A 115,343-nucleotide genomic window follows, 5' to 3' on the forward strand; every position below is an offset into this window, starting at 1 on the left:
CAGATAATTGTTGTCCAACGCTAATTTTTCTGCAAATATCCAGCTTTACTTTAATTCCTCCACAACTTTTGAGACTGATCCGTATTTTTGAACGGAGTTTAATTAGGCAGTCTATTCATATCTAATTATCGGTTGTAAAAGGAGCTTGTAAGAGCTTGTAAGAATCAAAAAATCCCGTCCAGATTTATCCTGAACGGGATTTTTTTAATTTTGTCTACAGTCTACAGTCTACAGTCTACAGTCTACAGTCTACAGTCTACAGTCTACATCTAATATCTATAATATTCCGGCTTAAACGGGCCTTTTACTTCCACTCCAATATATTCAGCCTGTTCCTGGGAAAGTTCAGTAAGTTCCACTCCAATTTTTTCAAGGTGAAGTGCGGCAACTTTTTCATCTAAATGTTTAGGAAGCATGTAGACCTTGTTTTCATATTTGTCAGAATGATTCCAAAGCTCTATTTGAGCCAGGGTCTGGTTGGTAAAGGAATTACTCATTACAAAACTTGGATGGCCTGTGGCGCAACCAAGATTTACCAGCCTTCCTTCGGCAAGAAGAATAATATCTTTCCCGTCTATGGTATATTTATCAACCTGAGGTTTGATTTCATCCTTAGTATCGCCATAATTCTCATTCAACCAGGCAACGGCAATTTCATTGTCAAAATGCCCAATATTGCAAACGATGGTCTTGTCTTTCATCGCTTTAAAATGCTCACCGCGCACGATATCTTTATTCCCTGTCGTGGTAATAACGATATCTGCTTTTGGAAGAACGGTTTCCAGTTTTTTAACTTCAAAACCGTCCATAGCAGCCTGTAAAGCACAAATTGGGTCAATTTCAGTAACCGTAACTATAGAACCGGCACCTTTGAAAGATTGGGCTGTACCTTTACCAACATCTCCGTACCCGCAAACCACAACGCGTTTTCCGGCCAGCATCACATCGGTAGCGCGGCGAATAGCGTCAACAGCGCTTTCCCGGCATCCATATTTATTGTCAAATTTCGATTTTGTAACAGAATCGTTCACGTTAATAGCCGGCATGGCAAGCGTACCTTTTTTCATGCGCTCGTATAAACGGTGAACTCCTGTAGTTGTTTCTTCTGAAAGTCCGCGGATACCTTCAGTTAATTCAGGGTATTTATCAAAAACCATATTTGTCAAATCCCCGCCATCATCAAGAATCATGTTTAAAGGCTTACGCTCTTCACCAAAGAAAAGGGTTTGCTCTATACACCAGTTAAATTCCTCTTCAGTCATGCCTTTCCAGGCGTAAACAGGAATTCCGGCTTCAGCAATCGCTGCGGCAGCCTGGTCCTGTGTAGAGAAAATATTACAGGAACTCCAGGTAACTTCGGCCCCAAGGGAAACAAGAGTTTCAATAAGTACCGCGGTTTGAATAGTCATGTGAAGGCATCCGGCAATTCTTGCGCCTTTTAGCGGCTGTTCATCTTTGAACTCCTCCCTAAGCGACATTAAGCCCGGCATTTCGGCTTCAGCCAGTTCAATTTCTTTTCGTCCCCAGGCAGCCAGGGAAATATCTTTTACTTTATAAGGCGTATAAGCCACCGTTTTAGTCGACATATTATTATATTTGATTATAGTAACAATTAGGTTGCAAAAGTAAATAATATCTAATAAAACTGCATGTCACTTTACAAAACAATAACAGTTGATGAGCATACTAAGATCCTCATTTGGAAGATTGAAGAGTCGCTGGAATGGCTGAGTAAAGGTGTTCATTTAACTGAACATTGCCAGAAACGAGTGGATGGCATGAAATCTGAAATTCACCGCCGTGGTTTTATGAGCATCAGGCATCTTATGGCCGAAGCTGGGTACACAGATCATGATTTGTATTATGACGAGCTTGGAAAGCCGCATTTGCGAGACCATAAATACATCTCCATCACGCACTCCTTCAATTTTACCGGGATAATTGTGAGCGATAAAGAGGTGGGGATAGATATCGAAAAACAGCGTGACAAAATTCTTAAAATTGCCAGTAAATTCACTCCTTTAAAAGAATATCATACCCTGGCCAATGAAGAGGCTCTTATAAGGAAACTTACCATCGTTTGGGGTGCCAAGGAATCCATTTATAAGCTGCAGGCAGAGCCGGGGCTGGGTTTTCTTCAGCATATAAATATTACCGATTTTGATTTTGATGACAATTCAACCACCGGAAAAATAATATTCAGGAATAATACCTGTGAATTTGATATCAATTTTCTCGAATTTGAAGGCTTTACCTGCGTTTATGCTATGCGGGCTGAAGGTGCCAGGGAAGAAGCAAATATTTCAGCATGAGTACAATTTATTCCGAATTTCTTAATAGCGCTAATAATAAACTAAAACGGCTCTGCATATTGGTGGATCCTGATAAATTTGCAAATGAAAAAGCCGGATTTTTTCTGAAGTCTTTACCTGTAGAAACCAGCTTTATTTTTGTTGGGGGTAGTACGGTAGCAGCCTGTAAAACAGAAGCTACTGTAAAAGCCCTAAAGGAACATACTCATTTACCCATACTCCTTTTTCCCGGAGATTATACTCAAATTACAGAGGAAGCAGATGGAATTTTATTTTTAAGCCTGCTTTCCGGGAGAAATCCAGAATATCTTATAGGGCAGCAAATAAAATCGGTTTCCTGTCTTCGCAGTTCAAACCTGGAAATTATTCCCACGGGATATATTTTAATTGATGGCGGCAAAGAATCTGCCGTGAAGCGGGTAAGCAAAACGCTTCCCCTTCCGCAGGAAAAGGTGCAATTAATTGTAGATACCGCTCTTGCGGGCCAATATTTGGGAAAACAACTGATTTATCTTGAAGCAGGTAGCGGCGCAAATTTTCCTGTTTCCGAAGAAATTATTGCAGCGGTTAGAAATGCCATAGATATCCCGCTAATTGCTGGCGGAGGAATACGCAATACACTGCAACTTCAGAAATCGTACGAAGCGGGCGCAGATCTTGTGGTAATCGGCACTGCCTTTGAAGATGGAGAATTTTCAGCAGAAGCTTCTAATTTGTCTTTAGAGTCTTCAGAAATCTAATCCATTACTAATGTCTACATTTGCCGTACAAATCTTAATAAATTCTTCCGCAGAAAATTTTATAACTCTTCTGAATTAAAACCCTTATGCAGCCAGTTTTCGATTTCTTTTTTAACCAGTATTATGGTACGCCTACATATCTTATTGTCCTGGAGCTAATCGGGGTCTTTTTTGGCTTCCTAAGCGTTATATATTCTAAAAATGATAATATTCTTGTTTATCCCACTGGCATTATAAGTACCGCCATATTTGTTTACATTCTTGCAATTTATGGCCTGCTCGGCGATATGATGATTAACGGCTATTATTTTTCCATGAGCATTTACGGCTGGTATATCTGGACCCGTAAGGTAGATCCAGATCATTTTACGCCAATCACCAACACCACCAGGAAAGAAAACTGGCAGTCGGCTTTTATTTTTATCGCTACGATGATATTTGTGTTTGCAGTGTATGAATATTTTCAAAAGTGGAACAACTGGACCGCTTATGTAGATACGGTGACCACGGCAATATTTTTTGTGGGCATGTGGCAAATGGCCAAAAAGAAAATCGAGAACTGGATTTTCTGGATTATTGGCGATATCATTTCGGTGCCGCTGTATTTTTATAAAGGCCTTACCTTCACTGCTATTCAATATTTTGTATTTACAATAATTGCAATCTACGGCTATAAAGCATGGAAGAAAAACTTGCGCAACGATCTTCGTCCTGCATAAAAATAGTTTTAATTGGCCCGGAATCTTCGGGTAAAACCACTCTGGCTACCCAGCTTTCCAGGCATTACAGTGCACCATTGGTAGGGGAATATATGCGGGAGCACCTTCAGAAGAAATGGGACGAAAAGCGGGAAATTTGTCAGCCTAAAGACCTAATTCCTATAGCAGCGGGACAGATGTTGCTTGAAAATACTTTAGCTGAAAAGGAAGAGGATTTGTTGATCTGCGATACCAATCTTTTAGAATTAAAGGTTTACTCTGAAGCTTATTACAGCGGATATTGCCCGCCTCAACTTCTTAAACATGCGTTAAACAACCACTACACTTACTATTTTTTAACGTATATTGATACTCCATGGACGCCCGATGACCTTCGGGATAAACCGGATGACCGCATTGGGATGTTCAACAGGTTTAAAGCTGCTCTTGAGGAGCATAAAAAACCTTTTGTTGTTTTAAGAGGCAACGAAGAGGAGCGTTTTAAAACGGCAGTCTCAGTAATTGATAACCAACTAAAAATAAAGAATAGTGAAACTTAGTGAAAAGGACCTTTCGCAAATTAAGGAAAAAGGAATCAGCGAACAGGAAGTTGAAAACCAAATAGGGATTTTTCAAAGAGGAAATATAAAAGTAGATATTAGTGAAGCAGCGACTTTGGGAAAAGGGATTTTTTCTTTTTCTGAAGAAGAAAAGGAGGAGCTAATTTCTTTGTACGACTCTAAAAAAGATAGCCTTGAAATAATCAAATTTGTGCCTGCATCGGGTGCCGCAACCAGGATGTTTAAAGCGCTGCATAATTTTGTAGATGAATTTGATCCTGCCGAAGAAAGCCTGCGCGACTACTTGGATAAAAAGGAAAATCATAGTCTGCAAAGGTTTTTTGAAGATATGGAAAACCTTCCTTTCTATGATCTGGCGCTGGACTACGCGCGTAGAAATACCGGGAATTTTGGAGATCTTTCCCATGACGAACAGCGGCTGGAGCTTGTAAAGAGTATCTTATTTGAGTCCGGTCTTGGCTTAAGCGATTATCCCAAAGGCCTTGTTCCTTTTCACAACTATAAAGATGGCTTACGTACCGCCTTTGAAGAGCACCTTATTGAAGCTGCCCATTTAATTGCGGTAAACGGGGTGGCAAAACTGCATTTTACGATTTCTGAAAAGCACGAGGAAAAATTTAAAGCTGAATTTGATAAAATCAAAGACCGGGCAGAGGAGAAAACAGGAGTTAAATTCGAGGTTTCCTTCTCCTTCCAGGACCCGAAAACCGATACCATTGCAGTAGATGATAATAATGAGCCTTTTCGCACATCGGAAGGAGAAATGTTCTTTCGTCCAGGAGGACACGGCGCACTTATAGAAAACCTGGACAATCAAACAGCAGACCTGGCGTTTTTGAAGAACATCGACAATGTGGTGACCGAAAAGAATATTCCCGAAGTGGTGGAATACAAGAAAATGCTGGCTGGAAAACTGCTAAAACTTCAGCAGCAATGTTTTGATTATATGAAGCGCCTTGATTCCGGCAAAGCTTCAGAAGAGGAAATAAAGGAAATTTCAAATTTTGTAAAGGAACAACTTTTCCAGAGTGGGAAAAATTTCCAAAGCCTTTCTTCAGAAGAAAAAATTCAATACCTGAAAGATAAGATAAACCGGCCATTAAGAGTGGGCGGAATGGTTAAAAATGAAGGAGAACCAGGCGGCGGACCATTCCTGGTTCGGGATGAAAATGGGGAAATTTCCTTACAAATTATTGAAGGCGCACAAATAGACCAGGATAACCCGCAACAGGTAAAAACCGCGCAGGAAGCAACCCATTTTAATCCGGTGGATTTGGTATGCGGACTCAAAAACTACAAAGGGGAAACTTTTGACCTCAACCAGTATGTAGATCCCAAAACCAGTTTTATTGCAGATAAAACCAAGGATGGAAAGCCTTTAAAGGCTTTGGAACGTCCCGGCCTTTGGAACGGCGCCATGTCTAAATGGAATACTGTTTTTGTTGAAGTTCCGGTTTCTACTTTCAATCCTGTAAAAACCGTGGCAGATCTTCTGAAAAAATCCCATCAGCCAGATTAGTTTTGGACGAAGAACAAATTTTAAGGGAATTAAGCTTTAAGGCGGTTAGAAGTTCCGGGGCAGGAGGCCAGCATGTAAATAAAACCTCCTCCAAAGTAGAACTGCATTTTGATGTGGAGCATTCCGCAGGAATTGCTGAAGATGTAAAATACCGTATCCTGAAGAAATTGCGCCCCAGGCTCACCAAAGAAAATATCCTTATTCTGCAGAGTGGGGAATCAAGGAGCCAGCATAAAAACAAAGAACTGGTAACCGAGAGGTTATTTGTTATTCTGAAAGAAGCCTCGAAAAAGCCAAAACTCAGGAAAAAGACAAAACCAACTAAAGTTTCAAAAATGAAGCGCCTTAAAAAGAAGAAAATGCATGCAGAGAAAAAAGCTAACCGAAAGGATCCTCTAAAATAAATACTGGGGAATTTTTCCACATATTTGTGTAGCATTAAACCGCTTTTCCACAGAAAGAATTTATAGAAATATTATAGATTTATTATGTTTTCCTTGTATAATGGGCGGTTTGGAATAACAAGGAGGCACCTTATGGATTGGTACGATTTTCTATATATATAAAACAGGTTAGATAGATAGATTGACTTATTTAATTACAACATTTAAATGTTGGATTATTTAGATTTTCGGATTAAAAGAGGCTTGGGAAAGCCTCTTTTTTTGTTTGAAATTTTCGGATCTCATAAATGTGGCGATTTTTCTACATAATATTTTCCTAAATCCCTTAAAATCTACATAAAGCAAAAGGAACCTTGATCTATATTACCTGTTTATTCATCTGATTTTAAGGGGTTTAATATGAAATAGGGTTTTTGGTACAATTATTCCAATAAGTATATCAGAACTTAAACAAAACGAGTTATGAAAAAGCTAGGATTATCTTTAATTGCAGGTGCCGCATTTTTTTTCTCAACCAATATTGCCCAGGCCCAGGAAGGCGAAACTGAAGCCCAAGGAGAGGAAGTAAATACGGTACAGGAAGCCCAGGATGGCTTTGAAACTATTGAGATCATGTCTCTTCCGCAGGCAGTAAAAGTGGCTGTAATAAAAAGTTATGAAGGAGCTACAACCGAAAATGCATGGGTTAAGTCTGGAGAAGATGGGGAAAAAATTTATAAGTTGGATCTTAATGTAGACGGAGAAACTCAGACAGTAAAAGTGGATTCCGAAGGAAACTGGATTAAAGACGAAGAGTAGAAAAGCAAAAGCAGAATTATAGCTGGTCAAAAAGAGAAGCCGACTCTTACAGCAGCGGATGAATAAAATAGCAGCGTAGTTATTGAAACGCATGAAGATTCTGTTCAGAGAAATCTGAAAAGCCAACTAACCACAACTAACCCGGAATTTTCTGCTGGTGAATAACGAGAACTGGATTTTAATTCATCCGTTAAAATGGAAGTAACAATTTTAAGTTAGAATATAATTTACAATTGTAAGAAAAGAGGTCTTATTTTTAAGGCCTCTTTTTTTATCTTTCAATTAAAATTCTAATCTTTTAAAGATTGTTAACTTTGTAGCTTATACTTCAAAAAAATTATGGCAAAAATTCTCTTAGTGGAAGATGACGTGGCTTTTGGGACCATGCTGAAAACTTTTCTTGTAAAAAGGGATTATAATGTAGAATTGGTTTTTTCTGCTACAGAGGCTTTTAAGAAAATATCTTCAATAAAACTGGATATGGTGATCACAGATGTTCGTTTGCCGGACAATAGTGGCCTGGATATTCTCAAGGAGGCAAAGGCCATTAATGCTGCCATCCAGGTTATTGTAATGACTAGTTATGCTGAAATAAGTATGGCGGTAAATGCCATGAAATTTGGTGCTTTTGATTATGTTTCCAAACCTTTCCGGCCAGAATCTATTCTGCAGACTATTGAAAATGCTTTAAACACTAAAGCTGTGCAAAAAGAAGAAGTTGCGGAGCAACCTGAACGTGCCGGGAAAGGAAAACCTGCTGCTACCGCATCTTCAAAAGGAAATTTTATAAAAGGGGTAAGTGACGCTTCCCGAAAATTGAATGATTATATAGAGTTGGTGGCTCCCACCAATATGTCGGTGTTAATTATGGGAGAAAGTGGTACCGGAAAGGAGCAGGTTGCGAAAAGCATCCATAACCAGAGTAAAAGGAGAGCAGCTCCTTTTATAGCGGTAGACTGTGGTGCAATTCCCAAGGAAATTGCGTCCAGCGAATTTTTTGGGCACATAAAAGGTTCTTTTACCGGGGCAATTAATGACAAGACGGGTCATTTTCAGGCTGCGAATGGCGGTACTTTGTTTCTGGATGAAATAGGAAACCTCAGTTACGAACTACAGGTGCAATTGCTGCGTGCCCTACAGGAAAGAAGGATTAAGCCAGTAGGCAGCAATAAAGAGATTGAAGTGGATATAAGAGTGGTAACCGCAACCAACGAAGATTTGGCCCAGGCGGTTAGAGAAGGCGATTTTCGGGAAGACCTTTATCACCGTTTGAATGAGTTCTCCATAAAAGTTCCTTCTCTAAAGGAACGCACCGATGATCTGATGATTTTTGCAGATCATTTTTTAGATGAAGCCAATGCCGAACTGGAGAAAAACGTGGTGGGCTTCACTCCAAAAGCGGTGGAGGCTTTTCAAAATTACAACTGGCCGGGAAATTTAAGGGAGCTTAAGAATATGGTTAAAAGAGCCGTGCTTTTAACCCAGGAAGATTTAATTCCGCTGAAGGTCCTGCCGCATGAAATTTCAACCGCTGAAAAATCTGAAGAAAACTACGGCCTTTTCAAAAATAAAAATGAAGAACAGCTTATCCTTGATGCCCTGGAAAAGTCTGGCGGCAATAAGAGCAAAGCTGCGAGATTGCTTTCCATAGACCGCAAAACACTTTATAATAAATTAAAGCAGTACGGGATTAAACTGTAATTTCGTTTTCCAGTTTTCTCATTAAATTTTTTATTTCGGAGATTACCTGCTCAATTTCAGGTTTTGAAATTTCCTGGTGCCTTTCTAATTTTTCCAGGCTCGGAATTACTTTTTTAGCCTTCATCTGCTTCAACATTGGAAGCATTTTATGCGAGACCCGTGCCAAGGTTTCTTCATCTCCATTTTCCAGGGCTTGTTCCATGGCGGCAATATTTTCACGGGAACTATCCATAAAAGCCCTTAAAATAACCTGCATGGCTTCACTGTCTCCGCCGGAAAAGAGGTAAATGTCTTCCAGGTTATAAGCTGTGGAATTGTTCTTTTGTTTCTGTTTTTTAGTTTTTTTCTGCTGAATTTCCACCTTAAAGATTTCAGCAATAGTTTGTAATAACTTAGCCGGACGGTAAGGTTTGAGCAGGTTCTTGTTAAAACCAGCTTCTTTATAAATTTCAGGAGAAATCTCCTTCCTCCCGGAAAGGGCAATTACCGGAATCCTTTTTAGGTCTGGATTAGCACGAATGGCTTTTATAAGCTCAAAGCCATCAAGGATGGGCATTTGGATATCGGTAAGCACCAGGTCAAAATTTTCATTTTCCAGTTTCTCCAGGGCTTCTTTTCCGTTCACGCATTTTACGCAGCTAAAGCCTATAGATTTTACAAGCTCGCAGGTGAGGGTTAACTGGGAATTCTCATCATCGGCTACCAGGGCTTTTTTGCCACTTAGGTCTACCTGCTCAGGTTTTATATCGGGCAAAGCTGCTTTAAGCTTTTGTTTGGTAGTGGTAGGGGTTACAGGTATTTTTACAGTGAATTCGCTGCCTTCCCCGGGTTTGCTTTTTAATATTATTTCTCCCTTTAAAAGCTGGGTTAGGCTTTTGGTAATGGTTAATCCCAGCCCGGTACCACCATAACGCTTTTCGATTTTGCTGTTTTCCTGGGAAAATTCCTCAAATATTTCTTCCTGTTTTTCTTCAGAAATTCCTATCCCCGTATCCTTTACTGAGATAATGAGCAGGGTTTCTTTTCCCTTTTTTCTAAGATTTGCGGTAACCCTAATTTCCCCTTTTTCGGTAAATTTATAGGCATTTGTCACGAGGTTGGCAATGATTTGCTTTATGCGGAAGGGGTCACTTAAAACTTCTGTATCGGTTTTTTCTGAAAGATCCACACTCACCCTGATTTTTTCATTTTCTTCCGCGGGAATATTGTTATAAACAGTGTCTTCAATAATATTTTTGGGATTAAAAGGCAGGTTTTCCACCAGCATTTTTCCCGCTTCCAGTTTAGACAGGTCCAGAAGGTCGTTTACCAGGTGCAGGATAAAATCTGAGGACCGCTTGATCTGGTCCAGGTAATGGTTTTGTTTATTGTTAAGCCCCGTTTTGTTCATTAAGTCTGAATAACCAATTACCGTGGTTAGCGGCGAACGCAGGTCATGCGTGATGGCAGCCATAAATTGTTCCCTTCTTTTTAGCAAGGCTTCGGCAAAGGATTTGGCTTCTTCCAGTTGTACTCTGTATCGCTGGCTCCTGGAAATATCCTGCAGGATAAGTATTAAGAATACAAGGATAATGGCTACACTAATTATCCCTGCAGCTATAATTATATCTGAGGTGCTTTCCAGCATGCGCTGTGAATCCTGCGCTCTCGTCATGGCAGCTTCCCGTTCTTCCTGTTCTATTTTGGCAAGTAAATTCCTAAGCTGCTGGTTCAGGATCATATCATTGTCCAATAGCTCATTTTCCTTTTTTAAAACGGTATTCCGAAACTGCCGGTTGGCATACTCAAGTTCACTTAGTACTTTTTTTACAGAATTTACCAGGGAGTCTGCCGTTTTATTGGTTAAAGTTTCTGCATTGTCCTGCCGGGAATATTCCAGCCATTCAATTAGGACCTTTCGCTGGTATGGCTTTAGGTCCTGAAAGCGGCCTTCATAATTATCTTGTGCAAAAGTTTCGTCGACCCTTCTTAGTTCCTGGAGCACCTGGGAATAATAATTGGTATTACGGTCCCTTTTTCTTAATTCCAGCAGTTCCCAAAGGTTTTCAGATTTCTGGCTTAGCAGTTTCGAGATACTGTCCAGTTCGGTTTGCATAATACTGTCGGTATAAGTCTTCTTCAGCAGCTGCATATCGGCCCTAATGCTGTCTATCTGGTTTTCATAAAGGATGCTGTCTTTTCTGGCGCCGCTCTGGATTAGCCTCCTGCTTGTATTTTCAGTTTCGTAAAGATCAGTGGTAATTTCGCTAACCATAAAAAGCTGCTCATTATTGGTGTTGTTGGTTTGGTTAAGGCTCGTAAAGGCGATCACCTGCGTATATACAAACCAGATGGCGATTCCTACAAGCGTGGCAAGGATCACATATCCTGCAACAACTTTAAAGGTGATGGAGCGTCTTGTGTTTTGCATTTTTGTTTTTGTATTTGCCAATGACCCTTCCAGGTACTTTCCCGAAAAATGAGAATTTCATGTTCAGGTTCTTGTAAAATTACATCAATAAATCAAACGAAATAAAATATTGGATATTGAAAAAAGCGTTTTACATTTGCGGCACATCTCAAAGGGGTGCCTTTAAAAGAGGCTGAGATCATACCCAATGAACCTGGGCGGGTAATGCTGCCAAGGGAAAGCGCGAAAGCGTAGCGTATGTTTACTCCTGGAAATGCCAAAAATTCGATGGCGGTTTCAGGATTTTTTTATTTTTATTTTATAAACCAAGGAATAATTGCCCCTTTTATTCGTAAAAAAATTGTTACGAATGAAAAACGTTTTATTTTTCCTGGGCCTGCTGTTCTTCTCATTACAGGCTTTTTCACAAGAGTACATTTTAAGTGGTAAGGTAACCAATAAGCAAACTCCTCTGGAGGGAGTATCAGTTTTTGCTATTGGTACCGGTGCCGGCACACAAACCGATGAAAATGGTAATTATTCCCTTCAGCTTAAAGAAGGGCAATACACCATTCTCTTTTCCTTCGGAAACCGGAAACGAATTCAGGTAAGGCTTACCGAAGATCAGGTGCTGAATGTGGATATGAGCACTGCCGAAGAGGTTCTTGATGAAGTATTCCTCTCTTCGGTAAGGGTTTCTTCACAGGAGCCTATTACTTACAGCAATCTGTCTAACGAAGAAATTGAAGACCGCAATCTGGGCCAGGATATTCCTGTGCTAATGAATTACATGCCCAATGTGGTGTCTACCAGCGATGCCGGCGCCGGGGTAGGTTACACCGGTATTAGGGTGCGCGGTAGTGACGCCACGCGGGTAAATGTAACCGTAAACGGAATTCCGCTTAACGATGCCGAAAGTCAGGGAGTGTTTTGGGTGAATATGGGAGATTTTGCCTCTTCCGTTCAAAACCTCCAGTTACAACGGGGAGTGGGGACTTCTACCAGCGGGGCGGGTGCCTTCGGTGCCAGTCTTAATATCCTTACCGATCGCTATCAGGAAGAAGCTTCAGCGCAACTGGCAAACAGCATTGGTTCTTACAATACTTTTAAGCACACCCTGGAATTTAGCACCGGGCTTATGGACGACCACTGGGAATTTGCCGGAAGGGCTTCAAAAATAAGAAGTGACGGCTATATAGACAGGGCAGAGAGCGAGCTGAAATCTTATTTTTTACAGGGAACGTATGTAGATGATAATACCCTGGTAAAGGCCATTTCTTTTGGCGGGAGTGAAACCACTTACCATGCATGGTACGGGATTGATGCAGAAACGCTAAGGGAAAACCGCAGGTTTAATCCCGCGGGAATGTATACCGATGAAGAAGGGCTTACCCAATTTTATGAAGATCAAACCGATAATTACTGGCAGGACCACTACCAGTTGCTTTGGAATGAAGATTATAACGAAAACTGGTCTTCAAACATCGCGCTGCATTATACCAAAGGGAGGGGTTATTATCAGGAATATCAGGAAGATGCGGGTTTAACCGAGTTTGGCCTGCAGCCTTTCATGGCAGATGCAGAGGAGGTGAATACTTCAGATCTTGTAAGCAGGGAATGGCTGGATAACGATTTCTACGGAACGGTTTTCAGCTTAAATTATGAAAACGAAAAGCTGGATGCCGTACTGGGAGGTGGCTGGAACAGGTATGAAGGAGATCATTTTGGAGAAGTGATATATACCCGTTTTGCCAGGAATAACGATCCGTACGAACCATATTATGAAAGTACCGCCACAAAAACTGATTTTAACATCTACGGAAAAGCCACCTTCGCTATTACCGAAAAATTGGCGGCCTACGGAGACCTGCAGCTAAGAACCATTAATTATGAAACCGACGGGATTTTGGATGACGGCACTCCATTTAATGTAGACGATTCTTTTGAATTCTTCAATCCAAAAGCGGGTATTACCTATCAGCCAGGCGAGAGAAGTCAGTTTTACGCTTCTTATGCCCGGGCGCACAGGGAACCTACCAGGAGCGATTATGAAAATGGGGATCCCGATGCCGAAGAATTGAACGATTTTGAACTTGGCTGGAGGTATAACAGCCCCGCGCTGCAGGTAAACTCCAACCTGTATTATATGGATTACCAAAACCAGCTGGTGCTTACAGGCGAAATTGACGATGTGGGGGCCTTTGTTCGTGAGAATAGCGGCAACAGCTATCGTTTAGGACTGGAGATAGACGCTAACGTGAGAATTACAAGGAACCTCAGGTTAATGCCCAATATCGCTTTAAGCCGTAACAAGAATGTAGATTTTGTGTCTACCATAGATGGAGAGCTGGTTGAATATGGGGATACCCAAATCTCCTTTTCTCCGGAAGTCGTGGCAGGGAATATTATAAGCTACATTCCCGTAGATGGGCTGGAGCTTAAATTGCTTTCAAAATTTGTGGGGGAACAGTACATGAGCAATACCGAAGCTAAAGGTTCTATCCTGGATAGCTATTTTATAAACGATTTTAACGTGCAGTACACCTGGAGAAATGCCCCGCTGTTTAAGACAGTGGTATTTACAGGCCTGGTAAACAATATTTTTAATGAAGAATATGTTTCTAACGGATATTACGATGCCAGCTGGGGCGCAGGCTATTACCCGCAGGCTACCACAAACTTCCTGGCCGGTATTACTTTAAAGTTTTAGTTAAACTCCCCACAATTCCTACGATCCCGGAAGTTAAGGCTTTCGGGATTTTTTTTGAGCACCAGTTTCTGCCGCTAAAATTTAATTGGAAACTATAATCATATTCCCTCGGCGTTCCACCCGGTAAGGTTTCATGGCATACTGCCCTTCTCCGGCCGTTTGCTCGCCTGTAACAATATTATATTCGTTCCCGTCTTCACACTGGCATTTTGCAGTAATCCCTTCCACTATCATTGCTGAACATTCGGCGGGCGGATGGTTGGGGTCGCTTAATTCCAGAGCGATGTATTGTGAATTGTTCACGTTATAAACCACAATTCCTTTTATGCCGTTATTATAGGTGGTGTAGCTGTTGCCCGGGAACTGCAGGTTGTTGTATTCCGGCAAGTCCAGGTTTAGCTGAAGCTGAATGTTGAGGTCCACAAGATTTGGATTTTTCCCGTAGTTATCATCTTCAGGAGAACATGCCTGGAATAAGAAAAATGTAGTGAGGATTAAAATTGCTTTTTTCATGCTAATGTTTTGGCCGTAGGCTTTTTTCAGAAGAAGAGATTATTCAAAATCCCACTTCTTCTAGCTAAAATAATATAATTGTACCTGAAGTTTATATTTATTACATTTGTTAGAAGAAATCCCGTCCCGAATGGGATTTTTTCTATTAAATAATGAAGCTAAAGTTTAAAAAACGGCAAAATTACTTGCTTGCCGGTCTCTTTCGCCTTCATCGGAAAAGATAAACAACATATCATTATAACATAAGTTAAAAAGATTAACGGGGGCTTGGTGCCCTCTATTGTAGATTAAAACGGAAAAGTTATGAGCAAAGTATCTTATTATACAGCAGAAGGGCTCAAAAAGTTAAGAGACGAACTTAACCACCTTAAAGACGTGGAGCGTCCAAAGGCTTCAGAAGCTATTGCAGAAGCGCGCGATAAAGGGGATTTAAGTGAGAATGCCGAATATGATGCCGCCAAGGAGGCCCAGGGCCTTTTGGAGATGAAAATATCGAAAATGGAAGAAATAGTGGCCAATGCCAGGGTAATTGATGAATCCCAATTGGACACTTCTAAAGCTCTGGTGCATTCTTTTGTGAAAATAAAGAACCAGACCAATGGTGCAGAGATGAAGTATAAACTGGTGGCCCAGAGTGAAGCCGATTTAAAATCAGGGAAAATATCGGTAGATTCCCCCATAGGAAAAGGCCTTTTAGGCAAAAAGGTGGGAGATACTGCCGAGATCCAGGTTCCAAACGGTACCATGAAATTTGAAATTCTCGAAATATGGCGTGAATAATAACTGTTAATCATAAAACTGCACAAGTCCTTTTCAGTTCTTTTAACTAAGAATTCCGAAAAGGATTTTTAATTTTATAGAACTAATCTGAAAAATTCAAATTATGGCCACCCTATTTAGTCAAATTGCACGCGGAGAAGTGCCCTGTTATAAAGTAGCGGAAAACAGCCAGTTCCTGGCGTTTCTGGATATTCGTCCCAATGCAAAAGGCCACACGCTTTGTATCCCTAAAAAAGAAGTTGATAAAATATTCGACCTGGAGGAGGAAATCTACAGGGAATTGATGCTTTTTGCCCGTAAAGTGGGTATAGGCCTTGAGAAAACCGTAGACTGCAAGAGGGTAGGAATGGCGGTTGTAGGCCTGGAAGTGCCACATGTGCATGTTCACCTTATCCCGCTGAATAAAATGAGCGACATGGATTTTTCTAATAATTATCAAATGTCTGAAGAAGAATTTCAAAAGCTTGCCGACGATATCTGCGAGAATGTAGTGCTTTAATGGATGCTTCAGAATTTAAATTAAGCCTGGAGATAAGGATAGACTGGAGCGATCTTGATGTTTACCAGCACGTAAATAATATTTCTTACATGCGCTTCCTGCAGTCTGGCCGGGTGAATTTTTGGGAAGCCACAGGCATTTACAAGACTTATAATACCTCCAGCCGTGGTACTATGCTGGTTTCCACAAAATGTGATTTTAAAAAATCGCTCTTCTATCCCGGAAAGGCAATAGTTAAAACCCGGCTGGACTACATGAAAAATTCAAGTTTTGGCCTGGAGCATCTTGTTTTAAATGAAGATGGCGAAACCTGCGCAATTGGGAAAGACGTAGTGGTGTGTTTTGATTTTACAGAGAACAGCACTTTTAGGATACCGGATGAGCTTCGGGAAATAATGCGAAATTTTTAAATCCTGCGCAGTGAAATCTTAAAGGTAGTTCCTTTGTTTACTTCACTTTGTACCACGCGAATCTTTCCTTTATGATAATCTTCAATAATGCGCTTGGCTAGAGAAAGTCCAAGACCCCAGCCGCGTTTTTTTGTGGTGTGCCCCGGTTCAAAAATTTGCTTGAATTTGCCCTTTTCAATGCCTTTGCCGGTGTCTTTCACAAAAATATGTGCCCACCTGGCTTCCTCTCTAATTTCAATATTCAGCTTTCCCTTTCCGCGCATGGCATCTATAGAATTCTTTACCAGGTTTTCTATGGTCCAGCTGTAAAGTTGCTGGTTCAGCTCTACTTCAATTACCCGGGAAGGGGCTTTTATGCTAAAATCAATTAAACTCGAACTTCGTGCCTGCAGGTAATCAAAACTGTTCTGGGTGGCTTCCACAAGATCTGTGATTTGTAAAATGGGAGTAGAGCCGATTTTTGAAAAACGTTCGGTAATGGTTTTGAGGCGGTCCACATCCTTTTCCATTTCCTGGATGTAGGTTTGGTTTACCTTTTCATCTTTCAGGATCTCCGTCCATCCAATAAGGGAAGAAAGGGGAGTGCCAATCTGGTGCGCGGTCTCTTTTGCCATTCCGGCCCAGAGTTTGTTCTGTTCGCTGTTTTTAGTGGTGGTATAGAAAAAGTAGATCACCCCCACAAAAAGGAAGGCGATAAGCAGCAGGCCAATGGGGTAATACTTCAGCTTATTAAGCGTGGGGGAATTTCCGTAGTAAATATATTGTTGCTGGTCTTCATCCAGGCTCATAACAATAGGTTCATTTTCAGCTTTAAATTCCCTCAGGAAATCCTTCAATTTTTCATCATCGTCAAGTAGTTCGGGATTAATATTGCTGCTGTAGGCCACCTTTCCGTCTGCCGTGGTATGGATAATGGGAATGCTGGTGTTGCTGTTAAGGATCTCCAGGATAAGTTCAAGATCGGCATCTTCTGGCGCGGGGGTGCGGTTAAGGGCTTCCTGCGCCCGGGCCCAGATGTTCATTTTAGAACGCTCGTCTTCCTTTAAATGCTGAAAAAAAACACTGGTATTCCAGAGCACCAGGCTTACTACGGCTAAACAGGAAATTATGATGAACCAGCGATTAAGGTTGCGCCCATTGGTGAAATTCATGAAAGAAAAGCAAAGTTTATGCGTTTTAAAGATAAGCGTTTTTGCAGGAATATTATTGTGTAGCTGTTCTTTTCATTCCCTGCCTGTTTCGTTACCTTTGTGAAAAATTATTGAAATGCTGAGTATAAATCCCGGGGAGGTAAGCACAGGTAAATTACACCAGTATATGCTGGGGGCGGTGGGGCCGAGGCCTATTGCTTTTGCAAGTACAGTAGATAAGGACGGAAGGCCAAATTTATCTCCTTTTAGTTATTTTAATGTATTTAGCACCAATCCTCCTATTCTCATTTTTTCCCCGGCGAGGAGGGGCAGGGATAAAACGGTGAAGCATACCCATACCAACGCAAAGGCAACCAAGGAAGTGGTGATAAATATTGTAAATTACAATATTGTACAGCAAATGTCCCTTTCCAGCACCGATTATGATGAGGGTGTGAATGAGTTTGAAAAATCTGGCCTTAGCATGCTGGAATCTGAACTGGTGAAGCCTTTTAGGGTTGCTGAATCTCCGGTGCAGTTTGAGTGCAGGGTAAATGATGTTGTGGAACTTGGCAGTGAAGGCGGGGCAGGAAACCTTGTGATATGCGAGGTGCTGAGAATGCATATTAAAGAAGATGTGTTGGATGCTGAGGGGCTTATAGATCAGCATAAAATAGACCAGGTGGCCCGAATGGGGGCAAATTGGTACAGCCGTGCGAATCTGGGCATGTTTGAAGTGCCTAAACCGCTTTCGAAACTGGGAATTGGGGTAGACCAGATTCCGCAGGAAATAAGGAACAGCGAGGTGCTAACAGGTAACGATCTCGGGAAACTGGGGAATGTGGAAGCCTTGCCTTCCAAAGAGGAGATCGATCTTTACCTTAAAGAAAACCCCAAACTTGCCGCAGCCGTGGCAAAAGGAAATGTGAAAGGAATTCATACTCAGGCACAGATTTTAATTGAAGAAAATAAAACTGAAGAAGCCTGGAAAATATTATTAGCAAAATAGAAGAAATGGAAGTACAAGGAAAAATCAAGCTGATTGGGGATACCAAAACCTTCGGCAACAACGGATTCAGGAAAAGAGAAATAGTGGTTACTACTGAAGAGCAGTACCCTCAGCACATCATGGTGGAATTTGTTCAGGATAAAACAGACCTGCTGAACAACTTCAGGGTAGGGCAACCGGTAAAAATAGGCATTAACCTGCGCGGCCGTGAGTGGGTGAGCCCACAGGGGGAAACAAAATACTTCAACTCTATCCAGGGCTGGAGGATCGAGAACCTTGAGGCCGGCCAGTCATCGGGCCAAAATGTTCCGCCACCAGACCAGTTTGAGCCTGCGAACGATCTTAATGATGAAGATTATGACGATTTGCCCTTTTAGGCAAGGCAACTTTAATAAAACTTTAAAGCCTGCTTTCTTATTAAGAAAGCGGGCTTTTTTACATTTATAACCTCCAATTATAAAGGCGGCGCTGTTTTATGCATATTCTGAAGAAAAACGAACAATTTCCATCTGTAGAATGTGCTTCGGAAGAAGGTTTGCTGGCCATAGGCGGGGATTTGTCCTTACAGCGACTAAAAACAGCCTATGAAAACGGAATTTTCCCCTGGTATAATGCGTCGCAGCCCATTTTATGGTGGAGCCCGGACCCGCGAATGGTTCTTTTTCCTCACAGGCTGAAGGTTTCCAAAAGCATGCGCCGATTGATCAAAAAAGAGATTTTTGAGGTTACTTTTAATGAAGCTTTTGCTGAAGTGCTGCACAACTGTGCTTCTATACCCCGTAAAGGCCAGGATGGCACCTGGCTGACTGAAGATATGAAAAGCGCCTACCTGGGCCTGCACCAGCTGGGACTGGCCATATCTGTTGAAGTATGGGATGAGGGCGAATTAGCCGGTGGCTTATATGGCGTTTACCTGAAAGATCGCGGTGTTTTTTGTGGTGAAAGCATGTTTACCAGGAAAAGCAATGCCTCAAAATACGGGTTTATTCACCTGGTAAGGGAGCTGCGGAAGCAGGGCGTAAAGCTTATAGATTGCCAGGTGTATACCCAACACCTGGAAAGCCTGGGGGCAGAGGAAATCTCCAGGAAGGAATTTATGAAATTTATGGAGTAGGCATTCGATTTAATCCTGCAGTTTATAAAGAAAAGGATACGCCTGTCTGGATAAAGAGCTCTGAAGAGGGGGTAGTGGTGTAATCGTTATATCTATATTGCAGGCCCAGGCTGATTTTCGTATTTTTTCCCACCTGGTTGCCAAGGGAAACCCCCAGCCTTTGTTCTAAGGAAGGTTTTTCATGCTTTCCAAGGCTCCACAAGGCTTCGGTATCGGTGACTATAAAAAATTCCTTCTGGTCCAGCCGTAACCCGCTTAGCGGTACTTCTACTGAAAATTCATAACGTGTCCTGAAAGTGGTATTTTCCCTAAAGCGCTCTTCCAGCCTTGCGCGGTGGGCAATGGTTAAGGCATTGTATCTTCGGGAATGGCCGTACTGCTGGATCAGCCGTTTTTCGTCCACGTTCGAATTATCAAACATTTCCCTAAACCTGTAACGAATCCCAAGGCTTATTTTGCTGTAAAATCCAGTTTCGTAGCTGGTGAAGTGTGTTAATTCTATATGGCGGACTTTAAAAATGTTTTCTTCTTCAGCATAAATCAAATCCCGGTTTCCTGCCTGGAAATTAAAAGACCAGCGGTTAGGGGTATTGATATTTAATGAAAATTCAGGCTCGGCAAGCACAGAAAAATTTTCCTGCGCCTTCACTGTGGTCGCGGTAAAAATTAGAAACAGGAAGAATATATGTAGATTAAAACAAGAGGTAGTCATATTCGTTTCTAATTACTTCCCGTTTTTCTATAATTTTTCCGGAATGATCAAACAGCATTTCAAACCTCTGTAATTTCCCCCTGTTTTAACCGCTATTATAAGTTCATAATTTTCTGGAGAAACTTTCTCAGGTTTTAGGGAATTGAAGAAAGCCTGATTTTCAGAGATAAATGGTAAATACTGGGCCTGTATTTTTTCAATTTTATACCGTTCGTTTCGTTCATCAATATAGCTTTTGATTGCCTGTATGGTAATTTGGGGTATCTCTTTTTTCTTTAACTGAACCTCAATATCTTCAAGTTTCCCGTTATTGTCGAATTCAACGCTATATTTGTGGCCATTGTATTTAAACTTTGCTTCATAACTGGTGCGATTGGCATCGGTTTCAAAGTAGTACTTCAACCTTCTCGCGGCTTCGGGTTTTTCCGCATTAATAAGCTCAACCGCTCTACCCGGCATTTTTTCTTCTGAAATACGGTCTTCCCGTTCAATTTTTTTATCCTGGGCCAGCATCGAAAGCCCTGTAAACAGCAATATGAACAACAGGTATTTCATATTTCTATAGATTTTTTACCTGCTCGTACCTAAAACAGGAGGTTTCATGGTCATTTACCATGCCGGTGGCCTGCATGTGGGCATACATTACCGTGGAACCTACAAATTTGAATCCGCGTTTTTTGAGGTCTTTGCTAAGTTTATCGCTAATTTCGGTTGTGGCCGGGGCTTTTTTATAATCTTCAATTTCATTCTGAATGGGTTTTCCGTGTACAAAACTCCAGATGTAGTTGCTAAAACTGCCGAATTCTTCCTGTACTTTCATAAATAAACGGGCGTTGGTAACAGTAGCCTTAACTTTGAGTTTGTTTCTAATAATTCCCGGATTTTGCAGCAGTTCCTCTAATTTTTCTTTAGGATAATCAGCTATTTTTCTGTAATCAAAATTATCGAAAGCCATCCTGAAATTTTCCCTTTTGCGAAGAATGGTAATCCAGCTTAAGCCCGCCTGGAAGGTTTCCAGTATTAAAAACTCAAAGAGGCATTCATCATCATATACGGGCACGCCCCATTCCTTATCGTGATAAGCTTCATAAAGCGGGTCGCCCACGCACCAGCCACAACGTGAAATTTCTGACATAGGTTTAAGGTTTAAATTGATAGCTAATAGTTCCCGGCTGAGAATTTCTGCCTGCAAGAGGGGAGAAACGTGCACCTGCAGCATATTGCAGGGCCTGCTCGATAAGGCATTCGTTAGATGAGGTAGAACTTGCCTTGTTAATGCTCGTTTCAGTAACCATGCCCTCAGCATTTACTGTAATATTTACTACTATTCTGCCGGGCGTATCACAGGTGTAAACCGGGTTTGGAATTTGTACGGCGTTTCTGTCAACAAGGGAGAAAGATATGGAGCTGTTTTCCATACTTCCCTCTTTTGCTGAAGTAGAATTTGTGCTGTTGTTCCCATCAGACCTTTTTTGAGGCGCTTTTTGTTTTTTACTTACATTAAAATTTCCAGATGAAGCACTTTCTGTAGCATTTTCAGAAGCCTCCTGGCGGGCTGCACTATTTTTTTCAAAAATCTCGTTTAACTGCCGGTCAAAATTCTGCTCCCTGCCTTCCTGGTTTTCATTATACGCCTGGTGGGTCTGCACCTGGCGCTGTTGCTGTGGAGTCTCCTGTGCCTCCTCCTGCTCCTGCTCTTCTTTTTGCAGCTCTTTAATTTGTTCCAGGTTTACAAGCATTTCTGAAGTTTCCCGGTTTTTGCTGGAAAGGTTGAAGTTGTAAAGCGCAAGGAATAGTACCGCAAATAATAACACGGTAATGATCAAGGCTTTGTGCTTGTCGAAAAATTCCTCCATAGGTTAAGAAAACTGCGCTCAGGCAGAATTATTCTCCTGTGAAGGTAATAATTTCTGAAAAGACTCCAGGTCAAAAGATTTTTCTAACGAATACTCGCCAATCCTGGTTCTTCTTAATGCTGAAAGATGCGCGCCGCTGTTTAGTTGCAGGCCAAAATCGTGTGCAAGGGAGCGGATATAAGTTCCTTTGCTGCACACCACCCTGAAGTCTACCAGCGGAAAATTTTTTGCGTTAACTTCAAAATTATCAATTTTAACCTTTCTTGGCTGTACTTTTACTTCTTCCCCTTTCCGCGCGTATTCGTAAAGCCTTTTCCCGTCTTTTTTTAAAGCTGAAAAAACAGGAGGAATTTGCTCAATTTCACCCATAAACTTTTGTGTTGCTCTCTGTACGTCCGCTTCCGAAACATGGTCTATAGGATAATTTTGGTCAATCTCAGTCTCCAGGTCGTAAGACGGAGTGGTGGAGCCAAGCGTGAAGGTGCCGGTATATTCCTTTTCCTGCCCCTGCAGCTCAGGGATCCTTTTGGTAAATTTCCCGGTGCAGATAATCAGCAGGCCCGTAGCTAACGGGTCCAGCGTGCCGGCATGGCCCACTTTTATTTTTTTGATCCCACAGCTTTTCCTGATGAGCCACCTTACTTTGTTTGCCAGCTGGAAGGATGTCCAGTGCAAAGGTTTGTCAAATAATAAGATTTGGCCCGTTTTAAAATCTTCGGGAGTAAAGTGTTTATGATTCATCTTCAATAATTCGAAGCAGTTAGGCTCTAAGGTTAGTCTTTGCATCCATAATACAAAGATAATCAATTCATATACTCAAAGGCAATCGCGATAAGGCCAACTACAAAGCAATAGATGGCGAAATAAGAAAGTTTGCTTTTTCTAACCAGCGCGATCATCCAGGTGCAGGCGGCAAGCCCCGCGAGAAATGCTGCTATAAAACCTACTATTAAAACTGAAGCCGGGATGTTGGAATGGGCAATATTGCCATCCAGAAAATCTTTGGCAATTTTGCCAAATATCAATGGTACCACCATTAGAAAAGAGAACCTTGCGGCTTTGGTTTTGTCATTCCCCAGCAGCACTGAAGTTGAAATGGTGGCGCCGCTCCTGGAGATTCCCGGCAGTACCGCAATGGCCTGGGATACTCCTATTACGAACGCATTGCTGGAACTTACGCTTTTTCCGGTGTTTTTCGCTTTATCTGCCAGCCAGAGCAGTAACGCGGTAATGAGGAGCATAAAACCCACAAAAATAATGTTTCCGCCAAAGAGGGTTTCCAGTTCCTCTTCAAATAAAACCCCAACAAGAGCGGCAGGAATCATGGAGATTATAATCTTCAGTGAAAATTCGGTTTCCCCGTTCCATTTAAACTGAAGAAGTCCTTTAAAGATTTCGGCAACATCTTTTCTGAAGATCACCAGTGTGCTCAGGGCGGTGGCAAAATGCAGTACGACCGTAAAAAGAAGGGATTCTTCAGGTACGCTGGTATCACCTAAAATTGCTTTCGCAAGCTCCAGGTGGCCGCTGGAAGAAACGGGTAAAAACTCAGTAAGCCCCTGTATAATTCCAAGAATTACAGCATCTAATATGTCCAAACTTACTTAGTTTTACGTGGATTTAATAAGATGGCGTAGGCTTCAATTCCAAAACCTATAAGCACCAGGGTTGGGGCAAGGCGTATCCTCTGGAAATTATAAATGGCGGGGTTAAATACATTGGGATCATCGCTTCCGCCACCGGCCATTAAAATAAAGCCAAGCGCGATTACGCCCAGGCCAATAAACATCACGATGTAATTTCTCTTTCCGAATACGAAAGCATTTTGCTGTGGTGAAGGATTGTTCTTTTTACTCATTTTGTATGTTTTCCCTGAAGCAGATTTAAAAGTCTAGATTGAAAACTTTTTATAAGTTCCGGCTCAGAAACCTCTTTTTCGATGCCGGAATTTCCATCTTTCTAACTTCTAACTTCTAACTTCTAACTTCTAACTTCTAACTTCTAACTTCTAACTTCTAACTTCTAACTTCTAACTTCTAACTTCTAACTTCTAACTTCTAACTTCTAACTTCTAACTTCTAACTTAATAATACAATTCGTCTGTTTTCAGGTTTAAAAACCTTGAAGTGGCGAAATAGGTGCTAATCCAGGTGATAATTACCCCAATTAGAAAAACACCTATAAAAAGTGCGGCCAGTAATTTTACGTCGCCCAGCAGGTTAAGTTCGCCAAAACTCTTATTTAGGTAATATAAAACGGCGGCCATTCCTATTAGCGCCAGCACGGCTCCAATCATTCCCAGTTTCACGCTCTGCCAGATAAAGGGCCTCCTGATAAAACCTTTGGTGGCGCCTACCATTTGCATGGTTTTAATTATAAATCTCTTTGAATATACCGCGAGCCTTATACTGCTGTTAATCAACAGCACCGCGATAAATGTAAAAACAGCGCTTACAACTAAAACCCAAAGGCTAATTTTTCGCACATTTTCATTCAGCAAAGCTATAAGGGGTTTATCGTAAACCACTTCATCTACAAAATTTCTTTCAGTAAGGTTGGTGGCGATAGAATCTACCTGTGTGGAAGAAACATAATCGGCATTCATATAAATGTCAATGGAATTTTGCAGCGGATTGTAGCCCAGAAACTCCATAAAATCCTCCCCGATTTCTTCACTATGCTGCTCGGCGGCTTCTTCTTTAGAGACAAAAGTGGCAGATTTGGTATAATCGGCCATGGCAAGGCTCTTTTTTAATTCCTCCATTTCCACTTCTTTGGCCGAATCTTTAAAGTAAACGGTCATGGCGATTTGCTCCTTGAAATGATCGGCCACTTTTTTAGTGTTTAATACCAGAAGGCCCAGTATTCCTAATAAAAAAAGTACTAGCGCGATGCTGATTACTACTGAAAAATAAGAGGAAATCAGCCTGCGTTTCTGGTACTTCTCAAAAGATGTGCTCATACAGCGAACTCAGATTTTTTGTAAAAATAAGAAAGTTAATCATTCCCGTTTCCTATTAACGTTCAAACTTTTTGATTTATTCTTATAAGTGTAAATTTGAAAAAACAAGCGATGGAAATACTGATTTACGGAATTGGAGGAGTTGGCGGTTATTTTGGAGGAAAACTTGCCAAAGCAGGTTTTGATGTAAGCATGGTCGCCCGAGGGGAACATCTTGAAGCCATCAGGCAAAACGGGCTGGAGGTAGAAAGCATTAATGGCAATTTTACAGCCCGACCAAAAATGCTTACTGATGATGTTGCTGAAGTTCCCGTGCCCGAACTTGTGATTTTAGGGGTAAAGTCATGGCAGGTTCCCCAAGCGGCCAAAGCCATAAAACCACTGGTTGGTGAAAATACCATGGTGCTGCCCCTGCAAAACGGCGCCAGTAATATTGAAGCATTGCAGGAAGTGTTTCCCGGGAAGAACATCCTTGGCGGGCTTTGCCATATCATCAGTTTTATTGATGGCCCGGGAAAAATAAAGCATACCGCCCTGGAACCCGATATCATTTTTGGGGAATTGAACAATTCCAGGACAGACCGTATTCAGAAGGTAAAAACGATTTTCCATACGGCAGGCATCAGCAACCGCATCCCGGAAGATATTCAGCTGGAAATCTGGAAAAAGTTTTTATACATCACCACCTTTAGCGGCATTGGTGGCTTAACCCGTGTGCCGATCGATAAGATAAGAGAAAGTGAATATTTATACGATCTTATGCAGAAAACCGCGCAGGAAGTAAAAGCGGTGGCTAACGCGAAAGGGATTCCGCTAAAAGAAGAGCATATAGCAAAAGCTTTTGAGTTGGTAAATAGTCAGGCTAAAGGTACAACGGCCTCTACCCAGCGGGACCTCATGGCCGGGCGGCCTTCAGAACTGGAGAATTTTAACGGGTATATTGTAAAGGAGGCTGAAAAACATCAAATTTCGACTCCCGTTAACGGAATGTTGTACGAACTCCTGCTGCCCATGGAAAAAGAGGCTCGAAAAAGCAGGAATTGATTTTCCCGCACATTATCCCAAGAAGTTTAAAATTGTAAATTTGCAGGCATTAATGTGGTGTCGCCTCGAGCGCAGTCGAGAGGTATAGAAAAATAAAGAAATGAATTACAACTTCAACGAAATTGAAGCCAAGTGGCAAAAATACTGGGCCAAAAATCAAACTTTTAAAGCTCAAAATCCAGGATCCCCTAACTCCGAGAGCCTGGGAGCGCCTTACTACGTGCTGGATATGTTCCCTTATCCTTCAGGAGCAGGGCTTCACGTGGGGCATCCGCTGGGCTATATTGCCAGCGATATCTACGCGCGTTACAAGGGGCATAAGGGCTTTAACGTACTGCATCCACAAGGTTACGACAGTTTTGGGCTGCCGGCAGAGCAGTATGCTATTCAAACAGGCCAGCACCCCGCACTTACTACCGAAAATAACATAAAACGCTACCGGGAGCAGCTTGATAAAATTGGTTTTTCTTTCGACTGGAGCAGGGAAGTGCGCACCAGCAATCCCGAATATTATAAGTGGACGCAGTGGATTTTTATTCAGCTTTTTGAATCCTGGTACGATTACGATCAGGGGAAATCCCGCGCCATTTCTGAGCTGGAAGAGATTTTTTCTGCGGAAGGGACTACCAGGGTGAAGGCAGCCTGTGATGATGATGTTGAAGGTTTTTCTGCGGAAGAGTGGAACGCTTTTTCTTCTGAAGAAAAACAGAAGCAGCTGCTTAAATACCGCCTTACCTACCTGGCTGAAACCGAAGTGAACTGGTGCCCGCAACTGGGAACAGTCCTGGCAAACGACGAGATTGTAAACGGGGTTTCCGAACGTGGCGGCTATCCGGTGGTCCGCAAAAAAATGACGCAGTGGAGCATGCGAATCTCCGCTTTTGCTGAACGCCTTCTCCAGGATCTTGACCAAATCGACTGGACCGAAAGCTTAAAGGAAAGCCAGCGTAACTGGATTGGCAAATCTGTTGGGGCACAAATAACATTCAAAATTCAAAATTCTGAATTCGAAATTCCTGTTTTTTCCACCCGTCCCGATACCATTTTCGGAGTGACTTTTATGACCCTTGCGCCGGAACATGAACTGGTGCGGAAAATAACCACTCCTGAACAAAAGGAAGAAGTAGAGACCTATATCGCTGCAAGCGCAAAGCGAAGTGAACGGGAGCGAATGGCCGATGTTAAAAGCATTAGCGGCGCTTTTACCGGTGCTTATGCCGAGCATCCGTTTACCAAAGAACCTGTTCCTATCTGGATTGGCGATTATGTACTGGCCGGCTACGGGACGGGAGCGGTAATGGCCGTGCCTTGCGGGGACCAGCGGGATTACGATTTTGCCAAGCATTTTGATCTGCCAATAACCAACATTTTTGAAAACGCCGATATTTCTGAAGAAGCTTTTTCAGGAAAAGAAGGAACGGTAATCGTGAACTCCGATTTTCTTAGCGGACTTGAATATAAGGAGGCGCTTCAGAAAGTGATCCTGGAACTTGAAAAAAACGGCAATGGCTATGGGAAAACAAATTATCGCCTGCGCGATGCCGTTTTTAGCCGGCAAAGGTACTGGGGAGAACCTTTTCCGGTTTATTACGTAAACGGAATGCCGCAAATGATAGATGCAAAGTATTTGCCATTGAGGCTTCCCGAAGTTGAAAAATATTTACCTACTGAAACAGGCGAACCACCTTTGGGGAATTCTACCGACTGGGCCTGGGACACAGAAAATAATAAAGTAGTTCCTAATACCCAAATTGACGAGGAGACTATTTTTCGTCTGGAGCTTAATACTATGCCCGGTTGGGCGGGAAGCTCCTGGTATCTTTTCAGGTATATGGATCCGCATAATGAGGAGACCTTTGTCTCTAAGGAAGCGCAGGAATACTGGAAAAATGTTGATTTATATATTGGCGGGAGCGAACATGCCACAGGACATTTATTGTATTCCCGTTTCTGGACCAAATTTTTAAAGGACCGCGGTTATCTTAATGTTGAAGAACCTTTTAAGAAACTGATCAACCAGGGGATGATTTTGGGGACCAGCGCTTTTGTTTACAGGCTGGAAGGAGAAAATGTACTCTTATCTAAGAACCTTGTTGGCAACAATAAAGTGCAGCCTATACACGCCGATGTTTCGCTGATAAATGCTTCAGATGAACTGGATATTGAAGGCTTTAAAAAATGGCGCCCGGAATTTAAGGATGCCAAATTCGTTACTGAAGAAGACGGAATGTATAAAGTGGGCCGCGAGGTCGAAAAAATGTCCAAGTCCAAATACAACGTGGTAAATCCGGACGATATTTGTGAAAATTACGGTGCCGATACTTTAAGGATGTACGAGATGTTCCTAGGGCCGCTTGAACAGGCCAAACCCTGGAATACTGCCGGAATCACAGGGGTGCATAATTTCCTAAAAAAACTTTGGAAGCTTTATCATTCCTCCCCCAGCCCCTCCGAAGGAGGGGAGAAGTCCTTCTTCGTATCAGAAGAGCCGGCATCCAAAGATTCCATGAAATCACTGCATAAAACCATCAAAAAAGTGACTGAAGATATTGAAAATTTCAGCTTTAATACTTCGGTTTCCACCTTTATGATTTGTGTGAATGAGCTTTCCGCTCAAAATTGCAACAGCAGGGAAGTTTTAGAACCTTTAGCGGTATTAATTGCGCCTTACGCACCGCATATCGCGGAAGAATTGTGGGAGAAACTAGGCCATTCAGAGTCTGTGGCTACCGCTGCTTACCCGGTTTATGAGGAGAAATACCTGGTAGAGAGTACCAAAAATTATCCTGTTTCCTTTAATGGGAAAATGCGCTTTACAATGGAATTGTCTCTGGAACTCACCAAAGATGAAATTGAGAAAACCGTTCTTGCTGATGAAAGAACAAAAGATCATATATCCGGTAAGGCCCCTAAAAAAGTGATTGTTGTGCCGGGTAAAATAGTTAATATTGTTATTTAACCCCCTTTAATTTTTGTTTTTAGATAAAAATTAATACAATTTTAAAAGCAAACCCCTTAATTTGAATATTTTGGTTTATTATTGTGACTAAAATATTCAAATTATGAAAATTGGTGTACCTAAGGAAATTAAGAACAACGAGAGCCGTGTGGGAATGACCCCTGCGGGAGTGCTGGAGCTTGCTAAAAGAGGGCATGAGGTTTTTGTGCAGAGTACAGCAGGAGATAACAGCGGCTTTTTAGATGAAGATTACGCTGCTTCTGGGGCTGTTCTGCTACCTACAATTGAAGAATTGTATGCGAGGAGCGAAATGATCGTAAAGGTTAAGGAGCCTATAGAAAAGGAATATTCCCTTATTAAGGAAGACCAGGTGATTTTTACTTATTTTCATTTCGCATCCAATCGTGGTTTAACAGAAGCCATGATTCAGAATAAAGCGGTATGTATAGCTTACGAGACGGTGCAGGATGCTTTAGGAGGTTTGCCATTGCTTACTCCAATGTCTGAAGTTGCCGGGAGAATGGCTATCCAGCAGGGAGCAAAATATCTTGAAAAACCGGTGAAGGGGAAAGGGCTGCTTTTAGGCGGCGTGCCCGGGGTTCGGCCGGGAAAAGTGCTTATTCTTGGCGCAGGTACGGTTGGCATCCAGGCGGCTAAAATGGCTGCGGGCCTTGGAGCGCAGGTAACGATTATGGATATTAGTATGGACCGCCTGAGGCATGTAAACAACATCATGCCCAGTCATGTGGTTACGGAATTTTCAAACGAATACAATATAAGGAAACACATCAAAACGCATGATCTTATTATTGGGGCGGTGTTGAATGCCGGCGCCAGGGCTCCAAAACTTATCAGCAGGGACATGCTGAAGGAAATGGAGCCGGGAACAGTGATTGTGGATGTTGCGGTAGATCAAGGTGGTTGCATGGAAACTTCAAGGCCTACCAGCCATGAAAATCCTGTTTATATTATAGACGATGTGGTGCATTATTGCGTGGCCAATATGCCCGGGGCGGTGCCGCATACCTCTACGCTGGCGCTTACCAATGTTACGCTGCCTTATATTCTCAAGCTGGTGGAATCTGGCTGGAAAGATGCCTGTTCAAAAGATGCTGCCCTGGCCAAAGGATTGAATATCGTAAAAGGAAAAATAGTCTTCGCGCCTATTGCTGAAGCCTTCGGATGGGAAGAAGTCTTGGCTTAGGTTCCAATTGTTTTTTAGCTGTTAAACCCTGGATCTATTTTCAGGGTTTCGTTTTATAAAGCCTGACCTGAGTAGCTACTATTTAATTTCGTGCAGAATGAGGTATCAATACAATAAATAGTTAGTGGAGACTCTAAGATCTTCTGTGAGCCGAAGGAGACAAGCTGAAAAACTGAGAACTATTATAACCGACGAAAGAAAACCCGCAACTGGTTTCTTTAAATTAGCCGAGATAAAGGTCCACCAAACCTTCAGGAGTATCGAGGTAGATGGTTTTATTCTTTTTGTCTAATTTTTCTATAAACTCATCATTCATGGGAATAAGAATTTCCCTGCCGTCTTTTGTAATTTCGAAAAGAGCCTGGGCGGTAGAGTCGTTTACCGAGGTCACCTGGCCAATATTGCCGTGCTGGGCATCCATTACCGTAAAGCCTATAATTTCATGAAAGTAGAACTGGTTTTCTCCCAGTTTGGGCAGCATGGTTAATGGGAGGTAAAGTTCGCATCCAATAATATCTTCGGCATCATCTTCTGTATCTATATCTTCAAATTTTGCGCGAAGAAGCGTGCTTTTATGCAGGCTGCTTTTTTCAATAAAAAATGGAACCAGGTTATCGTTGTATTCAACGAAAACTGATTCCATTTCTGTGTAAGTTTCAGGTTCATCGGTGTCTAATTTTATAAGCACCTCCCCTTTAAAGCTAAATTTGCTAACGATTTTACCTAAATAGAAACACTCCTCTTTAGTCATCGCCGCCGGTAGAATTAAGCGTTCTTTTTCTCTTCTGTAGCTGCTTCGTCGGCAGTTTCAGTGTCCACTTCTTTTTCAACATTTGCTTCAGGCTCGCTTCCTTCAGTTACTGCAGCGCCTTCGTAGTTCTCGTCGGCAGCAGTTTCTTCTTCAGCACCTTTAGCTTCAGCTTCACGCTTTGCGTTTACTTCTTTTTCAGCCTCCAAGGCTTTCGCCCTGGCTGCTTGTTGTTCTTTGGTTAAATTTTCTCTTTTGGCGTTAATTTTGCCTTCTTTTTCCTCTAACCAGGCCTGGAATTTCTTCTCGGCCTCTTCTTCGGTCAAAGCGCCTTTTCTAACTCCAACAGCAAGATGTTTTTTAAGCAAAGCACCTTTGTAAGAAAGGATAGCACGGGCAGTATCTGTAGGCTGCGCTCCGTTCTGTAACCATTTAACCGCACCGTCTACATCTAATTCGATAGTTGCAGGATTGGTGTTTGGATTGTAAATACCAATTTTATCAAGATATTTACCATCTCTTTTTGCACGCGAATCTGCGGCAACAATCCAGTAAAAAGGTTTTCCCTTTTTACCGTGTCTTTGTAATCTTATTTTTACAGGCATAAAAATTAATTTGTGGGGTTCCCGACCCCTGTTATTAATAAGGCTGCAAAGATACATCATTTTTCTAATTTACAAGTTTTTACAGGATTAAAATTTTGAGTTAACTGCCTTTAAATTTCACGCCAAAGTGATCTTCAGAATATAATATTTAGGAGGTTTTTAGGGAAAGAAACGGCTGCGCTGTTAAAAGCAGTTAATTAGTGCTAAACCCTGTTAAATAGGTTGTTATCAGAAGATGTGGACTGTATATTAGTGGAAACAAAAACAAAAAACAGCTATGAGTTATTCTAAAGATGTTGCCAAGAAGCTGAATGAACTTTTGGAAAAAAGTTATGATGCGGAAAAGGGTTTTAAATTTGCTGCGGAAAATGTGAAGAATGCAGAACTAAAGTCTTTTTTTAAAGCAAAGGCACAGGAAAGATATGATTTTGGGCATGAGCTAAAGGCCGAAATTGCCAAATTTGGGGAAGAACCTGATAAGGGATCTGATATTGCAGGAGATGTTCACAGAACGTGGATGAACCTAAAAACCAAATTGTCCTCAGATAAGGAAGAAGCCGTTCTTGAAGAAGCAGAACGCGGAGAAAAGGCGGCTGTGGAAGATTACGAAGATATTCTTAAGGATTCCAGTATCCCTGCTTCTACGGGGAACATTCTTATGAAGCAGAAAAATGCCATCGTGGAATCTCTAAACAAAGTAAAGATCCTCGAGAAGCAATTCGATTAAAGACCTAAAAAGATACGAACAAATGTTTGACTGAAGTAGTAGTAGTTTAAGTGTTCGTATCAGGCCTCACAAAGAAGTACCATCTGGACACTGTTTGTGAGGCTTTTTTTATGCGCGAAAACTGGTTAATAAATCCTTAAAATTTTGTTTTAGCAAAAGTCATTTTATCGCTAATTTAGCGGCACTTGCTGAAGCAGATTTTTTGCTTCGGAAATAACCTTCCAGGATTTAAACCAATTTTACATGTACCTGATTTTTGATACCGAAACCACCGGATTACCAAAGCGTTGGGACGCTCCCTTAACCGATTCTGACAACTGGCCGCGTTGCATTCAAATAGCTTGGCAACTGCACGATGAACTGGGAAGGCTGGTAGAAAGTCAGGATTACCTGGTTAAGCCTGAAGATTTCAATATCCCGTATGATGCCGAGAAAATCCACGGCATTTCTACCGAGCTTGCCGCTGAGGACGGCATTGCTTTAAATGAAGTGCTTGAAAAGTTCCAGGCAGCCCTTAATAAATCAAAATTTGTAGTGGGCCAGAATGTAGGTTTTGACGTGAATATTATGGGCGCCGAATTCTTCCGACTTCAGATGGAAAATTCGCTACAAAATTTGCCAATCCTGGACACTTGTACAGAGGTGACTGCCGAAATGTGTAAAATTCCCGGTGGCCGTGGCGGTAAATTTAAACTGCCCACGCTTACCGAGCTTCATGAATACCTTTTTGATGAACCTTTTGCTGAAGCCCACAACGCGACTGCCGATGTGGAGGCGACAACCCGCTGTTTCCTGGAACTGGTGCGCAAAAGAATGTTTACCAGGGAACAATTAGACGTTCCTGCAGATTATTTTGAAAATTTTTCAGAAGCCAATCCGCAGCCAATAAAACTCATCGGGTTAAAGCACATTAACCTTAAAAAAGCTTCCGAAGAAATAAGGAAACAGCTTCAGAAGGAAAAACCTTCCGATGAGATTAGCACCGCGGAGATTGAAGAAAACCTCGAAAAGCTGGATGAGGTTCCTTTCGCGCATTTACATAACCACTCCCAGTTTTCAGTATTACAGTCCACCATTAGCATTCCCGATTTAGTAAACGCGGCCGGGGAAGAAAATATGCCTGCCGTGGCCCTTACCGATCATGCCAACATGATGGGCGCCTTCCACTTTGTTAAAGAAGTGGGCGCCTATAACAAATCTGTAAAAGCTAAAAATGCCGAAGCTCTGGAAAACAACCAGCCTGCGGAAGCCAGGGAGTTAAAGGCCATTGTGGGCTGCGAATTTTTTGTTTGTGAAAATCACCTAGACAAATCAAGGAAAGACAATGGTTACCAGATTGTGATGCTGGCAAAGAACAAAAAAGGTTATCATAACCTGGCAAAAATGTCTTCCATCGCTTATACCGAAGGTTTTTACTACGTGCCGCGGATCGATAGGGAAGTAATTCAAAAATATAAGGAGGACGTGATCGTTCTTACCGGTAACCTATATGGCGAAGTTCCCAGCAAGGTGCTTAATGTTGGCGAGAAACAGGCAGAAGAAGCTTTGCTCTGGTGGAAAGAACAGTTTGGTGATGATCTTTATATTGAGCTCATGCGGCACAACCAGGAAGATGAAAACCGGGTAAACCCTGTGCTTATCGATTTTGCCAAAACTCATGATATAAAACTCGTTGCCACCAATAATACCTATTACTGGAAACAGGAAGACGCCAATGCACACGATATTTTGCTTTGCGTAAAAGACGGGGAAAAGCAGGCCACGCCAATTGGCCGCGGCCGTGGGTATAGATACGGCCTGCCCAACCAGGAATATTATTTCAAGTCGGCCGAAGAGATGAAAAATCTCTTTAAAGATTTACCCGAAGCCATTTCAAACGTTAAGGAAATTGTTGATAAAATTGAACCTTTTGAATTGGCGCGCGATGTATTGTTGCCGGCCTTTACCATTCCCGACGCGTTTTTGGTTGAAGAAGATAAAGTAGATGGCGGAAAGCGGGGCGAAAATGCCTATTTAAAGCACATTACTTTTGAAGGGGCCAAAGAACGCTATGGCGAAATTACTCCTGAAATTAAAGAAAGGCTGGATTTTGAACTTTCGGTAATCGAAAATACCGGTTATCCCGGGTATTTCCTTATTGTGGAAGATTTTATACGGGAAGCGCGCAATATGGACGTATCGGTTGGGCCGGGTCGAGGATCTGCCGCGGGAAGTGCCGTGGCCTACTGCCTTGGAATTACAAATATCGACCCCATTAAGTACGACCTGCTGTTTGAGCGTTTCCTGAACCCAGACCGTGTGAGCATGCCCGATATTGATATTGATTTTGATGACGAGGGCCGAAGTCGTGTGATGGATTACGTAATCAAGAAATACGGGGCCAACCAGGTGGCGCAGATTATTACCTACGGAACCATGGCCGCGAAATCTTCCATTAGGGATACGGCTCGTGTCCTGGACTTGCCATTAATGGATGCCGACAGGATTGCCAAGCTTATTCCCAATACCAAGTTGGGCAAAATCTTTGGAATGGACGAAAAGGCCCTGAAGAGCAAATTCCGAAGTGAGGAGGTTGAGAAGATAAACGAGCTCCTTAATATTGCTGAAGGAGACGATCTTGAAGCGCAAACCCTTAACCAGGCGCGTATCCTTGAGGGTTCGGTGAGAAATACCGGAATCCATGCCTGCGGGGTAATTATCACCCCGGGCGATATTACCAATTACGTGCCCGTTTCCGTGGCCAAGGATTCAGATTTGTATGTTACGCAGTTCGATAACTCGGTTGTGGAAAGCGCAGGCCTGTTAAAAATGGACTTTTTGGGCCTTAAAACCCTCACCCTTATAAAGGATACGGTGAAAATTGTAAAGGGCCGCCATGGAATAGACCTGGATCCCGACAGTTTTCCGCTGGATGATGAGGAAACATATAAGCTGTTCCAGCGGGGAGAAACGGTAGGGATATTTCAGTATGAATCTCCCGGGATGCAAAAGCACATGAAGGACCTTAAACCCACGGTTTTTGATGACCTTATCGCTATGAATGCCTTATATAGGCCGGGGCCAATGGAGTACATCCCCAGTTTTATCGCGCGAAAACATGGAAATGAAGAAATTGCCTATGACCTTCCTGATATGGAGGAATACCTGCAGGAAACTTATGGCATTACCGTTTACCAGGAGCAGGTGATGCTGTTGTCGCAGAAGCTGGCCGGGTTTTCCAAAGGTGATGCCGACATGCTTCGGAAAGCCATGGGTAAGAAAATATTTGCTTTGCTGGAGCAGCTAAAGCCGAAGTTTTTGGATGGAGGAGAAGCCAAAGGCCATCCAAGGGAAACTTTGGAGAAAATCTGGAAAGACTGGGAGGCGTTTGCGGCCTATGCTTTTAACAAATCTCACTCCACCTGTTACGCCTGGATCGCTTACCAGACCGCTTACTTAAAAGCGCATTACCCTGCAGAATATATGGCGGCGGTGCTTTCCAACAACATGAACGACATTAAACAGGTGACTTTCTTTATGGAAGAGTGCAAGCGAATGAAGCTGAATGTGCTTGGGCCCGATGTAAATGAATCGTATTATAAATTTTCGGTAAATAAGGAGAATGCCGTGCGTTTTGGAATGGGCGCGATAAAAGGAGTGGGCGCAGGAGCAGTGGCCACCATTGTGGAAAACCGAAAATCTGAGGGCGGGCCTTACCGCTCCATATTTGATATGGCCAAACGAATAGATTTACGTGCCGCCAATAAGAAAGCGTTTGAGAACCTGGCTTTGGCAGGAGGTTTTGACGGGTTTGGAGATACGCACCGGGCGCAGTATTTTCATGATGATGGGGATGGAATGAGCTTTTTGGAAAAAGTCATTAAGTTCGCTGCGAAATTCCAGGAAAACGAAAACTCTTCGCAAGTGAGCCTGTTTGGAGAAGCCAGCGATGTGCAAATTCCGGAGCCAACAGTACCGCCCTGTGAAGCCTGGGGCACTATGGAAAAACTGAGAAGAGAAAAAGAGGTGGTGGGAATTTACCTGTCTGGCCACCCGCTGGATGATTTTAAAAAGGAATTACAATACTTCTGCAATGCCACTTTAGCCGATTTTAACGACATGGAAAAGTTCGTAAACAGGGAGCTTTCTTTTGGAGGGGTGATTAGCGATGTGCAGCATCGCACTTCCAAAATGGGCAAAGGCTGGGCCACTTTTTTTATAGAAGATTATAATGAAACGTATGAGTTCAGGATGTTTGGCGAGGAATACCTGAAGTTCAGGCATTTTCTTGTTCCGAATTCTTTTGTGCACATCAAGGCATTTATAAAAGAAGGATGGACCAATAAGGAAACGGGAAAAAAAGGAGATCCGCGCATCCAGTTTAACAGTTTTCAGCTGCTGCATGATATTATGGATACTTACGCCAAAAAACTGACCATTCAGCTGGATATAAATGATTTAAAGGAAGAGAAAATCAGCGTTTTAAAAGATTTATTCCGAACACATCGCGGGGACCACAAGCTGAATTTTGTGGTGTATGAAATGAAGGAGCAGGTGAAGCTGCACATGCCCAGCAAGCGGCAGAAAGTAAAAATTTCGCAGGAACTGCTTGAGGCCCTGGAAGAGGAGCAGGTAAACTATAAGCTGAATTAGTAGCCTCTCTTCCCAAAAGGGAGATACAGATCAATACTTATATTGGAAATTCGTGCTTATCCTTGGCAGTGGCTCCTCCCTTTTTTTCAAGGGGAGGTGGCCGAAGGCCGGAGGGGGTTCGGGTAGGGATTGCAGCAGGCTATCCTGCCTGACGTAAGGAAGGCAGATAGCGCGGAAAGCCCGGCCGCAGCGAAGCGGAGGACCCGCCAGATAAAATCAGCCAATCTGCAGATAGTTAAATATGATGTAAGAGGTGTAAGATTTGCAGAAATATTTGACTAATTTTACGTATTGTATAAATCGGAATCAAAATAACATATTATGGCAATTGAAATAACAGATGCGACTTTTGAAGAAAAAGTCTTGAAAAGCGATAAACCTGTAATGGTCGATTTTTGGGCTGCATGGTGCGGACCTTGTAGAATGGTGGGCCCGATCATTGACGAAATTAGTCAGGAATACGAAGGCAAAGCCGTAGTTGGGAAGCTTGATGTGGACGCTAACCAGGAATTTGCCGCTAAATACGGAGTTAGAAATATCCCTACTGTGCTTGTTTTTCAGAATGGGGAAGTGGTAGGACGCCAGGTAGGCGTTGCTCCTAAAAATACTTATGCGGAAGCAATCGATCAGCTATTATAGTAAGATCATAAAAGAGAATAAAGAGAGGCCTGATGAGAATCGGGCCTTTTTTGTTTATATTCAGCAGCAAGAACTGATGCATGGATTTACAGGAAGAAATACATAAGACGGGTGGCTTTACTAACCTGGACCTGCTGGCGCGGCAGGTGGTGGAAGGCTATATTTCGGGAATTCATAAAAGTCCGTTTTACGGTTTTTCCGCGGAATTTGCGGAGCATAAAATTTATAATAACGGGGAAAGTACCAAGCATATTGACTGGAAGCTTTTCGCCAGGACCAATAAGCTTTATACCAAGCGCTATGAGGAAGAAACGAATTTAAGGTGCCACTTGATCGTGGATAATTCGGCTTCTATGCATTATCCAAAATTAGCGAAACAAGGCATCGGTTCTTTGAATAAAATTGGCTTTTCTGCGCTGGCTTCGGCCTGTATTATGCAAATGATGAAGCGACAGCGGGATGCGGTAGGGCTGAGTGTTTACAGTGATGAATTCGAATTTTACGCGCCCGAGAAAGGGAGCGAGCGGCATCATCATATGCTTTTAAATACTCTGAATGATCTTTTAGTAAACAAACCCAGAGGAAAGGCTACAGATACTTATACATACCTGCACCAGATCGCTGAAAAGCTTAAAAAGCGGTCGCTGGTTTTTTTATTTACCGACATGTTCCAGGCTGATGTGAAGGAGGGGCAGTTGTTTGAAGCTTTGCGACATTTGAAGTATAACAAACATGAAGTGGTGCTTTTTCATGTTATGGATGAAAAGCGGGAGCTGGGTTTTGAGTTTGACAATGTTCCAAAGCGGTTTACCGATGTGGAAACGGGGGCGCAGGTGGATTTATATTCGGAGAATATCAGGGAAAATTATCAGGAGGCGGTGCATAATTATTTTGAAGCCATTGAACTGGAGTGCGCAAGGTATAAGATCAATTATGTACAGGCGGATATCAATAAAAATTTCGAAAATATTTTAACCACTTATCTTGTTGAAAGACAAAAGCTTGGTTGATGAAGATGATTTTTTGATAAAAAAAATTAAAAAAAGGTTTGCAGGATTGTAAAACGGTGGTATATTTGCCCTCGCAATAACGCAACGGTCTGGTAGTTCAGTTGGTTAGAATACCTGCCTGTCACGCAGGGGGTCGCGAGTTCGAGTCTCGTCCAGACCGCTTTTAAAGTATTAAATTAAAGCAAAAAGCCTCAAAATCAATGATTTAGAGGCTTTTTTTCTTCTCCAAAGTATCAAATAAACACAAATAAACCTAAGTAATTGGTGCTGAATTCGGTGCGCCTTTTTTAGCAAAAAAAAGGCGCACCGAATGTTTTGTAAAATACTGTTAATAAAGTGGTTGCGGCGTTTCTTTAACATTTTTAAGGTCTTTCTTTTTGTACCTTTTCGGGGAATAATTTAAAAGACGCACCTATGTCAACATTATTAAACATTTTATTTTTTCCAAAGAAAGGGAGGTCTACACCTGACGAACAAGCTGTTTTATATAGTAGGATAACCTACAACGGAAAGCGGGCGGAATTTAGTACGAGCCGAAAAATTAAGCTTCAGGCATGGAACAGCAAAAGCGGGAAGGCCAAAGGAACTTCAGAGGAAGCAAGAGCGGTCAACCGTTTTATTGATCATATCAGGGCTTCTCTATATGATATTCATGATCGTTTGGTAAGAGAGGGGAAAAAGATTTCTGCAAAAGTTATTAAGGATATCTATTTAGGCAAGGAAGATAAGCAGTACATGCTAATGGAAATTTTTCAGGATCATAATTATCAAATGGAAAAATTATTAGGAAAGGGATATACCAGAGGTACGTTGCAGCGATACAATGCGTGTAAAAAGCATATTGAGAATTACCTGGCGTATCGGTACAAAGCTAAAGATATTCCTGTGGAAGATGTAGATTATAGCTTTATCACGGGATTTGATCATTATTTAAAATCAGAAAAAGATTGTGCCCATAATACAGCCCAAAAGTATATTGTCAATTTCAAAAAAATTATTCGAATTGCTTATGCTAACCAGTGGATAGAAAAAGATCCGTTTTTTCACTGGAAAGGAACCTGGAAATCTTCGGATAGAGGTTATCTTACAGATGCAGAACTTCAAAGATTATCAGAAAAGGACTTGGATATACCGCGTTTAGATTTGGTTAGGGATATGTTCGTATTCTGTTGTTATACCGGACTTTCTTTTGGAGATATTGAAAAACTTACTGAAGATGATATTATTTTTGACGGGAATAAAAAATGGATAAAGACAAAAAGGAAGAAGACAAAAACTTTAAGTAGTATACCACTTCTTAAAATTCCAGAGGCTATTCTGGAAAAATATAAGGATCATCCAAGAGTAGTAATAAGTGAGAATGTCTTGCCTGTACTATCAAATCAAAAATCAAATGCCTATCTAAAGGAAATTGCGGACCTGTGCGGGATAAAAAAGAACTTAACCACCCATTTGGCCAGGCATACTTTTGCAACTACAGTTACGCTTTCTAAAGGAGTTCCTATAGAGAGCGTTGCTAAGATGCTTGGTCATAGATCCCTAAGAACAACACAAATTTATGCTAAGGTACTAGATTCTAAAGTAGCAAAGGATATGGAGATTGTGGCTAGAGGGATGTAACAATAAATGTTTTAATACCTTTGTATTGTAAGGATCCCTAATTCTAATAATTTCCCCCTCATTTTAATTATCTTGCGCTTAAAATTATTAAATATGACTAATAGCGCCCATTTTTATTATGATGCACCTGTTTTTCATGGTCTTAAAAGACCGGAAAAAGGTACAATTGTAGGGTATGCTGCCATAATTGATAAATTAGGACTTAATATTCCTATTCCTAAACCAGTGGCTTTAATCTGTAATCGGAATAAATCCTTTGTAAATGAGGACTGGCAGGTTTTCCCGCCGAGTTATTTGCCCGAAGATCATGAAAAACTTTCGGTAATTGAAGCTCTTTATAAGCACCTGGTATTTAGTTTAAAATATGAAGGTGTGAATTTATTAGTGTTTAGTGCACTTACCAGATACTTTTCACAAGAAGACCTTTATGAGCTAGTAAGTATTGAAGCTAGCGGACAGTATAGCCGGAGAATATGGTTTTTATTGGAATGGATTATGGGAAAAGAGATTTCTAAAAAGAAAGCACTATCTAAGAAAAGTTATGTTCCCGCTGTAGATACTAATCTTCAGTTTGCTATAACAGGAAAGAAATCAAAACGTCATTTGGTAATTAATAACCTTCCAGGTACTCCCTATTTCTGCCCATTAATTCATAGAACTGCAAAAATTGAATTTTCTCAGTCCGATATAGAGCAGAAAAAAAATGAATACCTAAAGGGATTAGGCAAGGATATCATACAAAGAGCCTCGGCTTTTCTTCTTTTAAAAGATTCTAAAGCTTCTTTTTCTATTGAGGGAGAAAGTCCGCGCAGCAGACGTGCAGCTCGATGGGGAAAGGCGATAGGGCAGGCAGGCACAAAAGATCTTTCAGAAGAAGAACTTCTGAGATTACAGCAAGTAGTGATTGAAAACAGTAGATTTATAGAAATGGGCTTCAGGAAAAAGGGAGGTTTTGTTGGAGAGCATGATAGGGCAACAGGGGAACCCATACCAGATCACATCTCTGCCAAACCTGAAGACCTGCCTGAACTAATAAAAGGTTTACTTGCTACAAATCAATTACTACTTGAGAATGATTTTCCAGCAGTTATGGCCGCCGCAAAGATTGCATTTGGTTTTGTGTTTATTCATCCCTTCGTCGACGGGAATGGACGTATTCATAGATACATAATTCATCACCTCCTGGCCAAAAAAAAATTTTCTCAGCAAGGGGTGGTATTTCCTGTTTCAGCCTCTATTCTTGATCATATTTATGACTATAGAAATGTCCTTGAAGATTATTCACACCCTCTTCTAAATCATATCGAATGGGAGCAAACACCTGATAATAACATCCGGGTGACCAATGATACTTTGGATTACTATCGCTTTTTTGACATTACCAAGCAAACTGAATTTTTATATAATTGTGTAAATGACACTATAGATAATATAATTCCTCGGGAAATTAGATATCTCTCAGCTTATGATGCTTTTAAAAGATGGCTGGATGATGAATACGAAATGCCTGATAAGATCGTAGCCCTATTGGTAAGGTTTCTTGAACAGAATAATGGAAGGATATCTAAAAGAGCACGAGAAAAGGAATTTTCCAAGTTAGAATCAGGAGAGATACTGGAAATAGAAGAGAAATTTATGGAATTGTTTAATGTGGATTAATGTAGAGATAGAAAATATATAGCCCCCAAATCTACCATAACTTACCTGCGCGAGGTTCCTGTGCTGTTTTTATAGCGTATGGGAAGTTAAGCGTGCCTGCCTGCATCCGGCAGGGGCAGGCAGGAAATAAAAACAGCATAGGGCGCATTCTACTTATGTTTTTACTGTAAATATTTGCCTGTTTTCAGGGGTCCCGAGATGATTTACTGTAAAAAGTGGTCACTTTGCGACAAGGCCAATTGTCATGACAATTCCTAATTCTGATCTTCCAGCCACCGGCAATATTCTTCTTTTATTTCAGGATATGAGGCAAAAAAATCCTGTTGTAGCTGATCATCTGATTTTGTAATGACGCGGTAAACTTCAAAGCTTTCTTCCCGTTGTGCATTGGCAGAATAACTAAAGTATCCTATCAATCCCAGGGCAGTTATTCCGAGTATTATAAAAAGAACAAGCAGGTAATCAGGAATAAGCCGGGCGTTTTTTAGTTTCTTATCAATGCTTCTCAGGATTTCATCCCTTTCCTGGCTTTGCGCTTCCTGTTTTTTCAGAAATGCAGCCAGGTTATTTTGCAAAGCTTCCGTGCTGATGGGAATGCTTAGCTCAAATAATTGCCCGCAAAGCAGTTGAAGCTTCAGCACAGCTTTTTTAAAGTCCGCCATTTCATCGGCCATCAGTTCCATAATTTCATCTAGTTTTTTCATCGCTTAAAATTTTAATATCCCATGCCTATGCCGGTATCTCTTACTACTTTTATAGCCCCTTTGACAATATCCTTGGCTATTTTAGTAGTTAAATTGGAGCTGAGTTGTACTGTTTTGTTTAGGAGCTGAAGGCTTTGCGGTACTTCTTTTAATAATGTAAAATTCCTGTTTTGGGAGATCTGCGCGATAAGCCTGTTGCCGCTCATGCCACGATCTACCTCGCTTGCTTTTAGGTTCACTCCTTTATACTCTATCCGAAAGCCTTGCAGCTGGTTAGACTTATTGATCGTGGGAATAACATTTACCTTGTGCTCCTTCATCTTGTGGATATACTCATCTAGGGACTTTGGCTTTGATCCCATTACCTTATCATTGATGTTTTTGATCTCCTGCCGGATTCCTTTTAACTCCTGGAGCCTTTGGTTTTGTATTTCCTGCACCGTAGTTAATCCTAGTTTATGGGCCACATGATCTGCAGCTAACTGGCTTCGCTTTCCAATAAAGCTGTCTTTATAGACTTCCCCGCTAAGGCTGATCCTATTGGCATAAATATGAATATGGGTATGTGCCTTATCGCGGTGGACAAACCCAATAGCCTGGTGGTTTTGCAGCTTCATCTGCTGCAAAAACTTTTTTGCCAATTCTCCCAGCTCTTTTGAAGTCATGTCCTTTCCATCTTCAATAGTGGGACTGACTACAAAACTTAAGGTGTTATTGGTGCAGCGCTGGTTTTGAGACTGGATGATCTTAAATTCTTCAGTGATTTCAGCTGGATTATCTCCTGCTAAATGTTCCTTTAGTACCACTTCGGCTTCTTTCTCCTGGTTCCAGCCATAGGCTAAAGAAGCGCCTGTCCTGGAAATAGCATGTCCTTTCCCGATCATTTTTTAAAGTTTTTAAGGTGGGTCATGATCTCTTCCGTAAGCTGGTTAACAGCAGCAGCCAGTTTCGGGATCCCGTTTTTTAAACATGTTGCCGATGCGGGCAAAATTGTTTTTGTACTGTACCAGCATCTGGTAAGCTTCCAGTTGCTCCGGACTGATGCGTTCTACAATATTCCGTTCAAAAGCCGTGGAGCGGAGATATTCGGAAAGGGAAATTCCTGCCCTGGCCGCTCTTCTTTGGAGCAGCTTCTTCTCGTAGATCGAGCAACGGATCTGGATGTATTCCCTTTTCATTTTTTCTTTTAAACCTTTGCAACCTCCGGGCGCAAAGCAAGATTTGTCATGACAATGACACATCTTGCTTTGTTATTCCGGAAAGATGATTACCCGATTTTTAATTACTGTTTTATTCCTGCCTGTTTTTATATTTTTTTAATCTGATCAAAGCTGAGGAGGTAAGCCGAAAAACTTTTTTGTTTATCAACTAGTTTAATTATTCACCTTAGGAATTTTAGAGAATTAATTTACTGGCTGAATCTTTTTTGGCTTACTTCCAAATCCGCTTTTCGGACGAACCGCTTTTTCCTAAGACGAAGCTTTTGCGTAGTCGTGGAAAATGTGGTGAGGACTTTTTGTTCATTGTATAGTTTTAAATTATTCCCTCCAGCTCTTACCTTCCCACTTGATGATATTAAACATTTCCGGCAGTCGGTCCCCAATATGATTTCCATATCTTGCCGCTATAGCCGATGGGTTTTCATTAGTGGTCACAAAAGTTTTGCGTTTCCGCCGATGCCTTTCAAAAAGTACTTTGCCGATAAGCTCTTCCCGGTTATAGGCTTTTTCTTCTTTTCCCAGGTCGTCCAGGTACAATTTTCCGTGGAAGTAGTGCTCCAGTTTAAAATTACTGCCTGGATTATTTTGCGCCTCATAATACCTGGTGAGCATATGGATTGTAGAGATACTTGGAAACCAGAGCTGGGTGTTTTGGGTATGGGTAACAATTAGCCTTCCCACTTTATGGATCGCATCAAACAAGGTGGATTTGCCCACGCCGTAATCCCCGTACACCAACAGCCCTTTATCAAGACTTGGGGTATTTTTAATTATTCCGAAGGCATTAAAATCCGGCAGCTGTAAAAAATACCGGAAAATGCTATAGATGACGGGCTGGTATTCCGGTTTAATCTTAAAATCCGGTGACAGGCTGCAGAACAGCTTCCAGAAATGCCGTTTACTGATCAGGGAATGATTATTTCTCAGAATTTCTGTTGACATGGTAACTTCTGTGGAATGAGTTTCCGAAGATGAACTAATCATAGCTTTTTATTTTTTGCCGGAGCCTGAGGTCCATATTTTCTGTTTTCACAGGTTTTTTTCCCTGTGCGATCAGTTGCCCTATTTTCTGCCGAAGCTTTTTGGTATCCAGGATAATCCCTTTCCAGAATTCATCGTTTCCATCAAGAAAATCATAAGCAAGCTGTAACTGGTTTTCTGAAACCCCATCTTTTTCCATCATTAGCCTTATGGGTTTTACACCATCCTCAAAGCTTAGCATTTCCGTTCTTTTTAAAGGCGCGCCTTTGTTTTTTAGGTTTTTCAGAAACAGCTCCTGGAATTTTACCGCCCATTCATAGTATCCCAGTTCATTTTCAGGAATTTCAGATTTGTCAATTTTCAATAATGGCTTATTAAAAAAGGTTTTATGGTTTATTGGTTTATGGTTTAATTGTTTATTTATACTCGCAATGCTCTGGACCTGCTTTGTACTGTGCAGAGACAATGCATTGTCCAGTGCTTTGGCTGGTGCTTCGGTATTTTTTACCAAAGCAATGACATTGGCAGTGTACTGGTTACTGCTTTTTTGGATCCATCTGATAAATCCCCAATCCACCAGGTCCTGTAATGCCCGGATATAGGTCCTGTAATTTTTGATGCCCAGTGCTTCCATGGCAAGATCAGTAGGAAAGCCAAACTCAGCTTTCCATCCTAACCTGTTGCAGCGTTCTATGGCAAAGAAGTAGATGGCGCTATGTACCGGTTTTACTTGCCCGGGATGGAGAAAGCTGTAATCAAACCATAACCTGGAGAATTCGTAGCTGTTCATAACACTAAGGTTTTGAATTTCTCAGCAGCCAGACATTGAGTTTTGTCCGCTCGAAATAGATCATCTTCCCACTGGGTTTGGAATGGGGTATTTTTTCTGCTGCTGTAAGTTTGTACATGTAGCTCATCGAGATCCCGGTGTAGAGGCAGGCTTCCTCTAAGGTGAGCACTTCTTTGTTCGCAGTAAGTAGTTTTTCGATGCGTAGCAAGCGATCTTCCAAATGTAAATCTTCCATGAGTTCTGTTTTTATGAAAGCCACCGAGAATTGTTGTCTTTCGGTTACAGAAACAAATGACCGACTAAAATCCCTGTCCGTCAATATGGTAACAGGTAATCCAGTGGTAATTACCTTATAAATGCTGCTGAAAGATCCTGGAGATCTCCTTTAGGTAAGAAGCCTTGTTCATGCGCCAGTCAGAAATGTTCTTGGAAGATAAATGCTGGCTGGCACCCTCTGAGTTTTGAAGAACGAAGTAGTATTTGACAAATTCCATCATCTGGTGATTCTCCAGGTTTTCAAACCCGATTATCAGCTGGCTTAGGAATTCCAGTAATGTTTGACGGTTGACTTGTTTTGGCCTTTTAGGAGAAGCATCTTTCCATTCCAGCCGATCTTTTTCCGAAAGCGGCTTTAGCAGGATTAAGCATTGGAAACTTTTGTAATTTCCGCTGAAGTAATTTGTAGAAAAAGAATCAAAAATATGCTTCTTTTGAAGGGGAGTTAAGGGAATGGCCTTCAAGTTTAGTTGTTGGAATTTCCTACTTTCATGATTTTCGGAAGTAACCACTTCCATACCCTCGGGATTAATTCTCACCTTCTTATTGGTAATGTGGAAGTAATATATGGTCGCACAAATTATTACGATCATGATATAGCTCACAATGTAACCGAGCTGTATCCATAGCGGAAAATGCAAAATCCATACATATAAAAGGAGCAATGTAGCAAAGGAAATAATGCAGGTTATAATCAGGTGAACGAACTGCGAATCGATTTCCTGGAGCATGAATTTAAAAAAGGCTGCCAATTTTGCCCTTAGCTGAAGTGTGAATATGGCCACCCGCTCAAAAAACATGCTATCTTATTTGATATTAGCTAACTAAAGATAGCGAAAAGAAAGGATAGGTTATTTAAATATGGGTCATGATATACTTTGCTCAAATGCAGAGCATGGATTTTCCTTTAAAATTTAGGCAATGGCTAAAAACAATAATTCAGTATGAATTATATCCATACTGAATTATCGGAACGTTTAAGCTGTAAGGCTGCTTTTAGTTAACGGCTGTATTTCTGGATGATTTAAATTCTTTTCAAGCCTTTCTGTTCTTCTTTGCTTCCCTCTTTAACGCTGATAGCAACTCCGCCACCGGGAGCCAACTTTTGTTTGAGTCTGCTTTTTGAATCTACCACTACCTTTTTAATACTATAGCTGTGCTGATTTGTGTTCCAACCTGCATCTTTTCCGTCAGCATAAATAGTGGCTATATACTTTTCGCCTTTCGGAAGGAAATCAAATGAAATTTCAGCCGTACGGGCATTCTCGTCCGTTATCCCTCCAACATACCATTCCTTCTTATTTTTTGCTTTACGGGCAATGGTAACATAATCACCAGGTTCGGCTTCAAGGATGAAGCTCTGGTCCCAGTCTACTGCCACATCTTTAATAAACTGAAATGCATCAGGATACTTCTTATAGTTTTCAGGCAGATCGGCAGCCATCTGCAGTGGGCTATACATGGTTACATAATAAGCTAGCTGTTTGGCCAGAGTAGTATTTACATTATGATCATCATTTCCGTAGGCCGAAAGGTCCAGCTGAAAAATCCCAGGGGTGTAATCCATAGGACCACCCATTAGTCTGGTAAAAGGAAGAATGGTGGCATGCTCGGGAGCAAGTCCGGCCATGGCTTCAAACTCGGTTCCACGTGCCGATTCCTGTGCAATCCAGTTGGGATAGGTCCTGTGCAGCCCCGTTGGCCTAACCGCTTCGTGACTGTTCACCATAATTTCGTGGTCTGCAGCTTCTCTGGCTACATGAATATAATGGTTTACCATCCACTGCCCGTCATGATGTTCTCCCCTGGGAACAATTTGGCCAACATATCCCGTTTTTACAGCATCATAGCCATATTTGTCCATAAATCGAAATGCGGTGTCTAGTCGGCGTTCATAATTGGTAGCCGAAGCGCCAGTCTCGTGGTGCATAATAATTTCTACTCCTTTGGAATGGGCATATTTATTAACTTCTTCTACATCATAATCGGGATAGGGGGTAACAAAATCGAAAACTTCTTCTTTCCAGTTACCAATCCAGTCTTCCCAGCCAATGTTCCATCCTTCTACCAAAACGGCATCAAAACCATTTTCAGCGGCAAAATCTATGTATTCCTTTACATGTTCGGTATTAGCGCCATGCCTGCCACTGGGGGTCAGATTTGTTGGATCTTCTTCAAGCTTAGTGTTTGTTTCTTTGGCATAGGCCCAGGTGCTTTTCCCCGTCACAAAATATTCCCACCATACTCCCATGTATTTCATGGGATGAATCCAGGAAACGTCTTCATAATTGGTTGGATCATTAAGATTTAAGATCAGTCTTGAAGAAAGTATATCGCGGGCATCATCGCTCACAACAATCGTCCTCCATGGAGAATGGGCGCCGGTTTGAATATAGCCCTTATTTCCCACTGCATCCGGAACAAGATGAGAAGTGAGAAGAAAATCTTTGGCATTTACATCCAGTTGCATTGCCGGATAATTTTGCAGTGCGGCCTCATGAATGTTGATATAGAGTCCGTCATCAGATTTCATCATCGAAGGGGTTTGTACCGAAGGATTTTCAATTGGACTTTGCGCAGTAATTTCTATAGTAGCCTCTTCCTGAAGTCCTGGAATTTCTGAAATCTTAGAAGTGGTGTATGGATATTCGTTAGTATCATAATCTCCCGGGATCCAGAAGATTTTATGGTTTCCAGAAAGCCTAAACTGCGTCTTTTCTTCTTCTATTACAAAATAGCTCAGGTTCTCTTGTCTGGGAAATTCGTACCGAAAGCCCAGGCCGTCATTGAAGAGCCTGAACCTTATCCTGATATTCCTGTAATATTCCGGCTGATATAGCGTTACTAATAGTTCGTTATAGTGATTTCGGATAACTTTTTCTTCTCCCCAAACCGGGTTCCAGGAAGTATCTACCGTTTGCTTCTCAGTTTTTTCCACTTCAAAGCCTTCCACCATAGAAGGTATATTCTTTAATTCCAACCCCAGGAAGCTGGGTTTAATAACAGGGTTACCTTTAAAATTCAGCTGGTACTGCGGTTTTCCATTAACAAGCTTAAATTTTAAATGTAAATCTCCGTCCGGAGAATTTATCTCCTGTGCAATTCCTAAGAGTGGGATGAGCATTAATAAGGTAAAAGCGAGCTTTTTTCTGCTAAAAATACCGTAGGGGGATCTAATAATTTTCATTAAAATATTTTGATTTTTCTTACTATCTATAAATGTTATTACTTAAGATTCTTCAATTTTTTCCTGTAAATACCTTGAACAATCCGGTAAAAAATTTTGATGAAAATTGGCAAATCTTGATTATACCCTGTCCCAAAAAATCAGGACAGGGTTTTCTAACATTAACAGACAATTATTTTTGTAATATTAAATAAGTATAAGGTTGTAAAGTGATTTGATCTTCCAGAGACATCTGATTTCCTTCAAAAGCATCTTCCCATTCTCCCTGTAGTTGCTGCGGAATTAAGTAATTGCTCTCCTGATTTCTGATATTAGATAAAACAAATACAGTTTCCTCATCATTCTGTATGGTGAATGCCGCCACATCATTACTGCTGTAGCCGGAATACTGGCCGTCTTCTATGGCAGTGCTGTTTTTCCTGAAGGCTATAATTCTCTGGTATTCTTCAAAAACTTCATTATTTGCCTGTGACCAGTCTATTGGAGTTTTGGTGAAGAATTCCAGGCGCTCATCGTAGGCTATTTCCTGCCCGTTATAAATCATCGGGACAGATTTCATATAAGCGGCTACCACAAAAGTGGCCAATGCTCCTTCTGTGCCCCCAAAAAGTTCCATAGGAGTTCCGTCGCTAAGGTTTACATCATGATTGGTGATGTAACGCACCACCCTTTTATCTTCATCGTAAACATTCTGGTATTCTTCGGCGTTTGCCATCTGAATTTCAGTGGCAGGTGCGCCATTATGGACTTCTTTTAAAGTCTCGAAGAAATTAAAACCAAAAATAAGATCAAAACCAGATCTCAGGTGCCTTTGCTCGCCACCTTCGGCCAGCATTAGCATTTCCTGGTCTTTAATTTCATCGATAGCTGAAACCGCTTTAGTCCAGAAACCTTCGGGTACGTAATCTGCAGCGTCACATCTAAAACCATCAATATTAGCATTATAGACCCAGTAGGACATGGCATCTATCATGGCATTTTGTAAATCAGGGTTATCATAATCCAGTTGTACCACGTCGCTCCAGTTGGTACCCGGAGGAGGGATCATATTACCATTTTCGTCGGTTTCGTAATATTCAGGATGTTCCGTAGTCCATTCGTTATCCCAAGCAGTATGGTTTGCTACCCAGTCTAATACTACAGCCATATCCCGGTTGTGAGCTTCTTCCACTAAATTCCGCAGATCTTCAAGATCACCATATTCCGAGCTTACTTCTTTGTAATCCCTTACCGCGTAAGGAGAACCTAGGCCCCCAGCGGAATTTTCGATTCCATTGGGATAAATTGGCATTAAATAGACTACGTTGGCACCCAGTTCCTTAATGTGGTCCAGTCGGGCAGTTACAGCATCAATGGTCCCTTCTTCACTGAAGGCTCTAAGGTTTACCTGATAGATGACTGCTTCTTCAGGTTCTGGCACTTCATTAAAAACTTCTCCGTATTGATCGTAATCTGGATTATCTGTAACCGCACCATCATCATCTGAATTGCAGGCGCTCATAAAAGCGGAGATGAATAGCGCTAGAAATATATTAATATGTTTTTTCATGCTTTTAAATTTATTTTTATAGAGGTTCTACAGTATAGTAAGCCATTGTTGAGTCTTCGGGGTCGATTAGAAAAGTGATGTGGTAATTGCCGGCAGCATCAATGGTATGTGCCCCGGGATCGTCCAAATAGGCAATAAAATCAGTGCTATTTTGAGAACCGTAATTTACTGTCCAGGCATCGTTTAATCTGAATTTTAAAGCTCCAGCCGAGAGTTCTCCAGTATATTCCCAATAACCTTCCTGGTAATTGTAGGTCATATCGGTATCACTATCCCATCCTCCCGGGGTTGCAGGCCCAATAATTCCAAAAGAATAAGGCTCTGCCATCCAGGTCATGGTATTCATATTTACAGTTATCCTGTAAGATCCTGTAGAAGGAACGGATAGGTTGTTGCCATCAAATATTAGGTTTCCATTTCCATCACCACCGTAATTCTCGCTCCAGTCCGGTGCTGTGGTAAATTTAAATTCTAAAGCGGCAGGATCGGTAAAGCTTATAATGCCTTCAAAAACTCCGGGTGTGGTGGTTTCTTTTAAAGTAGCTGCAGTAGCGGGATCCCAGCCCTGGTATGCCCCCGGTACATAAAGCACGGCATTACCGGCCATCTGGTTATAGGGGGTTACCTGCAATGAGCCCGCTTCTGAAAAAACAGGACGGTCCACATATGCCCTTACCCGGTAAACTATGGTGCCTTCTTCATCTGCTTCAAGACCTAAATCTTTAACCATATCATTAAGATCTGTAACAGACATTTCTTTGCTAAGTACATTGCTTCCCACGGGGACACTGGTTGCATTTTCCCAGGCGGTTTCACCAAGGGTGTCTGCCGGGACGTCAAATTGCAGTGTATAATCTACAGGGGCTTCTTCTATAGGAAAAATAACTTTGCTCCAGGAGATAACTAGGGCAGGCTGGTCCTGCATTTCCTGGGTTAAAACAATAGAACTTGTTGAAGCCTGGGGCATTCCTTCAAAATTCACCTCCTCTAAATAGGTCAGGCCATCATCATTCTTATCACAGGCAGTTAGTAAAAGTCCTGCAATTGCGAATAGCAGATAAAATATTTTTTTGAACTTCTTCATAAGTTAATTTTTTAATATCCGGGATTTTGTTCCAGGTTCGGGTTTGCATCTAAGGCCGAGGTAGGGATTGGAAATAATTCTCTGTATTCCTCTGATTCTCCTCTGAATTCATTCGCGTTAAGGAAGGTGCCAAAGCGGATCATATCCTGTCTCCTGTGGCCTTCCCAGTTCAGCTCAAAAGCTCTTTCGTCATAAATATCTTCCAGGCTAGGGTCGCCCTCCAGGGCAGAAAGACCAGCACGTTCTCTTATGGCATCTACCAGAGGTTTTGCTGCGGAAGCATTTCCCAGCCTCACATAGCATTCGGCTTTCATCAGCATGAAATCGGCGTACCTGAAGATTGGAAAATCATTTGAAGCTCCTCCGCCATCTAAAGGGGTCGCAGGATAAAATTTGATATTTCTTACTCCTGCGTAAGGGTCCGCTCCTGGATTATCCAAGGAATTTACCTGCGGGGTATAGGTGACGCCACCCGGTTGCTCACCTACCAGAAATTGAACTTTCCTGATGTCTGCATCACTGTAATTGTCATAAAAACGTTGGGGTACAATAGTTCCGTTCCAGCCACTTACACCAAAAAGTGCCATGGCATGCGGACCGCTCAAACTCCTTATGGTGTAGATATTCCTAGATACAACATTTGCTGTTGCAAACATGGCAAGAATAGTCTCATCAGCCGGCAGCCTGTCTCCAAAAAGTTCGTAATATTGGTAACCATTGGGACTGGCCTCATTTGCTGTACCAGGGTGGAGGGAAAAACCTCCCGCTTCCAATTCTTCAATCGCATTTAAACAATTTTGCCATTGTGCGGTGCCGGTGTAAACTTCAGCATTGAGGTAAACTTTGGCCAATAAGGCATAACCTGCCCATTTGTTAAACCTTCCGTAGTATTCGCCGTCCTTAGTGTCGGAGAGGTTAGGCACATTTTCTTCTAATTCAGAAACCACAAAGTCGTACACCTCCTGGCGGCTTGCCTGCGGAAGTTCTTCTACGGTTACATTATTTTCAGTATAAAAAGGAACATTCCCGTAATCGTCCATTAATAAATAATAGAAAAACGCCCTCAATACTTTTGCTTCTGAAATTTTGGCCTGTGAGGCTTCTGCATTTTCCAGTTGTTCCACTGCCAGGTTAGCGCTAAATACTGCCTGGTAAAGCCAATTCCAGGTATTGTTAACTATTAAATCTGAAGGTAACCATTCATGTTTGTAAAGCCTGGCAAAATCCAGTTGCCAGTCACCGGTATTCCTATGAGGGATCACCTGTTCATCGGCGGACATACTGTTTAAATCGTACCAGCCATTATCAGCGCCAGCATAACCTAAACCACCCCAATTACCGGCCACCTGCGCATAAACTGCGGCCAGGGCAACATCGGCTCCTTCGGGAGTTGAATAAAATTCGTCTGCCTGGTATTTATCATAAACTTCTTCTTCAACATCATCTGTACAGGAAAAGAAAAAGGATGTTATAAAAACTGCTAAAAATGTAAAATATTTTGATTTCATCTTTTTTTAATTAAATTTTACTTGTAAACCGAGTGCCACACTGGTAGTTCTTGGATAGATTCCGAAATCACCGCCAAACCCACTGGCTCCGCTAAAGTTGAGTTCTGGATCCACACCTGAGTAATCGGTAATGAGCAGGAGGTTATTCCCGGTAAGGGAAACCCTGATCGAATTGATGTATTTAAAGGTATCCAGGTCTATATTGTAACCTGCGGTAAGGTTTTCAAGCCTTACAAAATCTCCGTCTTCCAGCCAAAGGTCTGATCCATACTGAGAGGTAAAAAGCCCCAGGTCTACGGCGCTCTCCAGTACATTGGAATTACCGAGGCTTTCCATATAGCTTAAGTTTTGCCTTAAACCGTTATAAATTTTGTTGCCGCCGGAGCCTCTCCAGAGCATGGAAAAATCAAAATTTCTATACCTAAAGGTTGGATTAATGGCAAAATTATAGGTGGGTAGGGCAGAACCTTCCATCACCCTATCGGGGCTTCTGGTACCCTGGTCAATAGTTCCGTCGCCGTTTACATCCCGCACCACTTCGGCCCCAACATTATTTATGCCCTCGTGTTGCAAAATGGAGTAGGTGCCTATAGCTTCCCCTTCAATTAAGAAGGAATTGGTGCCCCACGGGATGTAATTAGTATTTAAATCAACCCCGTTTATGCTTCCGCTAAGATTAAGCACTTCATTATCCAGTAAAGATAAATTACCGCCAAGGCTAAGCTGTATGTCTTCATTGCTGATGATATCATAACTAAGAGCGAATTCCAGCCCACGATTCCTGATACTGCCCACGTTTGCGGCAATGGTGTTGTATGGAAACGGAGGTTGAGGTACGGTGTAGTTAAAAAGGAGGTCATCCGTAGTTGCCGTAAAAGCATCGATAGAACCACTTAGCCTGCTGTCAAACAAACTGAAGTCTACCCCAACGTTGGTCTGTTTTTTACGCTCCCATTTAAGGTCTTCGTTGGAATTTTGCGAAATTTGGAAATTTCGAATTTCCTCACCTCCAAAATAGGTGATCCCGCCAGGGCTAACCAGGGATAATGACTGCTGCGGAAATAATCCCTGCTGGTTACCGGTGATTCCGTAGCCACCGCGTAGTTTCAGCTGGTCAAAAATTCCGTCCTGCATAAATTCTTCTTCGTCTATTCTCCAGGCCACGGAAGCTGCGGGAAAATTACCCCATTTGTTGTTTTCTCCAAAGACCGATGATCCATCCCGACGATAACTTAAGGTAACCAGGTATTTATCAAGCAACGTATAATTAAGCCTTCCAAGGAAAGAAACCAGGCTACGGTCGTTCTTATAAGACGAAATATCGCCCGACCTTACATCCGAAAGATTGCCCGCCTGAAGAGCATTATAAGTAGTTTCGTTATTGAAGAACCCTCTGGCCTGTGCATAATTGCCCTGGTAGGTTTGCTGTTGCCACTCGTACAAAGCCAATGCATCTATTTTGTGGTCTCCAATGGTATTTTTATAAGATAAACTTACATTGGTTAATTTCTCATCCTGTTTACTGTTGCTAATATTGGCAAAACCATCCTGGTTAATTGCGTTGGCATCGGTGGATTCCACAGGTAAAAAGAATCCAACGGTGTTATTGGTTTTTCTCCAGCTTCCAAACCAGCCGAGGCTTAATCCTGCAAAGAGATCCAGATCGGTATCCAGGCTCACAAACAAATTATTGTTTTCCCTTTCATCTACAGTGGTTTCTGCCACGGCATAAGGGTTTAAATATTCAAACACGTTAGGGTCTGTGTAATAAGAACCATCTGTATTGAACACTGGGTCTGTGGGGCGCATAAAATAGGAGTTGGTGATTAAGTTTGAAGTAAAAGCCGCGTTCCCGATACTTTGGATACTATTGGTGGTCTCTAATATGCCGGTATTAATATTCATGGTAATATCCAGCCGATCGTCCAAAGCTTTTTGGGTTGCGGTAAGCCTTGCTATATACTTGTCGTTGTTGGAGTTAATAACTACTCCTTCCTGCAAAATGGCACTTACCGAAGCCCGGTAATTAAATTTATCGGTTCCCGCCCCAAAGGCAATTGTATGGTTTTGAGTATATCCGGTTTGGGTTAAAATATCATACCAGTCAGTATTCGAGCCATGATTTGCAGAAGCTGGCACCCCATATTGCTGTGCCTGTTCCCACCACTCATCGGGGCTCAGCACATCAAGTTCGTTTGAAAGGTAATCTACGGCCACTGTTGAAGAATACTCGAAAGTTGAGGTGCCGCTTTTATTGTTTTTTGTGGTCACTATAATTACACCCGGGGCACCACGTGAGCCATATACTGCTGTGGCCGAAGCATCCTTTAAAATATCTATAGATTTAATTTCATTGGGCGGGATCTGGTTAAGCAGGTCCATGTTTCCCTGTATCCCGTCTACTACCACTAACGGATCGTTGCCACCAATAAGAGAGCTAATTCCCCTAATTCTTACACTTGGAGTAGAACCGGGTTCGCTACCCTGTTGGTTAATATTTACCCCTGCGGCTTTACCTGAAATTTGTTGTAGCGGGTTTGTAATCGCCCCGCTGTTAAATTCTTCTTCTGAAACTGTAGCTACAGATCCTGTAACATCCCTTCTGGTAGAGGTGCCATAGCCGACTACTACCACTTCGTCCAGTCCTGAAACTGAAGTTTGCATGCTAACATCAATCTGGTTTTTATCTTCAACAGGGATTTCCTGCGTTTCAAAACCAATGCTAGAAAATACAAGTACAGCCTCAGGTGAAGAAACCGAGATGGAATAATTTCCGTCAAAATCTGTCATAACTCCATTAGATGTACCTTTCTCCAGTATGTTCACCCCGGGAAGTGGAAGGCCCTGATCGTCTACCACAGTTCCGTTAATTTCCCCTTGCTGTTTTTGCAGGTAAGAAACATAATTCAAAGTTGAATTTTTGGCCGTAGCGGGATTGGCACATAGACAAAAAATAACTAGAAACAGTAATTGGATATTTAGAGTAGAGGGGAAAAATATCTCCTGTTTCTTTTTTGGTTTTTGGTTCATATATTATCTCTTTTTATTAATAAAATTTATAAAACCATTATTTTGAAAACGTTTTCGTCTCATTTTTCAAAAGTAGTGCTAGAGGTAATGTTTATAAAGTTTTCATCAAAAAATCAAGGTTTAATAGTGCTTATAAATATTATAACAATTTGTATTACAGTATAATAACTATTGATATAAATCATAAAAATCAAGATCTTTTTGCGAAAAATATGAACTTGATTTTATAGAAAAATGTATTTTTGCTCTTAATAATGTCAAAACAATAATATCCCACCGTCGTTTTTGAAGATAATGATGCTAGCAGTTTTATGAAGATCAAGACCTTTTTACTGTTTTTATGCCTGCTCTCCTATGGCTTTATTCATGCTCAGAATGGGGACACTTTAATTTCTATTGTTGATAAAGAAATTGCCAATCGCAAAAATTCTACTTTAGAGGAGTATTCTAAACTTGAAAAATTAAAGAGGAATGTTCATAAGGCACGTTTAAGCGGGACTTCAAAAGAAATTTATGATGCTTATCTGGAACTTTACAATGGCTACCGTTCCTTTAAATATGATTCAGCGTATTTCTACCTGGAAAAGGCTAAAGAACTTGCAAAGCAAATGAACGACAGTTCTCTTATGGGAGAAACCAAAATAAAAGAGAGTTTTATACTGCTTTCAGCTGGCCTTTTTACCGAAGCTTTTGATACTATAAAGAGCGTAGAGATTAACCAGCTGGATAATGATAATAAATATGACTTCTATTTCACTAAAGCGAGGTCTTATTTTGATATTGCCGATTATAACGATGACAGTAGGTTCAGGATTAATTATGTACGCAAAGGAATATTCAACCTGGAGGAGGCTTTGAAATATGTAGATAAAAATAGCAGCAAAGGTTTAATGGCCAGTGGATTGAAAAACCTAAAACAGCAGAACTGGGAAAAAGCAAAATCCATCTACCTGCAATGGCTGGGAGATCATGATCTTTCACCGCAGTTATATGGCGTGGCCACTTCAAGTTTAAGTTATATATATGACCAGACCGGAGAAAGGGAAAAGGCTATAAAGTACCTGGCATTGGCGGCAATTTCAGACCTACGGAATTCTATAAAAGAGAATATAGCCCTGCGCAATCTGGCTATTGAGCTTAATGAGGATGGAGAATTAAATAAAGCGAACAAATATGTTAGGGTTGCATTAACTGATGCTGAATTCTATAATGCCCGCCACAGGCGAAATCAAATATCGGCAATCCTCCCAATTATGGAGAGTGCTCAGCTCTACAAACTTGAGGAGAATAATAAAAATCTTGAAAATGCGGTTATACTGCTGGCATTGTTCACAGTTATTTCGCTTGTTTTTCTGGGTATAATATTCAAGCAGCTGAAAGAGAAAAAGGCTGCCAGAAAAGCGCTTTCCAGGAACAATGAAAGGCTTCAGCAAATGAACTTAAGCCTGATTGAAGCCGATACTATTAAACAGGATTATATCACTTACTTTTTAAAAGCAACTTCCCAGCTTATTGGCAAAATGGGAACCCTACAAAAAAATACTATCTTAAAAGTAAAGACCAAAAAGCCTGAAGAGATCCTTCAGATCGTTCAGAAGTATAGTGCCAAAAAAGAACGTGCAGCATTATTCCACCAATTTGATGAGGTATTTTTACAACTTTTTCCATCTTTTATAGACCGGTTTAACAGTCTATTTCCTCAAGATGAGAAAAGAGTAGTAAAAAAGGGTGAACTGTTAAATACAGAACTTCGCATATTTGCTCTTTACCGGCTCGGGATTCAAGATAACAAACAGGTAGCGGAATTTTTGGATATCTCCATTTCCACCGTTTATTCTTATAAAACACGGCTGAAGAGCAAGTCTGACTACAGGGAAGATTTTGAGAGCAAAATTATGGATATCAAGAGATTTGCATAGGATACTCGTTTTTACGGAAGATATTTCCAGAAATTCTAAGGTTGACGGGAATTACCCTCATCTATATCCGCTCTGAACATCAACTATTTTGTCAGGTTAATAACAGAATTTCCGGAAGTACAATAGAAGAAGAAAACATCATTCTCAACTTGGCCATTGAAGATCTTTAGTTAGCATACTTTAAACTCCGCCCATAGAGGATAATGGTCAGAAATCATGTAAGAGAGAGTAAGCTTAGATAGATCACGGTTCTGAAGAGCTATGGGAAGGAAATTGTAGCTTCCGGCATTTTGAAACTCCATGGAAAGATTGGGAGTTTCCTTATTGTCCCTAAACCAGGCGATTTGATCATAGTATTTGGTTTGGTCAAAAATAGAACGGGTAGCGGAAGGATGCTGGAGCTGTTGGGGAACGTACAAACCTTCTTCTAAAAAAGTTTTGTCCAGTAAATCTCCGCGTGCATTAATATTAAAATCACCGAGGGTGATCATGTTCTGATGATAAGCATTAGTATCACCTGCCCAATCAGCTAACCACTTGGCAATAGCTTTTAATTCAGGAATCCTTTCTGAGGAATTTTTTCCGTAAAGAATATGCAGGGTCACTAAAATAAATGTTTTGTCGCAGGATTTAAAACTAACCGCATATGGAGTCCTGGCAAATTGTGTTTGTAATGCATTACTGGAAATATCCTGTTTAAGCCATTCCTGAGGAACTACTAATTCACATGCCAAGCCGGATAAATTAACTCTACGGGTGTCAAAAAGATAAGCCATTCTTTCACCATTACCTTTATCTTCTCTGGTAACATCTGTAAGGATTAGAGACCAGTTATCTCCTAAAATTTTCAAGGTATCTCTTAATGCTCTTATATTGGCCCTTACCTCTTGTATGGCAATAACATCAAACCTTTTAATAATTGCGGCAATACATAGGATTGAATGCAAATCTCGCTTTGGTGAATCCTCTTCGTCAGATCTCCATTTTCTTGTTAAGTTTCCGAAAGCCCGAATGTTCCAGGTGGCGATTAAAAGGTTTCTGTCTAATTTCTTAGGGGGGATTTTAGAGTCCAGATCTGCTTCTAATAATTGTAAGTTTTTTAAAACAAAGGAGGGTGGATCATTATATATTTTAGTCATAGCTGGATGTTATAAGATCAAAAAAATTAGTGTTAATATAATTATTAACACTTAAAAGGAATAAAAAATGAGAATATGAGGAATTAGGGGGGATTTACGATTAAAGTCCCATTCCTTCAAAATATCAACTTTTTCCTTAGATCTATAAATTAAATATAACGAAAAGAAAATGGCAGTGGTTTAATGTATTTTATAATGAGTAACTAGAAAATGTTTCGCTCACTTTCCGGCTATTAAGAGTACCTTCTTCAACTTGCCAAGATAAATATTCTTTTACAAAAGAAGGTGCTTCTAATAATCTACTACCTTTGCTAAAGATTATTAATTAGTCATAAATATTGTTAAAATTAACCAAAAGGTGGCGAATTCGGTGCTCCTTAAAAGCGGGGTTCTGGGAAGCCCTGTGAATTCAAGGTTTAAGAATAAAGTTCGAGTCTCGTCCAGACCGCAAAGTAGAGAAAGCCTTTCAGAAATGAGAGGCTTTTTTTATGGATAATTTTAGGTGAATCAATTGAGAACGGATCATGGATCATTCTCCATCATTCCGGATCATTCCTAAAAGTTGTGGAGTATCATTGATCCGAAAAATCTCTGATCCAAATTAAAAAATCACATCTGTTTATTTATTCTTTAAACCTTTTCCTGTTTCTGAAGTCTTAGCTTAAGATGAAGAAGCTTGTTGCCCTTTGTTTATTTGCAAAAGCTGCAACAGGCCTGTTCTGGTACCGGAAATTTAAAAACTAACCTCCTCTTCCATGAAAATAAAATATATCATCTATTTCCTTCTATTGGCAGGGGTAGGTGGGCTTGTTGCTTATCGTATATCAGCAAATAATATAAAATCAGAAAAAAAAGAAGCGATCTCATCTTCAGTAGAAGTTGGTGGTATTGTTCTAAAACCACAGGAATTTGACGATAACCTTTCCCTTTCCGGTTCTTTGGAGGCTAATGAACAGGTTGAGGTTCGAAGCGAAGTTTCAGGCATCGTAGAAAATATCAATTTTGAAGAAGGGGCTGAAGTTCGGGAAGGGCAGGTTTTATTAAAAGTAAATGATGTTGAGCTGCGTGCCCAGCTTTCTAAAGTAAAAACCGCTGAAAACCTGGCTTCTGAAAATGCGAGAAGAGCAGAATTGTTATTTGAAAAAGAAGCTATCAGTAAGGAAGAATACGATGTGGCAAATGCTGATTTTCAGTCGGCTGAGGCGGAATCACAATTAATTAATGCCCAGCTTTCGAAAACATCGGTGCGCGCACCTTTCTCCGGTACTATCGGTTTACGGAATATTTCAAAAGGAACTTACGTTACTCCTTCCACCGTAATTGCGAAACTGGTGAATACAAAACAATTGAAACTCACCTTTTCCATACCCGAAAAATATGCTTCCCGAATAAAAGAAAATAGCACTTTCGATTTTACTGCAACAAATTCCAGCGAGAGCTATACCGCAAAAATATACGCTATAGAACCTGAAGTAGATGTAACTACAAGAACTTTAAAATTACGGGCAGTGGTAGATAATAGTCAGGGCAATTTGTATCCCGGCATGTTTGTAAATGTACTCCTGCCATTAGAAACGGTGCCCGATGCTTTAATGGTCCCCACAGAGGCTTTGATTCCTATTCAAAATGGAAAGCAAATTTTTATTGCTGAAGGAGGAAAAGCAAAAGCAGTAGAAGTAAAAACAGGTTCTCGTACCAGGAAGTCGGTACGCGTAATTTCAGGATTAAAACCGGGGGACACTATTCTTACCTATGGTGTAATGGCACTTAATAATGGCACACCGGTAAAAGTGAATCTTAACTATAACGACTCTATCTCCCAGGCGCAATGACCCTTTCCACTTTAAGTATAAAACGTCCCGTTCTTACTATTGTAATGAACGTGGCCATCATCCTGTTTGGAATAATAGGCTACACTTACCTGGGAGTTCGGGAATTTCCTTCTATCGATCCTGCACAGGTTTCTGTTCGTACAAATTATGCCGGGGCAAACGCAGATATTATTGAGTCCCAAATCACCGAACCATTAGAGAAATCCATTAATTCTATAGATGGGATTCGTAATATCACCTCCTCAAGCACTCAGGGCTCCAGCAGTATCAATATTGAATTTAACCTGGATAAAAACCTGGAGGAAGCGGCAAATGATGTTCGTGATAAAGTTTCACAGGCCGTTCGAAGTTTGCCTGAAGATATTGATGCTCCTCCCGTTGTTTCCAAGGCAGATGCCGATGCGGAGCGTATTCTCTCAATGACGGTACAAAGCGACACTAAAAATATTCTGGAATTGTCCGATTATGCAGATAATGTGATCGCACAGCGAATAGAGACCATTCCCGGGGTGAGCAGCGTGCAGATATGGGGGCAGCGTAAATATGCCATGCGCCTCTGGATAGACCCTGTAAAGCTTGCATCTTATGGAGTTACTGTAGGGGATGTGCAAAGTGCACTCAGGGCCCAAAACGTGGAGCTGCCTTCCGGTAAATTAACGGGGGCCAATACCGAGTTAACGGTAAAAACCATAGGAAATTTATCTACGGAAGAAGAATTTAACAACATCATTATTTTTGCCGATGGGGAAAAAGTGGTGAGGTTAAGCGATGTGGGCCATGCTTCCCTGGAAGGGGAAAATATGGAAACCAAGATGAGCGACTCCGGACAGCCCATGGTAGCTGTGGCGGTTATTCCCCAGCCGGGGACAAATTATCTCGATATTGCTGATGATTTTTACAAAGAATATGAAAACCTGAAAGAAGATTTGCCTGAGGGTTTTAAGCTGAACGTGGTTATAGATGATACCGTTTTTGTAAGGCGGGCGGTTACCGAAGTTGCCGAAACCCTGCTTATTTCCATAGTTCTGGTAGTGCTGGTAATTTTCCTGTTTTTTAGAAACTGGTCCATGGCCCTGCGCCCGCTCCTGGATATCCCGGTCTCCCTTATCGCCACTTTTTTCGTGATGTGGTTGCTGGGGTATTCCATAAACGTGCTTACGCTGCTGGCGATAGTCCTTGCCACAGGTCTTGTTGTTGATGATGGGATTGTGGTAACCGAGAATATCTATAAAAAAGTGGAAGAGGGGATGAGCCCCATTGAGGCGGCCATAAAAGGTTCCAATGAGATCTTCTTTGCGGTAATCTCCATTTCTGTAACTCTGGCCGCGGTATTTCTTCCCGTTATATTTCTTGAAGGTTTTGTGGGAAGGTTGTTCAGGGAATTTGGGGTGGTACTGAGCGTGGCTGTACTTATTTCAGCATTTGTTTCTTTAACCCTTACGCCAATGCTGAATGCCTATTTAATGAAGCCTGGCAAACAGAAAAAAACGAAGTTTTATGAGGTAACTGAAAAGTATTTTGTTAGGATGAATAAAAGCTATGCTGGTTCGCTTGAACGGTTTATGAAAAAGAGATGGCTTAGTTTTCCTATTTTGTTTATCTGCCTCGGTTTTATTGGTTTATTCTACTACCTTGTTCCTAAAGAAACTGCTCCTTATGAAGACCGCAGCTTCGTCAGTTTAAGTGTTACCGCGCCTGAAGGTTCCTCATATGAATATATGGACCGGTACATGACGGAGATCACCAAACTTATTAACGATTCCATTCCGGAGAAGAAAGTGAGCCTGGTGCTAACTTCTCCCGGTTTCGGCTCTTCTTCAGTAAATAGTGGCCGCGCACATATTGCCCTGGTGGGCCCGGAGGACCGGGAACTCGCGCAGCATGAGATAGCAACTAACCTGGGAAGCTGGGCCAAAAATTATGTTGGCGCAAAATCAAACGTTTCTGAACGGCCTACCATTTCAGTAAATCGTCGCGGCGGGCCTCCTATTCAATATATTCTTCAGGCTCCCAATTTTGAAAAGTTACAGGAAAAGGTTCCGGTTTTCATGGAAGAAGCCGAAAATGATCCTACCTTCTCTTTTACCAATGTTGACCTCAAGTTTAATAAGCCTGAAATTTATGTGAGCATAGACCGGGAAAAGGCTGAAGGCCTTGGGGTTTCTGTGCTTGATGTAGCCCAGACTTTGCAGTTGTCACTTAGTGGGCAACGCTTTGGATATTTTCTGATGAATGGGAAACAATACCAGGTTATGGGGCAGTTCGATAAAAAAGACCGTAACGCGCCTATAGACCTCACTTCAATATTTGTAAGAAATAATGAAGGACAACTTATCCAGCTGGATAACCTTGTTACCACCACAGAACATAGCAGTCCTCCGCAGTTGTACCACCATAATCGTTATATGTCCGCAACAGTTTCGGCAAATCTCGCTCCGGGAAAAACCATTAGTGACGGGATTAATGCGATGGAAAGGATAAAAGATAAGGTGCTGGACGATAGCTTTACTACAGATCTGGGTGGGGAATCACGGGATTTTGTGGAAAGCGGCTCCAATACATCCTATGCCTTTGGGCTGGCTTTACTGCTTATTTTCCTAATCCTGGCAGCACAATTTGAGAGTTTTGTAGATCCGCTCATTATCATCTTAACGGTTCCCATGGCAGTAGCCGGGGCTTTATTGTCTCTTTGGCTCTGCGGGCAAACCTGGAATATTTTCAGTCAGATAGGGACTATTATGCTTATTGGTCTGGTGACCAAAAATGGAATTTTAATAGTAGAGTTTGCTAACCAGCTACGGGAAGAGGGTGTGCCAAAATTAGAAGCTATTATTCAGGCTTCAGAACAGAGGTTAAGACCTATTTTAATGACCAGCCTTACCATTGCCCTGGGAGCACTGCCTATTGCTCTTTCTTTAGGAGCGGCTTCCACAAGCCGTATTGGTATGGGAGTGGTAATTATTGGAGGTACATTGTTTTCCCTGATCTTAACCTTATTTATAATTCCGGCGATTTATTCTATGTGGTCCAGGGAAAAAAAGCATCGTCCCGAGTTTGATAATCTTTCAAAACTGGAGAATGAATAAGCAAATCATATTTCTTTCCATCTTTTTTAGTTTCTTTCTTGTGCAGTTAAGGGCGCAGGAAATTCTTACTGCGGAAGAAGCCGTAAAAATTGCCCTGGAAAATAACTACGAAATAAGGCTGGCAAAGAATTTACTGCAAATAGATGAAATTTCCGTCAGTCCTGGTTTGGCGGGTATGCTGCCGCAAGTTAGTGCCGTGCTGCAGGATGATAACGGGATTCGCAGTTTAACGCAGGTCCGGTCAGATGGTGAAGTAAATTCCCTTAATAACGCGCGCAATAATAGTCTTGATTATGGGGTGGCTTTGGACTGGACAGTTTTTGACGGATTTCAGATGTTTGCGCGATATAAACAACTCCAGGAAATACAAAATTTAGGGGAAGCCGAATTACAGGTCTCTGTCATCACCACTCTTGGTAATGTCCTGGTTACTTATTACGACCTGGTACAACAGCAACAGCAGCTTGCGGTGCTGGACAGCACCCTGGCCATCTCCAGGCAACGGGTGGAGCTGGCCCACAACAGGTTTACCATAGGAAAAGCGTCTAAACTGGAGGAATTGAACGCCCGCGTAGATTTAAATACGGACCAGGCGCTAATGTTGAACCAAAAAGAATCCTATGCAACTACCAGGATCAGGCTCAATGAATTGCTGGCACGTGATAGTAAGATCAGTTTTAAGGTGGTAGATGACATTGCGGTAGACGCTGATTTGTTTTTGCCAAAATTGGAAACGCTGTTAAAAGAAAATAATCCTGAATTGTTAACGCAAGTCATCAGTCAGCGTATTGCTGAATTGGAACTTAAACAGGTGAAGGCCAACCGATATCCAACGCTTTTGGCCAGTACCGGCTATAATTTTAGTGATTCGGAATCCAGTTTGGGATACACCACCAATTCTTCTTCCCATGGCCTCACATATGGGTTTAGGGTAAGTTTAAATATTTTTGATGGCTTTAATCAAAATCGAAATGAAAAAATAGCGAAAATCCAGGTCGAGAATAGTAATCTGGCCATTAAACAACAGCAGAATAATTTATTGTCTCAGTTGAACAGCTCCTATAAAACCTATCAGACCAATTTGGATTTAATAGCATTGGAAGAAAAAAATGAGGCGATAGCCAGGGAAAACCTGGAGATCACTATGGATAAATATCGTATTGGTACCATTCCTACTATTGAATTCAGGACTGCACAACTTAACTACATCAATGCGAGATTAAGGCATAGTGATGCCATTTTTCAGGCAAAACTTTCCGAAATTTCCTTAAAGGCACTTTCCGGAAGTCTGCCTCTCTAGTTTAAAAGACAAAGCCAGACCTGATTATCAAGCCTGGCTTTAGCCATTTCAGTTTTAAAATAAGATTTTAGATTCCTTCTTTTTTGATTAACCAGGATATTGGTTTATGTTTTTAACTCTCTTGCTTCCATTTGCATTTCAGAAATAAATGGCTGTTTATAAAACCTCTTTCCGGTGGCTTTGTAAAGTGCGTTGGCTAAAGCCCCCTGTACCGGTGGAAACGGAGGTTCTCCAAGTCCTGTAGGGTCAATACCGTTTTCTACAAAATAAACGTCCACCTTTTTAGGGGCTTCCCTATGCCGTATAAGCCTGTACTTGTCAAAATTACTTTGTTGCGGAATGCCGCCGTTAAAAGTTATTTCGCTGTAGAGGGCATGGCCAATACCATCTATTGTCCCTCCTTCCACCATGTTTTTGGCAGCATCGGGGTTTACCACAATTCCGCAGTCTACCGCGCAGGTTACATTATCAATTACAGGTTCATTATTTTCTACCGTCATGTCCAGGATCTGTGCCACATAGGAGTTATGGCAGTAATAAGCAGATACGCCCCTGCTTAGATTGGTATTGCTGTTTTTCCAGCCAGCTTTATCTCTCACGAGCTCCAGGACTCCGGCATAACGGGAGGCATCATAGTCATTATCTTCTCCAACAGGATCATTTTTTGCCCGTTCCAGCATCTCCAGGCGGAATTCTATAGGATCTTTGCCTGTTTCTTCAGCCAGTTCATCTAAAAATGATTGTTCTGCGCCGGCAATAAAATTGGACCTTGGCGCCCGGAAGGCACCTGTGGAGATATTTGAATCTATAGTCCAGCTTTCCGCCAGGTAATTATCTATAGCCCCGGCAGGAAAACGGTTGGCGAAAAGAGGGCTTTCTGTAATTCCACCGGCATTTACGTGAAAAGCGGTGATATTGTTGTTGCCGTCCAGTGCGGCGCGATAGGTTACATGATAAGCAGGGCGGTATACCCCGTTGGTCATATCATCTTCCCGGGTGTAAACCAGCTTTACGGGTTTACCCAGTTTTTTGGAAATCACGGCAGCTTCAACTAGAAAATTTCCGTAAAGTCTGCGTCCAAATCCTCCGCCCATACGGGTCATTTGAATATCTATATCTTCAAGCTCCAGCCCTAATCGCCTGTTTACACTTTTTTCAGCAAACTCAGGCGTCTGGATTGGTCCAAATAATTCAGCATGATCATCAGTAACGTCGGCGAAAAAATTCATAGGTTCCATGCAATTATGGGCAAGGAACGGGCAGGAGTAGGAACGTTCTATCACCCTTGCAGCATTTTTAAATGCTTTTTCAGGGTCGCCATCTTTTCTTACTACTTCAGATTCTCTGGGTCCTACCTGCGTCATTAAAGAATTGTGTGTATCGGTACTTTCAAGTCCGCTAACATCTTCCATGCCCGCAGATTTTTCAAGTATTTCTATCTCTTTGGTGAGTTCAGGATTCAAATCCCACTCTACATTCAGCTCTTTTTTGGCCTGCATCACCTGCCAGGTAGATTCACCAGCCACAACTACAAGTTTGGGAAAAGCAGTAACATCGCTCCATTCCTTTTCCATGTCTTCCGGATAAGTGTCTATGGTGAAAACATCAGTAATACCAGGCATTTCTTTTACCTTTTCAGCATCCATAGATTTAAACTGCATTCCAAAGGCCGGAGGTTGCACGATCATGGCGATTAACATCCCGTCTTTTTGAGTATCCAAACCATAAAGTGGCTGTCCTGTAACAATTTTTTTGGCATCTACATTTTTCCTGGAAGTCCCGATTATTTTAAAGCTGTCGTTATCTTTTAATTCAACTTCTGCAGGAACTTCGACCTTGGTGGCAGCTTTGGCAATTTCACCGTAGCCAATGGTTTTATCGCTGCCTTCATGTTTTATTACCCCATTTTCCACAGAAAGTTCAGATACCGGTACTTCCCACTCGCTGGCAGCAGCTGTAAGCAACATCTGCCTTGCTGTGGCTCCGGCCATTCTTAGGGTTTCCCAGCCCTGTCTTATGGACTGGCTGCCCCCAGCGATCTGGCGGCTAAAAACGTCAGTATTCAAAGGTGCCTGTTCAACAATTACGTTGTTCCAGTCAACATCAAGTTCTTCGGCCACGATCATTGGCATGGATGTTTTTACATTCTGCCCAATTTCCGGGTTTGGAGAATATATGGTAACAATTCCATTATCGCCAATTTTCAAATATCCATTTAACTCAAACCACTCATCCGGCATTTGCATGGCCATTTCTTTTCCTGCCTCTTCTTCGCCAGCACGGTTACATGCCAGCCAGTTAAAACCAAGTATCAATCCGCCTCCCGCTAAAGAAACCCTTTTTATAAAGGATCTTCTGCCTATTCCTGTTTTTACTTTGCTCATCTTAATAAGTATTTAATTTGACTGGCTTAAGCTATTTGTGAATTGGAAGCCGATTTAATAGCAGCTTTTATCCTGGTGTAGGTCCCGCAACGGCAAATATTACCATTCATGGCACTTTCAATTTCTTCATCGCTGGGAGAAGGGTTTCTCTTTAATAAAGCAGAGGCAGACATAATTTGGCCTGCCTGGCAATAACCACATTGCGGCACATCATGCTCCAGCCATGCCTGTTGCACAGGATGATCCCCGTTCTCAGAAAGTCCTTCTATAGTAGTGATCTCATTATCTGCAGCAGATGAAATTGTAATCTGGCAGGATCTAACGGCTGAGCCATTAAAATGCACTGTACATGCACCGCACTGCGCAATTCCGCAGCCATACTTTGTACCCACCAATTTCATGTGGTCCCTTAGAACCCAAAGCAAGGGAGTGCTGGGATCTACATCAACAGTCTGCTCCTTTCCATTTATAGTTAAATTAAATTCTGCCATGATCTTAAATTTTTCTAAAAAATAATAAATAATTTCTTTTCCCGCCGTGAAATTAGAAATTAAATGGAAATTTTATTTATAATTTTTACCGGTTAAATTCTGTTGCTGGAGTCAGCGTTTCTGAAAATCTTCTTTTATGTCTTTTTTTTTTTTGGAAGAGCGCATATTTTAACAAGCTTATTGTGCTTCTGAATTAAAAATGTGGGTTCAAATTTAAATTTCTTGTAAACTTTGAATCAGTAAATATTGAAAAAAGCTACTACCGGATTAACATTAATATAAAATAAAATTCTACTTGATAATTTTCTCTAAACATTTGAAATAAAGCGGGTTTATATTTTTGGCAAAAACTGCTGCTTGGGATTAATGGCTGTATTATTTAATCAACTTCTCCTTCCTTTACAGAAAAAGGAAGCCATGTTTTGTTTCTTTATTGCAAAGAAAAGCAGGATAAATAACAGGCATGTAATCCATACCCATTTTTGTGAATTGCTTCCGGAGGAGAATGGCAGATTGGAGCTGGGTTATTTTGATGATATCGAAAGTGCCATAACCGCTGGGAAAAAAAGGTTTAGCCGGGTGGAAGTATGTAAATACTGCTGCAACTTCTAAAAAATTTAATTCAGAATATTTGAAATTTCGCCGGTTGAGAAATTGTATAATCGTTTCCACGATGGAGGTATATAAAAGGAATGAGGAGAATCAGGATATCAAAATATTATAGATCTTTCTGAAAACACACGCTGTTTTCAATTCCCGCATACTGCCCGTAATTAGGAATAATTCTGTAGCCACTCTTTTTATAAAGGGCGATAGCTTCCGGCTGTCTTACTCCTGTTTCCAGTATACATTTTGAGTAATTTAACTCCGCAGCCCAGGTTTCCAGTTCTTTCAGCACTTTGCCGGCAAATCCTCTTCCGCGAAAAAGGGAAAGGGTAAACATGCGTTTAATTTCCATAATACCTGGTTCAATTCTTTTATTACGCCACAGGATACTGCCTGTTCATTTTCAAATAACAGCACCACATGCTTTATCTTATCCAGTTTGTTGAACTGGTCGTAAAAAGAATGTTCTTCCCCGTCCCTTACAGCCAGGTCTGCATCAAGAGCTTTTACAAGGGAAATGAAATTTGGATTACCGGAATGGGTGCGAAAAATCTTCATGTAATTTTTATTGATTTTATGGACGAATTTTGAACCTCACTTTTGGAATCCCCAGTCTCTTAAAAAAATTTGTCAAATTTAGAATCTTATTAACCAGGTATTAACGGAAATTACCATGTTTAACAATTATCTTCAGGATTGAATACAGAAAAGATGAAATTATGAAGAATTTATTACTCATACTGGCTGTTTTTATTTCAGGCATTTGCAATGCTCAAAATTTTGGAGTCATTTCTGAAGAAAAGGTAAGTCATATCTATAAACCTGAAAAAGTTGAGGCCACTGCCGAAAAAATAAATTCCCTTTCCATGCCTGAAGGTTTCAAAATTGAAAAGTATGCTGAAAATCTTGAAAAACCCCGGATGATGGCGGTGAGTGAAGCCGGAAATGTGTATGTAACCCGCCGGCAGGGAGATGTAATTATGTTAAGCGATCAGGATAAGGATGGCAAGGCCGAAAAACAGCAAACCGTGGCAACTAAAGAGGGTGCTCATGGCGTGGCCTTAAAGGATAATATGTTTTACCTCATAACCGTAAATGATATTTTTAAAGCTGAAATAAATGAGGATGGTTCCCTGGGAGAACTGGAAAAATTTGTGGAGAACCTGCCCGATGGTGGTCAGCATCCTAACAGGACCATTGCTTTTGGGCCAGATGGGATGCTTTATGTGTCTGTTGGTAGTACCTGCAACGCCTGTGCGGAAACCAGGGAAGAAAATGCCACTATCTTACAGGTAGATCCAGAAACTGGTGAAAGAAATATTTTTGCCAAAGGCCTTCGGAATACCATCGGTTTTAAATGGCATCCGGAAACAGGTGTACTGTACGGAATGGATCATGGAATTGACTGGCTGGGAGATAATGACCAGGAAGAGGAGCTGAATAAAATTGAGGAAGGAAAAAATTACGGCTGGCCTTATGTTTATGCTGATGGGAAATTCAACAAATCTGATGAGCCTCCAAAAGGGATGACGTGGGAGAAATATGCTGAAAAAACCACCTATCCTGAACTTTTATTTACCGCCCACAGTGCCCCCATGGATATGATTTTTTACAAAGGGGATATGTTCCCGCAGGAATATCAAAATTCAGCCATTATTACTTTTCATGGTTCGTGGAACAGAAAACCCGCTTCTGGATACAAATTGATGAGTGTTCGTTTTACAGATGGAAAAGCGGCAAAAGCTGAAGATTTTGTCACGGGTTTCCTGAGCAGTGATGGTACTTCCCAATTTGGCCGCCCGGTAGGATTAGTGGAATTAGAGGATGGTTCCATTCTTATAGCAGATGACGGCAGTGGAACTATTTACAGACTATCTTATAATCAATAGAACCTTCTTTGAATTTTTATTAAACATTTCTTAAAACTGAAGAAATTTCTTACATTCGTCCACTTTATTTCAAACCATGACAAGGACCAGGGCCATAAATTTATTGGAATTTCAGAAGAGCAGAATCTGGAATCCCTTAATTACGCGGCAGGAATGGCTTGCAGGTGTTATACCTGTTATCATTAATATCTTTCCTAAAACTGCGGCTGTAAAGGTTTCCCTGCTGGAAAAGCTTAATGAGGATCCAAATTTTTACGAAGATTTGCCTTCCAATGAAAAGAAGAAACTGAGAAAGAAAAAAGCAGAGAAATATCTTCAGAATTTTATTGAAGAAATAGAATTTTTAGGCGTGGAAGACAGGCGCATTGAAACTGGGGTGCTTTTGCGAAATTATACCTTTTGGATTATTATAATATGTGCAGGCCTGGCTGGTTTTTATGGAGGAGAAATTTTTCGAGAGGAAAATGAAACGGTTTTAGAACGGCTAAACGACCTGGAAAAAAAGAATCATTTCTATAAAAACAAAATTGAAGCCTTGGAATTGCAGCTAAGTGAAAAGATAAAATTGAGCTAAAACCAATTTTCCTTTTCTGCATTTTTTCTACTTTTAATCCGCATTTAAAGCCTGATATTCCTATGGAAATGTTTCTACAGCCCGATACCTGGGTCGCCCTGCTTACCTTAACTTTTATGGAAATTGTTCTCGGGATAGATAACATTATCTTTATTTCCCTTGTTGCCGGAAGGTTGCCACAGGATAAGCAAAAAAAAGCAAGGCTGGGAGGGCTTTCCGCTGCACTGGTAATGCGGGTGCTGCTTCTGCTTAGTATTACCTGGATAATCGGGCTTACCCAACCTGTTCTTACGTTTTCCGGGTTCGAGTTAAGCTGGCGTGATATCATCCTTATCGCGGGAGGGATTTTTCTGCTGATAAAAAGTACACTGGAAATTCATCATAAAATTGAAGGGCAGGAGGAAGAAAAGGAAGTGAAGCAGGTAAGTAGCTTTGGGTATGCCATTCTTCAAATTGTGATGCTGGATATCATCTTTTCTTTCGATTCTATTCTTACCGCTGTTGGCCTTACTGAAGAATTAATTTTAATGATAATAGCGGTAGTGATCTCTATTGTGGTGATGATGATATTTGCAAAAGCGGTTGGGGATTTTGTAAATAAACATCCCACAATACAAATCCTGGCACTGTCTTTTTTAATTCTTATAGGTGTAATGCTTATTGTGGAAGGCGCGCATTATCATGTGCCTAAGGGGTATATTTATTTTGCAGTTTTCTTCTCCCTGGCTATAGAAATGCTCAATATGCGTTACCGTAAAAAGAATGATTAATCAATAATCTCAAAGTGAATAGGCTTAAAGCTGCCGTTGTTGCTGTCTTCAGCAGAGCAGGCGGTTAACCCTATAATAAGGTCCATCTGGGCTTCAAAAAGAACAAAATCCCCTGCTTTGCTCAGCGGAGCTTCCACACTAAGTTTGCCGTTTTCGTCAAACTGTACATTCATAAAAATATTAAAAGCGGTGGGAATGTCATCGGGTTCAATGTCAAATTTCTTTAAATTGGTATAGAGGTTTTCAAAACAGCTTGGGTGATATTCCGGATTTTCATACATAATCTGGAAAGTTTCAGGGCTGCATGGAGCAAGAAGAAAGTCGTTACGCCCATTGGTGTCTTCAAGGATTTTCATCATTTTCCTGCTACGGTTGCTCCATAAAAAATTGCCGCGGCTTATCAGGATGCTTTCTTCAAAATCCAGGGTTTTTCCGCTGGAAATTTTCTCCCGTTTATCTTCAGCATTAAACAATACCATGTCACTCACCTGTTCTCCTTTGGGATCTGTAACCTTTAATTTTTGCCCTTTTTTAATGCGGAAGGCTGCCCCGGTTTGTCTCTCTATTACTTGAGTCATCTTATTCTTTTTGTTTTGCTGAAAGTTCTTCAAATTTTTTTACCGCGGAATCTAATTTAACCGCTTTTGCTGAAATATTTTTCCAGGGATCTTCTTTCTTTCCCACTCTGCGGAAGATATTCTTTATGTTATATTTATGAGCCGAATCCAGAGCAGCCAGCTCCTCCCAATCAATTGGAGTAGCAACAGGAGCACCTGCTAAGGGCCGTACTGCATAGGGCGCTACGGTAGTTTGCCCAAAGCCGTTCCTGGCCACATCCAGGTAAAGCTTATTTTCCCGCTTGTTTTTTCTTGCGGCGGTGGTAAATTTTTCCGGATGTTGCTTTTCCAGGTAATGGGTTATTTCCTGTGCAAAATCCCTTACTTCATCAAAATCCTTCTCTGGTTTTAATGGGACCACGAGGTGTAATCCCCGAGATCCGGTGGTCATTAGAAATACAGGCAGGTTTAATTTTTCCATTAAAAAATCCCTAAAGATCCCAGCTGCGGATTTTACTTCCTGAAAATTATCTTCCGAAGGGTCGAGGTCAAAAATCATCCTGTCGGGATAATCCGGCGTGTCTTTTTTACTAAGCCAGATATGTGGGGTAATACATGCCTGGTTGGCAAGGTATATAAGGCTGGGCTTATTGTTGCAAAGAACATAACAGGTAGTGCCGCCCTCTTGTTTTTCAATTTCTATGGTGTCTATCCAATCCGGGAAATAATCTGGTTCGTCTTTTTGAAAAAACCGTTTATCTTCTATCCCGTTAGGAAAACGCAACATCGTTACCGGGCGTTCTTCCAGGTGCGGCAGCATTACTTCAGCTATTTTTTCATAATAATCTATAAGATCGCCCTTGGTGTAACCTTCCTGGGGGAAAAATATCTTTTCCCTTTTGCTGATTTCAAACTGGAATTTCCCGTTATTCTTTTCCGCTGCCATCTTCTGAATCTTTTTTGATCTGCTTCATTGTTCTCCCGGTTAGCACAGAATTATTTTGCGTGCTGGTGGGGTTTCTTCTGGCATCAGCTTTATCATCATCAGATTTTTTAAGGAGCCATTGTTCATTTTCGCCTTTTTTAATCCTGATAAGGCTGTAGCCACCCTGTAGTTTTTCCCCATTCAGTATAAAACTGGCACGGCCATTTTCCAATTGCTTTTCCAGCGGAATTATATTTCCATCTTTATCCTTTTTCTCGATTGTATAGGTGCCGGCATCCCAAACCATTACCGTTCCGCCTCCATATTGATCTTCCGGAATAATACCTTCAAAATCGGCATATTCCACGGGATGATCTTCAGTAGCAATAGCCAGTCGTTTTTCATCGGGATCTGTGGAAGGGCCTTTTGGAACTGCCCAGCTTTTTAAAACTCCATTTGCCAGCAATCTAAAATCGTAGTGGAGATTGGTGGCATCATGTTTTTGAACAACAAAAATATCTTTCTTCCCTTTGGCAATTTCAGGATCACCAAAAGGTTCTGAAGAGCTATCAAAATCGCGCTTCCCGCGGTATTTTTCTAAGAAACTTTTTGCTGCCATTACAATGAGTTTTAGAATAAATGCGGGTTTTCTTTTTCTATATCCTGCTTTAGCTGCTTACTACCAGGACTGTCTTTTGCCTGTAAATGTTGCGTTACAGATTCTAAATCTTCTTTTTCAAACCCCTGGTGAAGCTTTGCGATAGCTTCAGTTTTTACAGGCTCACACCAGAATCCGGTAATTAAGGGCAAATGTTCTTTCAACATATCATCAGGTATATCTTTGTAATAAAGCGGATTATCCTGCTCATTTTCAAAATGGCGCACCAGCTCTTCCAGGGATTCTTCCAGTTCTTTACGGCTCTGCAGCTTTAGTTTTACATTTATATGAACTGCAGAATAATCCCAGGTGCTTATATTCTTCTCTTTATACCAGGAAGAAGAAATATAGTCATGTGCGCCCTGAAAAATAAGTAGCGCTTCAAGACCATCTTTTAAATACTGGTACTGTTCATTATTATAAGCAATATGGCCGTAAAGGATAAATTTATCCGCATTGCCTTTTGTGAGGACCGGAATATGCGTGGCTAACAAACGATCCCCTTGCAGCACGAGTGTGGCAAAGGGATGGCTTCTAATAAAATTGAAAATATAATTTTCATCTGTTTTTTTGTATTTCGCCCTCTGGTACATTTCTGTTATTTCTGGTTAAGAAAAGGACATTTCCATTCTTCACCAACTTTTCTGCCGCTATATTGCCTGGCTTCGCTGTTTTTACCAAAATCTTCAAGCATTGGGTTAATATTCCCCTGTAGCTCGGAATCGCGTTCCCTTATTTTATCCCGAACTGTCTGATAGGTTCCCATTTCTCTTAATTTCTCGAACTGCCAGTGCAGGTTAAAGGCAATAGTTGGGAAAGGGCTTTGCCTGGCTTTTCTTGAACTGTTAGGGTGAAGCCCCACCATATAAAAAGCCTTGCCGCCAATACTAAAACTGAACTTATTACTATCAGGATCTTTGCTCACATTCGGGTCCCAGTCGGCATCGTCTACTTCGTGAAGAAACTGAAGCTGTTTCCACAATAACTGCTCAAACTGTTCTTCGGTAAAATCTTTTCGCCCTTTAAAAGCAGCCATAAAGGTATAGAAGGCGTTAGATTCGAAATCGTAGTTCTTTATATATTCCTTCAGGTCTCTCAGGATCTGCCGGGCTGTTTTTTTGGAACCAAAATTTTCATATGCATGAAAATCTACATGATCCATGCTAAAGACAGTTTGGGCCATGACGCAGGGATGGTTATCTTCTATTATAAATTCCTGAAAAGCTTTCTCCATTTTCTTTTCAGATTTATCAATAGAAAGCTTTTCTTTTTGCGGTTTCACTTCTTTTGTCAACATTTTCGAATGTATTTTTGATAAATTTAAAATGTTGATTGCTTAACAGGAAACACTTTAAGAATTTCTTAGTAGCGATTTTAATGAAGATTAACTACTGTAGAGCTTTAGCGTTAAGTCTGTCGCTAAATACGTTATTTATATAGCCCCTGTTGGGGGAAAAAAAAGCAAGAGCATCCGTAAGATACCTGTGTTCACTGTATGCCGGCCTAATCATTTCTTCTTGCGAAAACGCACCATTAGATAAAACATAAAGGAGTTTAAAGCGAGTGATGCCCCGTTTGTAGCGATTATAGGAACATCATTTTGAGTGATTCCGTAAATAACCCACAGGAAAACGCCCAGCATTAAAATGCCAAACATAAACGGGGAAATATCATCTACCTTTTTGGTTTTCCAGGCTTTTTTAATCTGTGGAATTACAGAAACCGTGGTGCAGATTCCGGCAACAAGCCCCAGTATGTCTGTCCAGCCCAGCATATCTATCGGTTTACATCACTTATGAGCCAGGCTTCAAACTGCTCATTTTCATCATCACTGTGCAGTACAGAAATATCTCCGGTGGCTTCAAAAATCACAGCTCTTACCTGGGAAAGATTCAGGACATTTGCCTCTCTTAGCTTTGAGCGCAGGTCGCCTTCGGTAACTTTAGCTTTTTTCAGGTTTTCTCTTAGGATTTCACGGCCGTCCATGAGGAGCAAAGGAGTATTATCTACCGTGTTGCTCACCCCCTGGAACCTTCTCAGGAAAGCAACCAGCATTTGCATCCCGTAAATAAGGCATAATCCCGCAATTCCCTGGGCAATGGTGACAGATTTTGAAAGAACGGTAGAGGCAACCATAGATCCTATAGCCACAGTCATTGCAAAGTCAAAGCTGGACATTTTTGAAAAACTGCGTTTACCAGAAATACGCGTTAATATTATTATCGCAATGTAAATGCCCACAGCATTTATAGCAATAGCAACGATAGATTCCCAGCTGGTGTCAAACCATTCTTCCATAGTGTGGATAAATATTATTTGTACAAGTTAAGAAGAAAGTCCGGTTAACCACCTATTTGCTCTCCGCCGTTAATATGTATTACCTGCCCTGTGATATAACTGCTGTCTTCAGAAGCCAGGAAAACATAGGCCGGGGCTACTTCAGAAGGTTGTCCTGCCCTGCCCATGGGAACTTTTTTGCCAAAATCCTTAATGTCGTCAAAGGTAGAAGGAATAAGCGGCGTCCAGATTGGCCCCGGCGCCACGGCATTAACCCTTATTTTTTTTCCAACCAGCATTTTTGAGAGCGATCTTGTAAAAGTGGTAATGGCACCCTTGGTGCTGGAATAATCCAGCAAATGGGAACTGCCGCGATAGGAGGTAACAGAGGTGGTGTTAATCACACAACTACCTTCCCCCAGGTGCTGCAGGGCTTCTTTTATAAGATAGAAGTACGGGTAAATATTTGTTTCAAAAGTTTCCTTCATTTGATCTGAGGTAACATCTTCTATGTTCTCCTGCGGAAACTGTACAGCCGCATTGTTCACCAGAATGTCCAATTTGCCAAATTCAGCTATACATTTATTAATAGCCTCTTTGCAAAAATCCTCGTTTTTTAAATCTCCTTCAATAATCAGGCATTTTTGCCCTTCCTTTTCAACCATTTTTTTGGTGTCCAGGGCGTCCTCATCTTCTGCCAGGTAAATAATGGCAATATCAGCTCCTTCCCGGGCAAAATGAACGGCAACACTGCGGCCAATCCCGCTGTCACCGCCGGTTATAAAGGCTGTTTTCTCTTTTAATTTGTCGCTGCCTTTATGATTATTCCTGATAATTTCCGGTTCGGGATGCATTTTATTCTGATCTCCCGGCTGACTTTGATCCTGCTGCGGAAAATTTTTTGATTGTGTCATAATCCTGTATTATTTTATTCTTTCTATAACCTGTTCTCTTTAGTCTTTTTCTGCGGAAGCAGATACTTCTTAAAAGTAAGAAGGCATTCCTTTAATTAAATGTTAAGTGGTATTAAGTATTTCTAAATATCATTTTCAAAGTTTGCTGAAATGCGGTTGCTTTTCAGCTAAATAAATACATTTGCCAGATGAAAACGATCATTAAAATTGGCCATCGTGGAGCTAAAGGGCATCTTGCTGAAAATACTTTGGAAAGTATAGCCAAAGCCATTTCTTTTGGAGTTGATATGATAGAAATTGATGTGCACCGTTGCGCTTCAGGTGAAATTGTGGTGCTGCATGATTTTACTTTAGATCGTACCACCAATGGCAGCGGGGAAATTGCCAAAAAAGACTGGCAGTTTTTAAAAGGATTAAGAGTTGAAGGAAAATATAAGATTCCGCTGCTAACAGATGTTTTGGAACTTATAGAAGGCAAATGCGCTATAAATATCGAATTAAAAGGCCTGAATACTGCAGAAGCGGTTTGTGACATAGTTAAGGAACATATTAAAACCGGGAATTGGGAATACCAGGATTTTATCCTGTCCAGTTTTCAGAAGAACGAACTTTTTGAAGTCCGTAAATATAATGAGCAAATGCCGATTGGTGTTTTAAGTAAAGCGAGCTTATCTGAAGCTATAAAACTGGGAAAACAACTTAAAGCTTCAGCCATTCATCCTTCAGCAGGAATTGTTACCAGGGATAATGTACGGGAGGCGCAGGCAGAAGGTTTTAAGGTTAATGTATGGACAATAAATGAACCGGAGGCCATTGCCAGGATGAAAGAATTTGAGGTAGATGGAATAATTTCTGACTTTCCGGACAGGCTGTAATTTAAAGAAGTACGAGGCTAGAAATTGGAAGCTGGAAGTGAGAAATTAGAAGAGTTCAGAGTTGAAAAAAATGTGAACACTTCTGTCAATAATAATTTCTTGAGCTTAACTTAGGCAACTAAATTTTACAGACAACAGACAACAGACAACAGACAATTGAAATACGACATTATAATAATTGGAGGAGGGGCGGCAGGTTTTTTTACAGCCATTAATGCTGCGGAAATGGATCCTTCGGCTAAAATTCTTATCCTGGAAAGAGGAAAGGAAGTGCTTACAAAAGTGCGTATTTCTGGTGGAGGTCGTTGCAATGTTACTCATGCAGAATTTATCCCGAAAGAATTGATTAAAAATTATCCGCGTGGGGAAAAGGAACTGCGGGGGCCCTTTCATCAATTTATGACCGGCGATACCATTGCCTGGTTTGAAGAACGTGGGGTGCAATTAAAAACTGAAGAAGACGGCAGGATGTTTCCGGTTTCAGATTCTTCAGAGACTATTATTAATTGTTTTCTTTCTGAAGTAAAAAGATTGAAAATCGACCTCAGGAAAAGTGAGGCTGTAAAATCTCTTCAGAATAAAAATGAATCGTGGATAGTGGAAACCTCAAAAGCGGCTTATTCCGCAGAAAAAGTGGTAATGGCAACAGGCAGTAACCCAAAAATATGGAATCTGCTTAAACGGTTGGGCCATACGATAACTACTGCAGTCCCTTCGCTTTTTACTTTTAATATAAAAGATGAAAGAATAAAACATCTCCCCGGAATTTCCACTTATGCCCGGGCAAAAGTGCAGGGTGAAAAACTTCAGGACGAAGGGCCGCTATTAATTACACACTGGGGATTAAGCGGCCCCGCAATTTTAAAATTATCGGCCTGGGGTGCGAGGGAGTTACATCAAAGGAATTATCAGTTTAAGATTAAGGTCAACTGGCTGCCAGGTTTTTCTTCCGAAGAAATCCTGGAAAATTTGAGGCAGTTAAAATTTGATCTGGCCAAACAGCAGGTGTCTAAAAATGCCCAATTTGAACTTCCAAAAAGATTATGGCAAAGCCTGGCCGAGGCATCGGGAATAACTGAAAATGGTATTTGGGCCGACTTAAATAAAGCTCAGCTGCAGGCATTGTCTTCCCAGCTTACTGAAGCGGAATTTCAGGTTAACGGGAAAAGCACTTTTAAAGAAGAGTTTGTAACCGCCGGGGGTGTGGATTTAAAAGAAGTGAATTTTAAGACCTTTGAAAGCAAACTTCACAAAAACCTGTTTTTTGCAGGGGAGGTTTTGGATATAGATGCGGTAACCGGTGGCTTTAACTTTCAAAATGCCTGGACTGGTGGTTTTATAGCAGCTAAAACTATAGCATCTAAAGAAAATTAAGGCGCCAAACTTCAAAAGTTATGGCTGTGACAAATACTATCCAAATTAAATAAGGCAACATTAAAGCAGTTGCAGTGCCACTAATAAATCTAAACCATTTAATGGTGATAAGCACAAGTACCAGCAGGATTAAAATATCCAGCAGAGCCCAGAAAGGCCGGTGCAGGCCAAAAAATAAAATGGACCAGAAAGCACTTAGGAGCAGCTGGAACCCGAAGTGGTAGAGGGCTACTTTTACCCATTTATGGTAAAATCCTTTATGCCATACAAGCCCGGCCGCAATTCCGGTAACGATATACATGATAAGCCAAAAAGGCGCAAAGGTCCATTGGGGTGGATTAAACCATGGTTTTTGAAGTTCAGGATACCATTCGTAAATTCCGGCCTCGGTGGCGATGCCGGACAAGAAGCCGAAAAGCAGGCAAACAGTTACGGCAATAGTGCTGCGTATTAGTAACTTATGGCTCATCCCGGTTGGTTTTCCTTACTAAAATAGAAATTTATTTGAATTTTTCCCTTACAATTCAAAATCATAAAAGTTTACCTTTGTTAAAATTTTTGAGATGAACGTAGAGGAGTTTATTCCGGGAAAATATTCAGAAGCAGTCGAAAAAGGAAGCGTTAAATGGCAATCTCCCAGTAATATAGCCCTGGTGAAATACTGGGGAAAAAAACCAGAGCAGATTCCCGCAAATCCATCGGTAAGTTTTACACTTAGCAATTGCAAAACAATTACCAGGGTGGATTTCATCAAAAAGAAGACCCGGGACAAATTCGAATTTGAGGTTTTTTTTGAAGGCGAAAAAAAAGATGATTTTAAACCTAAGATCAGCACTTTTTTTAAGCGTATCGAAAGCTATTGTCCTTTTCTTAAAGAATATTCTTTTAAAATTTATTCTGAAAACACCTTCCCGCATAGTAGCGGCATCGCTTCTTCGGCCAGTGGAATGAGCGCGTTGGCATTATGCATCATGAGCATTGAAAAGCAATTAAATCCTTCCCTCTCTGCTGAATTTTTTAAGAAAAAAGCATCTTTTTTATCCAGGTTAGGGTCCGGTAGTGCCTGCCGGAGCATAGAAGGAGAACTTGTGGTTTGGGGGGAACATGAGGAAATTAAGGGCAGCAGTGAACTTTTTGGAGTATCGTATCCCGATGAGGTGCATGAAAATTTCAGAAATTACCAGGATACTATATTACTTGTAGATAAGGGGAAAAAGGAGGTGAGCAGTAGTGTTGGCCATGATTTAATGCACGGCCATCCTTTTGCTGAAGCAAGGTTTAAACAGGCGGGGGCAAATTTGGCAAATTTGATACCTGTTTTTGCGGAAGGAAATTTGGAGAAATTTATGGAAATTGTAGAAAACGAGGCACTCTCCCTTCATGCCATGATGATGAGCAGCAGGCCTTATTTTATCCTGATGAAACCAAACACCCTGGAAATCATCAATAAAATTTGGAAGTTTAGAAGGCAATCACAGCTTCCGGTATGTTTTACTTTAGATGCCGGCGCCAATGTGCATGTGCTATACCCTGAAAAAAATAAAACCGAAATTTTTGAATTCATTAAGAATGAGTTAGTTGCCAGTTGTGAAAATGGGCAGTATATTTGCGACCAGTTGGGAAGCGGGGCTAAAGAAATTAAGTGATGCCCACAGTTCTTAGACAAAATGGGTTCAGGTTTTTCTTTTATTCGAATGAACATCTGCCTGAGCACATTCATTTTGAAGGAAAGGGAGGAGAAGGAAAAATTGAATTAAATTCGTTAATTTTGGTTTATTCATTTAATCTGAAAAAGAAGGATTTAAAGTTAATTTTGAATATTGTAGAGGAACAGCGTTTCTTTTTTTTGAAAAGGTGGAATGAATTTTATGAAAGATGAGCAAAATCGCAGACTTAAATATTAAAGTTCAACGGGTTTTCTTTAGGGAAAATAAAATTTTCTTTGCTTTAGAAGATGGTCGCGAGATTGGAGCCCCGCTTGATTGGTACCCCAATTTAGAGAAAGCAACAGATTCTCAACGATACAATTTTTCCATCTCGCCAGGGGGCTATGGTGTCCATTGGGAAGAACTTGACGAAGACCTTTCTGCTATTGGAATGCTTAGCCTTGGGGAAGAATCTAAAAAACAAATTAAATGAAAGGACCTTTATTTTATTCGAAAATTCTTCTTTTTGGGGAATATGGGATCATCAAAGATTCCAAAGGTTTATCGATACCCTACAACTTTTATAACGGGGCTTTAAAAGTTTCCGGGAATCCTTCTGAAGAAGCCAAAAAGTCCAATGTTAATCTGCGGCTTTTTGCAGAACATTTAAAGCAACTGGAGGAAAAGGACCCAAACCTTGTACATTTTGACCTGGAAAGCCTTAATGCAGATATTGACAGGGGTATGTATTTTGATTCCAGTATTCCGCAGGGTTATGGAGTGGGCAGTAGTGGCGCCCTTGTTGCGGCTATTTATGATAAATATGCCACCAACAAAATTACGGTTCTTGAAAATCTTACACGGGATAAATTACTGAAGCTAAAGAAGATTTTTGGAGAAATGGAATCCTTCTTTCACGGGAAATCTTCAGGCCTGGATCCGCTTAATTCCTATTTAAGCATTCCTATCCTGATAAATTCAAAAGATAATATAGAGCCTGCCGGAATTCCTTCCCAGACGGAAAAAGGAACAGGTGCGGTCTTTCTTCTGGACAGTGGGATTACCGGGGAAACCGGACCCATGGTGAGCATCTTTATGGAAAATATGAAACAGGAGCCTTTCAGGAAAATGCTTAAGGATCAGTTCGTAAAACATACCGATGCCTGCGTGGACGACTTTTTAAAAGGGGATGTAAAGTCTCTTTTTAAAAATGTAAAAAGCCTGTCCCATGTGGTATTAGATAACTTTAAACCTATGATCCCGGCTAAATTCCATAAAATCTGGAAACACGGTATAGATACGAATGATTATTACCTCAAACTTTGCGGTTCTGGTGGTGGCGGTTATATTCTTGGTTTCACAGAAGATATAGAAAAGGCTAAAAAAGCGCTTAAAGGTTACAATTTAGAGGTAGTATATAACTTCTAGAACTACAGTAAATTCATGGCCGCCTTAATGAACAAACGCTTTTTGCTTAAGTTGCTGAGTTTGTTTTCTGTGGTACGCGGTTATAATATTCTTATTGTAATAATTGCCCAGTATTTAACTTCTGCCTTTATACTTGCGCACGAATTGCCTTTGCGGGATATACTTTTTGATGATAACCTCTTTTTTCTGATCCTTTCCACTGCAACAGTGATCGCTTCCGGCTACATTATTAATAATTTCTACGACAGCGAAAAGGATCTTATCAACAGGCCCAAAAAAACAATGCTGGACCGGGTGGTGAGCCAGCGTACCAAGCTTTCAGTTTATTTTATCCTGAATTTTGCCGCCATTTTCTTTGCAAGTTATGTGTCCTTTAGGGCGGTGGTATTTTTTTCGCTTTATATTTTCGTGATCTGGTTTTACTCCCACCGGCTAAAAAAAATACTTTTTCTTGGGAATCTGGTGGCTTCGATTTTAACCATTGGTCCTTTTTTCGCTATTTTCATCTACTATAAAAACTTCGAAACTGTAATTTTTATCCATGCCACGTTTTTGTATTTAATGATTGTGATGCGGGAGCTGGTAAAAGACCTTGAAAATATGCAGGGAGACCTGGTACAGAATTACCGCACTATTCCCCTGGTTTATGGAGAGAAGTGGAGCAAATTTTTTCTCTCTGTACTTGCAGTGCTTGCCGTGGTGCCGCTTATGCTGCTTAGCACACGCTTTGAAATTGGCTATATGGATTATTATTTTTTCGCATCGCTTGGATTGCTGGTGTTTTTCCTGCTTTTCCTCTATTTCAGCAGGGCAAAATGGCAATACCTCGTGTTGCACAATATCTTAAAATTAATCATCGTGGCTGGGGTTTTCAGCATCCTGCTTATCGATCCCGATGAGGTGCTCAACCGGGTGTTTTAATCCGTTTTAATTTCTTCGGAAGAAACCTTCGGCATTAATCAGCTACAGAAATTTTCATTTTGATTAATTTTGAAGTCCGCAACCGAAGATTATAATACTGCTTCTTCTTTCAGAAATTTGTAGTCACTTTGAAGCGCACAGGTTCCGGAGCAAAGAAAATTTTAAAGAAATTAAATATAAATGAAGAACAACCATGAGCATTACCTGAAGCATGCCATCGCGCTTGCTGAAAAAGGAATGGATGAAGGCGCCGGCGGTCCGTTTGGCGCTGTAATAGTAAAAGATGATGAAATTATAGCTGAAGCTTACAACAAGGTAACTTCCACTAACGATCCTACCGCTCATGCTGAAGTGGTGGCCATTAGAAAAGCCTGTGAAAAACTGCAGGATTTTCAGCTGGATGACTGTATTTTATATACTTCCTGTGAGCCCTGCCCAATGTGTCTGGGAGCAATCTACTGGGCGCGGCCAAAAGAAGTGTACTACGCTTTAGACCGCGATGATGCTGCCGAAATTGGCTTTGATGATCAGTTTATTTATGATGAAATTGAGAAAGACATGGGCGATCGAAGGATAAAATTTGTAAAATTGGCAAGGGAAGAAGGTTTGCCTGTTTTTCAAAAATGGCAAAAAAAGAACAACCGGATAGAATATTAAAGTTATGGATGAAAGCTTCCTGGGGCAGTATTTATTTCCAGGCCTCAGGAAATCTTTCTCCAAATCTTACCCAACTCACAATCTAACCAGTATCTTTGCAAAAAATATCAGTATGAGCAGAAACGACAATTCTTCAAGAGGCAAAATGAGCGGAAGACAAGGCGGCGAACGTAAAAAGTCCTATGCCCGTGGGAACGCGCCTATCCGTAAAAAGGAGGATTTAAAAACTCAGCCAAAGAAAGATCCCGATGCAGGTGGAATACGCCTTAATAAATACATTGCCAATGCGGGAATTTGTTCGAGAAGGGATGCCGATATTTTTATTTCAGCCGGAAACGTTACCGTAAATGGTAAAACCGTGACAGAAATGGGCTATAAGGTACAGCTTAATGATGATGTGAAGTTTGACGGCCGCAGTATAAGCCCTGACAAACCCGAATATTTTCTGCTAAACAAGCCTAAAGGTTTTTATACTACCGGGAGTGTGGAAAAAGGTGGCCGCACCGTAATGGATATTATGAGCAGGGCTTCAAAATCAAAACTTGATCCGGTGGGCAAGCTCGATACGCAGGCTACCGGCCTTTTGCTCTTTACCAACGATGGGGCACTTGCCAAAAGCCTGGCAAAGCCAAAGAATGGAATTCGCCAGATCTACCATGTAGAACTAAATAAAAGCCTCTCCCAGGAAGACCTGGAGAAGATTCGTGAAGGCCTCTATATTGAAAAAAGCAAACTTACCGTACAGGACATCAGTTATGTTACCGACAGGCCAAAGAACGAAATTGGGCTGGAAATTAAAAGTATAAAACCTCACATCGTGCAGAAGCTTTTTAAAAGCCTGGGCTACGAAGTGGTGAAACTAGATCGTGTGGTTTATGGTGGGCTCACTAAAAAGGATTTGCCCCGCGGGCGTTTTCGTGTACTTACAAAACAGGAAATTATCAACCTGCGGAATCTCTAAGCTCTAAAAATACTAAAGGCCCCTGCCGCAGGACCTCGCGTTAAGACCTTAATCTTTACTTCAAAAAAATCTATTCTGAAAAAGTTTTCAGGATGAAGTATGAGAATATTTTTTTATACATTTACAGCAGTTTTATGATCTAAATCAATTAAAGATTAAAACTGTAGATGACAAAGTTTTTTAAAGAGTGAAAAGCTCTTTCCCATCCAGATTAAATACGTTCAGCGTACTTGGATCGCATTACTTAAAAAGCGGTAAAAGCTTGCTGAACCCTCACAAAGCCTTTCTTAACAATAATTTACCAATCATATTTTTTGGTACAATAAATTAATGCCTAATTTTTACTCTTTAAATTAAAATAATCAATTGAATACCAAGTACAGAGATCTTATAGACCAGACGTATTATTTTCCGCAGGAAGAATTCAAACTTGAAGAGAATGGCCTGCATTTCCATAATATAGATTTGATGAATCTTGTTGAAAAATACGGTGCACCGCTAAAGTTTACCTATTTGCCCAAGATTTCTGAAAATATTAACCGCGCGAAAAAATGGTTCCAGGACGCTATTGAAAAACATGATTATCCGGGAAGGTACAATTACTGTTATTGTACAAAAAGTTCCCATTTTGAGCATGTACTTAATGAGGCCCTAAAAAATAATATCCATATTGAAACCTCTTCTGCTTTTGATATTAATATTGTTGAGAAATTAAAAGCCTCAGGGAAAATTAATGATGACACCTATGTGATCTGTAACGGGTTTAAAAGGGACCAGTATATTGCTAATATTTCCCGGCTGCTGAATGAAGGTCATAAAAACTGTATTCCAATAATTGATAATTATGAGGAAATAGACCTGTTGGGGGAAAATATTGAAGAAGATTTTGAAGTTGGAATCCGTATTGCTTCTGAAGAAGAGCCGAAATTTGAATTCTATACCTCCCGGCTTGGAATTGGTTATAAGGACATTGTGCCTTTTTATAACCAAAAAATCAAGAATAACGACAGGGTGAACTTAAGAATGCTTCATTTTTTTATCAATACCGGGATTCGCGATACGGCATACTATTGGAACGAGCTTAACAAGTGTCTGAAGGTTTATATCAACCTTAAAAAGATTTGTCCAAGTCTGGACAGTCTCAATATCGGTGGAGGTTTTCCTATTAAAAACTCCCTCGCTTTTGAGTATGACTATGCTTACATGGTAGATGAAATTATAAACCAGATCACCCTTGCCTGTGCGGAAGCAGATGTGGACGTACCGCATATTTTTACAGAATTCGGGAGTTTTACCGTAGGCGAAAGCGGTGGGGCCATCTATGAGATTCTTTATCAGAAGCAGCAGAACGACCGTGAAAAATGGAACATGATCAATTCATCCTTTATCACCACTTTGCCGGATACCTGGGCCATTAGCAAAAAATTCGTGATGCTTGCCGTAAACCGGTGGAATGATGAATATGAGAGAGTGCTGCTGGGGGGGCTAACCTGCGATAGTGACGATTATTATAATTCTGAACAAAATACCAATGCCATTTATCTTCCGAAGTACAAAAGGGATAAACCGCTTTATATAGGCTTCTTTAACACGGGCGCTTACCAGGAAACCATAGGCGGCTTTGGCGGGTTACAGCATTGTCTTATTCCGCAGCCAAAACATGTGCTTATAGACAAGGATGAAAATGGCAATTTGACCACAGAATTATTCAGTGAGCAGCAAAATGTAGAAGAAATGCTGAATATACTTGGTTATGGTTCAGGCAACTAAAAAATTTATAACTTTAGTTCTTATAAAATTCAGTTTAAAACATTCAACAACTAACAATGAGCAAAAAGAATTACGCAGGGATACCAGATAAATATGCCCGTATAGACGATGCAAAGGTGGTATTGATTCCTGTTCCTTACGATGGGACCAGCACGTGGCAGAAAGGAGCAGACAAGGGACCTGATGCATTTTTGGAAGCTTCAGAAAACATGGAGCTTTATGATATTGAAACCCGCAGCGAGGTTTATAAAAAGGGAGTTTACCTGGCCCCCCCGGTTACTGAAAACTCTTCGCCTGAAAAGATGGTGGAAGCGGTTTACAAAACCACCAAGAACTATATTAAGCAGGAAAAGTTTGTAACCCTTTTTGGCGGCGAGCATTCTCTTTCTATAGGCTCCATTCGTGCTTTTAATGAGTCTTTTGAAGACCTTACAGTGGTGCAGCTGGACGCACATGCAGATCTGCGGCCGGAATATGAGGGCAGTAAATGCAGCCACGCCTGCGCACTACATGAAGCCAGTAAAAACACTAACCTGGTGCAGGTGGGAATCCGTTCTATGGATATTTCTGAAAAGGATCATATGGATGAAAATCAGGTTTATTTTGCTGATGATCTTTATGAAGACTGGCAGGAAGACGCTATTGGGCAAATGACGCCTAACGTTTTTATTACCATAGACCTGGATGCTTTTGATCCTTCCATACTGCCTTCAACAGGAACACCAGAGCCGGGAGGCTTGTTCTGGTATGAAACCCTGGAATTCCTGAAACTGATGTTCAAAAAGAAAAATGTGGTAGGTTTTGACATTGTGGAACTTTGCCCAAATGAAAAAGAAAAATCATCAGATTTTCTTGCGGCCAAGCTTTACTATAAAATGCTGAGCTACAAATTCAAATATTTAAATTATAACGAAGACGACGAAGATGAGTAAAGGAGCGATTTCGCAATTTATTGAAAAATATTATTTACACTTTAATTCCGCAGCCCTTGTAGATGCCGCCAAAGATTATGAAAAGCAGCTGAACAATGGTTCTAAAATGCTGGTTTCCCTTGCCGGTGCTATGAGTACGGCTGAGCTTGGGAAAATTTTTGCTGAAATGATCCGCCAGGAAAAAGTGCAGATCATTTCCTGTACAGGCGCGAACCTGGAAGAAGACGTAATGAACCTTGTTGCCCATTCACATTACAAAAGAGTGCCTAATTACCGGGATCTAACTCCTAAAGAAGAATGGGATTTGCTGGAAAAAGGTTTAAACCGGGTGACCGATACCTGTATTCCTGAAGAAGAAGCATTCCGCAGGATTCAGCATAATATTGTAAAAATCTGGAAAGAGGCTGAAGAAAAGGGGGAGCGTTATTTTCCGCATGAATATATTTATAAATTATTGCTTTCGGGGGCTTTGGAAGAATATTATGAAATAGACCTGAAGGATTCCTGGATGTATGCGGCGGCAGAGAAAAACCTGCCCATCGTAGTGCCGGGATGGGAAGATAGTACGCTTGGAAATATTTTTGCTTCCTATTGCCTCAAAGGGGAATTGAAACCTTCAACAATGAAATCTGGGATTGAGTACATGACCTTCCTTGCCGACTGGTATACCGATAATAGTAAAAACGGCATTGGTTTCTTCCAGATTGGAGGGGGAATTGCCGGGGATTTTCCTATATGCGTGGTGCCTATGCTTTACCAGGATATGGAAAGGACAGATACTCCATTCTGGAGCTATTTTTGCCAGATTTCAGACTCTACAACCAGTTATGGATCATATTCCGGGGCGGTTCCAAACGAGAAGATCACCTGGGGAAAACTCGATATAGATACGCCAAAACATATTATTGAAAGCGATGCCACCATTGTAGCGCCGCTGGTATTTGCTTATCTGCTCGATATGTAATTAACACAGTTTTACCATAAGAGAAGGCTGCCCGATATGCACTTTTTAGTAATATTGGACAGCCTTTTTTTATAACATTCGCGGGACTTTTAAAATTTCAGAATGAATCAATGGATGATTTTCGCAGTTGGCTTCCTGGCCCAGCTTTTATTTTCTGCCAGATTAATTTCCCAATGGTTTCTATCTGAAAAATCAAAAAAGGTAGAAACTCCCGTACTGTTTTGGAAACTCAGCCTTTTGGCTTCTATTCTGTTATTTACCTATGGTTATTTAAGGGAAGATCTTGCTATAATGCTGGGACAATTTTTAATATACGGGGTTTACTGGAGAAACCTGAGGATTCAAAACGAGTGGAAGAATCGCAGCTTTATCTTTAAACTTTTAGTGGTTGTTTTTCCGGTTTTAATAATAGCTTACATCGCTATCTTTGGAAGGCTGGACTGGAAAGACCTCGTTAAAGGGGAGAATATCGCATTGTGGATGATCGCTTTAGGGATTGTTGGACAACTGGTTTACACCTGCAGGTTTTTCTACCAGTGGTACTATGCTGAAAAGTATCATGAATCTATTTTGCCAACAGGTTTTTGGATCCTGAGCCTTATGGGATCTTCGCTTTTGCTTACTTACGGTATTTTTAGAAAAGATCCTGTTTTAATGTCGGCGCACTTTTTCGGCGGAATTATATACATGAGGGATTTATATTTATCCCGAAAAACTGAAGTGGAAGTTAAACCCTAGCAATTTTGTATTTCCTCAATTCGTAACCAAAAAACCCAAAAACACTCAGGTATTCCACGGCCAGTAGCCAGTAATTTTCCTGAAATTCGGGATTGTTATATGCAGCATAGCTCAGCATTACTAATAATGTCCATAGGATGATGTACCGGTAAGGTGTAAATATGGAGAGTAGCAGGGGAGTGGCCAGATACCACGGATGCACCGTGGTGCTGAGAAAAAAATATGTAGAAATCCCAAAAAGGGAGATAGTTAAAAATGACCTCAAGTTGAGGTAATCCTGTTTAACTGCTAGTTTTATGAGGATCCAAAGCGTGACGAGGGGCAGCAATTTTCCAACATACACAATAATGTTGAACCCGGTAAGCTGAAATCCAATCCATCGTAGGACATAGAAAATCCCGGCGTTAAACTCAAATTTTCCAAACCACAGGCTTATGCTCTGTGAAAAATTCCGCAGAAATTCTAAAGATAAAAACGGGAGAAATGTAAGAGTGACTGTAAAAAGAGTGATGGCATAGAAGGAGAGAAGCCTTTTCAAATTTATTCCTGTTAAAAGGGGAATATCCTCGCTTTCTTTTCTGCGGAAGAATTTTAGCATTAACGGCAGCAGCAGGAGCGGTAATAGTTTTACCGAAATAGAAAGTCCCAGGAGTATGGCGCTCCAAATCCATTTTTTTTGTTGCAGTAGATAAAGGGACCAAATCAGGAAAAAAAGCATCACCCCTTCAAAATGTAAATTTCCGGTAAGTTCTATAATTATAAAAGGATTTAAGATGAACCAGAAAATCCGGTATTCCGGGAGGTTTAAAGCAGACAGCAGTTTTCTTCCGAAGTATAAAATACCTATGTCTGCTGCTATAATGAAGAGCCGCATAATAATTAAAGCTCCCAGTATACTTTTGCCTGATAAGAAAGTGGCAACGGCAAAAAAGAACTGGTTTAGCGGAGGATAATTAGAATAATTCCCCGCGCTTAAACTGCCCATTCCGGTTAATAATTCCGTTTGGTCCGGGAGAATGTTGCTGCCAATTTGTGCCGGAAGCTCTATAAAAGGATTAATTCCTTCAGTAAGAAGCCGCCCATCCCATATAAAACGGTAAAAGTCCTGAGAAAGGTTTGGTAGCGCCAATAGAAACAAAAGGCGAAACCCAATGGCCGCTCCTGCAAGCAGTTTATAATTTCCCTTTTCCAGCTGGATAAACCTAAAACTTGCGAGAAAAAGCGCGGCATAAAGGGTGATGAGCTTAACAAAATCAATTCTTTCCAGTTGATAGCCAAAAGAAAGATAAAAAGCAGCTATGGAAACTAACAGCAGGACAGAGAAGGTATGATATTTCAGGAATTCTTTCATCTTAGATACAACCAGGCCTTATGTTTTTAAGGTGGAAGTGCTAATATAAAACCATCTGAAGGAATGAGAGGGAGAAATAATTTAAGGCCTTCTTTATCTTTTAGGGTTAAGAGAGCTAAAAACTACAAATCCAAACCCGGCAACCAACATAATGTGGAAGATCAACAATCCGTAATCATCAAGTTTTACAGCGCTGTAAATCCCAAAGCAAAAGTATAAGAGCAGGAGTATTTCAATAAAATTAGTAACAGAAAGCTCTTTATTAATATACACGTTTCCTTTCCAGGAATCTTTTATAGAATTAATGTTGAATTTAGGCGTCCTTACAAAATCACTTGTTTTTCCAAAATGCCCTTCCAGCACGGCGATAGAATTATGAACAGATAATCCCATGGCTACCGAAAAAAAGGCGAAGAACATCCACAGGAACCTGAAAAAACTTTTAAATCCATTTCCATTGAGCCTTTTCCAGGTTACCCAGTAGCAGATAAAAAAGATAAGAGCGCTGATAACAAAAACCCCCATCAACTTAAAGTACCAGCTAAATTGCGGATTCGAATTTTGAATGTACAAAACCGGTACACTCAAAATGGCGAGCAGGAGCAGCAGGATAAAAAGGCTCGAATTGAGCAAATGGAAAAAGCCATGAATTTTGGTGGCGGAATTCTGATTCCTATCTCTTAGCAGCAGAGAGAAATTTTTCCTAAAATTTTCTGCGGCACCTTTGTTCCACCGGAATTGCTGCGAACGCACTGCACTTATAATAACGGGGAGTTCCGCAGGGGTTTCCACATCCTGCAAATATTTAAACTTCCAGTTTTTGAGCTGAGCGCGGTAACTAAGGTCGAGGTCTTCAGTTAAAGTATCTCCCGCCCAGTTGCCCGCATCAATAATGCACTTTTTTCTCCAGATTCCCGCGGTGCCGTTAAAATTCATAAAATGCTTCCCAAAATTTCTTCCCGTTTGCTCTATAATAAAGTGGAAATCCAGTGCAAAGGCCATAACTTTTGTAAGCAGGGAATAATCCCTGTTTATATGGCCCCAACGGGTTTGTACCACTCCAAGTGCAGGATCTTTAAACCAGGGAACAGTTTGCTGTAGCCAGTCTTTTTTTGGAAGGAAATCTGCATCAAAAACAGCAATGAGTTCCCCTTTAGCTGTTTTAAGCCCTTCTTTTAGTGCCCCGGCTTTAAAGCCAATCCGCTTTTTCCTTAAAATGTGCTTGATGTTTACTCCGTTTTGCTGAAGTTCTTCTACCAGAAAACCGGTTTTCTCTACAGATTCATCTGTAGAATCATCCAGTACCTGGATTTCCAGTTTATCCTGTGGATATTCAATTTTAGCAATATTTTTCAGCAGCCGTTCCACCACATATTTTTCGTTGTACAGTGGCAGCTGAATGGTGACAAAGGGTAATTCGTCCTTCCGGTTATTAACATCAAACTTAGGGGAATGCTCTTTATTTTTTCCTGAGCGCCTGTAAAGCAATAACAAATTAAGCTGGGAAAGGCTGTAAAAGAGAATTAATGCCGATGCCAGTGTATATATTATGATTATTGCGAGATCCATTATTTGAAACTGTATTTAAAGATCCATCCTAAAATCTTTATCCCCGCAAAAATAGCACCTTTCACAGTTCCGGAGACTTTAGAAACCCCAATGCGGTTCTTGTAATGTACCGGGACTTCAGTATAACTTAAATTATGTTTCAGGGCCTTCAATTGCATTTCTACTGTCCAGCCATAGGTTTTATCTTCCATATTCAGCTTTAGCAATTTTTCATATTTAATTGCCCGGAAGGGCCCAAGATCTGTAAACCGGGCATTAAAGAAGAGCCTCATTAAAGTAGTGGCGAGCCAGTTTCCAAAAATTTGCGGAAAGGTCATAGAGCCATTTTCACGCCACTTTTTAACGCGGGTGCCAACTACAAAATCCAAATTCTCCTCAATAATGGGCTCGGTTATTTTGGTTAATTCTGAAGGATAATCACTGTAATCGCCGTCTAAAAAAACGATAATAAAAGGTTGGTCTTTCTGCGAAGCCACGTAATCCATTCCTTTAAGGCAGGCATAGCCATAGCCCTTTTTTTCTTCCCTGAGCACCGTCGCGCCGGCCATCCTGGCATTTTCTTCGGTGGCATCTGTAGAGTTATTATTTACTACAATTACTTCAGAAACAGCTTTTGGAATTTCAGAAATTACCCTACCTATAGATTCCGCCTCGTTAAATGCAGGGATAATAACTTTAATAATTGGCGGCATTGAAAATTGCAATTTTAAGTTTCAAGCTGTGAAACTGGTAATTTGTACGCAAATAAAAGGTTTTACTTACAATTTACCTGCTTTTCTGATTGATTAAGTCCAGTAAATCCACGTCATTTCCCAGTAAAACTTCTTCAGAATTTATCCTGCCTTCCTGCGGGCCGTCTTCCAGTTTTAGGACTCCCCGCGGGCAAACTGCAGAGCAAATTCCGCAGCCAACACAACTGGAACGAACAATGTTTTGTCCTTTTTGGGCGTAGGCCCTAACATCTATCCCCATCTCGCAGTAGGTGGAACAATTACCACAGGAAATGCACTGCCCACCGTTGGTAGTGATCCTGAAACGGGAAAAAAGGCGTTGCTGCATTCCAAGTACCGCGGCCATAGGGCAACCAAAACGGCACCAAACCCTGTTGCCGAAAATTGGGTAAAAACCAACCCCAACAACTCCTGAAAATGCTGCACCAATCAAAAAGCCGTACCATTGCCGCAATTGCCCGCCGTGCACAAAGAAAATATTGCCATTGCCGCTTAAATAGTTTATTCCGATTATTGCGAGGATGATGGTGAGATAAGCTATGGCTCCTTTTTTAGCATCTTCGGCAAGCTGTTCCCGCCTAAAAAGCATAATTAAAGCAAAGAAGAGTGTAAGGAAGCCGGCGGAGCCCCAGAGAAAAGCATCTTTACTAAGCCATGCTTCTCCGGGATTTTCATCAAGGAAACTGTACACCACAGCAATGGTCATTACCACCACAAAAACAAGCACACTGTGAATTAGCCAGCGTTCAATTTTCCAGGCTTTTAAAGATTTATCTGAAAGCTGGCGGTATGGATCGCCGGCAGTTTCAGCTAAACCGCCACAACCGCAAACCCAGGAACAATACCAGCGTTTCCCGTACTTGTAGGTTAGGATAGGAGTGATAATAAAGATGGAGGCAATTCCGAAGAAAAGCATGATAAGTCCAATATTTCCTGCGGAAAAAAACGTTTCCAGCTTATAATCGGCAAAAAGGTCATAATTGAGCGGCCAGATATTCGCCGGATTAAAATAAGGCTGGTTTAGCCTCATTAATATTTCGGGAATCAGGAAAGCGAAACCAAGCTGAAAGAACATTACGGAAAAAGTACGGATCACTTCGTAGCGGTTGTGGCGGTACTTCAGAATAAATTTATAGCCGAATACAAGAATGGCAAGTGTATAGAGTGTGCCATACATAAACCACTGGCTGGCCGGATTCCCGCTTATAAGCCTGCTTAGCGGATCAAAAAGGGCAACAACACCGGTGTTTTGGCCATCGGGATTTAATCCCAGGTATTCCGGGAACCAATAGAGTACAATGTAAAGCAGTGTAAGTGCGATTGCTAAAATCCATGCCCAAAAGCCGCGGCCGCTAAGGGATTTAAACCAGACCCCGTCATTCTTTATCCCCGCGTGTTTACCCAGGTAAGCATCGTTGGCAAAAACGACAGTTCCTAAAGTTATTAGGCCAATTGAAAGACTTAGGAAAAGTGTTTTATTAGGAAAATTAATATTGAATGCCGCTAAAAGAAGAATTGCCAATCCCATCAAGCCAATCGCAGAAGCAATTTTTTGAGTGTTGGAAATTGTCTTTGGCGGTTCTCCCGTGAGGGACATATTATGATGAATTTTTGTGCTCATTATGTTCTTATTAAAACCTCAGAAGTCTTTGAGACCTGTGAGGTTTGAATTTTTACTATTCTAAAAACAGTTCCGCTGTATCTTCTAAAACTTCTGTTCTTCTGGAATAATGTACACCAATAAAATTTTTTCTGTCATGAAATAGCTCAAAGATTTCTTTACGTTGGAGCAATGTAGGTTTTTCAGAAATAAGGCTTCGGAAAGAAGAATGTTCGTAACTGCTGAAATCATCTGTAAAGTTATGATGTTCAGGATTTAGATGAATATAAAGAATTAGCGATTTCAGGTATTTTTCATCTTCAATTTTTTTTCTTTGGAACCGATCCTGGAACAGGCTTCCGGTTCTTTTATACCCTTTGTTTATTGCCTTGGCGTATGCGTTGAAAAGGTTTGAGAAACTTCTGGAAATCTTTTTAGAATCTGTTTTCTCTTTGGTTCTTACCAATAGGTGAAAATGATTTTTTAATAAGCAATAGGAATATATATCAGCTGCAGTTGCCAGGTATTGTCGCATGAGCTCCAGAAAATAGATGTAGTTTCTTTTCTCAAAAAAGATATCTTGTTTATTGTTACCACAATTGTATATGTGATAATATTGTTCTGGTATCAAGGGTTCATACTTCATAGTTCTCGGGCCTATAGACCTCACAGGTTTTTAAAACCTGTGAGATCTGAATAATCACTTTTCCTCGTTTACAAGATCGTTTTTAAAACTATTGAAAATTTCCTTTTCATGCCGGTCGTAAAATTCCGGGTCAAAATTGGCTTCACGTAAATTTGCCAGGACATGATTTATTGTTCGCCCTTCATTTAACCAAAGGTCAAAAACTTCGTGGCGCATACGTATTCCAAAGGTGTTAATGCCGTTGAACTTATTGTTTTCAGTATTAAAAGAAATGGTAATAGCTTTTGTGCCATCTTTATGTTGCCAGTTAAAATGCTGTTCATTAACTTTTGGTTCTGCCCAAACCCAGCCATAAGTCTGGTACTCGATATCAAAAAATTTAGCGCTGTTGAACCAGTTCCCGGGATTATACCTCATTTTTCTGCCGGTTAATGTTTGCGCTACTGCTTCTCCCATCATTCTGCCAGTGTACCAAACCGCTTCCACCGCCTTACGCTGGCCATTTACCTCCCGCTGCTGGGCGCAATCTCCAATAGCATAAACACCGGGAATATTAGTTTCAAGATAATTATTTACAAGAATCCCTTTGTCGATTTCCAATTCGGTTTCTCTAAGGAAATTTACATTCGGCTTTACCCCGGTACATAAACCCACAAGCTGGCAGGATATTTCTTCCCCGTTTTTTGTGGTTACCGCACGTACTCTTCCGTTTTCATCAGAAAGAATTTTGTCCAATTCTGTCTCATGCCGAAGAGTGACGCCGTGAGATCGTATATGTTCAGAAATCATTTTTGCATCTGTATAGGGCAAAACGTTGCTCCAAAAAGCTTTTTCCCTTACCAGGATTGTAACTTCAATGTTTCTTGTTCGTAGCATTTCTGCCAGCTCCACGGCTATTAATCCACCGCCCACCACCACGGCATGCCGGCAGTTCGCAGTATTTTCTTCCAGAAGCTGCAGGTCCTGTTTGGTAATCAGTCCCTGTACGCCTTCTAAATCCTCACCTTCCCAGTCAAATTTATTATAAACAGAACCTGTGGCGATTATCAGTTTGTCATAAATTATCGGATCACCAACGGCAAAAAATAAGTTTTTGGAATCAAAATCTATTTTCTCAACCCGGGTATATTTCAGTTCAATATTGTTTTTCTCCCAAAACCAATCTTCATATGGTTTTAAGTGTTCCCACTTCATATGGCCCATATACACATACATTAAGGCGGTTCTTGAAAAAAAATATTCGCTTTCATCTGAGATTACGGTTATCTTTTTATCCGAATTTTTCCTGATATGCCTTGCCGCGGTAATTCCTGAAATTCCATTCCCAATGATAACAATGTGCTCCATATTTTTTTATAGTTTTAGAGGGTTTGGGAGATAATGGTGTTGCTTTTGTTGTGAAGGTTTAGACGAAGATTTCTTCTTAAACTAAAAATAAATACCAGATGAAGCATTTTACCTTTTTGATATTCTTTTTTTCTGCCTTTCTTTCAGCACAAAACCAAGCTGAATTCCTCAATAAAGCGGATAATTTTTTTCGTACTTATGTGGAAAACGGCAAAGTAAATTACGCCGAAATTAAGGAGAATAGCAATGAATTAAAGGAAATATTGAACCTTGCCAAGAGCTTTAACCCAGACCCTTCAAACAGTGATAATTTTAAAGCCTTCTGGGTCAATGCTTATAATCTTGCGGTGATAGATGGAATAGTGAAGGGCTATCCGGTAAGTTCGCCATTGGATATTAAGGGGTTTTTTGATGAAGAATTGCATAGCCTGGGTCAGCAGTCGGTTACTTTAGATAAAATTGAACATGAAATCCTTTTTGACAATTTTCCTTCAGAAGCAAGGTTTCATTTTGCCCTTGTTTGCGCCGCTAAAAGTTGCCCGCCTTTAGCTTCCCATGCTTATAGACCTGAAAAAATTGAGGAACAGCTGGAACAACAAACCAGGAAAACCCTAAATGATCCTGATTTTATCAAAATTGAAAAAAATAAGCTGCTGCTTTCTGAAATATTCAAGTGGTACAAAAACGATTTTACCATAAACGGTGCGAGTCTTCTTCAGTATATAAACAGCTACAGGGAAAATAAAATTCCTGAAGATAAAAATATTGACTTTTATGATTATGACTGGGGTTTAAATGAATTGTAAAATAGCATCAGGATTTTATAATGTTAACACCCCATCCATCTGGCTTCAGTTCCGAAGAGAAGAACATTGAAGCGAATCAGTATTTGGCCTTTTAAACTCATTTAAATTTCTGAAATTCGGAATTTTAAACCTGACAGGTTTCCAAAACCTGTCAGGTTTGGCCGGTGTGGTAAGCGTGGTGGAGTTTATTCAAAAATCATTGCTCTTAAGACTTCATTTTTTAAATTTTTGCGATGACAATGGATAAATTTAAAATTGTCTTTATCATCAAATAAAGTCATTACTTCTGCCCTGGCTAAAGAAGTATCTTTAGAACTTAAAAGTGATTTATAGGAAGAATAAGTGTACTTCCGAAAATCGCCGATTAAGTTATGTGCTTCCGGATTTAGATGAATATAAACAATGAGTTGCCTTAAATAATCTTCACTGCCTATTCTTTTTCTTTTAAATGGTCTTTGAAAGAGGCTCCCGGTTCTGTTATATTTCTTGTTCAGCGCTTTTGTGTAAGCATTGAAAAGATTTGAAAAGCTTTTCGAAGGATTAGCGGCTTTTTCTTTAATTCTTACCAGAATGTGAAAATGGTTTTTAAGTAAGCAATAGCAATAGATATCTGCCACAGGTATAAGGTGTGTTTTCAGAAGTTTTAGAAAGTGAAAATAGTTTTCTTCCTCAAGAAAAATATCCTGCTTATTATTTCCCCTGTTATAAACATGGTAGAAGAAACCATTTTCCAGTTTATCCATTTTTCACGATTCAATTTAAATTTCTGAAATTCGGGATTTTAAACCTGTCAGGTTTGGCTACTGTTAACTACTAGCAGCAGCCACCGCCATCATAATGATAAGTGGATGCGCTTATAAAAATATCATCCCTTCCCAAATCGGCTAGTGCTTTCGCTGTTTTGTCGCAAACCGCCAGTGGCTGATTTTGCAAAAGCACATGCCCTTTGTTATCATCAAAATGATCTTCATTTCCATAATAAATAGCAGCTTTCCCTGTAAAAATACATGGCCCGTCTTCAGGCATGGGATCTTTAATAGCGGCAACTTCTACAGATTCTATGTAAATCAATTCTTCTGTAGGATAATGCATTGGATCCAGGATGCGGTAAGGTTTACGCGCCCTGATTTCAATAGTTCCAAAGCCGGCATCGGCCAGGGCTTTTACATATTCATTTAAAGGGAGGGAACCGCTTAAACATAAAGCTCTAAGGCGCTCATCGTTGCGAAGTTCATCATTCATTGGCTGTTCACAAACCGGATCGCTCATTACGAGCCTGCCGTGAGGTTTCAGGACGCGGTACATTTCTTTTAATGCCTTTGTGAGGTCTTCCGTTTTAAAAATATTAAAAAGGCAGTTTTGTGCGGCAACATCAATAGAATTGTCTTCCACAGGTAAATCCAGGGCGTCGCCTTTCTTAAGGTCTACAAAACTGCTTTTAAACCATTCATTCTGAAGTTCGGCTTCAATAAAATTTTTTCTTGAAGCTTCCAGCATTTCATCAACAGAATCCACACCAATAACGCCACCTTCTTTCCTTGAAAAATAGGCGAATTGAAGCAGTTCCATTCCGCCGCCAACGCCTACATAAAGAATCCTTGGATTGTTGGAAAGATCCCTGGGATGTACCGTACTGCCGCAACCGTAGTTCATCTCCTGCATAATCTTCGGGATTTTAAGCCCGGGCAATTCCCACACAGGATTTGTAGTGCAGCACAAGCCAACATCTGGAGTTAATGCGGCATCGCGATAGACATTTTTTGTGGTTTCAAGATAGCTCATGTTACAGCGATTTTATGACTTCTTTAAAAAGGGTGATCATTTGCGGTTCCGCTTTTGCGGCCATAGCTAATATATCTTTAATATCTACCGGCTGAAGATTATCAGGATTTCCTTCATCTGTGATCACCGATACTGCAGAAACAGGAATATTCAGGTGGTTTGCCACAATTACTTCCGGCACCGTACTCATTCCCACGGCGTCTGCACCAATAATTTTTAGATACCGGTATTCTGCCCTGGTTTCCAGCTGAGGTCCTAAAACTGCGGCATATATCCCTTTATGCAGTGTAATATTATTATTTTTAGCAGCAGACTCCAGGGCTTTATTCATTTCTACATCGTAAGGCTGACTCATATCCACAAAGCGTTCTCCCAAATGCTCCACCCCGTAGAAGGCGAGGGGAGAACCACCCTGCAGGTTAATATGGTCATCTATAAGCATAATTTCACCTTTTTTGAAGTTGAGGTTAATGGATCCAGACGCATTGGAAACCAGTAATTTTTTTATACCTAAATGCTTCATCACCCTTACAGGATAGGTCACATCCTGAAGCGTATAGCCTTCATATAAATGAAACCGCCCCTGCATAACGATAACTTTTTTGCCTTCCAGGGTGCCATAAATAAGCTTTCCTTTGTGAAATTCTACAGTAGCGGTAGGGAAGTAGGGAATGTGGTTGTAACTAGCTTCAGCTTCAATATCTATTTCGTCAACAAGCTTCCCAAGGCCGCTGCCTAGAATAATTCCAATTTCCGGTGCATCAAAGCCCCGGGATTTGAGAAAATCTGTAGATTCTGCTATTTCTTTGATCATTTTGGTTGGTTTAAGAATTTTTGGAAAGCAGGATGATCTATAATGTCTGATAACACATCAACATCATTCCGCTCTTCAAGTAATTTAATCTGGTAATTTTTTAAATCTTCCAGTGTGGATTGTAGCACAGAATTGCTTCCCCACATCTTATTTCTAAATAAATCTGAATTTAAGGATTTCATTCCTAATAAATAATAACCTCCGTCTTCGGCCGGGCCAACAACAACATCGTTTTCTTCAAGTTTTTTAAAAGCCTGTTCCAGGTCCTGCTGTTCCAGATCATACAAATCGCTGCCAATAATTATAACTTTTCTGAACCCGTCTTTAAAACCCTCACGAAAAGCATTTTGCATACGTTCTCCCAGGCTTTTTCCCTGCTGAAGTTTTTTTTCGAAAACCTGCTTTTCCCAAACATCATGATGAGAAATTTCTTCAGAATAAAATACCCGCTTTTTAACCGGAAGATTCTTCGTAATAGAAACCGTGTGCTCCAGAAGAAATTTATAGATATCCAGGGCAGCCTGCTCTCCTGTATCTTTGGCAAGCCGGGTTTTGACTTTGCCTAATTCGGGATTTCTGGTAAAGATTAAAAGGAGGTTTTTTTGCTGATTTTCCTGCATCAAAAGATTATTTAGTCACGCTTCCCTGGCAGCTGCTTCCCGCACCGGCCGTACAGCCGTAGCAGTGTTGGGAAATAATGATTTCCCTGTTGTTAAGCAGACCTTCATTATAATCACTAATATGTTTTACTTTACTGTTTACCTTAAGTTCCAGCATTTGGTTGAAATCACAGTCGTAAAGCCAGCCGTCCCAACTTACGGAAATAGTGTTGGTACACATTACATTCTCTACCGCAGCGGGATTATAAGCTTCCACGAGGGAATACATGTAATCTTCATAATTTTCGGAAGCGATTAAATATTCCAGAAACCGGCTAATGGGAAGGTTGGTAATGGCAAAAAGATTATTGAAATCAATATCAAAATCCTTTTTAAGCGCTTCCTTAAAATCCCGTTCCATGGCTTCCTGGTTAGTTGGCAGAAATGCCCCGGCGGGATTGTAGACCAGGTCCAGTTTAAGTCCACTGCTTTCCCTGGCGTAACCTGCGTTATTCAGCATTTGTAAGGCTTTAATAGATTTATCAAAAACCCCATTGCCCCGCTGCTTATCTGTTTTCTCTTTTTTGTAAAAAGGAAGGGAGGAAACTACATGCACCTTATGCCTTTTAAAGAATTCCGGCAGATCGTGGTACTTCTTATTGGCCAGGATAATGGTAAGATTAGACCTAACAATAAAATCACTGATTCCTGCTTTGGAGGCTTCTTCCACAAACCAGCGGAAGTCCGGGTGCATTTCCGGGGCGCCGCCGGTAAGGTCCAAAGTATGGGCGCCAGTTGTTTTTATAACTTCCAGGCATTGCAGCATGGTTTCCATGCTCATGATTTCCTTCCGGTCGGGCCCGGCATCTACATGGCAATGGGAGCATACCTGGTTGCACATATATCCCAGGTTAATTTGCAGAATTTCCAGCTTTTTCGGTTTAAGTGGAAAATTACCCGTCCCGGAAATTTTATCTTTAAACCTCGGCAAATCTCCCTCTGCAAATATTCCGCCTTCCAGGAAATCTATCTGGTTGGTGGCACTTGATAATTTATTTTTTCTAGCTTTTAAAGATTTTGTGGACATAAAGGAATTAGGTAAGCCCAAACTTCCTCTGTAATTCTGTAATAAGAAGCTCTCAGGCAGAAGAAATTGAGATGTTTCTAGTTTTAGACGAATGGCTTCAGTTGAAATTACATACTTAGCTTTTTGTATTTATTCATCATTTGTACCCCATGAACAAGGGTGGCGCCGCTTTCTATAGCCGCACCGGCATGTACCGCTTCCATCATTTCTTCTTTGGTTATTCCCCGCTGTAGTCCGTCTTTGGTATATGCATCAATACAATAGGGGCATTTAACCACATGGCTTACGGCAAGCGCAATTAAAGATTTTTCCCTGGCAGAAAGTGCCCCCTCTTCAAATACTTTTCCGTAGTAGTCAAAAAATTTATTGCCAAGTTCTTCGCTCCATTCTGTTATTTCACCAAACTTCCTTAGGTCTGCGGGATCGTAATAATTTTTAGACATAATTATTTTTTGGTTTAAATATAAGGAATATGAGCAGCCTCTCCGCTTTAAACAAAATAAATAATAACAAAGAAATGGAAGTTAAGAGAAGGTTCGGATTCAACAAATTCTAAAGAAAATTCAAAATTTCAATCTGAAGGTTTAGAAATAGTTAAAGAGAATTTCCACATTCTTTAAAATAGAAGAAAATTCCTTAAATTGGAAAACATAACCAAAGAAAGGATGAAAATCTAAAATAGCTTCTTCTTTTTGTTGAAGTCCTGGTAAATTCTTCTAAAAAGAAGAAAAGAAACGATAAGAACAAGAAGAGCTTCCAGGGCGAGTAAAATATAGAATAACATCATAGAACTTAAGATTTGTGGACAAAAGTGTCAATTTCCGGCCTGTTGGTGCGAATGGATAAATGTCTCGATATTTCTGGATCTTTGTTGACGTTAATCACATAATTATGGTCATGTTAGCGTGTAAATTTTTGATGCTGTGCCAGATGTGGGTACACTTATAACGTTTTTCACACGACTGTTGCCTGTTTAGCCATAATGTCCTGGTGGAATGTTTGGGAATTATTGGCAAATATTAATTTTACTACTTCTTGCCCGTCTTTCGGGATGTTTTTTACAAATTGTTGAACTTTTCAGGCCCCGCTGCGGGCGATTACAAGTGGCTTTTCAAGCCTCATATTTATGAGAATAGACGTTAAAACCCTACCAGTAAGCGAAGTAATTCATGATTTAGCAGAGTCTTTAAACGCTCCCATTATTGATGGCAGTGGAGAAATAACTTTAAATCTTCCCGGGGAAGTTGGGGAAGGATACATAAGAGGTGCTAATTTTGATTCCGGGATTGGGATTATTACTTACAATTGCAAATTTTACCAGGATGTGGAAATTTGCTTTACTTTAAACTCTGTACATCCTCTTAAATTTATTTTTTGTTCTGAAGGTAAAGTGGGCCATTCATTTGAAGATTCCCATAAGATAAATAATATAGATACTTACCAGAACATTATAGTTTCCAGTAGCGGGTACAATGGGCATTCACTTCATTTTAAAGCGAACGAGGCTGCTCACGTGGCAAGCCTGGAAATAATAAGATCTATTTTTACTCACCGCGCCAATTATGACTTTAAAGATCTGGATCCTACTTTAAAAGAACTTTTTAAGGATGAGGTTTCTGAAAAGCAATTCTTTTACCAGGGGAACTACAGTATTAAGGCTGCCGATTTGATGGATGAGATTAACCGGGAGGATTTTACCGGCTTTTTACGCTCCCTCTTCCTTGAGGGAAAAGCTTTTCAAATGCTGGTAATACAGATTTCCCAATATCAGGATGATGAAGATGAAGACAGGCTGCCCCAGATATTGAGGAAATCGGACATAGAGAAAGTAAATTATGTGGCGAAAAGAATACAGGGGGATCTTGGAAGTAATTTAACGGTGGAAGCCCTGGCTAAAGAGGCGGGGACAAATGTGAACAAACTGCAGGAAGGTTTTAAGTACGTTTACGACCTTACGGTAAATAAATATATGCAGCATATTAAGTTAGAAGCAGCAAAGGATATGCTGATTAATTCTGAAAGGAATATATCAGAGATCGTAGTTGCTATAGGCCTTAATAACCGCAGTTATTTTTCAAAAATCTTCAAGGAAAAATATGGGGTTAATCCTAAATATTTTTTGAAGACAAGGAAAAAGCAGGATTGATTTTTTTTGAAGCTTTATCTCTAAAATGTCAAATTTTGCCAATTATATTAAAGAAGCTTGTGTAGAATCTTTGGAGCAGGCCATTGCTGCAGAAAAAAATGGCGCCCACAGAATAGAACTCTGTGCACACCTTGAACAGGACGGGTTAACACCTTCAAAGCAGTTGATAAGGAAGGTCAAATCTCAAGTTAACATTCCGGTGCGGGTTATGATACGTCCAGGGGCGGGAAATTTCATTTATTCTGAAGCAGAACTCGAAGAAATGAAAGCTTCAATTGAATTTTGTAAAAATGTCGGGGTAGAGGGCGTGGTCTTCGGAATTTTAAATGAAGATAAAACGCTTAACCTGAAAGCGATTTCAAGATTGGCCAAAATAGCCAAACCTCTAAAAGTGGCCATCCATAAAGCGATTGATGAAACACCTGATATTTTAAAAGCTGTAGAAGAATTATCTAATATTGAAGAAGTAAACACGGTTCTGACCTCCGGAGGAAAAAATACCGCTGCTCAAGGCATTCCGGTTTTAAAACAAATGCTCAAGATTGCCAAAAACCGCCTGGAAATAATGCCGGCCGGAAATATAACCATCGAGAATATTGAAAATATTCACCGAGGGTTGGGAGCTAAAGCATACCACGGTAAATTGATTGTAGGAGAATTGGAACCCTAAAAATTAGGGAAAAACCAAATTAGGTTTTTTAAAAAATAAAGAACCCGCTTCAACTATCTGAAACGGGTTCTTTTTATTATAAAAAAGTCTAACGTCTAAAAGCTAACGTCTAACTTCTTCTTACATCATTCCTGGCATTCCGCCACCCATTCCGCCTGGCATTCCACCGCCACCTGCGTTATCTTCAGGGATGTCGATCAATGCACACTCAGTAGTAAGGATCATTCCGGCAACAGATGCAGCGTTTTCAAGAGCTACACGGGTTACTTTCTTAGGATCGATAATACCGGCTTTCATCATATCAACAAAAGTATCGGTTTTAGCATCGTATCCATAGTCTTTTTCACCTTCAAGTACTTTATTGATTACTACAGATCCTTCGCCACCTGCGTTTTCAACAATCGTTCTTAGCGGAGCTTCGATTGCACGGGCAATAATCTGTATTCCTGTACCTTCGTCTGTATTTATGGCTTCAAGAGCTTCAAGGGCTTTAATGGCGCGTACAAGTGCCACACCACCACCGGCTACAATGCCTTCTTCCACAGCCGCACGGGTTGCATGAAGCGCATCGTCCACACGATCTTTCTTCTCTTTCATCTCAACTTCAGAAGCAGCACCCACATAAAGTACGGCAACACCACCTGCTAGTTTAGCAAGACGCTCCTGTAGTTTCTCTCTGTCATAGTCAGAAGTAGTAGATTCTATCTGGGCTTTAATCTGGTTTACACGGTCCTGTATAGTTTGATTGTCTCCGGCACCGTTAACAATTGTGGTGTTATCCTTATCGATAGCCACTTTTTCTGCAGTACCTAACTGATCGATCGTAGCGTTTTCAAGGGTGAAGCCTCTTTCTTCAGAAATAACGGTACCTCCTGTAAGAAGCGCAATATCTTCCAGCATTGCTTTTCTTCTGTCTCCAAAACCAGGAGCTTTTACGGCAGCGATTTTAAGAGAACCTCTAAGTTTGTTTACCACTAAAGTAGCAAGGGCTTCGCCGTCTACATCTTCAGCAATAATTAAAAGTGGTTTCCCAGACTGGGCTACCGGCTCAAGAATTGGAAGAAGATCTTTCATCGCAGATATCTTCTTGTCGAACAAGAGGATATAAGGGTTTTCAAGATCTGCGGTCATTTTCTCACTGTTGGTCACAAAGTATGGAGAAAGATAACCTCTGTCAAACTGCATTCCCTCAACCACATCTACATAAGTATCTGTTCCTTTTGCTTCTTCAACGGTAATTACACCTTCTTTTCCAACTTTTCCGAAAGCCTCGGCGATCAATTCACCAATATGGTCATCATTATTAGCAGAAATAGAAGCAACCTGTTTTATTTTTTCAGAAGAATCCCCAACTTCTTTGGTTTGATTGGCAAGATCTGCAGTTAATGCTTCCACTGCTTTGTCTATACCTCTCTTAAGATCCATCGGGTTTGCGCCCGCGGCTACGTTTTTAAGGCCTTCTTTAACGATAGCCTGAGCAAGAACGGTAGCAGTAGTCGTGCCGTCACCGGCAAGATCGTTGGTTTTGGAAGCTACTTCTTTCACCATTTGCGCTCCCATATTTTCGATTGGGTCTTCCAGCTCAATTTCTTTTGCAACGGTTACCCCATCTTTGGTAACGGTAGGCGCCCCAAAAGATTTACTGATAATCACGTTACGGCCTTTTGGGCCTAAAGTTACTTTTACTGCATTTGCAAGTGCATCCACACCACGTTTAATTCCATCGCGTGCCTGAATGTCAAATTTTATATCTTTTGCCATTTTTTATTAATTTTTATTGTCTTCCGCCGCCGGGGCGGAAAGAATTGGTTAATTAATTTTTTAGTTGATCTTATATCGGGAATTTCCCGCAGAAAAGATTTATACTATTGCAAGTATATCGTCTTCCCTCATGATTAAATAATCTGTACCTTCAAGTTTAAGTTCGGTACCGGCATATTTGCCATAAAGAACCATGTCTCCAACATTCACGGTCATTTCGTGATCTTTTGTCCCTTTACCTACTGCCACAACTTTTCCTCGTTGTGGTTTTTCCTTAGCGGTTTCAGGAATGTAAATTCCCGATGCAGTTTTTGTTTCAGCTGCTGCAGGCTCAATAAGAACTCTGTCTGAGAGCGGTTTAATGTTTAGTGCCATTTTTTAATTTTATTTAGGTTAATTAATTTTTTAACTCGGTACAGTATAATTCGAAAATTGTGCCAGTGAAAAAAGACTGACAATTATCAAAAAAAAATGCCAGCTTGTCATAAGCTGGCATCATTTCTATGGTGGTTAAATTCTTTATTGCTGATCTTCTACCGGTTGTTGTGGTGCAGGTTGCTGCGGTACATTCATCTCCACATCTTCATCGCTTTCAAAAACTCCCGAAGAAGAAGTGCCGTTGCCCATAATAGTCACATTAGAAAGTAAAATAAGCACCAGTAACAGTGTTGCCAGTGTCCAGGTACTTTTATCCAGAAAATCATTGGTTTTCTGTACACCACCTACCTGTTGTCCTCCGCCGCCAAAGGAAGAAGAAAGGCCACCTCCCTTAGGATTTTGTACCATAATTACCACGATTAGCAAAAATGCTACTATAACTATTAAAGCTAAAAAAATTGTGAATGTGCTCATTATCAGTCAGTATTGTTATCTTGTAATTTTTCTATTGCCCGAATTTGGTCTGCAAAGAAACCACTTTTTTCGGGATTTTTCAAAATTAATATTTTATATGCCTGGATGGCTTTTTTATAGTTTTTCTGCTCGAGGTAAACCCGCGCCAGGGTCTCTGTCATCAGGGCTTCAGGGGCAATGGCATTACGCTCTGCCAGGTTGGCTTTGTTGGCAGATTTGCCTGGTTTTATTTTAGGGCTTTTGGAAATAAATTCGTCAATAAGATCAAATTTTTTGTTCTGCGGAAAAGTTTCTTCCCCGTTATCCTCATTTTCCTCTTCATTGCTATTTTCTGAAGAATCTTCCCTCGCTACCGGTTTTGCTGAAGTAAGGCGCAGCCATTCCGAAAAAGAATGTGATTCTGAAGCATTAAAATCAAGCGGCTCCCCAATTCCCAGCTCTTCTTCTGCTGAAGGTTCTTCTGAAATTTGCGCTTTTTCAGCCTCTTCATTTGCTTCTTGCTGAGGAAGTTTTTCCGGACGTTCGAATAAAGCAGGATCCATCACCCTTTCAGATTCAGACTGCTTCATTTTTATAGCTTCATCTATAGCGATGCTGCGCTTGCCAAAAACCTCTTCGGCTTCAAAAACCGGAATTTCCTTCAGCCGTTTTTCCTGCTGCTTAATTTGTTCGGCAATTTTATTCTGATTGAATTCCGCAGAGGTGATGTAATCGAAAAGTATACTCCTGTCTGTGGTATAGGCGGCGGCTTTTTTTAAGGCAGAATTGTAGCTGAAGGACTGGTGCTCTTTTAAGCCTTTAAGCCTTAGTGCTCTTGCCGCCTGAAAATAGGGATATTTTCTCAGGATTTCTTCAAAAAGTGAAGTGTCCCGGGCAGATACCTTTCCGGGATTCTCCAGCAAATATGTGAAATCCTTTATTTCCATTACCAGTCAGTTAGAGCCGCGTTAAAAATATCCTGGGTTATGCGGGTAAAAATTTCGTCTACTGCGGTTTCCAGTTCGCTGCCCACCAGGGTCACGTTCGCGTCATAATCATAATAAAAAGAGAACGTCCTTTCGAAATCTTTCTCCGGCTCCAGGGTGTTGTAGTAGCGCACATTCACGGCAATGGTGAGCCTGTTTTGCGCGGCGGTGTTATCTGCCGTGGCCGTCATGGGAGCAATATAATAATCTACAATTTCTCCTTCAAATATGAGATCACCATTGTTGTTGGTGAGGTTAAGGTTGGTCTGGTTCAGGATTAAATCCTGAAGCGAAAGCGTGAATTGCCTCGCTATCCCTGGCTCCACCAGGTCTGCCTGGTTCTCAAAAAAGTTGACCTGGAAGGTTTCCGCGTTTCCAATATCGGCGCCTGTAAAAGAATAAATTCCGCAGGACTGCAGTGTCAATAGTAAAGCGGAGCAAAAAATTAACAGTGATTTTTTCATGATTTTTTAAAGGCTGTGGGCCATTATCTTTAATTGAAGAGGATTGTTTATACTCAACATTGAGCATTAAACATTAAACTTTTCCACTTAAAGGTTATATTGTTTTATTTTCCTGTAAAGTGTCCTTTCGCTTATGCCCAGTTCTTCGGCTGCGGCTTTGCGTTTCCCGCCGTGGCGTTCCAGGGATTTTTTTATAAGCTCCAGTTCCTTATCCTGCAAAGAAAGTGTTTCTTCCTCCTGAATTTCTTCCGCGAAATAATATTTGTCCTTATTATTATCCTGAAGTTCGTGTTGCGGACTGTTCTGCGGAATTTGTAATACTTCCATCCCGTCTTCTTCCAGTTCTTCCGTGTCTACATCTGTCCCGTCTTCGCCATAGATCTTTTGGATAAGGCCTTCATTTTCGTCCTGTACTTTCTGGGAATTGCCGTCTTCCATCAGCTTTAGGGTGAGTTTTTTAAGGTCGTTCAGGTCATTTTTCATGTCGAACAAAACCTTATAAAGAATTTCCCTCTCATTGCTGAAGTCTCCTTCTTTTCTTTTTTCTGAAATAATCGCGGGCAAATTACTGCCAATATCGGGAAGGTAATGCTTTAAACCTTCGGCATTAATACTTCGCTCCTGTTCCAATACCGAAATTTGTTCGGCAATGTTCCGAAGCTGACGAATATTTCCGCCCCAGCGATACTTCTGAAGCAATTCCACCGCGTCGTCTTCCAGCCTGATGGTAGGCATCTTGTATTTAAGGGCAAAATCTGAAGCAAATTTTCTAAACAGCAGATGAATATCCCCTTTCCTGTCCCGCAGGGGAGGGAGGTTGATTTCCACTGTACTTAAACGGTAGTAAAGATCTTCCCGGAATTTTTCCTTTTTTATAGATTCGAACATGTTAATGTTGGTGGCGGCAACAATGCGCACATTGGTTTTCTGAACTTTGGAAGACCCCACCTTTATAAATTCGCCATTTTCAAGAACACGCAAAAGCCTCACCTGTGTAGGTAGCGGCAATTCTCCAACTTCGTCAAGAAAAATGGTGCCGCCATCGGCCACTTCAAAATAACCGCTGCGGGTTTGGGTGGCGCCCGTAAAAGCGCCTTTTTCGTGCCCAAAAAGCTCACTGTCTATGGTTCCTTCGGGAATGGCCCCGCAGTTCACCGCTATGTATTTATTGTGTTTCCTGTGGGAAAGGGCGTGGATAATTTTTGGGATACTTTCTTTTCCAACCCCGCTTTCCCCGGTAACCAGTACCGAAATATCCGTAGGGGCAACCTGAATGGCCTTCTCTACGGAGCGGTTGAGTTTTGGGTCATCTCCAATAATGCCAAAGCGTTGTTTAATTGCTTGTACTGATTCCATTAGTTAGTCGTTTCAGGTTTTTAAGTTTCAGGTAGCGAAACTTATTGCCCTGGTAGTGTTTTTTATTTAGATACGAAATGAAATTTTTTAATTTCCCACTCAAATTTTCATAATCTTTTACAATCCTGTCAAATTCTTCTTTATCAATATAATTAAAGTCAAATACTCGGTGAAGTTGAGACCTTACTTCTCCAGCAGATCCCTTTGCTATAGAAAGAAATTGTCTAAATTCAAGATTCCCATCTCTTTCAAATCCTTCAGCAATATTATCCATAATAGATCCGGAAGAGGATTTAATTTGATGTTTTAATTTAAAATCAGATTTTAATTCGGTCTCAATAGTTATAATATGGATGATTTTCGCCAATCTTCTTGCTTCTTTCCATATTTCCAGGTCTTCAAATTTATTTACTGTGGCCATTTATTTGAAACTTGAAACTTGAAACCTGGAACTTAATTGTTATCACTATAGCCAACGGCTTCCCCAATTAAGGTGGCGCTGGTACAGTCTTCAATCTTTACGTTAACAAAATCTCCAATTTTATAATTTTCCTTCGGAAAAACAGCCACGGTGTTTTGCGAAGTCCTGCCGCTCCAGTGCGCGTCAGATTTTTTGGATTCCTTCTCAATGAGCACTTCCACGGTCTTACCAATAAATTTTTCGGTATTGTACCTGCTGTGTTTTTGCTGAAGGTTAACAATTTCAGTGAGCCTTCTTTTTTTAACCTCTTCCGGCACATCATCTTCAAATTTACGCTCGGCCATGGTACCGGGCCTTTCAGAATAGGCAAACATAAACCCGAAGTCGTATTTAACATATTCCATAAGGCTTAAAGTATCCTGGTGGTCTTCTTCAGTTTCAGTAGGGAAGCCGGTGATGATATCGTGGGAAATTCCGCAATCGGGGATCAGTTTTTTAATATTATCGATCATTGTGAAATATTCCTCACGGGTATGCAGGCGGTTCATTTTCTTCAAAATCCTGTCGCTGCCACTTTGTACGGGCAGGTGAATGTATTTGCAAATATTGCGGTATTTGGCCATGGCCTCAATCACATCCATGGTCATGTCCTGCGGATTGGAAGTAGAGAACCGGATCCTCATCTTAGGCTGGGCTTCAGCAACAAGTTTTAGCAGCCCGGCAAAATTCACTGCCGTGGCTTTCTGCATTTCCGAAGCATTTTTAAAATCCTTTTTTAATCCGCCGCCATACCATAGATAACTGTCCACGTTCTGGCCCAGCAGGGTAATTTCTTTATAGCCTTTCGCGGCAAGATCATTCACTTCTTCCACAATGCTTTGCGGGTCACGGCTGCGCTCACGCCCCCGGGTAAACGGCACCACACAAAAAGTGCACATATTGTCACAACCGCGCGTTATGGAAACAAAAGCTGAAACGCCGTTAGTTTGCAGCCTCACCGGAGCAATGTCTCCATAAGTTTCTTCTTTGGAAAGGATCACGTTTACGGCGTTGCGGCCTTCTTCCACCTCGTTAATGAGATTTGGCAAATCTTTATAAGCATCTGGCCCAACCACCAGATCAACAATTTTTTCTTCTTCCAGGAATTTGCTTTTAAGGCGCTCGGCCATACAACCTAAAACGCCCACCTTCATATTGGGATTGATCCTTTTTACGGCATTGTATTTTTCCAGGCGCTTGCGCACGGTTTGTTCGGCTTTTTCACGAATAGAACAGGTATTCACCAAAACAAGGTCTGCCTCTTCTAAGTTCTGGGTGGTGTTAAAGCCTTCTTTTGAAAGGATGGAGGCCACAATTTCGCTATCGCTAAAGTTCATCTGGCAACCGTAGCTTTCAATAAAAAGCTTGCGGCTGTTCTCCGCTTTTGGCTCCATAACCAGCGTGTTTCCCTGTTGTTTTTCGTCTAATATCTTCTCCATAATTCAGTAATGCCTTTGCGGTATTTTGACGGGCAAAGATAAGGCGAAACAATTTTATGACAAAGTGACAGTGATTTTTTTCCAAAGTTCACGCAACCTTTTTCAAAAACCATCATCTAAGAAGAAATCAACCATCATGAAAAAACGAACATTTATTTTATTTCTACCTCTGTTTCTTGTTCTTTTCAATGCCTGTGAAAAACAGGATTCCGCAGAAGAAGAAACCTATGAAGTCGCTGTGCCTATCACGCAGCCAATCGCAGAATTTCGTTCTTCTGTGAAGATCCAGGAACCAAAGGCTATAATCGAAGCCGGGAAAATTTATTCCTATAAGGATTATGTATTCGTAAATGATAAATACCAGGGAATACATATTATTGATAACAGCGATCATTATGTGCCTGAAAAAATTGCCTATCTCAAAATTCCCAAAAATGTGGATATCGCGGTGAAGGATGAGATGCTTTACGCCGATAGCGGAATGGACCTGGTGGTTTTTGACATTTCAGACATTAATAATATTAAACAGGTGGAGCGGCTGGAGAATGTTTTTCCCAATACCAATTATGTGGTTCCCGAAGGAGCGGCATTTGTGGATAATCAAAATTTCGACCCGCAAAGTGAAGTTGTTGTGGGCTATGTGATGGAAAGCAGGAAAATTGAAATGACGGATTATGGCGATGATATTGTTTTTTTTGACAATGCCGCGGAAGTCAGTTATTCGTCAGGTGGAGGAAATTCCGGTACGGGTGGCTCCATGGCCCGTTTCAAAATTGTTTCAGATTATTTATATGCGGTGGACCAGCAGAGTATAATGGTTTTTGATATTTCTTCCCTTACAGACCCGCAGAAGCTTTCTGAAGAATACGTGGGCTGGGACATTGAAACAATTTTTAACGAAAAAGACCATTTGTATCTTGGCAGCACCACAGGTATGTATATATATAGTATAGAAGATCCTGAAAAACCAGCTTTTGTTTCCCGGGTGCAGCATGTAATGGGATGCGATCCTGTGGTGGTAAAGGATGATATTGCTTACGTAACCATTAGGGGAGGAAACTGGTGTGGACAGGAGGAAAGCGAACTGGTGCTTATTGATGTTTCCGATAAAGCTGCTCCACAAACCCTTGGTGCCTATGTGATGGAAAATCCCTATGGGCTTGGCGTGCGTGAAGATAAATTATTTGTTTGCGACGGCACCGCGGGACTAAAAGTGTACGATTTAACCAATACCCCCGATCTTGTTCTGGCAGATCACTTTCAGGATGTTAACACCTATGACGTAATTCCACTGGAGGATGTCCTGCTAATGATCGGGGATAATATTCTTAATCAATACAATTATAAAAACAATGAGGTGAATTTAATAAGTTCCTTCAGTTTGAATTAATTGTTTTCTTTTGTTTGGTTTTTTGGAAGGCCCGCTTGGTAGCGGGCTTTTTTAATGTTTCCTTAGTTGGTTGTGACGGATTTTAAATGGGAATATCCGGGAGAATTATCAGGTTAAAAAAAAATTGATATACTTTTGTACCGATAAAGAAAGAATCTATGGCAAAGAATTTAGTGATTGTGGAGTCTCCTGCTAAGGCCAAAACTATTGAGAAATTCCTGGGTAAAGACTATAAAGTTACCTCCAGCTTTGGGCATATTGCAGATTTGCCTACCAAAGAGCTTGGGGTAGATACTGATGGGGATTTTACACCTAAATATATAGTATCAAAAGACAAGAAGGATGTAGTGCGAAAGCTAAAAGGGCTTGCGAAGGATGCTGGTATGGTGTGGCTGGCCAGTGATGAGGACCGGGAGGGAGAGGCTATTGCCTGGCATCTTGCGGAAGAGCTGAAACTTGAGAAGGAGAAAACCAAAAGAATAGTGTTCCATGAGATTACCAAGTCTGCAATTCTTAAAGCCATTGAAAATCCCCGTGGCATAGATTATAACCTGGTGAACGCGCAACAGGCAAGAAGAGTGCTGGACAGGCTTGTGGGATATGAGTTATCCCCGGTTTTATGGAGAAAGGTTAAAGGCGGTCTTTCTGCCGGAAGGGTGCAAAGTGTTGCGGTGAGGTTAATCGTGGAGCGCGAGCGTGAAATTCAGAGTTTTACGGCAGAAGCTTCATACCGTATAGATGCGGAATTTGCCACAGAAGAAGGAAAGACTTTTAAAGCAAGAGTTCCGAAGAATTTTGAAACTAAAGAAGCTGCCCAGAAATTCCTGGAGCAGAATTTAGGGGCTAATTTTAAAGTTGCCGAACTTTCCACGAAACCTGCAAAAAAATCGCCGGCTCCACCTTTTACAACTTCCACACTTCAGCAGGAAGCATCAAGAAAATTGTATTTTTCAGTAAGTAAGACTATGACCATGGCCCAGCGACTTTATGAAGCCGGTCATATTACCTATATGAGAACTGATAGTGTAAACCTTTCTGATGATGCACGAAAAGGCGCGAAGCAGGAAATCCTGAAAGCTTATGGTGAGAAGTATGCGAAGACCAGGCAGTTTAAAGGAAAAAGTAAGGGCGCCCAGGAAGCGCACGAAGCAATTCGCCCTACCAGTTTCGAAAATCATAGTGTGAATGCAGACAGGGATCAGCAGCGATTATATGAACTTATCTGGAAACGCGCCATCGCTTCGCAAATGAGTGAAGCCCAATTGGAACGCACCAATGTGAAAATTGAAGCCGACAAGCATGACAAACAGTTTACCGCGAACGGGGAAGTATTGAAATTCGACGGATTCTTAAAGGTTTACCTGGAAGGATCTGATGAGGAAGATGAAGAGCAAAGCGGAATGCTTCCTGCCCTGAAAGAAAATGAAGCACTGCAGAATTTGTTTATTTCGGCAACCGAAAGATTTACACGTCCGCCATATCGTTACACCGAAGCTTCGCTGGTTAAAAAACTGGAAGAATTGGGGATAGGCCGGCCTTCAACTTATGCGCCAACCATTTCCACAATTCAAAACAGGAAATATATCGAAAAAGGCTCAGTAGAGGGAACAGAAAGGAATTATGCCCAGCTTATGCTGAAGAAGAATAAAATTTCAGAGAAATCTTTAACTGAAACCGTGGGTAGTGATAAGGGGAAACTTGTTCCTACCGCAACCGGAATGGTGGTTAATGATTTTCTGGTAAATCATTTTTCCAATATCCTGGATTATAATTTTACCGCCAGGGTAGAACAGAATTTTGATGATATCGCCGAAGGAAACGAGGAGTGGACGCACATGATGAAAGATTTTTATAAAGATTTTCATCCCCATGTGCAGGACGTGGCCAAAAATGCCGACCGGGAAGTAG

108 protein-coding genes, 1 tRNA gene and 1 pseudogene (1 of these 110 running past the window's edge) are annotated in these 115,343 nt (G+C 41.0%); 51 read left to right on the plus strand and 59 right to left on the minus strand.

What is annotated here, in order from left to right:
• Positions 1-269: 269 nt before the first annotated feature.
• Entirely contained in the window at positions 270-1,586 is a 1,317-nt protein-coding gene (ahcY, locus tag RM553_RS00005; RefSeq protein ID WP_311532765.1) for an adenosylhomocysteinase, read from the minus strand.
• Between the two features lie 63 nt (positions 1,587-1,649).
• Here ahcY and RM553_RS00010 point away from each other — a divergent pair, with 63 nt between their 5' ends.
• The 8 genes from RM553_RS00010 to RM553_RS00045 all read left to right on the plus strand — a co-directional run bounded on the left by RM553_RS00010 (position 1,650) and on the right by RM553_RS00045 (position 8,753).
• On the plus strand, positions 1,650-2,312 hold the full coding sequence (locus tag RM553_RS00010; protein WP_311532767.1) for a 4'-phosphopantetheinyl transferase family protein: 663 nt from the start codon (positions 1,650-1,652) through the stop codon (positions 2,310-2,312).
• Entirely contained in the window at positions 2,309-3,052 is a 744-nt protein-coding gene (locus tag RM553_RS00015) for a phosphoglycerol geranylgeranyltransferase (RefSeq protein WP_311532769.1), read from the plus strand. The genes RM553_RS00010 and RM553_RS00015 overlap by 4 nt, the downstream gene beginning before the upstream one ends.
• An 86-nt stretch (positions 3,053-3,138) precedes the next feature.
• Complete coding sequence (gene pnuC / locus RM553_RS00020; protein WP_311532771.1) at positions 3,139-3,771, plus strand: nicotinamide riboside transporter PnuC; 633 nt, start codon at positions 3,139-3,141, stop codon at positions 3,769-3,771.
• The gene (locus RM553_RS00025) at positions 3,732-4,310 is read left to right on the plus strand and encodes an AAA family ATPase (protein WP_311532773.1); all 579 of its coding nucleotides are present in this window, start codon (positions 3,732-3,734) and stop codon (positions 4,308-4,310) included. Before pnuC ends, RM553_RS00025 begins: the two co-directional genes overlap by 40 nt.
• On the plus strand, positions 4,300-5,850 hold the full coding sequence (locus RM553_RS00030) for a DUF4301 family protein (RefSeq protein ID WP_311532775.1): 1,551 nt from the start codon (positions 4,300-4,302) through the stop codon (positions 5,848-5,850). Before RM553_RS00025 ends, RM553_RS00030 begins: the two co-directional genes overlap by 11 nt.
• A 2-nt stretch (positions 5,851-5,852) precedes the next feature.
• The gene (gene arfB, locus RM553_RS00035) at positions 5,853-6,254 is read left to right on the plus strand and encodes an alternative ribosome rescue aminoacyl-tRNA hydrolase ArfB (RefSeq protein ID WP_311532776.1); all 402 of its coding nucleotides are present in this window, start codon (positions 5,853-5,855) and stop codon (positions 6,252-6,254) included.
• Between the two features lie 462 nt (positions 6,255-6,716).
• A complete protein-coding gene (locus tag RM553_RS00040; protein ID WP_311532778.1) occupies positions 6,717-7,052 on the plus strand; it encodes a hypothetical protein in 336 nt (111 codons plus the stop codon).
• Positions 7,053-7,391: 339 nt separating this feature from the next.
• Positions 7,392-8,753, plus strand: coding sequence for a sigma-54-dependent transcriptional regulator (locus tag RM553_RS00045; RefSeq protein WP_311532779.1), 1,362 nt, complete (start codon positions 7,392-7,394; stop codon positions 8,751-8,753).
• On the opposite strand, the gene RM553_RS00050 is transcribed toward RM553_RS00045, so the two are convergent.
• Positions 8,743-11,163 (minus strand): hybrid sensor histidine kinase/response regulator, encoded by a 2,421-nt coding sequence (locus tag RM553_RS00050; protein WP_311532781.1) that lies wholly within the window; start codon positions 11,161-11,163, stop codon positions 8,743-8,745. The genes RM553_RS00045 and RM553_RS00050 overlap by 11 nt on opposite strands.
• Positions 11,164-11,512: 349 nt before the next feature.
• Between RM553_RS00050 and RM553_RS00055 the strand changes: the two genes are divergently transcribed.
• Entirely contained in the window at positions 11,513-13,852 is a 2,340-nt protein-coding gene (locus tag RM553_RS00055; protein ID WP_311532782.1) for a TonB-dependent receptor, read from the plus strand.
• Between the two features lie 81 nt (positions 13,853-13,933).
• Here the strand turns inward: RM553_RS00055 and RM553_RS00060 are convergent, their stop codons facing one another.
• Positions 13,934-14,365, minus strand: a complete 432-nt coding sequence (locus tag RM553_RS00060) for a Rieske (2Fe-2S) protein (protein ID WP_311532783.1) — start codon at positions 14,363-14,365, stop codon at positions 13,934-13,936.
• 303 nt (positions 14,366-14,668) lie between these two features.
• Here RM553_RS00060 and greA point away from each other — a divergent pair, with 303 nt between their 5' ends.
• The 3 genes from greA to RM553_RS00075 all read left to right on the plus strand — a co-directional run bounded on the left by greA (position 14,669) and on the right by RM553_RS00075 (position 16,054).
• A complete protein-coding gene (gene greA / locus RM553_RS00065) occupies positions 14,669-15,145 on the plus strand; it encodes a transcription elongation factor GreA (RefSeq protein WP_311532785.1) in 477 nt (158 codons plus the stop codon).
• Between the two features lie 103 nt (positions 15,146-15,248).
• Positions 15,249-15,644, plus strand: a complete 396-nt coding sequence (locus RM553_RS00070) for an HIT family protein (protein ID WP_311532787.1) — start codon at positions 15,249-15,251, stop codon at positions 15,642-15,644.
• Positions 15,644-16,054 (plus strand): acyl-CoA thioesterase, encoded by a 411-nt coding sequence (locus tag RM553_RS00075; protein ID WP_311532789.1) that lies wholly within the window; start codon positions 15,644-15,646, stop codon positions 16,052-16,054. Before RM553_RS00070 ends, RM553_RS00075 begins: the two co-directional genes overlap by 1 nt.
• Here the strand turns inward: RM553_RS00075 and RM553_RS00080 are convergent.
• Positions 16,051-17,205, minus strand: coding sequence for a sensor histidine kinase (locus tag RM553_RS00080; RefSeq protein WP_311532791.1), 1,155 nt, complete (start codon positions 17,203-17,205; stop codon positions 16,051-16,053). The genes RM553_RS00075 and RM553_RS00080 overlap by 4 nt on opposite strands.
• 115 nt (positions 17,206-17,320) lie before the next feature.
• On the opposite strand from RM553_RS00080, the gene RM553_RS00085 reads away from it, so the two are divergent.
• The 3 genes from RM553_RS00085 (at position 17,321) to aat (ending at position 19,307) form a co-directional block, all read left to right on the plus strand.
• The gene (locus RM553_RS00085) at positions 17,321-18,193 is read left to right on the plus strand and encodes a flavin reductase family protein (protein WP_311532793.1); all 873 of its coding nucleotides are present in this window, start codon (positions 17,321-17,323) and stop codon (positions 18,191-18,193) included.
• 5 nt (positions 18,194-18,198) lie between these two features.
• Positions 18,199-18,570, plus strand: coding sequence for a DUF3127 domain-containing protein (locus tag RM553_RS00090; protein WP_311532795.1), 372 nt, complete (start codon positions 18,199-18,201; stop codon positions 18,568-18,570).
• 98 nt (positions 18,571-18,668) lie between these two features.
• On the plus strand, positions 18,669-19,307 hold the full coding sequence (gene aat, locus RM553_RS00095; protein ID WP_311532796.1) for a leucyl/phenylalanyl-tRNA--protein transferase: 639 nt from the start codon (positions 18,669-18,671) through the stop codon (positions 19,305-19,307).
• 22 nt (positions 19,308-19,329) lie between these two features.
• Here the strand turns inward: aat and RM553_RS00100 are convergent, their stop codons facing one another.
• The 8 genes from RM553_RS00100 to RM553_RS00135 all read right to left on the minus strand — a co-directional run bounded on the left by RM553_RS00100 (position 19,330) and on the right by RM553_RS00135 (position 24,837).
• Positions 19,330-20,019 carry a DUF2490 domain-containing protein gene (locus RM553_RS00100; RefSeq protein WP_311532797.1) on the minus strand — a complete coding sequence of 230 codons (690 nt, stop codon included), beginning with the start codon at positions 20,017-20,019 and terminating at the stop codon, positions 19,330-19,332.
• 27 nt (positions 20,020-20,046) lie between these two features.
• Positions 20,047-20,574: a hypothetical protein gene (locus RM553_RS00105; RefSeq protein WP_311532799.1), complete on the minus strand. Its 528-nt coding sequence runs from the start codon at positions 20,572-20,574 to the stop codon at positions 20,047-20,049.
• Between the two features lie 4 nt (positions 20,575-20,578).
• Positions 20,579-21,154: a DNA-3-methyladenine glycosylase I gene (locus RM553_RS00110; RefSeq protein WP_311532801.1), complete on the minus strand. Its 576-nt coding sequence runs from the start codon at positions 21,152-21,154 to the stop codon at positions 20,579-20,581.
• 4 nt (positions 21,155-21,158) lie between these two features.
• Positions 21,159-21,875, minus strand: coding sequence for a TonB family protein (locus RM553_RS00115; RefSeq protein WP_311532802.1), 717 nt, complete (start codon positions 21,873-21,875; stop codon positions 21,159-21,161).
• Between the two features lie 18 nt (positions 21,876-21,893).
• Positions 21,894-22,616, minus strand: a complete 723-nt coding sequence (truB, locus tag RM553_RS00120) for a tRNA pseudouridine(55) synthase TruB (protein ID WP_311532803.1) — start codon at positions 22,614-22,616, stop codon at positions 21,894-21,896.
• 62 nt (positions 22,617-22,678) lie between these two features.
• Positions 22,679-23,473 (minus strand): undecaprenyl-diphosphate phosphatase, encoded by a 795-nt coding sequence (locus RM553_RS00125; protein ID WP_311532804.1) that lies wholly within the window; start codon positions 23,471-23,473, stop codon positions 22,679-22,681.
• Positions 23,474-23,475: 2 nt separating this feature from the next.
• The gene (locus RM553_RS00130) at positions 23,476-23,733 is read right to left on the minus strand and encodes a DUF3098 domain-containing protein (RefSeq protein ID WP_311532806.1); all 258 of its coding nucleotides are present in this window, start codon (positions 23,731-23,733) and stop codon (positions 23,476-23,478) included.
• Positions 23,734-23,958: 225 nt separating this feature from the next.
• A complete protein-coding gene (locus tag RM553_RS00135; RefSeq protein WP_311532807.1) occupies positions 23,959-24,837 on the minus strand; it encodes a cell division protein FtsX in 879 nt (292 codons plus the stop codon).
• Between the two features lie 111 nt (positions 24,838-24,948).
• Between RM553_RS00135 and RM553_RS00140 the strand changes: the two genes are divergently transcribed.
• From RM553_RS00140 to ald, 3 genes are all read left to right on the plus strand, one after another.
• Complete coding sequence (locus tag RM553_RS00140; protein WP_311532809.1) at positions 24,949-25,881, plus strand: ketopantoate reductase family protein; 933 nt, start codon at positions 24,949-24,951, stop codon at positions 25,879-25,881.
• Between the two features lie 100 nt (positions 25,882-25,981).
• Entirely contained in the window at positions 25,982-28,840 is a 2,859-nt protein-coding gene (leuS, locus tag RM553_RS00145; RefSeq protein WP_311532811.1) for a leucine--tRNA ligase, read from the plus strand.
• A gap of 103 nt (positions 28,841-28,943) precedes the next feature.
• Positions 28,944-30,044, plus strand: coding sequence for an alanine dehydrogenase (ald, locus tag RM553_RS00150; RefSeq protein WP_311532812.1), 1,101 nt, complete (start codon positions 28,944-28,946; stop codon positions 30,042-30,044).
• Positions 30,045-30,267: 223 nt separating this feature from the next.
• Here ald and rimM read toward each other — a convergent pair whose 3' ends face one another.
• Positions 30,268-30,795, minus strand: coding sequence for a ribosome maturation factor RimM (gene rimM, locus RM553_RS00155; RefSeq protein WP_311532814.1), 528 nt, complete (start codon positions 30,793-30,795; stop codon positions 30,268-30,270).
• Positions 30,796-30,809: 14 nt separating this feature from the next.
• The gene (locus RM553_RS00160; RefSeq protein WP_311532816.1) at positions 30,810-31,397 is read right to left on the minus strand and encodes a 30S ribosomal protein S16; all 588 of its coding nucleotides are present in this window, start codon (positions 31,395-31,397) and stop codon (positions 30,810-30,812) included.
• Between the two features lie 277 nt (positions 31,398-31,674).
• Here RM553_RS00160 and RM553_RS00165 point away from each other — a divergent pair, with 277 nt between their 5' ends.
• The 7 genes from RM553_RS00165 to RM553_RS00195 all read left to right on the plus strand — a co-directional run bounded on the left by RM553_RS00165 (position 31,675) and on the right by RM553_RS00195 (position 41,684).
• Positions 31,675-32,124, plus strand: a complete 450-nt coding sequence (locus RM553_RS00165) for a ferritin-like domain-containing protein (protein ID WP_311532818.1) — start codon at positions 31,675-31,677, stop codon at positions 32,122-32,124.
• Between the two features lie 243 nt (positions 32,125-32,367).
• Positions 32,368-36,756 carry a DNA polymerase III subunit alpha gene (gene dnaE / locus RM553_RS00170; protein ID WP_311532820.1) on the plus strand — a complete coding sequence of 1,463 codons (4,389 nt, stop codon included), beginning with the start codon at positions 32,368-32,370 and terminating at the stop codon, positions 36,754-36,756.
• 321 nt (positions 36,757-37,077) lie between these two features.
• Positions 37,078-37,395, plus strand: a complete 318-nt coding sequence (gene trxA / locus RM553_RS00175; protein WP_311532822.1) for a thioredoxin — start codon at positions 37,078-37,080, stop codon at positions 37,393-37,395.
• Positions 37,396-37,475: 80 nt separating this feature from the next.
• Entirely contained in the window at positions 37,476-38,405 is a 930-nt protein-coding gene (locus RM553_RS00180) for a DUF58 domain-containing protein (RefSeq protein ID WP_311532824.1), read from the plus strand.
• Between the two features lie 86 nt (positions 38,406-38,491).
• Positions 38,492-38,565, plus strand: a tRNA-Asp gene (locus RM553_RS00185).
• Between the two features lie 254 nt (positions 38,566-38,819).
• Positions 38,820-40,025, plus strand: coding sequence for a site-specific integrase (locus RM553_RS00190; protein WP_311532826.1), 1,206 nt, complete (start codon positions 38,820-38,822; stop codon positions 40,023-40,025).
• Between the two features lie 93 nt (positions 40,026-40,118).
• Positions 40,119-41,684 (plus strand): Fic family protein, encoded by a 1,566-nt coding sequence (locus tag RM553_RS00195; RefSeq protein WP_311532828.1) that lies wholly within the window; start codon positions 40,119-40,121, stop codon positions 41,682-41,684.
• Positions 41,685-41,938: 254 nt separating this feature from the next.
• Here the strand turns inward: RM553_RS00195 and RM553_RS00200 are convergent, their stop codons facing one another.
• From RM553_RS00200 to RM553_RS00255, 12 genes are all read right to left on the minus strand, one after another.
• Positions 41,939-42,388 carry a DUF6730 family protein gene (locus RM553_RS00200; RefSeq protein ID WP_311532830.1) on the minus strand — a complete coding sequence of 150 codons (450 nt, stop codon included), beginning with the start codon at positions 42,386-42,388 and terminating at the stop codon, positions 41,939-41,941.
• An 11-nt stretch (positions 42,389-42,399) separates the two neighbouring features.
• Complete coding sequence (locus tag RM553_RS00205; protein ID WP_311532832.1) at positions 42,400-43,272, minus strand: relaxase/mobilization nuclease domain-containing protein; 873 nt, start codon at positions 43,270-43,272, stop codon at positions 42,400-42,402.
• Positions 43,273-43,317: 45 nt separating this feature from the next.
• Positions 43,318-43,566, minus strand: a complete 249-nt coding sequence (mbpA, locus tag RM553_RS00210; protein ID WP_311532834.1) for a mobilization protein MbpA — start codon at positions 43,564-43,566, stop codon at positions 43,318-43,320.
• 360 nt (positions 43,567-43,926) lie between these two features.
• Complete coding sequence (locus RM553_RS00215; RefSeq protein ID WP_311532835.1) at positions 43,927-44,592, minus strand: P-loop NTPase family protein; 666 nt, start codon at positions 44,590-44,592, stop codon at positions 43,927-43,929.
• Positions 44,585-45,379: a phage replication protein O gene (locus RM553_RS00220; RefSeq protein WP_311532836.1), complete on the minus strand. Its 795-nt coding sequence runs from the start codon at positions 45,377-45,379 to the stop codon at positions 44,585-44,587. Before RM553_RS00220 ends, RM553_RS00215 begins: the two co-directional genes overlap by 8 nt.
• 4 nt (positions 45,380-45,383) lie before the next feature.
• Positions 45,384-45,614: a helix-turn-helix domain-containing protein gene (locus RM553_RS00225; protein ID WP_311532838.1), complete on the minus strand. Its 231-nt coding sequence runs from the start codon at positions 45,612-45,614 to the stop codon at positions 45,384-45,386.
• A 115-nt stretch (positions 45,615-45,729) separates the two neighbouring features.
• A complete protein-coding gene (locus RM553_RS00230) occupies positions 45,730-46,455 on the minus strand; it encodes a hypothetical protein (protein ID WP_311532839.1) in 726 nt (241 codons plus the stop codon).
• 224 nt (positions 46,456-46,679) lie between these two features.
• Positions 46,680-48,842, minus strand: a complete 2,163-nt coding sequence (locus RM553_RS00235) for a glycoside hydrolase family 97 protein (RefSeq protein WP_432271437.1) — start codon at positions 48,840-48,842, stop codon at positions 46,680-46,682.
• Positions 48,843-49,014: 172 nt separating this feature from the next.
• On the minus strand, positions 49,015-50,391 hold the full coding sequence (locus tag RM553_RS00240) for an alpha-amylase family glycosyl hydrolase (RefSeq protein ID WP_311532841.1): 1,377 nt from the start codon (positions 50,389-50,391) through the stop codon (positions 49,015-49,017).
• 16 nt (positions 50,392-50,407) lie between these two features.
• On the minus strand, positions 50,408-51,475 hold the full coding sequence (locus tag RM553_RS00245) for a SusE domain-containing protein (protein WP_311532842.1): 1,068 nt from the start codon (positions 51,473-51,475) through the stop codon (positions 50,408-50,410).
• 11 nt (positions 51,476-51,486) lie between these two features.
• Positions 51,487-52,983, minus strand: coding sequence for a RagB/SusD family nutrient uptake outer membrane protein (locus RM553_RS00250; protein ID WP_311532843.1), 1,497 nt, complete (start codon positions 52,981-52,983; stop codon positions 51,487-51,489).
• Positions 52,984-52,989: 6 nt separating this feature from the next.
• Complete coding sequence (locus RM553_RS00255; protein ID WP_311532845.1) at positions 52,990-55,893, minus strand: SusC/RagA family TonB-linked outer membrane protein; 2,904 nt, start codon at positions 55,891-55,893, stop codon at positions 52,990-52,992.
• A 431-nt stretch (positions 55,894-56,324) separates the two neighbouring features.
• On the opposite strand from RM553_RS00255, the gene susR reads away from it, so the two are divergent.
• Complete coding sequence (gene susR, locus RM553_RS00260; RefSeq protein ID WP_311532846.1) at positions 56,325-57,932, plus strand: SusR family glycan utilization regulator; 1,608 nt, start codon at positions 56,325-56,327, stop codon at positions 57,930-57,932.
• Between the two features lie 170 nt (positions 57,933-58,102).
• On the opposite strand, the gene RM553_RS00265 is transcribed toward susR, so the two are convergent.
• Positions 58,103-59,071, minus strand: coding sequence for an endonuclease/exonuclease/phosphatase family protein (locus RM553_RS00265; RefSeq protein WP_311532847.1), 969 nt, complete (start codon positions 59,069-59,071; stop codon positions 58,103-58,105).
• Positions 59,072-59,826: 755 nt separating this feature from the next.
• On the opposite strand from RM553_RS00265, the gene RM553_RS00270 reads away from it, so the two are divergent.
• Genes RM553_RS00270 through RM553_RS00280 form a run of 3 tightly spaced genes read left to right on the plus strand, consistent with a single transcriptional unit; the run spans position 59,827 to position 65,289 of the window.
• Positions 59,827-60,903 carry an efflux RND transporter periplasmic adaptor subunit gene (locus RM553_RS00270; RefSeq protein ID WP_311532849.1) on the plus strand — a complete coding sequence of 359 codons (1,077 nt, stop codon included), beginning with the start codon at positions 59,827-59,829 and terminating at the stop codon, positions 60,901-60,903.
• Complete coding sequence (locus RM553_RS00275; RefSeq protein ID WP_311532851.1) at positions 60,900-63,989, plus strand: efflux RND transporter permease subunit; 3,090 nt, start codon at positions 60,900-60,902, stop codon at positions 63,987-63,989. The genes RM553_RS00270 and RM553_RS00275 overlap by 4 nt, the downstream gene beginning before the upstream one ends.
• Complete coding sequence (locus RM553_RS00280) at positions 63,982-65,289, plus strand: TolC family protein (RefSeq protein WP_311532853.1); 1,308 nt, start codon at positions 63,982-63,984, stop codon at positions 65,287-65,289. Before RM553_RS00275 ends, RM553_RS00280 begins: the two co-directional genes overlap by 8 nt.
• Positions 65,290-65,393: 104 nt before the next feature.
• Here the strand turns inward: RM553_RS00280 and RM553_RS00285 are convergent, their stop codons facing one another.
• Complete coding sequence (locus RM553_RS00285; RefSeq protein ID WP_311532855.1) at positions 65,394-67,673, minus strand: xanthine dehydrogenase family protein molybdopterin-binding subunit; 2,280 nt, start codon at positions 67,671-67,673, stop codon at positions 65,394-65,396.
• 26 nt (positions 67,674-67,699) lie between these two features.
• Positions 67,700-68,164, minus strand: coding sequence for a (2Fe-2S)-binding protein (locus tag RM553_RS00290; protein ID WP_311532857.1), 465 nt, complete (start codon positions 68,162-68,164; stop codon positions 67,700-67,702).
• Positions 68,165-68,530: 366 nt separating this feature from the next.
• On the opposite strand from RM553_RS00290, the gene RM553_RS00295 reads away from it, so the two are divergent.
• A complete protein-coding gene (locus RM553_RS00295) occupies positions 68,531-68,776 on the plus strand; it encodes a hypothetical protein (RefSeq protein WP_311532858.1) in 246 nt (81 codons plus the stop codon).
• A gap of 106 nt (positions 68,777-68,882) precedes the next feature.
• On the opposite strand, the pseudogene RM553_RS19665 reads toward RM553_RS00295, so the two are convergent.
• Positions 68,883-69,328, minus strand: a pseudogene (locus RM553_RS19665) (GNAT family N-acetyltransferase).
• A 161-nt stretch (positions 69,329-69,489) separates the two neighbouring features.
• Between RM553_RS19665 and RM553_RS00310 the strand changes: the two are divergent.
• From RM553_RS00310 to RM553_RS00320, 3 genes are all read left to right on the plus strand, one after another.
• On the plus strand, positions 69,490-70,659 hold the full coding sequence (locus RM553_RS00310; RefSeq protein WP_311532864.1) for a PQQ-dependent sugar dehydrogenase: 1,170 nt from the start codon (positions 69,490-69,492) through the stop codon (positions 70,657-70,659).
• Positions 70,660-70,735: 76 nt separating this feature from the next.
• A complete protein-coding gene (locus tag RM553_RS00315; RefSeq protein WP_311532866.1) occupies positions 70,736-71,233 on the plus strand; it encodes a hypothetical protein in 498 nt (165 codons plus the stop codon).
• A gap of 62 nt (positions 71,234-71,295) precedes the next feature.
• A complete protein-coding gene (locus RM553_RS00320; RefSeq protein WP_311532868.1) occupies positions 71,296-72,003 on the plus strand; it encodes a TerC family protein in 708 nt (235 codons plus the stop codon).
• On the opposite strand, the gene RM553_RS00325 is transcribed toward RM553_RS00320, so the two are convergent.
• The 8 genes from RM553_RS00325 to RM553_RS00360 all read right to left on the minus strand — a co-directional run bounded on the left by RM553_RS00325 (position 72,000) and on the right by RM553_RS00360 (position 77,334).
• Positions 72,000-72,581 carry a DUF1989 domain-containing protein gene (locus RM553_RS00325; protein ID WP_311532869.1) on the minus strand — a complete coding sequence of 194 codons (582 nt, stop codon included), beginning with the start codon at positions 72,579-72,581 and terminating at the stop codon, positions 72,000-72,002. The genes RM553_RS00320 and RM553_RS00325 overlap by 4 nt on opposite strands.
• Position 72,582: 1 nt before the next feature.
• The gene (gene ligD / locus RM553_RS00330; RefSeq protein WP_311532871.1) at positions 72,583-73,506 is read right to left on the minus strand and encodes a non-homologous end-joining DNA ligase; all 924 of its coding nucleotides are present in this window, start codon (positions 73,504-73,506) and stop codon (positions 72,583-72,585) included.
• Positions 73,487-74,104, minus strand: coding sequence for a DNA polymerase ligase N-terminal domain-containing protein (locus RM553_RS00335; RefSeq protein ID WP_311532873.1), 618 nt, complete (start codon positions 74,102-74,104; stop codon positions 73,487-73,489). Before RM553_RS00335 ends, ligD begins: the two co-directional genes overlap by 20 nt.
• Before the next feature lie 11 nt (positions 74,105-74,115).
• On the minus strand, positions 74,116-74,736 hold the full coding sequence (locus RM553_RS00340; RefSeq protein WP_311532875.1) for an FMN-binding negative transcriptional regulator: 621 nt from the start codon (positions 74,734-74,736) through the stop codon (positions 74,116-74,118).
• A 5-nt stretch (positions 74,737-74,741) separates the two neighbouring features.
• The gene (gntA, locus tag RM553_RS00345) at positions 74,742-75,440 is read right to left on the minus strand and encodes a guanitoxin biosynthesis heme-dependent pre-guanitoxin N-hydroxylase GntA (RefSeq protein ID WP_311532877.1); all 699 of its coding nucleotides are present in this window, start codon (positions 75,438-75,440) and stop codon (positions 74,742-74,744) included.
• Positions 75,441-75,650: 210 nt separating this feature from the next.
• Complete coding sequence (locus RM553_RS00350) at positions 75,651-75,917, minus strand: SemiSWEET family sugar transporter (RefSeq protein WP_311532879.1); 267 nt, start codon at positions 75,915-75,917, stop codon at positions 75,651-75,653.
• 2 nt (positions 75,918-75,919) lie between these two features.
• Positions 75,920-76,441 (minus strand): DUF421 domain-containing protein, encoded by a 522-nt coding sequence (locus RM553_RS00355; RefSeq protein ID WP_311532881.1) that lies wholly within the window; start codon positions 76,439-76,441, stop codon positions 75,920-75,922.
• Positions 76,442-76,485: 44 nt separating this feature from the next.
• Positions 76,486-77,334: an SDR family oxidoreductase gene (locus tag RM553_RS00360; protein WP_311532883.1), complete on the minus strand. Its 849-nt coding sequence runs from the start codon at positions 77,332-77,334 to the stop codon at positions 76,486-76,488.
• A 188-nt stretch (positions 77,335-77,522) separates the two neighbouring features.
• On the opposite strand from RM553_RS00360, the gene RM553_RS00365 reads away from it, so the two are divergent.
• Positions 77,523-78,209, plus strand: a complete 687-nt coding sequence (locus RM553_RS00365) for a glycerophosphodiester phosphodiesterase (protein WP_311532885.1) — start codon at positions 77,523-77,525, stop codon at positions 78,207-78,209.
• A gap of 156 nt (positions 78,210-78,365) precedes the next feature.
• The gene (locus tag RM553_RS00370) at positions 78,366-79,583 is read left to right on the plus strand and encodes a BaiN/RdsA family NAD(P)/FAD-dependent oxidoreductase (RefSeq protein ID WP_311532887.1); all 1,218 of its coding nucleotides are present in this window, start codon (positions 78,366-78,368) and stop codon (positions 79,581-79,583) included.
• Here the strand turns inward: RM553_RS00370 and RM553_RS00375 are convergent.
• Positions 79,570-80,052: a TspO/MBR family protein gene (locus tag RM553_RS00375; RefSeq protein ID WP_311532889.1), complete on the minus strand. Its 483-nt coding sequence runs from the start codon at positions 80,050-80,052 to the stop codon at positions 79,570-79,572. The genes RM553_RS00370 and RM553_RS00375 overlap by 14 nt on opposite strands.
• A 94-nt stretch (positions 80,053-80,146) precedes the next feature.
• On the opposite strand from RM553_RS00375, the gene mvaD reads away from it, so the two are divergent.
• The 11 genes from mvaD (at position 80,147) to RM553_RS00425 (ending at position 89,600) form a co-directional block, all read left to right on the plus strand.
• Complete coding sequence (gene mvaD / locus RM553_RS00380; protein WP_311532891.1) at positions 80,147-81,229, plus strand: diphosphomevalonate decarboxylase; 1,083 nt, start codon at positions 80,147-80,149, stop codon at positions 81,227-81,229.
• A complete protein-coding gene (locus tag RM553_RS19670; protein ID WP_432271438.1) occupies positions 81,229-81,462 on the plus strand; it encodes a DUF4160 domain-containing protein in 234 nt (77 codons plus the stop codon). The genes mvaD and RM553_RS19670 overlap by 1 nt, the downstream gene beginning before the upstream one ends.
• Positions 81,459-81,722: a DUF2442 domain-containing protein gene (locus RM553_RS00385; protein ID WP_311532893.1), complete on the plus strand. Its 264-nt coding sequence runs from the start codon at positions 81,459-81,461 to the stop codon at positions 81,720-81,722. The genes RM553_RS19670 and RM553_RS00385 overlap by 4 nt, the downstream gene beginning before the upstream one ends.
• On the plus strand, positions 81,719-82,657 hold the full coding sequence (locus RM553_RS00390; protein ID WP_311532895.1) for a mevalonate kinase family protein: 939 nt from the start codon (positions 81,719-81,721) through the stop codon (positions 82,655-82,657). Before RM553_RS00385 ends, RM553_RS00390 begins: the two co-directional genes overlap by 4 nt.
• Positions 82,658-82,672: 15 nt before the next feature.
• Positions 82,673-83,578, plus strand: a complete 906-nt coding sequence (locus RM553_RS00395; RefSeq protein ID WP_311532897.1) for a geranylgeranylglycerol-phosphate geranylgeranyltransferase — start codon at positions 82,673-82,675, stop codon at positions 83,576-83,578.
• Between the two features lie 180 nt (positions 83,579-83,758).
• On the plus strand, positions 83,759-84,235 hold the full coding sequence (locus RM553_RS00400) for a nucleoside deaminase (protein ID WP_311532898.1): 477 nt from the start codon (positions 83,759-83,761) through the stop codon (positions 84,233-84,235).
• 112 nt (positions 84,236-84,347) lie between these two features.
• Positions 84,348-85,196 (plus strand): pseudouridine synthase, encoded by an 849-nt coding sequence (locus RM553_RS00405; protein WP_311532900.1) that lies wholly within the window; start codon positions 84,348-84,350, stop codon positions 85,194-85,196.
• Between the two features lie 366 nt (positions 85,197-85,562).
• The gene (locus tag RM553_RS00410) at positions 85,563-86,966 is read left to right on the plus strand and encodes an arginine decarboxylase (RefSeq protein WP_311532901.1); all 1,404 of its coding nucleotides are present in this window, start codon (positions 85,563-85,565) and stop codon (positions 86,964-86,966) included.
• A 56-nt stretch (positions 86,967-87,022) separates the two neighbouring features.
• Entirely contained in the window at positions 87,023-87,898 is an 876-nt protein-coding gene (gene speB, locus RM553_RS00415; protein ID WP_311532902.1) for an agmatinase, read from the plus strand.
• Entirely contained in the window at positions 87,891-88,862 is a 972-nt protein-coding gene (locus RM553_RS00420; protein WP_311532903.1) for a deoxyhypusine synthase family protein, read from the plus strand. The genes speB and RM553_RS00420 overlap by 8 nt, the downstream gene beginning before the upstream one ends.
• 102 nt (positions 88,863-88,964) lie before the next feature.
• Positions 88,965-89,600 (plus strand): lipid-A-disaccharide synthase N-terminal domain-containing protein, encoded by a 636-nt coding sequence (locus tag RM553_RS00425; RefSeq protein WP_311532904.1) that lies wholly within the window; start codon positions 88,965-88,967, stop codon positions 89,598-89,600.
• Here RM553_RS00425 and RM553_RS00430 read toward each other — a convergent pair.
• The 6 genes from RM553_RS00430 to RM553_RS00455 form a co-directional block, all read right to left on the minus strand.
• The gene (locus tag RM553_RS00430; RefSeq protein WP_311532906.1) at positions 89,590-90,951 is read right to left on the minus strand and encodes an MptA/MptB family glycosyltransferase; all 1,362 of its coding nucleotides are present in this window, start codon (positions 90,949-90,951) and stop codon (positions 89,590-89,592) included. The genes RM553_RS00425 and RM553_RS00430 overlap by 11 nt on opposite strands.
• 93 nt (positions 90,952-91,044) lie before the next feature.
• Positions 91,045-92,520 (minus strand): cellulose synthase family protein, encoded by a 1,476-nt coding sequence (locus RM553_RS00435; protein ID WP_311532907.1) that lies wholly within the window; start codon positions 92,518-92,520, stop codon positions 91,045-91,047.
• Positions 92,520-93,212 (minus strand): glycosyltransferase family 2 protein, encoded by a 693-nt coding sequence (locus tag RM553_RS00440; RefSeq protein ID WP_311532909.1) that lies wholly within the window; start codon positions 93,210-93,212, stop codon positions 92,520-92,522. The genes RM553_RS00435 and RM553_RS00440 overlap by 1 nt, the downstream gene beginning before the upstream one ends.
• Before the next feature lie 73 nt (positions 93,213-93,285).
• Positions 93,286-94,872: a 4Fe-4S binding protein gene (locus RM553_RS00445; protein ID WP_311532911.1), complete on the minus strand. Its 1,587-nt coding sequence runs from the start codon at positions 94,870-94,872 to the stop codon at positions 93,286-93,288.
• Positions 94,873-94,927: 55 nt separating this feature from the next.
• Positions 94,928-95,497: a transposase gene (locus RM553_RS00450; protein ID WP_311532912.1), complete on the minus strand. Its 570-nt coding sequence runs from the start codon at positions 95,495-95,497 to the stop codon at positions 94,928-94,930.
• Between the two features lie 54 nt (positions 95,498-95,551).
• On the minus strand, positions 95,552-96,844 hold the full coding sequence (locus tag RM553_RS00455; RefSeq protein ID WP_311532914.1) for an NAD(P)/FAD-dependent oxidoreductase: 1,293 nt from the start codon (positions 96,842-96,844) through the stop codon (positions 95,552-95,554).
• Positions 96,845-96,942: 98 nt separating this feature from the next.
• On the opposite strand from RM553_RS00455, the gene RM553_RS00460 reads away from it, so the two are divergent.
• Positions 96,943-97,650, plus strand: a complete 708-nt coding sequence (locus RM553_RS00460; RefSeq protein ID WP_311532916.1) for a DUF547 domain-containing protein — start codon at positions 96,943-96,945, stop codon at positions 97,648-97,650.
• A 185-nt stretch (positions 97,651-97,835) separates the two neighbouring features.
• On the opposite strand, the gene RM553_RS00465 is transcribed toward RM553_RS00460, so the two are convergent.
• The 6 genes from RM553_RS00465 to RM553_RS00490 all read right to left on the minus strand — a co-directional run bounded on the left by RM553_RS00465 (position 97,836) and on the right by RM553_RS00490 (position 102,375).
• Positions 97,836-98,393 (minus strand): transposase, encoded by a 558-nt coding sequence (locus RM553_RS00465; protein ID WP_311532918.1) that lies wholly within the window; start codon positions 98,391-98,393, stop codon positions 97,836-97,838.
• 70 nt (positions 98,394-98,463) lie between these two features.
• Positions 98,464-99,432: an arsenosugar biosynthesis arsenite methyltransferase ArsM gene (arsM, locus tag RM553_RS00470; protein ID WP_311532920.1), complete on the minus strand. Its 969-nt coding sequence runs from the start codon at positions 99,430-99,432 to the stop codon at positions 98,464-98,466.
• A 1-nt stretch (position 99,433) separates the two neighbouring features.
• Complete coding sequence (locus RM553_RS00475) at positions 99,434-100,246, minus strand: purine-nucleoside phosphorylase (RefSeq protein WP_311532923.1); 813 nt, start codon at positions 100,244-100,246, stop codon at positions 99,434-99,436.
• Positions 100,243-100,866: a TIGR04282 family arsenosugar biosynthesis glycosyltransferase gene (locus RM553_RS00480; protein WP_311532925.1), complete on the minus strand. Its 624-nt coding sequence runs from the start codon at positions 100,864-100,866 to the stop codon at positions 100,243-100,245. The genes RM553_RS00475 and RM553_RS00480 overlap by 4 nt, the downstream gene beginning before the upstream one ends.
• 7 nt (positions 100,867-100,873) lie before the next feature.
• Positions 100,874-101,932 carry an arsenosugar biosynthesis radical SAM (seleno)protein ArsS gene (arsS, locus tag RM553_RS00485; RefSeq protein ID WP_311532927.1) on the minus strand — a complete coding sequence of 353 codons (1,059 nt, stop codon included), beginning with the start codon at positions 101,930-101,932 and terminating at the stop codon, positions 100,874-100,876.
• Between the two features lie 107 nt (positions 101,933-102,039).
• Positions 102,040-102,375 (minus strand): arsenosugar biosynthesis-associated peroxidase-like protein, encoded by a 336-nt coding sequence (locus tag RM553_RS00490; protein WP_143411608.1) that lies wholly within the window; start codon positions 102,373-102,375, stop codon positions 102,040-102,042.
• Positions 102,376-103,058: 683 nt separating this feature from the next.
• Here RM553_RS00490 and RM553_RS00495 point away from each other — a divergent pair.
• Together RM553_RS00495 and RM553_RS00500 are read left to right on the plus strand one after the other, a co-directional pair.
• Positions 103,059-104,078, plus strand: coding sequence for a helix-turn-helix domain-containing protein (locus RM553_RS00495; RefSeq protein ID WP_311532928.1), 1,020 nt, complete (start codon positions 103,059-103,061; stop codon positions 104,076-104,078).
• A gap of 25 nt (positions 104,079-104,103) precedes the next feature.
• Positions 104,104-104,748 carry a copper homeostasis protein CutC gene (locus tag RM553_RS00500; protein ID WP_311532929.1) on the plus strand — a complete coding sequence of 215 codons (645 nt, stop codon included), beginning with the start codon at positions 104,104-104,106 and terminating at the stop codon, positions 104,746-104,748.
• 120 nt (positions 104,749-104,868) lie between these two features.
• Here RM553_RS00500 and groL read toward each other — a convergent pair whose 3' ends face one another.
• From groL to miaB, 8 genes are all read right to left on the minus strand, one after another.
• Positions 104,869-106,509 (minus strand): chaperonin GroEL, encoded by a 1,641-nt coding sequence (gene groL / locus RM553_RS00505; protein WP_311532930.1) that lies wholly within the window; start codon positions 106,507-106,509, stop codon positions 104,869-104,871.
• A gap of 99 nt (positions 106,510-106,608) precedes the next feature.
• The gene (locus tag RM553_RS00510; RefSeq protein WP_311532931.1) at positions 106,609-106,884 is read right to left on the minus strand and encodes a co-chaperone GroES; all 276 of its coding nucleotides are present in this window, start codon (positions 106,882-106,884) and stop codon (positions 106,609-106,611) included.
• Positions 106,885-107,028: 144 nt separating this feature from the next.
• The gene (gene secG / locus RM553_RS00515; protein WP_311532933.1) at positions 107,029-107,361 is read right to left on the minus strand and encodes a preprotein translocase subunit SecG; all 333 of its coding nucleotides are present in this window, start codon (positions 107,359-107,361) and stop codon (positions 107,029-107,031) included.
• Between the two features lie 2 nt (positions 107,362-107,363).
• A complete protein-coding gene (locus RM553_RS00520) occupies positions 107,364-108,287 on the minus strand; it encodes a DUF8458 domain-containing protein (RefSeq protein WP_311532934.1) in 924 nt (307 codons plus the stop codon).
• Entirely contained in the window at positions 108,287-108,790 is a 504-nt protein-coding gene (locus RM553_RS00525) for an LptE family protein (protein WP_311532936.1), read from the minus strand. Before RM553_RS00525 ends, RM553_RS00520 begins: the two co-directional genes overlap by 1 nt.
• Before the next feature lie 87 nt (positions 108,791-108,877).
• On the minus strand, positions 108,878-110,146 hold the full coding sequence (locus RM553_RS00530) for a sigma 54-interacting transcriptional regulator (protein ID WP_311532938.1): 1,269 nt from the start codon (positions 110,144-110,146) through the stop codon (positions 108,878-108,880).
• Positions 110,124-110,567 (minus strand): four helix bundle protein, encoded by a 444-nt coding sequence (locus tag RM553_RS00535; protein WP_311532939.1) that lies wholly within the window; start codon positions 110,565-110,567, stop codon positions 110,124-110,126. Before RM553_RS00535 ends, RM553_RS00530 begins: the two co-directional genes overlap by 23 nt.
• Positions 110,568-110,599: 32 nt before the next feature.
• On the minus strand, positions 110,600-112,045 hold the full coding sequence (gene miaB, locus RM553_RS00540) for a tRNA (N6-isopentenyl adenosine(37)-C2)-methylthiotransferase MiaB (protein ID WP_311532941.1): 1,446 nt from the start codon (positions 112,043-112,045) through the stop codon (positions 110,600-110,602).
• 136 nt (positions 112,046-112,181) lie between these two features.
• Between miaB and RM553_RS00545 the strand changes: the two genes are divergently transcribed.
• Positions 112,182-113,435, plus strand: coding sequence for an LVIVD repeat-containing protein (locus RM553_RS00545; RefSeq protein WP_311532943.1), 1,254 nt, complete (start codon positions 112,182-112,184; stop codon positions 113,433-113,435).
• A 158-nt stretch (positions 113,436-113,593) separates the two neighbouring features.
• Positions 113,594-115,343, plus strand: the 5' portion of a protein-coding gene (topA, locus tag RM553_RS00550) for a type I DNA topoisomerase (RefSeq protein ID WP_311532945.1). The gene runs 773 nt beyond the window's last position; only the first 1,750 of its 2,523 coding nucleotides appear in the window; it begins with the start codon at positions 113,594-113,596; the stop codon falls past the right edge of the window.

Origin of the sequence: Autumnicola tepida (genome assembly GCF_031846485.1) — a bacterium.
Classification (GTDB): Bacteria; Bacteroidota; Bacteroidia; order Flavobacteriales; family Flavobacteriaceae; genus Autumnicola; species Autumnicola tepida.

Excerpts from the sequence above, each read along its gene's own strand:
- ahcY (WP_311532765.1), bottom strand. The coding sequence starts at position 1,586 with ATGTCGACTAAAACGGTGGCTTATACGCCTTATAAAGTAAAAGATATT.
- RM553_RS00010 (WP_311532767.1), top strand. The coding sequence starts at position 1,650 with ATGTCACTTTACAAAACAATAACAGTTGATGAGCATACTAAGATCCTC.
- RM553_RS00015 (WP_311532769.1), top strand. The coding sequence starts at position 2,309 with ATGAGTACAATTTATTCCGAATTTCTTAATAGCGCTAATAATAAACTA.
- pnuC (WP_311532771.1), top strand. The coding sequence starts at position 3,139 with ATGCAGCCAGTTTTCGATTTCTTTTTTAACCAGTATTATGGTACGCCT.
- RM553_RS00025 (WP_311532773.1), top strand. The coding sequence starts at position 3,732 with ATGGAAGAAAAACTTGCGCAACGATCTTCGTCCTGCATAAAAATAGTT.
- RM553_RS00040 (WP_311532778.1), top strand. The coding sequence starts at position 6,717 with ATGAAAAAGCTAGGATTATCTTTAATTGCAGGTGCCGCATTTTTTTTC.
- RM553_RS00045 (WP_311532779.1), top strand. The coding sequence starts at position 7,392 with ATGGCAAAAATTCTCTTAGTGGAAGATGACGTGGCTTTTGGGACCATG.
- RM553_RS00050 (WP_311532781.1), bottom strand. The coding sequence starts at position 11,163 with ATGCAAAACACAAGACGCTCCATCACCTTTAAAGTTGTTGCAGGATAT.
- RM553_RS00055 (WP_311532782.1), top strand. The coding sequence starts at position 11,513 with ATGAAAAACGTTTTATTTTTCCTGGGCCTGCTGTTCTTCTCATTACAG.
- RM553_RS00060 (WP_311532783.1), bottom strand. The coding sequence starts at position 14,365 with ATGAAAAAAGCAATTTTAATCCTCACTACATTTTTCTTATTCCAGGCA.
- greA (WP_311532785.1), top strand. The coding sequence starts at position 14,669 with ATGAGCAAAGTATCTTATTATACAGCAGAAGGGCTCAAAAAGTTAAGA.
- RM553_RS00070 (WP_311532787.1), top strand. The coding sequence starts at position 15,249 with ATGGCCACCCTATTTAGTCAAATTGCACGCGGAGAAGTGCCCTGTTAT.
- RM553_RS00075 (WP_311532789.1), top strand. The coding sequence starts at position 15,644 with ATGGATGCTTCAGAATTTAAATTAAGCCTGGAGATAAGGATAGACTGG.
- RM553_RS00080 (WP_311532791.1), bottom strand. The coding sequence starts at position 17,205 with ATGAATTTCACCAATGGGCGCAACCTTAATCGCTGGTTCATCATAATT.
- RM553_RS00085 (WP_311532793.1), top strand. The coding sequence starts at position 17,321 with ATGCTGAGTATAAATCCCGGGGAGGTAAGCACAGGTAAATTACACCAG.
- RM553_RS00090 (WP_311532795.1), top strand. The coding sequence starts at position 18,199 with ATGGAAGTACAAGGAAAAATCAAGCTGATTGGGGATACCAAAACCTTC.
- aat (WP_311532796.1), top strand. The coding sequence starts at position 18,669 with ATGCATATTCTGAAGAAAAACGAACAATTTCCATCTGTAGAATGTGCT.
- RM553_RS00100 (WP_311532797.1), bottom strand. The coding sequence starts at position 20,019 with ATGACTACCTCTTGTTTTAATCTACATATATTCTTCCTGTTTCTAATT.
- RM553_RS00105 (WP_311532799.1), bottom strand. The coding sequence starts at position 20,574 with ATGAAATACCTGTTGTTCATATTGCTGTTTACAGGGCTTTCGATGCTG.
- RM553_RS00110 (WP_311532801.1), bottom strand. The coding sequence starts at position 21,154 with ATGTCAGAAATTTCACGTTGTGGCTGGTGCGTGGGCGACCCGCTTTAT.
- RM553_RS00115 (WP_311532802.1), bottom strand. The coding sequence starts at position 21,875 with ATGGAGGAATTTTTCGACAAGCACAAAGCCTTGATCATTACCGTGTTA.
- truB (WP_311532803.1), bottom strand. The coding sequence starts at position 22,616 with ATGAATCATAAACACTTTACTCCCGAAGATTTTAAAACGGGCCAAATC.
- RM553_RS00130 (WP_311532806.1), bottom strand. The coding sequence starts at position 23,733 with ATGAGTAAAAAGAACAATCCTTCACCACAGCAAAATGCTTTCGTATTC.
- RM553_RS00135 (WP_311532807.1), bottom strand. The coding sequence starts at position 24,837 with ATGAGCACATCTTTTGAGAAGTACCAGAAACGCAGGCTGATTTCCTCT.
- RM553_RS00140 (WP_311532809.1), top strand. The coding sequence starts at position 24,949 with ATGGAAATACTGATTTACGGAATTGGAGGAGTTGGCGGTTATTTTGGA.
- leuS (WP_311532811.1), top strand. The coding sequence starts at position 25,982 with ATGAATTACAACTTCAACGAAATTGAAGCCAAGTGGCAAAAATACTGG.
- ald (WP_311532812.1), top strand. The coding sequence starts at position 28,944 with ATGAAAATTGGTGTACCTAAGGAAATTAAGAACAACGAGAGCCGTGTG.
- rimM (WP_311532814.1), bottom strand. The coding sequence starts at position 30,795 with ATGACTAAAGAGGAGTGTTTCTATTTAGGTAAAATCGTTAGCAAATTT.
- RM553_RS00160 (WP_311532816.1), bottom strand. The coding sequence starts at position 31,397 with ATGCCTGTAAAAATAAGATTACAAAGACACGGTAAAAAGGGAAAACCT.
- RM553_RS00165 (WP_311532818.1), top strand. The coding sequence starts at position 31,675 with ATGAGTTATTCTAAAGATGTTGCCAAGAAGCTGAATGAACTTTTGGAA.
- dnaE (WP_311532820.1), top strand. The coding sequence starts at position 32,368 with ATGTACCTGATTTTTGATACCGAAACCACCGGATTACCAAAGCGTTGG.
- trxA (WP_311532822.1), top strand. The coding sequence starts at position 37,078 with ATGGCAATTGAAATAACAGATGCGACTTTTGAAGAAAAAGTCTTGAAA.
- RM553_RS00180 (WP_311532824.1), top strand. The coding sequence starts at position 37,476 with ATGGATTTACAGGAAGAAATACATAAGACGGGTGGCTTTACTAACCTG.
- RM553_RS00190 (WP_311532826.1), top strand. The coding sequence starts at position 38,820 with ATGTCAACATTATTAAACATTTTATTTTTTCCAAAGAAAGGGAGGTCT.
- RM553_RS00195 (WP_311532828.1), top strand. The coding sequence starts at position 40,119 with ATGACTAATAGCGCCCATTTTTATTATGATGCACCTGTTTTTCATGGT.
- RM553_RS00200 (WP_311532830.1), bottom strand. The coding sequence starts at position 42,388 with ATGAAAAAACTAGATGAAATTATGGAACTGATGGCCGATGAAATGGCG.
- RM553_RS00205 (WP_311532832.1), bottom strand. The coding sequence starts at position 43,272 with ATGATCGGGAAAGGACATGCTATTTCCAGGACAGGCGCTTCTTTAGCC.
- mbpA (WP_311532834.1), bottom strand. The coding sequence starts at position 43,566 with ATGAAAAGGGAATACATCCAGATCCGTTGCTCGATCTACGAGAAGAAG.
- RM553_RS00215 (WP_311532835.1), bottom strand. The coding sequence starts at position 44,592 with ATGATTAGTTCATCTTCGGAAACTCATTCCACAGAAGTTACCATGTCA.
- RM553_RS00220 (WP_311532836.1), bottom strand. The coding sequence starts at position 45,379 with ATGAACAGCTACGAATTCTCCAGGTTATGGTTTGATTACAGCTTTCTC.
- RM553_RS00225 (WP_311532838.1), bottom strand. The coding sequence starts at position 45,614 with ATGGAAGATTTACATTTGGAAGATCGCTTGCTACGCATCGAAAAACTA.
- RM553_RS00230 (WP_311532839.1), bottom strand. The coding sequence starts at position 46,455 with ATGTTTTTTGAGCGGGTGGCCATATTCACACTTCAGCTAAGGGCAAAA.
- RM553_RS00235 (WP_432271437.1), bottom strand. The coding sequence starts at position 48,842 with ATGAAAATTATTAGATCCCCCTACGGTATTTTTAGCAGAAAAAAGCTC.
- RM553_RS00240 (WP_311532841.1), bottom strand. The coding sequence starts at position 50,391 with ATGAAAAAACATATTAATATATTTCTAGCGCTATTCATCTCCGCTTTT.
- RM553_RS00245 (WP_311532842.1), bottom strand. The coding sequence starts at position 51,475 with ATGAAGAAGTTCAAAAAAATATTTTATCTGCTATTCGCAATTGCAGGA.
- RM553_RS00250 (WP_311532843.1), bottom strand. The coding sequence starts at position 52,983 with ATGAAATCAAAATATTTTACATTTTTAGCAGTTTTTATAACATCCTTT.
- susR (WP_311532846.1), top strand. The coding sequence starts at position 56,325 with ATGAAGATCAAGACCTTTTTACTGTTTTTATGCCTGCTCTCCTATGGC.
- RM553_RS00265 (WP_311532847.1), bottom strand. The coding sequence starts at position 59,071 with ATGACTAAAATATATAATGATCCACCCTCCTTTGTTTTAAAAAACTTA.
- RM553_RS00270 (WP_311532849.1), top strand. The coding sequence starts at position 59,827 with ATGAAAATAAAATATATCATCTATTTCCTTCTATTGGCAGGGGTAGGT.
- RM553_RS00275 (WP_311532851.1), top strand. The coding sequence starts at position 60,900 with ATGACCCTTTCCACTTTAAGTATAAAACGTCCCGTTCTTACTATTGTA.
- RM553_RS00280 (WP_311532853.1), top strand. The coding sequence starts at position 63,982 with ATGAATAAGCAAATCATATTTCTTTCCATCTTTTTTAGTTTCTTTCTT.
- RM553_RS00285 (WP_311532855.1), bottom strand. The coding sequence starts at position 67,673 with ATGAGCAAAGTAAAAACAGGAATAGGCAGAAGATCCTTTATAAAAAGG.
- RM553_RS00290 (WP_311532857.1), bottom strand. The coding sequence starts at position 68,164 with ATGGCAGAATTTAATTTAACTATAAATGGAAAGGAGCAGACTGTTGAT.
- RM553_RS00295 (WP_311532858.1), top strand. The coding sequence starts at position 68,531 with ATGGCTGTATTATTTAATCAACTTCTCCTTCCTTTACAGAAAAAGGAA.
- RM553_RS00310 (WP_311532864.1), top strand. The coding sequence starts at position 69,490 with ATGAAGAATTTATTACTCATACTGGCTGTTTTTATTTCAGGCATTTGC.
- RM553_RS00315 (WP_311532866.1), top strand. The coding sequence starts at position 70,736 with ATGACAAGGACCAGGGCCATAAATTTATTGGAATTTCAGAAGAGCAGA.
- RM553_RS00320 (WP_311532868.1), top strand. The coding sequence starts at position 71,296 with ATGGAAATGTTTCTACAGCCCGATACCTGGGTCGCCCTGCTTACCTTA.
- RM553_RS00325 (WP_311532869.1), bottom strand. The coding sequence starts at position 72,581 with ATGACTCAAGTAATAGAGAGACAAACCGGGGCAGCCTTCCGCATTAAA.
- ligD (WP_311532871.1), bottom strand. The coding sequence starts at position 73,506 with ATGGCAGCGGAAAAGAATAACGGGAAATTCCAGTTTGAAATCAGCAAA.
- RM553_RS00335 (WP_311532873.1), bottom strand. The coding sequence starts at position 74,104 with ATGGCAGCAAAAAGTTTCTTAGAAAAATACCGCGGGAAGCGCGATTTT.
- RM553_RS00340 (WP_311532875.1), bottom strand. The coding sequence starts at position 74,736 with ATGTACCAGAGGGCGAAATACAAAAAAACAGATGAAAATTATATTTTC.
- gntA (WP_311532877.1), bottom strand. The coding sequence starts at position 75,440 with ATGTTGACAAAAGAAGTGAAACCGCAAAAAGAAAAGCTTTCTATTGAT.
- RM553_RS00350 (WP_311532879.1), bottom strand. The coding sequence starts at position 75,917 with ATGCTGGGCTGGACAGACATACTGGGGCTTGTTGCCGGAATCTGCACC.
- RM553_RS00355 (WP_311532881.1), bottom strand. The coding sequence starts at position 76,441 with ATGGAAGAATGGTTTGACACCAGCTGGGAATCTATCGTTGCTATTGCT.
- RM553_RS00360 (WP_311532883.1), bottom strand. The coding sequence starts at position 77,334 with ATGACACAATCAAAAAATTTTCCGCAGCAGGATCAAAGTCAGCCGGGA.
- RM553_RS00365 (WP_311532885.1), top strand. The coding sequence starts at position 77,523 with ATGAAAACGATCATTAAAATTGGCCATCGTGGAGCTAAAGGGCATCTT.
- RM553_RS00375 (WP_311532889.1), bottom strand. The coding sequence starts at position 80,052 with ATGAGCCATAAGTTACTAATACGCAGCACTATTGCCGTAACTGTTTGC.
- mvaD (WP_311532891.1), top strand. The coding sequence starts at position 80,147 with ATGAACGTAGAGGAGTTTATTCCGGGAAAATATTCAGAAGCAGTCGAA.
- RM553_RS19670 (WP_432271438.1), top strand. The coding sequence starts at position 81,229 with ATGCCCACAGTTCTTAGACAAAATGGGTTCAGGTTTTTCTTTTATTCG.
- RM553_RS00385 (WP_311532893.1), top strand. The coding sequence starts at position 81,459 with ATGAGCAAAATCGCAGACTTAAATATTAAAGTTCAACGGGTTTTCTTT.
- RM553_RS00390 (WP_311532895.1), top strand. The coding sequence starts at position 81,719 with ATGAAAGGACCTTTATTTTATTCGAAAATTCTTCTTTTTGGGGAATAT.
- RM553_RS00395 (WP_311532897.1), top strand. The coding sequence starts at position 82,673 with ATGGCCGCCTTAATGAACAAACGCTTTTTGCTTAAGTTGCTGAGTTTG.
- RM553_RS00400 (WP_311532898.1), top strand. The coding sequence starts at position 83,759 with ATGAAGAACAACCATGAGCATTACCTGAAGCATGCCATCGCGCTTGCT.
- RM553_RS00405 (WP_311532900.1), top strand. The coding sequence starts at position 84,348 with ATGAGCAGAAACGACAATTCTTCAAGAGGCAAAATGAGCGGAAGACAA.
- speB (WP_311532902.1), top strand. The coding sequence starts at position 87,023 with ATGAGCAAAAAGAATTACGCAGGGATACCAGATAAATATGCCCGTATA.
- RM553_RS00420 (WP_311532903.1), top strand. The coding sequence starts at position 87,891 with ATGAGTAAAGGAGCGATTTCGCAATTTATTGAAAAATATTATTTACAC.
- RM553_RS00425 (WP_311532904.1), top strand. The coding sequence starts at position 88,965 with ATGAATCAATGGATGATTTTCGCAGTTGGCTTCCTGGCCCAGCTTTTA.
- RM553_RS00430 (WP_311532906.1), bottom strand. The coding sequence starts at position 90,951 with ATGAAAGAATTCCTGAAATATCATACCTTCTCTGTCCTGCTGTTAGTT.
- RM553_RS00435 (WP_311532907.1), bottom strand. The coding sequence starts at position 92,520 with ATGGATCTCGCAATAATCATAATATATACACTGGCATCGGCATTAATT.
- RM553_RS00440 (WP_311532909.1), bottom strand. The coding sequence starts at position 93,212 with ATGCCGCCAATTATTAAAGTTATTATCCCTGCATTTAACGAGGCGGAA.
- RM553_RS00445 (WP_311532911.1), bottom strand. The coding sequence starts at position 94,872 with ATGAGCACAAAAATTCATCATAATATGTCCCTCACGGGAGAACCGCCA.
- RM553_RS00450 (WP_311532912.1), bottom strand. The coding sequence starts at position 95,497 with ATGAAGTATGAACCCTTGATACCAGAACAATATTATCACATATACAAT.
- RM553_RS00455 (WP_311532914.1), bottom strand. The coding sequence starts at position 96,844 with ATGGAGCACATTGTTATCATTGGGAATGGAATTTCAGGAATTACCGCG.
- RM553_RS00460 (WP_311532916.1), top strand. The coding sequence starts at position 96,943 with ATGAAGCATTTTACCTTTTTGATATTCTTTTTTTCTGCCTTTCTTTCA.
- RM553_RS00465 (WP_311532918.1), bottom strand. The coding sequence starts at position 98,393 with ATGGATAAACTGGAAAATGGTTTCTTCTACCATGTTTATAACAGGGGA.
- arsM (WP_311532920.1), bottom strand. The coding sequence starts at position 99,432 with ATGAGCTATCTTGAAACCACAAAAAATGTCTATCGCGATGCCGCATTA.
- RM553_RS00475 (WP_311532923.1), bottom strand. The coding sequence starts at position 100,246 with ATGATCAAAGAAATAGCAGAATCTACAGATTTTCTCAAATCCCGGGGC.
- RM553_RS00480 (WP_311532925.1), bottom strand. The coding sequence starts at position 100,866 with ATGCAGGAAAATCAGCAAAAAAACCTCCTTTTAATCTTTACCAGAAAT.
- arsS (WP_311532927.1), bottom strand. The coding sequence starts at position 101,932 with ATGTCCACAAAATCTTTAAAAGCTAGAAAAAATAAATTATCAAGTGCC.
- RM553_RS00490 (WP_143411608.1), bottom strand. The coding sequence starts at position 102,375 with ATGTCTAAAAATTATTACGATCCCGCAGACCTAAGGAAGTTTGGTGAA.
- RM553_RS00495 (WP_311532928.1), top strand. The coding sequence starts at position 103,059 with ATGAGAATAGACGTTAAAACCCTACCAGTAAGCGAAGTAATTCATGAT.
- RM553_RS00500 (WP_311532929.1), top strand. The coding sequence starts at position 104,104 with ATGTCAAATTTTGCCAATTATATTAAAGAAGCTTGTGTAGAATCTTTG.
- groL (WP_311532930.1), bottom strand. The coding sequence starts at position 106,509 with ATGGCAAAAGATATAAAATTTGACATTCAGGCACGCGATGGAATTAAA.
- RM553_RS00510 (WP_311532931.1), bottom strand. The coding sequence starts at position 106,884 with ATGGCACTAAACATTAAACCGCTCTCAGACAGAGTTCTTATTGAGCCT.
- secG (WP_311532933.1), bottom strand. The coding sequence starts at position 107,361 with ATGAGCACATTCACAATTTTTTTAGCTTTAATAGTTATAGTAGCATTT.
- RM553_RS00520 (WP_311532934.1), bottom strand. The coding sequence starts at position 108,287 with ATGGAAATAAAGGATTTCACATATTTGCTGGAGAATCCCGGAAAGGTA.
- RM553_RS00525 (WP_311532936.1), bottom strand. The coding sequence starts at position 108,790 with ATGAAAAAATCACTGTTAATTTTTTGCTCCGCTTTACTATTGACACTG.
- RM553_RS00530 (WP_311532938.1), bottom strand. The coding sequence starts at position 110,146 with ATGGAATCAGTACAAGCAATTAAACAACGCTTTGGCATTATTGGAGAT.
- RM553_RS00535 (WP_311532939.1), bottom strand. The coding sequence starts at position 110,567 with ATGGCCACAGTAAATAAATTTGAAGACCTGGAAATATGGAAAGAAGCA.
- miaB (WP_311532941.1), bottom strand. The coding sequence starts at position 112,045 with ATGGAGAAGATATTAGACGAAAAACAACAGGGAAACACGCTGGTTATG.
- RM553_RS00545 (WP_311532943.1), top strand. The coding sequence starts at position 112,182 with ATGAAAAAACGAACATTTATTTTATTTCTACCTCTGTTTCTTGTTCTT.